This is a genomic window from Pyxidicoccus xibeiensis, assembly GCF_024198175.1.
Lineage (GTDB): Bacteria > Myxococcota > Myxococcia > Myxococcales > Myxococcaceae > Myxococcus > Myxococcus xibeiensis.
Genome location: NZ_JAJVKV010000026.1, coordinates 1 through 85,728 on the forward strand (window position 1 = coordinate 1; position 85,728 = coordinate 85,728).

General features: G+C 70.8%; 30 protein-coding genes and 4 pseudogenes. 13 read left to right on the forward strand and 21 right to left on the reverse strand.

Annotated elements, in window-relative coordinates; genetic code table 11:
- Positions 1-1,639: pseudogene (locus tag LXT23_RS47525) on the reverse strand (hypothetical protein); the annotation flags it as partial.
- 1,095 nt (positions 1,640-2,734) lie between these two features.
- Here LXT23_RS47525 and LXT23_RS47530 point away from each other — a divergent pair.
- The 7 genes from LXT23_RS47530 (at position 2,735) to LXT23_RS47560 (ending at position 10,293) form a co-directional block, all read left to right on the forward strand.
- On the forward strand, positions 2,735-2,950 hold the full coding sequence (locus LXT23_RS47530) for a hypothetical protein (protein WP_253987185.1): 216 nt from the start codon (positions 2,735-2,737) through the stop codon (positions 2,948-2,950).
- Positions 2,951-4,232: 1,282 nt separating this feature from the next.
- The gene (locus LXT23_RS47535; protein WP_253987186.1) at positions 4,233-4,928 is read left to right on the forward strand and encodes a hypothetical protein; all 696 of its coding nucleotides are present in this window, start codon (positions 4,233-4,235) and stop codon (positions 4,926-4,928) included.
- Positions 4,929-5,033: 105 nt separating this feature from the next.
- Positions 5,034-5,849: a hypothetical protein gene (locus LXT23_RS47540; protein ID WP_253987187.1), complete on the forward strand. Its 816-nt coding sequence runs from the start codon at positions 5,034-5,036 to the stop codon at positions 5,847-5,849.
- Positions 5,846-6,187: a DUF5953 family protein gene (locus tag LXT23_RS49970; protein WP_323379169.1), complete on the forward strand. Its 342-nt coding sequence runs from the start codon at positions 5,846-5,848 to the stop codon at positions 6,185-6,187. Before LXT23_RS47540 ends, LXT23_RS49970 begins: the two co-directional genes overlap by 4 nt.
- A gap of 130 nt (positions 6,188-6,317) precedes the next feature.
- Positions 6,318-7,199: a DUF2381 family protein gene (locus LXT23_RS47550; RefSeq protein ID WP_323379170.1), complete on the forward strand. Its 882-nt coding sequence runs from the start codon at positions 6,318-6,320 to the stop codon at positions 7,197-7,199.
- Positions 7,196-8,977, forward strand: coding sequence for a serine/threonine protein kinase (locus LXT23_RS47555; RefSeq protein ID WP_253987190.1), 1,782 nt, complete (start codon positions 7,196-7,198; stop codon positions 8,975-8,977). The genes LXT23_RS47550 and LXT23_RS47555 overlap by 4 nt, the downstream gene beginning before the upstream one ends.
- A 164-nt stretch (positions 8,978-9,141) precedes the next feature.
- Positions 9,142-10,293, forward strand: a complete 1,152-nt coding sequence (locus LXT23_RS47560) for a serine/threonine protein kinase (protein ID WP_253987191.1) — start codon at positions 9,142-9,144, stop codon at positions 10,291-10,293.
- A 230-nt stretch (positions 10,294-10,523) separates the two neighbouring features.
- Here the strand turns inward: LXT23_RS47560 and LXT23_RS47565 are convergent.
- A pseudogene (locus LXT23_RS47565) lies at positions 10,524-10,688 on the reverse strand (transposase); the annotation flags it as partial.
- 49 nt (positions 10,689-10,737) lie between these two features.
- Positions 10,738-11,634, reverse strand: coding sequence for a LysR family transcriptional regulator (locus tag LXT23_RS47570; RefSeq protein WP_253987193.1), 897 nt, complete (start codon positions 11,632-11,634; stop codon positions 10,738-10,740).
- Between the two features lie 115 nt (positions 11,635-11,749).
- Here LXT23_RS47570 and LXT23_RS47575 point away from each other — a divergent pair, with 115 nt between their 5' ends.
- A complete protein-coding gene (locus tag LXT23_RS47575) occupies positions 11,750-12,652 on the forward strand; it encodes an MBL fold metallo-hydrolase (RefSeq protein ID WP_253987194.1) in 903 nt (300 codons plus the stop codon).
- A 411-nt stretch (positions 12,653-13,063) separates the two neighbouring features.
- On the opposite strand, the gene LXT23_RS47580 is transcribed toward LXT23_RS47575, so the two are convergent.
- The gene (locus LXT23_RS47580; protein ID WP_253987195.1) at positions 13,064-14,956 is read right to left on the reverse strand and encodes a SulP family inorganic anion transporter; all 1,893 of its coding nucleotides are present in this window, start codon (positions 14,954-14,956) and stop codon (positions 13,064-13,066) included.
- 308 nt (positions 14,957-15,264) lie between these two features.
- Between LXT23_RS47580 and LXT23_RS47585 the strand changes: the two genes are divergently transcribed.
- Both LXT23_RS47585 and LXT23_RS49975 read left to right on the forward strand, forming a co-directional pair.
- The gene (locus LXT23_RS47585; RefSeq protein ID WP_253987196.1) at positions 15,265-16,968 is read left to right on the forward strand and encodes an arylsulfatase; all 1,704 of its coding nucleotides are present in this window, start codon (positions 15,265-15,267) and stop codon (positions 16,966-16,968) included.
- A 370-nt stretch (positions 16,969-17,338) separates the two neighbouring features.
- Positions 17,339-17,467 (forward strand): hypothetical protein, encoded by a 129-nt coding sequence (locus LXT23_RS49975; protein WP_256561890.1) that lies wholly within the window; start codon positions 17,339-17,341, stop codon positions 17,465-17,467.
- A gap of 11 nt (positions 17,468-17,478) precedes the next feature.
- Here the strand turns inward: LXT23_RS49975 and LXT23_RS47590 are convergent, their stop codons facing one another.
- Complete coding sequence (locus tag LXT23_RS47590) at positions 17,479-18,513, reverse strand: IS110 family RNA-guided transposase (RefSeq protein ID WP_253987197.1); 1,035 nt, start codon at positions 18,511-18,513, stop codon at positions 17,479-17,481.
- Between the two features lie 1,083 nt (positions 18,514-19,596).
- On the opposite strand from LXT23_RS47590, the gene LXT23_RS47595 reads away from it, so the two are divergent.
- On the forward strand, positions 19,597-20,742 hold the full coding sequence (locus tag LXT23_RS47595; protein ID WP_253987198.1) for a serine hydrolase domain-containing protein: 1,146 nt from the start codon (positions 19,597-19,599) through the stop codon (positions 20,740-20,742).
- Positions 20,743-20,752: 10 nt separating this feature from the next.
- Here LXT23_RS47595 and LXT23_RS47600 read toward each other — a convergent pair whose 3' ends face one another.
- The 3 genes from LXT23_RS47600 to LXT23_RS47610 form a co-directional block, all read right to left on the reverse strand.
- Positions 20,753-21,169 (reverse strand): transposase, encoded by a 417-nt coding sequence (locus tag LXT23_RS47600; protein ID WP_253987199.1) that lies wholly within the window; start codon positions 21,167-21,169, stop codon positions 20,753-20,755.
- Positions 21,170-21,499: 330 nt separating this feature from the next.
- Positions 21,500-21,769, reverse strand: coding sequence for a hypothetical protein (locus LXT23_RS47605; protein ID WP_253987200.1), 270 nt, complete (start codon positions 21,767-21,769; stop codon positions 21,500-21,502).
- A gap of 38 nt (positions 21,770-21,807) precedes the next feature.
- The gene (locus LXT23_RS47610; protein ID WP_323379171.1) at positions 21,808-22,065 is read right to left on the reverse strand and encodes a hypothetical protein; all 258 of its coding nucleotides are present in this window, start codon (positions 22,063-22,065) and stop codon (positions 21,808-21,810) included.
- Positions 22,066-22,346: 281 nt separating this feature from the next.
- Between LXT23_RS47610 and LXT23_RS49980 the strand changes: the two genes are divergently transcribed.
- On the forward strand, positions 22,347-22,835 hold the full coding sequence (locus LXT23_RS49980; protein WP_323379172.1) for a DUF2306 domain-containing protein: 489 nt from the start codon (positions 22,347-22,349) through the stop codon (positions 22,833-22,835).
- Positions 22,836-23,006: 171 nt separating this feature from the next.
- Here the strand turns inward: LXT23_RS49980 and LXT23_RS47620 are convergent, their stop codons facing one another.
- From LXT23_RS47620 to LXT23_RS47670, 11 genes and pseudogenes are all read right to left on the reverse strand, one after another.
- Positions 23,007-23,819: a hypothetical protein gene (locus LXT23_RS47620; protein ID WP_253987202.1), complete on the reverse strand. Its 813-nt coding sequence runs from the start codon at positions 23,817-23,819 to the stop codon at positions 23,007-23,009.
- A gap of 168 nt (positions 23,820-23,987) precedes the next feature.
- Positions 23,988-24,914 carry an FG-GAP repeat domain-containing protein gene (locus LXT23_RS47625; protein ID WP_253987203.1) on the reverse strand — a complete coding sequence of 309 codons (927 nt, stop codon included), beginning with the start codon at positions 24,912-24,914 and terminating at the stop codon, positions 23,988-23,990.
- Positions 24,915-25,000: 86 nt separating this feature from the next.
- Positions 25,001-26,692 carry an assimilatory sulfite reductase (NADPH) hemoprotein subunit gene (cysI, locus tag LXT23_RS47630; RefSeq protein ID WP_253987204.1) on the reverse strand — a complete coding sequence of 564 codons (1,692 nt, stop codon included), beginning with the start codon at positions 26,690-26,692 and terminating at the stop codon, positions 25,001-25,003.
- A 24-nt stretch (positions 26,693-26,716) separates the two neighbouring features.
- Positions 26,717-28,579 (reverse strand): assimilatory sulfite reductase (NADPH) flavoprotein subunit, encoded by a 1,863-nt coding sequence (locus LXT23_RS47635; RefSeq protein WP_253987205.1) that lies wholly within the window; start codon positions 28,577-28,579, stop codon positions 26,717-26,719.
- Complete coding sequence (locus LXT23_RS47640; RefSeq protein WP_253987206.1) at positions 28,576-30,327, reverse strand: GTP-binding protein; 1,752 nt, start codon at positions 30,325-30,327, stop codon at positions 28,576-28,578. Before LXT23_RS47640 ends, LXT23_RS47635 begins: the two co-directional genes overlap by 4 nt.
- Positions 30,327-31,244, reverse strand: coding sequence for a sulfate adenylyltransferase subunit CysD (gene cysD / locus LXT23_RS47645; protein WP_253987207.1), 918 nt, complete (start codon positions 31,242-31,244; stop codon positions 30,327-30,329). The genes LXT23_RS47640 and cysD overlap by 1 nt, the downstream gene beginning before the upstream one ends.
- Positions 31,237-32,037: a uroporphyrinogen-III C-methyltransferase gene (gene cobA / locus LXT23_RS47650; RefSeq protein WP_253987208.1), complete on the reverse strand. Its 801-nt coding sequence runs from the start codon at positions 32,035-32,037 to the stop codon at positions 31,237-31,239. The genes cysD and cobA overlap by 8 nt, the downstream gene beginning before the upstream one ends.
- Positions 32,034-32,690, reverse strand: coding sequence for a precorrin-2 dehydrogenase/sirohydrochlorin ferrochelatase family protein (locus LXT23_RS47655; protein ID WP_253987209.1), 657 nt, complete (start codon positions 32,688-32,690; stop codon positions 32,034-32,036). The genes cobA and LXT23_RS47655 overlap by 4 nt, the downstream gene beginning before the upstream one ends.
- Positions 32,691-32,703: 13 nt before the next feature.
- A complete protein-coding gene (locus LXT23_RS47660; RefSeq protein ID WP_253987210.1) occupies positions 32,704-33,453 on the reverse strand; it encodes a phosphoadenylyl-sulfate reductase in 750 nt (249 codons plus the stop codon).
- Between the two features lie 528 nt (positions 33,454-33,981).
- Positions 33,982-34,536 (reverse strand): annotated as a pseudogene (locus LXT23_RS47665) (Uma2 family endonuclease).
- 139 nt (positions 34,537-34,675) lie between these two features.
- Positions 34,676-35,899, reverse strand: coding sequence for an alpha-hydroxy acid oxidase (locus LXT23_RS47670; protein WP_253987211.1), 1,224 nt, complete (start codon positions 35,897-35,899; stop codon positions 34,676-34,678).
- Between the two features lie 313 nt (positions 35,900-36,212).
- Between LXT23_RS47670 and LXT23_RS50850 the strand changes: the two are divergent.
- Positions 36,213-36,338: pseudogene (locus LXT23_RS50850) on the forward strand (helix-turn-helix domain-containing protein); the annotation flags it as partial.
- A 723-nt stretch (positions 36,339-37,061) separates the two neighbouring features.
- On the opposite strand, the gene LXT23_RS47675 reads toward LXT23_RS50850, so the two are convergent.
- Both LXT23_RS47675 and LXT23_RS47680 read right to left on the reverse strand, forming a co-directional pair.
- Positions 37,062-38,483, reverse strand: a complete 1,422-nt coding sequence (locus LXT23_RS47675) for an MFS transporter (protein WP_253987212.1) — start codon at positions 38,481-38,483, stop codon at positions 37,062-37,064.
- Positions 38,480-85,696: a non-ribosomal peptide synthase/polyketide synthase gene (locus LXT23_RS47680; RefSeq protein ID WP_253987213.1), complete on the reverse strand. Its 47,217-nt coding sequence runs from the start codon at positions 85,694-85,696 to the stop codon at positions 38,480-38,482. The genes LXT23_RS47675 and LXT23_RS47680 overlap by 4 nt, the downstream gene beginning before the upstream one ends.
- Positions 85,697-85,728: the final 32 nt, after the last annotated feature.

The window sequence follows — 85,728 nt, forward strand, 5'->3', positions numbered from 1 at the left end:
CGGGACACCGCAGCGTTCCATCCGCCTGCCACGTGAAATCGCTCCCGCCGAAGCGACCCCGTCCGCGTCCCGAGGCGGGTGCGACCTGGCCGAAGGGCTGGACGGCGGTCGCAGCGGAAGGGGGCGCGACCGGGGAGAGCAGCGGCGTCGGTGCCGCGATGGGCTCGGGCGTGGGTTCGGGTTCAGCCGACGCGAGGACCTCACCGACTGGGGAGTGCGTAGCGTCTGCCCGCACGTCGACCGTCACGAGCGCGGCCGGTGCCTCAGCCACCTCTTCGGCGTCGGGCGTGGGCTCGGTTGCAGCGGGCGCCCAGAGCGTGCGACGCACGTTGGGGGCCTGCGCCGCGACGCCGAGCCGCAGTCGCTGGTTCCAAACCCACTGGCAAAGCACTTGCCACAGCTCCTGACCGTGCGCCTGACCACTGCACCAGCGGTCTGCGTGCTGCTCTCGGTCCTCTTCGGCGAGTGTCTGCTCGAAACCGCCGCGTGCTGCGTAGAGCGTGAGCACATCGAGCGCGCTCCAGCCGGGTGCCGTTCGGTCGGTCGCGAACAGCTCGTAGACGACGTCACCAGCGCGATGGCCAACCGCCGGAGCGCCAGCCTCGGGCGCGGGGGACGCAGTGACGACAAGCCGAGTGGGGACCCGTAGCGTGGGGTCCGCACCCGCCGTCCATGCGACGACTCCGACGTCGTAGACCGTCCGCAGCGTGCCCGTCTCCGGCTGCACGAAGCGCAGCGTGCTCGGCGTGCCCAGCTGCGCTTGGACCTCAGGCATTTCGAGCAATCGGTAGTCACAGCAGCGCACCACGTACCCGAGACCCGCCTGACTCATCGCCCACGCGTAGCGTGCGAAACCGTAGAGGCCGTCGAGCCGCAGGACTCCGGCGGTGGGTGGCAGGCCGCGGGCGTGGAGATAGGCGACAATCGCAGCGCATGAGCGTTCGAGTTCCACGAAGGCCTCGCCGTTGCCGGGGTGGCCGAACGTGCCAAGCCACTCGTGGGTATGCGCCTGCTGGATGACCGTGCGCGTGCGCGTCACCTCGCCACGCTTGCGCCCGGTGTAACCCGGTGCGCAGAGCGGGACGAGGCGGCGGCGTACCGGGGGATGCGCCGCCGTGAAGACGACCTGGCGTTGCCGCGCGACCTGGCGCGTGCCGTCGATGTCGAACACGAGCTGCCGGTGGCCCGCCCGGTCGATGAGGCCGCCCGTGCGGTTGGCGGTGAGCCCGTGGGCACACAAGTCGTGGAAGAGCATCGCGCGCAGGGCCTCAAGTGCGCTCGCGGGAACGGCGGCGAGAAAGCGACTGAGGGCCGCGCGCGAAGGCAGTCGCTCGCGTTGCCAGAGCGCGGCGAGTGCGGCAGCGCATGGCGTCATCGCGGTGAACAGCGCCGCCAGCGTGCGCTCGCCGCTGACGGTGTAGGCGAGCAGCACGAGCACGAAGTCGCACACCTCGAAGTGACCCATCCGCCCACGCGGCACCAGCACCTTCGTTTGCAGCGCATGAAGGAGCCCGCTGTCCCGCCAGTGCTTCAGTAGGAGCACGGCCTCGGGAAGCCATGTCGGCAATGCGAGCATCGGCTGAGATGGCGTCTCGACGGTCGCGGCGGGACTCTCTTGCATCCCTGGAGGTCGCTTCATGGCAGCTCTCCTGGTCACGAAAGACCCGAAGAAAGCTCTCATCACGTCTGCAACACCAGCCGGCGACGCGGGAAGACGCGGGACACGTGAACGCCCTTACATCACGGCCAACACCGCATGCTCACTAGCGAAAATCTCGTTGCGCATCTCGTGGGCACCTTGCTCCGGAATCGCTGCTCACCTTGGCCTGGAATCGGTGCTCGGCATGCCCCGGAACACGCACTCCTCCCTCGCTCGCGTCGTCAAGCGTTCCTGACGGAGGACGGAGCTATAGTCCTCAAGCCCCCCTGCGATGTGAGCGGCTGATGCCTTGAGGTAGCCGAGGGCTTGGTGAGTTGGGTGCGAGGCCGCCGCATCACCCTGGAGGGCGAGGATGACCAGACACAGTTGCAACTGGATTTGCTTACCGACTAGGCTCTGCTACGCACCACGGTCAAATCATCCCTGCAGCGAAACTGGGGCGCCTCAAGAAGGGGAGCGGTTCATGAAAAGGTTTACCAGCATCGCGTTGATTTCGCGGTATCGCGGGCGGCGGTTCACCCTGGATGCCACCGTCGTCATTCTGCTTGTACTGTTGGGTGGACCGCGTGCCGGAAGCGCAAGCGCCGATAATGCCTGCATGAATACCTGGGATAGACAGATTTGCATTGACTCAAACCAACTCATGTTCACGATGATGGTTGCGGATTGCGACCAACGGTATTTGGAGTCAGCCCAAACGCCGGCCGATGAAGATGAGATGTTCGCGTGCATCGACAGGGCGGAAGCAGCGCGCGCACACAATAATAGCTTATGTCCTCCCGTATATCCCATATGCAACCCAGAGATTTATGGGACGTGCATGCCGTGCAGCGTAGATACCTACTGCATCCCCCACGGCCAAGAAGGCATGTATTTCTGCTGTGGAAATACTGCCTGCCCGGTTGAGAATGTGTGTATAAATGAGGTTTGTCGCTCCCAGTAGCCCATGAGCGAACAAGTCATGTGCGATCGGTTTGGTTCTCTTGAGTTGAGGCGTTGTTTGGTTGGTGTTCGCCGTGCCCCGTCCCGACACTGAGCCTGCGGGGCGGGGGCGCGACAGGAGCGGTGGTCAGCTTGCCCCGGAACACGCACCTGCGCCTGGCCGGCTGCGAGCGAGAGCTGTTCTCTCGTGACGCCGTCGCGCTTCTCCACGAGGCCAGCGAGGGCGCCCATCGCGAGCTCGACCGCCTCGCCCAGCTGTGCCTGCGCGACGCCGCCCGCCTCAAGCGCAAGCTCGTCGATACCGAGCTCGTCCGCGGCGTGCTCGGGCGCGCGCAACTCGCCGCGTAACCCTTCGGCCTCGGGACGCCATCATCGGCCATGGTGGCGTCCCGGAGCCGGGCTCGATGGGCATCACGCCCGCTGACGGCTCGCATGTTCCTGACGGATGCCCATCAACCAGCCGGTTTGCTCGCCCATCAGCAGACGTGCGCGTCAACATCCAGGGCCTTGCTGTGACGTTGTTTGCATCCCGAAGGCTCCCGTCCCCCCGCGCGTGTCGGTTGCCGCGCTCCTAGAGCCTTCCAGGGCCCCGCCGTGCGTTGCTCGCGTCCAGGTGCCCCCCCCGTCCCCCGCGCGTCGGTTCCTGCGTTCCTGGAGCCTTCCAGGGCCCTTGGTTCGTGCCGTAGCTGCCGCTCCGCTTGCGCTGCTCCACCGGCCCGAGTTGCTAGCGCGTGCGGCAGTGCTCGCGCGCCCATCACCGCGCCCGTGTGCTCGCCAAGATTTCGAGGCGTCGCAGCCACGCGACAGGGGCGTGCCCGCTTCCCGCCGTGGCTCGCGCTCGCGCCCCCGCTGTAGCGCCGAGCGAGTGTCAATCGTCAAGCGTCAACCGAGGGTTCTCGAAAACTCCTAAACGCGCGCACCTCACAGGCGCTGACCTCTCCCCTATACCTACTCCTACATGAACTTTTCAGTATGGGGTTTTAGGAATAGAGGCTTGACGGCTTGACACGCTTGACGTGCGATAGCGTCTTCGCGGTGCCGCTGCTCTCCTGTGCCAAGGCGCTGGTGCCGCCCACCGCGCCCGGGTGTGGTTCTCATGCTGAGCGAGGCCCGATTGGATCGTCGCCTAGCCACCGAGAGAGCGGTTGCCTACCTCCTAGCAGAGGGCGCGAGGCGGCGGGCGTGGAGTAGCCCTATAAGAAGCAAGAGGGAAGACGGGGCCGCCCTACCGGCTCGCTCGCAGTTCACCCTGGTGGATCGCAGCTCCGATCAGGCCGGGGCCCGCGTGCTCGGGAGCGTCAAGGGTCGGCTTCGCCGAAACCTGAATGGTTCTGCGCCATTGCCCTTTATCCGCGCGAGCGCAGGGCAACCGGCCGCCAGCGGCCAGTCCTGTTCGATCTGTAGGCGCGATCCGCTTGGCTGACCCGGGCTCGCTCCATGACCCTAGCCCGTGACCACGTACCCAAGCCGCACCAGAAGGTCTCCCCTCTTCATGGTGTAGGTGAAGGCTGCTAGAATTCTTTCAGAAACTACCGCAGGACGGAGCACTCCCTCGGAGCAGCAGCCCCAGAGGGGATTCTTGAAAGGAATTCTTAACCGCAGGAACAACAACGCGCGGAGGTACTTGATCATGGAACCCGAGGAGATTTATGCAGTTCTAAGGGGAATTAACGTTACACATCTCCATCACGCGAATTCAGTGAGGACGAGTTGCTCCTTTTTGCAACAGGGCGGGCTGCTGTCACGCAGCTTCGCCGAGCACTACAACCTCCCTCAGACGCCACAGCCGATGTCAGACGAACTCGACAAGAAGTTCGGCATCTGGCACTGCCTCTTCCTTGATCATGTTGACATTCACGAGCGCGGAGGGCGCAAGAAGGGACCGAACAAGTACGGACCGGTCCTCTTCGTCTTCGAAGTTGACGTGCTTTTGAAGATGCCTCCGGAAACCAAGATCCTCGTGACCAAATCGAACCCCATCCACTGGTCGGTCGGTCAATCCAATGCCGACCGCTGGTTTCTAACCCAGCAGGAAGTCGCGGCGAATCTCAACTACGGAGCCTTCGACAAGATGCTCGTCATTCAGACGCCGTCCCAGAAGATCGACTTCCCGAACCGTTCCGCGACGATCTTCGTGGATGACCCACAGCGGCAAGTTTCGTCAGGCGCTGACGCGTACGCGCATGCCGAGAGCCAACTCAGGGCGGCTGCGGCTGCTGTTGGAGTCGCCGCGTCCATTGACCAGCATTCATGCCGTTCAGGGTGCATTTGTGTGGACACCTACGCGCGCTACCCTCAGCAGACAGTGGATTTCTTCTTCACCTAAAGTCCCATGTTCCTGAAAGCGCCCAAGGCATCGACTGACCCTCGGGTTCGCTCCCTTTTGCAGAAAGCAGCCCGCCGTGGTTATACGGGGGTCGTGGATCGCGCCTTGGCTCGTCTCGAACTGAATGGAGACAAAACATGGGTCCGCTCGCGCGCGGTCGTCATTACCTTTGAGGAGTGCTGGCCGCTGGCCAGCTCGCTTGTGATCAATCGCGAGTCCTTGAGCAAGCGCACCTGTCTGCTCCGCGTCACCAAGGCAACCAAACAGAAGGATGCGGCAGGACTTGGTGCACTCGCTCACGCTTACGTGGAAGGCGACAGGTCGATGCTGGACTGCGTCCCCGACGAGCACATGCTGAGAATGGTGTCGGAAGCGCTGAAGCGCCCGCCTGCCTTCTTCGAATGGGCGCTGCGGCAGAGCACGTCTGAGCAGGGCAACGCCATCATTCGTGCCGCCCAGCAGTATTTGGCTGCGGCCACGTGGCAGTGGGACAAGGCTTGTATTCTCGCGGGCGCATTGCTGTCGCTCAGAGGAGACATTCCTGCCGTTGAACTCGTAGAGGCGCCGCCCGCTACGTTCCCGTATTGGGTGGCGCTGGACAAGCACACGCCACAGGGCAAAGTCGTGCTAAGCGAAGTCGCGGCACAGGTGAAATCGTCCTATAGGAGGCTCATTTGGGCGGGCTTCTACTGCGAGAGCGCGCAAGTCAACAAACTATTGGCCTCGCCGTGGTTCGAGGCCGAAAAGACATGGCGACTGCGGCGTGCGGGTTTGACAGTGGAATCCGCTGAGGAGCTTTGGTCTAGCGTTCGGCCGCTCATTCAAGAGCGTCTGGCTAGCGACGCATCAGTACTGGAGAAGCTAGTCAATGACGGCCCGGCATCGCCCCACGTCCCAGCAACGCAGACAAAGCTAATGTGAGGGCCGTCCTCGTACAGTCCGTCACTTTCTCCAGCCGCCCGGGCGCGTTGTTAGCCCGAAAGCACAGGGCAGGGTTTGTCTCCCTCTCCCCTTGTTGCCATGCAGCTGCGTGGCGAGGCGCCTTCCAAAGCGGAACTGACGCTGCCGCTCAAGCCATAAGGTTCCCGGCCCCTGCGCGCGACGCCGAGCTGATGTCACGGGCACGGCGCACGGCATCGGGCGGATGGGGCGTGCAGTTCACGGACGCGCCGCTCGACCTGGACAACCCCGCCCACCTGGACGCGCTCCTACGGGCCTATGCGCGCTTCCCGGAGAGCGGCGGTCGATCAGCACCTTGACCCCTCCGTGCCGTGGCGCGGGGCTCGTTGCCAGGTCGGGGGGACGGTGCCCCTGCGCGGGTGCAGGCGATGGTAGGGTGCCAATTCGGGAGGTTATGCACCATTGCTGCAACCTGTGAGATTGGCCCTTGTGCTCGTGCTGCTAGGGGGAGCGGTGCCGCGAGCCGACGCGGCACCGCGTCGCACGCCGCGAGTGCGGCCCGTGACAATCATCGGCGGCCCCGCCGATCTTCTGCCCGAGATCCGCGTCGAGGTGGCAACGCCGACGTTGCTGTTCTTCCCGACGGCCATTGCAGAAAGCACCCTCACAGTTGACGAGCAGCCGCGCACGGTCGACACGGCAGTGGTTCCGGTCGACGGGTCGCGGATTCGGATTCTCGACGTAGGCAAGCGAACGATCCTCGTTCAGCCCGTGGAGGATCTCCGGCCGGGCGAGCGCCACGAACTGGCGGTCTTCTTCACGGACGGGCGCGAACCGGCTCGAGCTGCGTTCGCGCTCGTGACCGACCCGGCCGAAGTGGACGCTCGAATCGACGTGGAGCGGCCCAAGCCGCCCGACACGGCCTGTCCTGCCGAAGCGCCGCGCCTCCCCCCCAGACCGGAAGACTTCGTGCTGCTGGGCTATGTGGACAAGAACGGCGTTCAGACGGACACGGTTGAACCGGCTGCGGACGGCACCGGGGGGCTGCGGTCAGGACCGGGAGGGGCGTATCGCGGGGCCACGTGGCTGCTGGTGGATGTGAAGATTTCGAACTCGGCCGGTCAGCAACCGTGGACGCCGCGCGAGGCGACGTTGACGGGTAAGGGTGGTGTCGAGCTTCGGGCGCGGCTTGTGTCGGTGGGGAGCGAGCAGGTCACCCCCGGCGGGTCGCTTCGGGTGCTCGCGGTTGCTGACACACCACCGACAAGCGCGGGCGAGGTCTTCACTTTGGAAGTTCGTGGCTCAGGTGGCCGTAACCTTGAGATTCCGCGCGTGCGATTCCCGAGGCGTGCAGCGGAAGGCGACCGATGACTTCGAACCTAGTCAGGCTGCCTGCCGGCCTGGTTATTGACGGCTGGATCGTCTTGAAGGAACTCGGCAGTGGTGGTTTTGCAGTCGTCTATCTCGGGGAGAAGAACGGCCAGCGTCGCGCGCTCAAGGTGGCGCGTCACCGTGAGGCCAGCGGAGACGAAAAGCAGACTCATGTTCGCTCAGAGCGCGAATTGACTGTTCTCTCGATGCTGCGGCATCCGAACATCGTCACGCTTCGTGGCCATGGGTACGCGGAAGCAGGCAATTTTTACCTTGCTCTTGAGTACGTGGACGGATGGACGCTTGGGGAGTGGAAGGAACGCAAACACCCCACGGTGCAGGAAATACTGCGTGTCTTCGTCAAGATTGCCTCGGCTTTGGCCTATATGCACAGTCGGGGCGTTCTTCACCGTGACTTGAAGCTGGCCAACGTTCTAATTCGGAAGAGCGACGGCGAACCGGTCATCATTGACTATAGCTGCGCGACCTATACGCAGGCGGAAGACCTGACCGAGAGTGGCCTGCCCCCCGGGACCGACCGCTTCCGAGCGCCAGAGCAATTCCGGTTTCTGAACGAGCACAAAGACGAGCACCGGGCGCGCTATGCCTTCCAGGTGGCCGACGAGATCTTCGCGCTCGGCGCGATGCTCTATGAGCTGCTGACGGATCCGCGACCCACGGAGCACCGCCACCGTACTGCCCTCAACAATCCGATCGACGCGCCTCCCCCGGCAAGGAAGGTGAACGCTCGCGTACCCGAGCCGTTCAGCGACCTCGTCGGGAGCATCCTGTCGCGCGATCCTTCGAAGCGTCCTGTCGATACCGAAGCCCTACGGCGGGAGCTTGAGGAACTTCTGGCGGATCCAGGGGCGGAGTACGCAGCGCCAGTGCATCCACCCTCAGAGCAGCGGCGGTCCGAACCCTCCGAGGGTGAGGCGCCGGTTCCGTTGGAACTGACGAGCAAGCCCCGCCCGCGCAAGCTGAGGACGCTCGCGGCGGGTGCCGCTGCCGTCGTTCTCGCCGCCGTCGTGGCGCTTTGGCGTCTATCCGGAACAGTGCCCGCGCCGACCGCCGAGCTGCACGTCGCTGCGCGCCCTGAGCCCCCTACCGTCCCTTCCGTGCCCCCCAAGACAGTCTCGCCTGATATGTCAGCCCCTCCCCCCATCGTTTCGGGGGACGCAGGTCCGTCACCTGCAGCTGTTCCGGAGGAAGGTTCAACCGTGAAGACCCAGCCACCCGAAGCCCCGAAGCAGGCGCGCACTGGACGCGGCCAGAAGACGCCCCCCATGCCGGACGTGTGCAAGGCGCTTCCGCTTCTCGCCGCTCTTTCGGCGGGTTGTCCCGGCGTCCAGGTCCGCCCCGAACCTTTCGAGTGTCCAGCTGGCGGAACAGAGGCCATGACCGACGTGCTTCGCTGGCGCATCAACGAGCAGTTTCAGGTCAACATCGACGACCGGCACGCAAGCGACGCGCGTCTTTGGTTTACCGCAGGCTCGGAGGTGGTGGGGGTTGTCCCGAAAGGCATTGCCCCCGGTCGGCAGTGGGAGGTCGCTCCCCCGGGAACGCGGTTCCTTGGGGGGAAGGTCTACCTCATTCCCGAGAGGACGCCCGCAGGCGCCCCTGGCCGGGTGGTCGTGAAGTATGACCGCGTGAAGGTTCCTGGAAAGGACGAACTGCCCGTGTGCTTCGTGGTGGATGTTCCGGTCGAAGCGCTGAAGGACACCGCAGGGAAGACGTTCAACGGGAGCGCTGGATATCCCGTTTCTGAGTGGCCTTGAGCTTTCTTCGCAGGGTGACGTGTCGGGTAGGTGGTCAGTTTTCGGTCCGTGCCCCAACTTCGGCACATCACCCTATGAGGGAGTTCCCTTCCGCACCATCCCATGGGTAACGTGCCCCTCCTCGCGTTGGCCCGTTGCCCGCGCGAGTGGCGGGAGGACCGAGGATGCCGGCAATCGAGTTCAAGCTGCCCAGAGGGGCGATTCTGTTCACGGATGACGAGTGGGCCTACGAGTTCCGCGACGACTTGGGAGAGGCCCACCACGGGCTGCGCCTCTTCCTCGCGAGGCGCCGCACGCTTGAGGGCAACCACCCCCGGGGAAAGGTGTTGCTTAAGGCGGTAGGCAGGCCGACCGTTGAGGCGGGAGCGCGCATCAAGCGGGCACGGGCGAAGCTGGAGGAGCAAGTACGGCTAGCGACGTACCTCAAGCACCCGGGGATCCTTCGCGTTCACGGTCTGCGCAAGGTCGAAGGAACTTGGTACGTGATCGCCGAGCATCCGTCCGGGCATAGCCTCAACAACCTGCTGACGATCATCGCGGAGTGCCGTCGTTGGTTCTCTCCGCAGTTCGCGTTGTACGTCGGTGCCCAGGTGGTGAGTGCCCTGGAGAGCGCGCACACGGCCAAGGACGAGCGTGGGCAACCGCTCGGCATCGTTCACCGGGCGATCGACACGGAACACGTCTTCGTGGATTGGGACGGAGCGGTTCAGGTGGCCGACTTCGGCCTCGCTCTCTCCGACTTGCCGGGGCGCGTAGCGTCCACCGTGCGCCGCCCGCAGGGGGATGCCTTCACCTCTTCGCCGGAAATGCTCTTGGGCGGTCGTGTGGATGCTCGCTCGGATCTCTTCACGCTCGGGCTCGTCATGTTGGAGCTGTCCACGGGAAAGAACCTGCTTGATGCCCCTGATGGTGTTTCCGACGAGGTCAAGGCGAAGCTGTCGCGACGCAAGCTTGCCCGAGTCAACCGCGCCATTAAACGAGCCCGGCTTGCCGGGTGTAGCCCCGCGACCGAATCAGTCATTTGGCGCGCGGCGACCTACACGTCGGAAGACGTAGAGGCGGCAACGGCGAAGCTCCCCCAGGGGCTGCGCGTGCCGCTGTGCAAGTTGCTGCAACGAACGCCTTCCGCGCGTTACCAGACGGCGAGCGAGCTGGCTGTGGACCTGCGCGGATGGCTCGGGGAGATCTACGGCAAAAGCGAAGCGGCAGCCGAGGTCAGCCGAGCCATCGAAGAGGCGGGCGAGGTCTTTTTCGAGCTGGAAATAGGCCGCCCCCGGAGTGCCGGGCGTCCCCAGGGCGAGAACAGCACGGCTTAGGCGAGCGGCGCCCCCGGTAGAGGGCTCCCGCCATGTTGCGTCTATGTCGCGTGAGCCTGCGGAGAGGGCTGGAACAGGGGGGACGGGATGGGACGCGGCGGGATATCGACTCCCAAGCATTCCGGGCGGTTACGAGGTAAGGGCGCGATCCTGTTGGGGTTTTCGCACCGCCCGGCGTGGGTTCGATTCCCGCCGCCCCCACATTCAGAAGCCCAGCAAGCTCACGGGGTTGCTGGGGCCTGCTCCACCCACCTGCGCAACGCCGTCTCGGTCAGGTCCCGCGCCACTTCCGCAACCGGCTTGCCCTCCTCCAGCACCTGCTTCACGGCCCCGGCCTTGAACTCCGGGCTGAAGCTCCGCCGCTGTCGCCTCTGCTTCTTCTCGCGCTCCGACATCGAACACCCTTCCATCACATCGGGGGGCCACGGAAGCGGGGGACTCTCACTACTTGGGAGCCGATCGGTTCTTGGCGGACCCATCCGGAGCGCCTCCAGGTGGCGTCATCCCCCTGAGCCAGCTCATCAACGCCCGCACCCTGGGCACGTGTTGCTTCGCGCGATGGACCACCATCCAGATGTCGCGCGAGGGGAGGTGCTCACCGCCCCTCACGCCGAGCCGCTGCGGCGCCACCTCCACGACGTCGTCGAGCCGCGCGGCGAGACCTCTGGGCAGGAGGGCCACGCCCAGGCCGGCTTTGACCGCGAACCCGAGGGATTCGACATCCTCGACGAGCAGGCGAGCGGGGCGGGTGGCAAAGGCGCGTTCGGCGTAGCGCTGCTCGGGGATGCCCGCCAGCGAGCCCGTCAGGCCCAGCCAGGGAACCCCGGGGTGGAGCTCGAGCGAGGAGGCCGCGAAGAACGCGGAGGACACCGAGAACAACTTCCGTGCGACGAGCTCGCCACGCTCGGGGCGGAACATCCGGAGCGCCACGTCGGCGTCGCCGGCGGCGAGGCTGCTGACCCGGTTTTCCGCCAGGATGCGCAGGCGCAGTTGGGGATAGGCCCGGTAGAACTCCGGCAGGCGAGGGGCCAGTTCCCAGCGCACCATCTCGCCAACGGTGGTCAGCGTGACCTCACCGCTGAGCTCCGGCGTGTCTTCCAGCGCGGATTGCGCCGCCAGCGCGGCATCCACCATGGGCCGCACCGCCGCCAGCAACGAGGCCCCACGCTCCGTCAGCCGCTGCGGGGCGTCGCGCAGCAGCAACGGAGAACCGGCGCGCTCTTCCAGTCGGGCCAGGTGTCTGCTGATGGTCGACTGGCTCACGCCCAGGGCCTTCGATGCCGCCGTCAGGCTCCCGAGGCGAGCCACCGCCTCGAATGTGCGTAACAGCTCCCACTCCATCCGAACCTCCATCCAAAAACGGATGACTGGCTTCCATTTCTAGCGGTTCCCGTCCATTCGCGCGGTCTTTATTACCTGCCCAAGCGAAGCACGAAACACAGGGCTGAAGGACACCATGAAAATCTCGAACCTGTTGCGCAACACCGCCATCGCCACCAGCGCCATCCTGCTGGCCGCCTGCAGTACTCCTGGCGCTAGCGTCAGTCAGAATGGTGCGACAACCGCCAGCGCACAGCCCGTCACGTTCCAGCAGATCCGCAACGCCACCATCAAAGTGGGATACGCGGGCACGACCTTCCTTGTCGACCCCATGCTGGCAAAGAAGGGCACCTACCCTGGCTTCGAGGGCACCTACAACAGCCACCTGAGAAACCCGCTGGTGGAGCTACCCATGCCCGTGAGCGAAGTGGTGAAGGCGGATGCGATCATCGTCACCCACACGCACCTGGACCATTGGGATGACGCGGCCAAGCAAAGCCTGCCCAAGAACATGCCGATCTTCGCGCAGAACGAAGAAGATGCCGAGAGCATCCGCAAGGACGGTTTCACGGACGTGCGTGTCCTGACCGAGGACACCGTCTTCAACGGCACGCGCCTGAGCAAGACCGGTGGCCAGCATGGCGATGACAAGCTGATGATGACTGAGCTCGGCAAGCTCCTCGGCAAGGTCTCGGGCGTGGTGTTCCAGCGCCCCGGCCACAAGACCGTGTACGTGGCCGGCGACACCGTATGGAACCGCCATGTGGAAGAGGCGATCCAGAAGTACCAGCCGGATGTAGTCATCCTCAACGCCGGTTATGCGCGCGTGCTCGGCCATGACGGTTCGATCATCATGGGCAAGGAAGACCTCTACCGCGCCTACCAGTCCGCGCCGAAGGCCACGGTGATTGGTACCCACATGGAATCGGTCAACCACGCCACGCAGTCGCGCGAGGAGCTGCGTGGCTACATTGCAGAAAAAGGCCTGGACCCGCAGCGCGTGCTGGTGCCGGCGGATGGCCAGGCGTACAGCTTCTGAGCTCTGGCCGATGGTGGGCCAGTTGTGGAGGCCGCAGGAGGGTGCTGGCATACCTGACGGCCCCCGGTGGGGGGCGCGCCATTCTGGAGCACCTGGCATGGCCCTCGCGGCCTGCGAAGCGGGCCCCGGCACAGGGTCCACCCCAGGGCGCGTGGTGTGGAGCCCAAGCCCCCACAGTGACCTGGAAGCCCACGCCCCCGCGGCCTGCCGCCTGGCTGCGCGGCTTGGGCCGGCATGTGCCCCGAGGGGCGGCACAGCCTCTGCTCCGGCCCGGCGCACAGCCCGCGTGTCACCCTCCAGCGGCCCTTCTTGGCCCCTCTTCACCAGCCCGCCGCCCTCAACAGGGCTCCTATCCGTCCTATACTTTCGAGTGTGCGGAGCGAGGACGCGAGGCCTCGCCCCTCCGGCCGCTCAGTGCGGCGCGCCTGACGGACCCTCCAGCTCCGACTCGGCCCGCCCCAGGTGCTGGCCCAGCTCCTGGAGCCGCTGGCGGTCCGCAGCGTCCTTCTCGTCGAGCTGGGTGCCGGCTTCGTGTACCAAGCCGCGCAGCCGGCGCAGGCCGTCGCGCAGGAGCGCCTTCTCCTCCGGCGTCACCGCGGAGGTGTGGGTCAGGTGGTCCACCACCGCGTCCAGCACCTGAGCATGGAGGTGGGCCTCGCCCACCTTCGCCGTCACGCCCGTGCGGTCCAGCATCCGCCGCGTGGGGGACATGAGCCGGGCCAGCTCCAGGGTGACGTCCCGCTGCGCGAGCTCACCGTGCAGGCTGGCCAGCATGTCGGCGCCGGGGACGTCCAGGTCCGCCGTCACCTCCAGGTCCAGCAGCACGGTCTGGACGCGGCGGGGGGCCCGGCGCAGCCGCTCGATGATTTCGTCCCTCAGCGAGGTGGCGTTGGCGAAGAAGATGCCTTCGTTGGGGCGGAGGATGAGCATGCCTGGCACCGCCAGCGGGCGGGGCGTGTGCCGCACGTCGCTGAAGGCGAGGGTGCCCGGACTGCGCCCCAGCTCGCTCAGGCGCGGCACGCTGGCGCGGTACACCGTGAGGAAGAGCGACACGCCCACCGCCAGCAGCAGCCCCGGCAGCACGTCCAGGGCGAGCACGCCGAGCAGCGCCACTCCGGCCCCGAGGAAGTCGGCCCGCCGCAGCCGGTACAGCCGCCGCAGCTCCCGCACGTCCATCATGCCCGAGACGGCCACCACCACGATGGCGCCCAGGGTGGCCTCGGGCAGCAGGCGGAAGAGGGGGGTGAGGAACAGCGCGACCAGCAGCGTGAGGCCCGCGGCCAGGATGGAGGACACCTGCGTGCGCGCCCCGGCCGCGTCGTTGGCGGCGGACTTGGACAGGCTGCAGCCGATGGAGAAGCCCTGGAAGAGCCCGGCGCCCAGGTTGGCGGCGCCCAGGCCCACCAGCTCCCGGTTGGCGTCCACCTCGTAGCGGTGGCGGGCCGCCAGCAGGCGCGCGGGGCCAATGGCCTCGGCGAAGGCCACCAGCGCGATGCCACAGGCCCCGGGCAGCAGGCCCAGCAAGTCCCGCCAGCCCACGTCCGGCAGCTGGGGCGGGACGAGCCCCGCCTGCACCTTGCCCACCACGTGCACGCCGCGCGCGTCCAGCCCCAGCAGGGCCGTCACGCCGATGGACAGCGCCAGCACCACCAGGGCCGCGGGGAGCCGCTCCGACACCCGCTCCAGCCCCAGCAGCACCAGCAGGCTGCCGGCGCCCACGAGCAGGGTGACCCAGTGCGTGCCGCCCAGGTGCGTGACGAGGAACCACAGCCGCTCGAAGAAGTTGCCCTCGCCGGCCTCGAGCCCGAAGAGCTTGGGCACCTGTTTGATGGCGATGATGAGCGCCAGGCCGAAGACGAAGCCCGTGAGAACGGAGGCGGAGAAGAACTGGGCGACGCGGCCCAGCCGCAGCACGCCGGCCAGCAGCGAGATGAGCCCCGCCATCAGCGCCAGCGCCGCGGTGAGGACGACGAACTTCGGAGAGCCCACCGCGGCCAGGGCGCCCACCGTGGCGGCGGAGAGGACCGCCACCGCGGCGGACACGGCCACGACGAGCTGGCGCGAGCTGCCGAACAGGCCATACAGCACCAGCCCCGCGGGGGCCGCGTAGAAGGCGGCCGTCGGTGGCAGGCCCGCCAGCTCCGCGTACGCCATGCCCTCCGGGATGAGGAGGGCCGTGATGGTGAGCGCGCCCACCAGGTCCCGCTTCAGCCACGCGGGACGGTAGCCGCGCACCGTGGAGGTGAAGGGCACCGCACGGGTGAGCCAGGAGTCCGCGGGCCTCGTCTTCTGGGGTTGTGCCATCCCCGCTCCTTCTGGAAACAACAACCTCGCGGCAGGTACCACGCGACTGTGTTTGGAAAAGCGATGGTCGAATCAAGAGTTATGGACACCTCCTCCCCGGTGCAAACCACGAAGAGCAGGGGAACGGGCCCTGGGATGTCCAAGGCCTCTGGACTCTGAAGAAGGGCTGCCCTCCGGTACGGGGTGGCTCAACCTTCCGGGCTGAGCACTTTTTAGTTCACGCGATGCGCAGCCGTCCGACAGTTGGAGGCCGGGAGGGCATGGGGCCCGCGGCGGGCGGTGGAGCACGGAACGGGGAGCGGACGCTCATGGCGAAGACGAGGCAGGCAGGTACCGGACACGGTGGGCAGGGGGGCAATGGCCATGGGCCCGGCGGCAACGGCCATGGCAAGAGCGGGCCTGGGCGCAAGCCAAACATCCTGGTCATCTGGGGCGATGACATCGGCCTCTGGAATGTCAGCGCCTACAACCAGGGGATGATGGGCTACCGCACGCCCAACATCGACCGCATCGCCCGCGAGGGCGCACTGCTGACGGACTGCTACGGGCAGCAGAGCTGCACCGCGGGCCGCGCCGCCTTCATCACCGGAATGAACCCGCTGCGCACCGGCCTGACGACCATCGGCATGCCGGGGGCGGACTACGGCCTCCATGACTCGGACCCCACCATCGCGGAGCTGCTCAAGCCGCTGGGGTACACGTGCGGGCAGTTCGGCAAGAACCACCTGGGCGACTCGAACCGGTTCCTTCCCACGCTCCATGGCTTCGACGAGTTCCACGGCAACCTGTACCACCTGAACGCCGAGAACGAGCCCGAGTGCCCCGACTACCCGAAGGACCCGGCCTTCAAGCAGAAGTTCGGGCCCCGGGGCGTGCTCCACACCTGGGCCACCGACCGCGACGACTCGACCGAGGACCCGCGCTGGGGCCGGGTGGGCCGGCAGCGCGTCGAGGACACCGGCCCCTTGACGGCCAAACGCATGGAGACCGTGGACGAGGAGTTCCTCCAGTCCTCGCTGGCCTTCATGGAGCGCGCGGTGGCGGACGACAAGCCCTTCTTCATCTGGCACAACAGCACGCGCACGCACGTCTGGACGTTCCTGCAGGAGAAGTACCGCAACAAGACGGGCAAGGGCCTGTACGCGGACGCCATGACGGAGCTGGATGACCACGTGGGCGCGCTGCTTGCCAAGCTCGACGAGCTGGGCATCGCCGACAACACCATCGTCGTCTTCTCCACGGACAACGGCGTGGAGAAGATGGGCTGGCCGGACGGCGGCAACGCGCCGTTCCGGGGCGAGAAGGGCTCCACCTGGGAGGGGGGCGTGCGCGTGCCCTGTGTCGTGCGGTGGCCGGGCGTCATCCAGCCGGGCAGTGTCATCAACGACATCTTCGCCCACGAGGACTGGATGCCCACGCTCGTGGCCGCGGCGGGCGGCCCGGAGGACCTCGCCGAGCAGTGCAAGAAGGGCTACGCCGTGGGGAGCAAGACGTTCAAGGTCTACCTGGACGGCTACGACCAGCGCCGGCTGCTGGCGGGCACGGAGCCGGGCCGCCGGCATGAGTTCATCTACGTGCTCGACACCGGCAACCTCGCCGCCATCCGGTACGACGACTGGAAGGTCGTCTTCAACTACCAGGAGGGCGAGGGCCCCGACATGTGGTTCAGCGGCAAGCGCTTCAACCCCGCGTGGCCCTACCTCTTCAACCTGCGCTCGGACCCCTTCGAGTACGCGACGAACTCCGGGCTGTACACCCGCTGGTATGGAGAGCGGATGTTCCTCTTCGTCCCGGCCCAGGCGGTGGTGAAGCGCTTCGCCGAGAGCCTCATCGAATACCCGCCGAGCCAGGCCCCGGGCAGCCTCTCCATCGGCCCCCTCAAGGAGCGGGTGAAGGAGAAGATGCGCGAGCGCCAGGGTAACGGCCAGCCCACCACGGTGGGCGCTCAGATCATGAGCCTGGCCAACGAGGTGGAGCAGTTCGTCCACCGCTCCCTCCAGGCACACTCCTGATGCGCTGACGCGGCAGGGGGGCGTGGGGGCCTCCCTGTCGCGTGGAGCGCATCACGTCGCCAGCTTGTCCTGGCGCCCGCACGCTCCCCGTGAGGTGGAGGACCAGCAGGCGTCTCGCGCGGCGCTGCACCGCATCCTGGCGGTCGCGGAGCATGCCCAGGGGGACTCCCCGCGGTTGGCGTCTCTCCGCCACCACGCGGAGGTCCTGGAGCGGGCGTTGGGAGGCAGGTCCCTTCCCCCTCTGCCGGCGATCGGCTTCTGGCGGCCGGTGAGCAGCGCCCGCTCGGCTCACCGGCGCGGTGGCGCTTGCTTGGCGCTCATGCCCGGCAGTCGCCAGCTTTACCCCTTGGACGCGCGGCGGGAGCCCGGCATGGTGGATGAACTCGGGAGTGGTGAGCTGCTGGTGCGGCTGCTCGTGGCGGGAGGCGCTGGCCTCATCCTGGGCCTGCCGTACCGCGAGCGGCCGGGCGGCATCCGGACCCACTACCCAGGCAGCTGACTGGGGCGACCTCATGCAGCAGCCTCCAGTTCTGCTGGCTTCGGCGGTGGGTACTCCGTCCCATCGCGCATCATCGCGAAGAGGATTCCGGCCAGCCGTCTCGCCAGCGCCACGACGGCTGTCTTCTTGCCACGCCTGGCGGCAATGCGTTCGGCCCATTCGCGCAGATGGGCTGTCTCGGGTTTTTTCGCCCGCAGCAGGCGGAGTGCCGCCTGGATGAGCAACCCGCGCGCCCGGTGGTTTCCCGTCTTGGTGATGGGCCCCTTGCGTTGCTTCTCTCCCGAGCTCCTTTCGCCAGGCACCCGTCCCAGGGAGGCCTCCAGCTGGTGCGGCCCGCTGAAACGCTCTGGCTCATCCACCGCGGAGACGAAGGCACAGGCTGTCACCGGCCCCACCTGGGGCACCGTGCACACCCGTTCCACCTGCTCATCCTGGTGGGCCAGTCGCTCGAGCACTCCATCCAGGAAGGCAATCTGCGCGTTGAGGTGCAGCATGAGGCTCAGCAGCGGGGCCACTTCCGCCTTCAGCCACCCGGGCAGCGGCAGGACTGCCACCCGCTTGACGAAGGACTCCGCCTTCCCGTCCCCGATTCGCAGGCCCTCACGCCGCACCAGCGCGCCCACCAGGGCGATGGAGCGGGTGCGCGTGCGCACCAGCGCCTCGCGCACGGCCAGCTGCGCCCTCATGTGCCTCCGGGCCTCCGAGGTGCGGTGCGCCGGCCGGTATGCTCCCAGCTTGCACGCCTCCGCCAACGTCCTGGCGTCCCGCTTGTCCGTCTTCACCCGACGGCTTCGCGTGGCGTACATGGGCGCAAGGTTGGGGTCCGCCACCACCACCTCGTGGCCGAGTTCCTCCAGACTCCGCGCTACCCACTCGCTCTCTGTAGATGCCTCCAGCAGCACCCGCGCCTTGGGGCGCTTGCCCAGCAGCTCCCCCAACCGCTCCCGTTGGGTGCGCAGGCGCTGCTCCAGTACCACCTCGCCCCCCTCCGCCAGGATGCACACCTGACTGTCCCGCTTGTGCACGTCGATGCCGATGAACTCCATGGCCCACTCCCCCTACCTCGGCGGTCTTGTTCCGCCGCGGCAATCCAGGGCTTGGTGGGCCTCCCTCCACGTCCGTGGCTGGCCGGCCGCTTCATCTCCTCTATACTTTTGGCGACTTCGAGGCTCTCGAATGCCTTCAGGGTGGCGTCGGCAGCGTTCAGCTCCGTCTCCGCCTCTTCCCATTCCTTCGCCTTGGCATGGGCCAACGCCCGAGCCAGCTTGGCGGAGACCTCCGGCCCCTGAGTCTTGAAGTCCTCCTTGCCGCGCAGCTCCCTCGCGCTCGAAAGCATGGTCGCCGCGTCTGCGTTACTTGGAGCCAGGGCACTCGCCCTCTCCAGGAGGGGTACGGCCTCGGCCGGCTTCGCGGTGGCCAACAACTCGCGGCCCTTGGCCAGGTACGCCTCGCCACACGGCGCCCAGCTCTTCTCGGGGATGTCCCGGAGGTCCCCGAAGCTGTTGCAGAGGTCGACGGCTTCCTGGGGAGCCGACGTCGCGACCACTGCCGCAATGCGCGCGGACATGTCCGCTTCATGGGCGCGACTCTCGGCGACCTTCTGCCGCCCCTCTTCGGCAGAGGCCCGAATCATCGCAATATTGCGGGAACTCTCGTTCCCGTTCCCGATGGCGCCAATGAAGACGAAGACGGAAGCAATTGCGCCAATGACGGCAGCGCCGCGGTGCTTGGAGTCCTTCTTCCTGAGAATTCCGATGCACCCAGCGAGGGCGCACAGCCCCAACACGGCTCCAGGATAGCCGAGCCTCATGACCCAGCCCAATGGGAGGGTGTTCGAGGCCACCGACTTCCGGTGGGCGCTGCTTATCCTCAGCCGGGAGCGAATGCTGACCGACGCTGAAATGGCGGCATCCCCGACCCAGGAGCAAGAGCAGGACGGTCTGGCCGCGTGGGCAGGAACCGAGGAGGGCTGGGGTAGATGAACCCTGAGCACGCGTCGGGAATCAAGTCGAGGTGACACCGAGAACTTCTCGTGTTCCAGGCTATGCGCATGAGCCGGTGCTACCGCGAGGGGGGGCTCGCGTGTCTGGCTCCGACCTGGGGGGCGTGCGAGAGTGCCCATCCCCTTTATGCGCCTGATGAACAAACGCTCCGTAGCCATTGCTGGAATGATGCTGGTGCTGGCCGCTTGCAAGACGACGGGCCCTGCACCCGCCCGCGATATCCCCACGGCAATGAACCAAGCCGCGACGACCCTGCTGCAGTCACGACTGCTGCACGCAACGTCGATCGCAGTGGTCTATCGCGGCGAGGAGTTCATCCTGCATCGGGGTGAGCTGGAGACCGGCAAGTCCAATCTGCCCGATGATTCGACCCTCTATGAGATAGGGTCGGTCAGCAAGACCTTCGTCGGCCTGCTGTTGGCAAACGCTGTCCTCGAAGGCAAGGCGACCCTCGACGACCCGATACAAAAGTATCTGCCGTCCGCCTATCCGAACCTTCAGTCAGACGGCGGGCCGATCCGTCTGCGCCATCTGGTCACACACACCAGCGGCATGCCGGGGATGTTGCCACTGCAAGTGAATGAGGTGTTGAGGGACTTCACTGCGCATGCCACCCCGGCAAAGCTCAATGCCGCCTATGCGGACTACGGGCAGCCGCAGTTCTGGCAGGACCTGCACACCGTCAGCATCAAGGGCCCGCTCGGCAAGGACTATGCTTACTCGAGCGCCGGCACCGAGTTGGTCGCGCACACCCTCGAGAAGATCCACGGGGCTCCCTACGAGTCGTTGCTCGCGGAGTTCCTGGCGCGGGAAGCCGGTATGCACGACACGTGGCTGCGCCTGCGTGCCCAGGACGCCAACCGCTTGGCTCCTGGCTACCACAGCGACAACCCGGTCGGCACCACGCCGATGCCACTCCTGCCCTGGGGCGCGGCGGGAGCATTGAAGGCGACGATGCCGGAGATGGTGAAGTACTTGCGCTTGCAGTTGAGCAACCATCCCGCGGTGACAGAGTCACACAAGCCGCTGGTGCGCTTCGCGGAGGACTTCAGCATTGGCTATTTCTGGAACATCGGCCAGAGCAGCCAGTTGGGCACCCACTACGTGCATCACGGCGGCGTGCCTCGCGCGCAATGCTATCTCTACCTCGTGCCGAAGTATCAGTTGGGGGTGTTCATCATCACCAACCAGAGCGGCGATGCGACCGCCAACGCCATGGAACGCGCGCTGGCGCCCCTCTTTGACAGGGTCGAATCCATGCAGGGTCGCTAAGCCAAGGAGATTAAATCCGTTCAGGAGGTGCTCGAAGCGCCAAGTGTCGCAGATGTCCTGAGCGACGCAGCCTGCGGAGGAGACGAACGGCATTTGGATAGAATGCTTCCCGCTGCTCGGTCAGCATCCGGCTGAAGTAGGTCTTCTTGAGGTGGCCCCAGAAGTTCTCAATCCAGTTGAGGGTTTCGGAGGTGTACTTCGGCAGCCGGAAGGCACGCACGTAGGGACTGGCCGCCTCAAGGGCCATCTGGGCGAGGCGGGAGTTGAAGGGCACCCCGTTGTCGAGCACGAGCACGATGCGTCTGCCGGCGCGCTTGGCTCGTCGTACGAGCCGCTTGAGGAGCGGCAGGAAGAGCGCCGTGGAGGCGCTCTTGGGCTGGTGGGTGAAGAGGAACTGCCGGGTGGGGAAATGGATGGCTCCGTACACGGCGACTCGGACGTTGCGGCCCGGCTCCCCCAAGCAGGTGAGGAGGAGGCGAGAGCGGGAAAGGAGGCAGCGGCCAGAACGGAGCGGATGAAGCAGAGAACGCCGCGAGTGGACTTACGCCGAGTTGCTGAGGAGGACGTTCGACTTCGACGTGTTCGCCTGCGTGAGGCGTGGAGGCCGCAGGAGGGTGCTGGCATGGCCCTCGCGGCCTGCGAAGCTGGCCCCGGCACAGGGTCCACCCCAGAGCGCGGGGTGTTGAGCCCAAGCCCCCACCGTGACCTGGAATCCCACGCCCCTGCGGCCTGCCGCCTGGCTGGACCGCTTGGGCCGTCAGCGCGGTGTCTCCGGCTCCTTCGCGGGCCGCTTCGACCTGAACGATGCAACGAGGTCTTCATAGGGCGGCAGGTTGGAGACCTTCTCGAGGGCCTCGCGATAGGCGTCCTCGAGCTCCCAGGCCGCCTTCCAGTAGCTCAGGTTGAGCAACTGGAGGTCCGGGTCCGCATCGTCACCCGCCTCCGTGATTTCGGCCTCCAGCCGCTCGATTTGAGCTTCCACCGCCTGGATGGCCATCATCAGCGCGCGTCCACTCACCTCAGGCATCTCTGACCTCGCTCGTGTAGCGGGCCCATCATCGCGGCTCAGTGCGTCCCCGTCACCCCGGCGTCATGCCCGCGCTCGGCGGCCAGCGTGGCCTCGGGGGCCGGCCGCTTGTCGCGCATGGTGACGAACTCCTCGGCCGCGGTGGGGTGGATGCCCACGGTGGCGTCGAACTGCGCCTTGGTGGCGCCGCACTTCACCGCCACCGCCAGCCCCTGGATGATTTCCGGCGCGTCCGCCCCCACCATGTGGCAGCCCGGCACCTTGTTGGAGGCGCGCTCCACCACCAGCTTCATCATCGTTCGCTCCCCCAAGAGAAGGCGGAGCCAGAGGAGAAGAGCCCGTCGTTTGCCGCGACGGTGGAGGAGCCGAAGAAGGAGTGCACGCCACGATTGGACTGAGGGCTGCTACGCAGGACGTTCGCGCTGGACGTGTGGGCCTGCGTGAGGTGTGGGGGCAGGCGTCGGGTGCTGGCGTACCTGACAGCTCCCTGTGGGGTGAGCGCCATTCTGGAGCACCTGGGACTGCCCTCTGGGCCTGCGAAGCGGGCCCCAGCACAGGGCCCACCGCAGTGGGCGGGGTGTTGAGGCTCAAGCAGTCGCGCTGCTCCAGAAGCTCACGCCCCTGCTGCCCCCTTGCTGGAGGGGCGTCTGGGTTGGCGTGTGCCCAAAGGAGGCTGCTCCGCCTCTTCCTCAGCCTGGCGCACAGCTCGGCGGCACCCGTCAGCGGCCCTCCTCGACCCCTCTGCATCAGCCCTCACCCTCAACACCCCTCCCATTCGTCCTATGCGTGGCGGGACGTTGCTGGCCACCGGGCCTGGATGATTCGAGGTTACGCTGTCGGTCTGGGCGCGGGCACGCAGGTGCTGGTCTCCGTGCCCTGGTTCCTCATCGTCGGAATGCCGGGCGAGCTCGCCAGAGCGCTGCTGTTGAGCGCCGGCTGGGTCATCAACCTCGCCGTGGCCGAGCGGGTCATTCGTCGCCGACCCGCCTCTCCCGTCCGCGCTGCCGAGCTGCTCACGGTACGAGCCAACGTCGGGAACGCCTCACACTCGCCGCGGGCCCCCTGATACGACCCGGTCAGCGGTGTCCAGGACACGGGCGTGACCTTAGGCGTGCCGCGCTCCCAGGCTCGTCGTTCGTGACGAAGTGCAGACGCTGCACGCCCATCACGGTCTGTGACGCGCCACCGCGCCCCTGCGCTTCAGTTTCTGCTGAAGCGCAGGGGCGAAGCGGACGTCCTACTCACGGAGCAGCGCCAGAGGGCTGCATTGGGGCACGGCCATGAAGAGGGGATCGGGGCTGGATGGACAGGTGCCCAGTGTCACCCAGCGGTTCTCGACGCGGCTCCATTGCTGGAGCTCCCCACCCCTATCAAAAAAGCGCAGCATGACGCGCGTCCGGTCCTCACGCTCGACCACCATGCCCGAGGCCAGGTGGACTTCGGCGTGCGGGTCGGGGAGCGTGGCCCTGACCAGCGTGACTTCCGCCATGCCCCTCTTGAAGGGCGCGGCGGCACCCAGGAGCCACAGGGTGTTGGGAGCCCAGCGAGGGCCCAGGCCACAGGGATGAGTGTGGACGTGCGCCGCCACCCAGACTTGCGAGGACCCCGGGTAATCAGCGTCCTGCACCTGGTAGCTGGGCGTGCACATCGCGTGGTCCCCCCTCACCGGCCTGGACACGCGCCAGGACAGGTCATCCCCCTCTCCGGCCAGGTACACCGTCGCGTAGTACCGTTTGGCGACGCCGGGAATGGGCGCTTTCGTCTCCGGGTGGCACGCCCGGGCGCCCGGGAGCTCAAGGAGCGCCTTCGCGACATCGAGGATCAGGTCGGCGGGAATGGACATGTCTCCGGTGGGCGCCTCCACGGCGGACACCTTCGGCCATGGCCCCCGGATCAGGAGCGCAGACGACCCGTGGATGACGTACTTGTTCTGCTCGGGGGCACGGGCCGCCGGCGCGCTCGCGCACCCGACTGCGAGCGCCAGCACCAGCGGCACCGCCTTCGCTCCATGCCTCCAGCCCCTGCTCGTCAGGTTCACTCCCATTCTCATCGGTGCACTCAATCGGTCAACGCAACACCTGCTCCAACCTGGCTGCTGGAGTAGGGTGTATTCGCCCAGTTGGCAGCTTGCCGCGTCTGCCTACTCTCCCGAGGGGAACCACACGAAGTGCGGGAGAGCCGGGGGACTCTCACCCTGGCGCTGCGTACGAGCGGCGGGCTACCGGGGGCCCACCAGGTACCTGCAGCCGAACACCGAGGGCGGAGGGCTGGACTGCGAGAACCACCGCGGACAGTTGGAGCCCATGGTGCCGAGGGTATGGGCGCTGCCCACCGTCGTGGCGCCCATCCACCAGAGCACCACCTGGCCCGTGACGGGGTTGTGCCAGACGAGGTCCATGTGGGCGTCCGACGAGTATTCCGCGGTGGCGCCCAGGTAGAAGTCCAAGGGCAGGGTGGGCAGGGGGACGGTGCGGAGCACGGACAGGTTGTCCATCACGGCGACTTCGTTCTGGCCCGTGGACTTGTTCCTCCAGATGAGGTCCGTCCGGTTGTCCCGGCTCAGGTCCACCGCGCCCACGATGAACCAGGGCAGCGGCCGGTAGGCGATGGCCGAGTTCCCCAGGGACGTTGCGCCGTCCATGTACCGGTAGAAGTACTGGCCCGTGTCGCGGTTGTGCAGCACGAGGTCCGTCCGGTTGTCGTTGTTGAAGTCTCCGGAGGCGGCGATGTACCAGCTCGGCGTGGGCCGCAGGTTTTCGATGGCGGCCTGGCCGAGCACGGTGGCGGTGCTGCTGAGGTAGCGGATGGCCTCGTTGCCGGGGGTCACTGCCTGGTAGGCGAGGTCCGGAGCCGTCGAAGGGCCGCCGAAGTCGGTGGCGGCCTGGACGGTGAACGAGGGCGACAGGGCGGGCAGCGTCATCGTGCCCGCCAGCGAGGGCCCTTGCATGACCCAGATGAACATGTTGCCCGTGGACTGCTCCCGCCACAGCAGGTCCGAGGCGATGTCGCCGTTGAAGCTCACCCGGCTCCCCCGGATGGCTTGTGAGGCCTCACCCGGAGGAGTCGCTACCTCCGTCGTATCGTCCTCGGAACCGCCGCAGCCCAGCAGCCCGGTGAGACACAGCGTCAGCACTCGTGTCCTCATGCTCCAGTCCCCCACGTGACACCTCGTTGTCGAGTTTCACTGGGAGTGTATGTTTTGCTGGAGTTGCAGGACAAGGTGGAAACGGCTCAGGCCGCGGGCGCCGCCTTCGCGGGTGCCGCCGGGACATGGCCCGCGCGCACCACGAAGTCGCCGAAGCCCTCGCCCTGCTTCCGCTCGCGGGCGTACTGGGCGAAGAGGGGCTCCAGTGCGGCGAGGATGCCGGCCTCGTCGATGTTCTCCCGGTACAGGTGATTGAGGCGCTGGCCGCGCGCGTCTCCGCCCAGGTGGAGGTTGTAGCGGCCGGGCGCCTTGCCCACGAGCGCCACCTCCGCCAGGTACGGCCGCGCGCACCCGTTGGGGCAGCCGGTGATGCGCAGGAGGAGATTGGCATCCAGCAGCCCGTGCGCCACCAGCCGCGCCTCCACCCGCTGCACGAAGTCCGGCAGGTAGCGCTCGGCCTCGGCCATGGCCAGCCCGCACGTGGGCAGCGCCACGCAGGCCAGCGCATTGCGCCGCAGGGGGCTGGCGGTCCGGAACCCGTCCAGCCCGTGCTTCGCCACCAGCGCGTCAATCCTCGCGCGCTCCGCCGCCGGCACGCCCGCGATGATGAGGTTCTGGTTCCCCGTGAGGCGGAAGTCGCCCTGGTGCACGTGCGCAATCTCCCGCAGGCCCGTCAGGTGCGTGGCCCCGGGCCGGTCCGCCACGCGGCCGCTGTCCAGGTGCAGCGTCAGGTGCCACTTCCCGTCATGCCCCTCCGTCCACCCGAAGCGGTCCCCGTTGTGCTCGAAGGCGAAGGGCCGCGCGGGCCCCAGCGTGAAGCCGAGCCGCTTCTCCAGCTCGGCCGTGAACCAGGGCACGCCGCGCTCCTCCAGCACGTACTTCAGCCGCGCATGCTTGCGGCTGGTCCTGTCCCCGAAGTCGCGGTGCATCTTCACGACCTCCTCCGCCACCTGGAGCGTCTTCTCGGGCGGAATGAAGCCCAGCACGTCCGCCAGCCGCGGGTACGTTGCCGCGTCCCCGTGCGTGGCCCCCATGCCGCCGCCCACCGAGACGTTGAAGCCCACCAGCTCGCCGCCCTCGAGGATGGCGATGAAGCCCAAATCTTGAGCGAAGACGTCCACGTCGTTGAGCGGCGGCACGGCCACCGCCGCCTTGAACTTCCGGGGCAGGTACGTGGGCCCGTAGATGGGCTCCTCCTCGACGCCGCCCACCTTCTCGTCGCCCATCCACACCTCGTAGTAGGCGCGAGTGCGGGGCAGCAGGTGCTCGGAGATGCGCACCGCCCAGCGGTACACCGTCTCGTGGACGCGCGAGTCCACGGGGTTGGGGTTGCACATCACGTTGCGGTTGACGTCACCGCACGCGGCGAGCGTGTCCATCAGTGCCTGGTTGATGCGCGCAATCGTGGGCTTGAGGTTGTCCTTGATGACGCCGTGGAGCTGGAACGCCTGCCGCGTGGTGATGCGCAGCGTGTGGTTGGCGAACTCCCGCGCCAGCGCATCCAGGGCCAGCCACTGCGCCGGCGTGGCCACTCCGCCCGGCAGCCGGGTGCGGAGCATGAAGCTGTAGTCCGGCTCCAGCTTCTGCTGCCGGCGCTCCTCGCGCACGTCCCGGTCGTCCTGCTGGTAGCTGCCGTGGAACTTGATGAGGGCGGTGTCCTGCGGGGCGATGGCCCCCGTCACCGGGTCCACCAGGCTCTCCGCCAGCGTCCCGCGCAGCAGGCGACTCTGCGTCTTGATGTGCTCGACTTCGGTGAGGGGCTTGGGCGTGGTGCTCATATCGGTGCTCGCAATCGAAGAGGGTCAGTAGACGTCGCGCAGGTAGCGCCGCTGCTCGCGCAGGCCCTGGAGCCAGGCGTCCGCGTCCTCGCGGCTCCTGCCGCCGTGCTCGGAGACGATGTCCACCAGCGCCGCGTGGACGTCCGGCGCCATGCGCTGCGCGTCGCCGCAGACGTAGAGGGCCGCGCCGCCCTCCAGCCACGCGTACACGTCCTTGCCCGCCTCGCGCAGGCGGTGCTGCACGTAGACCTTCTGCGCACTGTCCCGGGAGAAGGCGGGCGACAGCCGGTGCAGCGTCTTCTTCTTCAGCGCCTCCTGCCACTCCACCTGGTAGAGGAACTGCGACTTGAAGTGCTGCTCTCCGAAGAAGAGCCAGTTGCGGCCCTTCGCTCCCACCTCCGCGCGCTCCTGCACGAAGGCGCGGAAGGGCGCCACGCCCGTGCCGGGGCCAATCATCAGCACGTCGCGGTCCCCGTCCTCGGGCAGCCGGAAGCGCTCGTTGGGCTCGATGAAGACGCGGACCTTGTCCGTCCCCGCCGCGCGCGTGGCCAGGTGGTACGACGCGCTGCCGAAGTGGCGCGTGCCGAAGGCCGTATAGTCCACCACCGACACCGTCAGGTGCGCCTCGTTGCCCACCCGCTTCTGGCTGGAGGCAATCGAGTACAGCCGGGGCGCCAGCTTGCGCAGGGCTTGCACCAGCTCGCCGGCCCCCCACGGGGCCTTGTGCGCGCGCAGCAGGTCGATGACCTGGTGGCTCGCCAGCAGCGCGCGGAAGCCCTCGGCGCCGCCGGGCTCCAGCAGCCGCTGCAGCTCCGTGCTGCCCGCCAGCTTCGCGTGGCGCTCCAGGAAGGGACGGTTGAGCTTCGTCAGCTCCAACTCCTCGGACAGCCACCGCGCCAGCGGCAGCGTGCGCCCGTCCCGCGCCACCTCGGTGCCGCCGTCGAGCTTCAGCTCGGACAGGAACGCGTCCACCAGCTCCGGCGGGTTGTGCGGCCACACCCCGAGCGCGTCGCCCGGCGCGTACTCCAGGCCCGAGCCCTCCAGCGACACCTCCACGTGGCGCACGTCCTTCAGCGCGCCGCGCCCGGTGATGCGCTGGTTGACCATCAACTCGGCGGGGAAGGGCGCCTCCTTGCTGAAGCCCGCCGGCACCGCCGTGCCGCGCAGGGGAACGACGGCGGCGATGGGCGCCGCCTGGGGCTCCAATGCCTCGCGAGCCCGGGCGAAGGCCTGGTCCAGCCAGCCCGCCGCCACCGGCTCGAAGTCCACGTCGCACTCGGCGCGCTCCAGCAGCCGCGTGCCTCCCAGCTCCGCGAGGCGCGTGTCGAGCTGGCGCCCCACCTCGCAGAACTTCGGGTAGCTCGAGTCGCCCAGCCCCAGCACCGCGAAGCGCAGCCCCTCCAGCCGGGGCGCGCGCTTGCCCAGCACGTGCTCGCAGAAGCCGCGCGAGTCGTCCGGTGGGTCTCCATCCCCCTGCGTGCTGATGACGACGCAGAGCAGGCGCTCCTTGCCCAGCTCCCGCACGGGGTAGTCGCTGGCGCGGAACAGGCGCGTGGTCATCCCCGCGGACTCCACGTGCCGCTTGAGCCGCTCGGCCAGCAGCTTGCTGTTCCCCGTCTGCGTTCCGTAGACGATGGTGAACGGCACCGCCGGCGCGGCCCCGGGCACGGCGGACACCGCCGCCGTCACGGCCGCGGGCGGAGCCACCGCCGCGGAAGCAGGCCGGCCGGCGGCGAGCCCCGCCGCGTAGCCGCTCAGCCAGTGCAGCGACGGCGCATCCAGGCCCTCCACCAGCTTCAGCAGCTGCGAGCCCTTCTCCTCACCCAGCAGCGCGGTGACGAAGGAAGGTGCGGGGCGCGAGGCCCCACCCGACGACGACGCGCTCACGGCGAGGACTCCCGGGCGTTGACGATGCGGTCCACCTGGCGCTCCAGGTCCTCGGTGGCCTCCAGCTCCAGCCACGTCAGCCCGGCGTCACGTGCCTCGGCGCGCAGCGCCCGGCGTGTCTGGGGCGCTTCGGCGTGCACCAGCGCCACCAGCCCCGCGCCCGCCAGCGCCAGGGCCACCTCCACGTCGCCCTGGACGGCGGCCACGTGCCGTCCCAGATCGAAGAGGCGGCGCTCCAGCTCGAACGCGCGAGACGCGGCGTCCGGCGTCGCGGGGAGGAGGACGAGGGTGCCCACCTGCCCCAGCCGGGCCCGGCGCTCTTCCGCCGATACGAGCGATGCCTCCACGGCGCCACGCGCGCCCGTCTCCGCCGGCCCCAGCACCATGCCCGCGCCCACCGTGTCGTGGGTGAGCGCGTCGATGACGATGAAGGCCCCGGTGCGCCGGTTCTCGCGGTAGGCGTCCACCAGCAGCGGCCTGCGGCACACCAGCCGGACGCGGCCGATGTCGTTGAGCGCCAGCGACTCCGCGGGCTGCTCGGACAAGTCTTCCAGCTCCTTGCGCCACAGCACGCGCTCCACCTGCGCGGGCGCGGTGCGGGTGGCCTGCTTCACCAGGTAGCGCCGTGAGACGTCCAGCGGCTGCTCTCCGAACCACACCAGCATCGCCTCCAGCTGGTGGAGGGCCTGCGGCGGCGAGTCCACGTGGGCCAGCATGTCGCCCCGGCTCGCATCCACCTCGTCCGCCAGTCGCAGCGTGACGGACGCCGTCGCCGAGGCCTCCTCCAGCGGCCCGTCGAAGGTGTCGATGCCCGCCACGCGGGTGCGGCGTCCGGACGGAAGCACCTGCACTTCGTCCCCCACGCGCACGGTGCCAGAGGCCACCTGCCCGGCGAGCCCGCGGTAGTCCTGGTGCGGCCGCAGCACGTACTGCACGGGGAAGCGGAAGGGCGCGCCATCCAGCCGGCGCTGGTGGGGCAGGGACTCCAGCCACCCGAGCAGCGTGCCGCCCTCGTGCCACGGCGTGCGGGCGCTGGGGCGGGTGATGTTGTCGCCCCGGCTGGCGCTGACGGGGAACAGGCGCACGCCCTCGAAGCCCAGCGTGTGCGCGAAGTCCACCAGCTCCGAGCCGATGCGCTCGAAGGTGGCCCGGTCGAAGTCCACCAGGTCCATCTTGTTCACCGCGACGGCCAGGTACGGAATGCCCAGCAGCGAGGCGATGTACGCGTGGCGGCGCGTCTGCGGCAGCACGCCCAGGCGCGCGTCCACCAGGATGACCCCCGCGTCCGCCGTGGAGGCGCCGGTGGCCATGTTGCGCGTGTACTGCAGGTGCCCCGGCGTGTCGGCGATGATGATTTTACGGCGCGGCGTGGACAGGTAGCGGTACGCCACGTCGATGGTGATGCCCTGCTCGCGCTCGGCGCGCAGGCCGTCGGTGAAGAGGGAGAAGTCCAGCTCCTCCTCCTCGGCGCCGGCCGCGGCCTTCAGGCCCTGGGCGAGCAGCTCCGGGGGCACCGTGGGAGGGGTGGCCTCCGTGCGCGCGGCGGCCCGCTTCGCGCTGGCGCGGCGGACGGCGGAGATCTGGTCCTCGAAGAGGCCGTCGCACTCGTAGAGCATCCGGCCGATGAGCGTGGACTTGCCGTCGTCCACCGAGCCCACCACGGCCAGGCGCAGCAGCTCCTTGCTGGAATGCTCCTCGAGGAGGCGCTGCACGTCGGGCGCGAGCGGGGGCTGCAGTGCGGTGTCCATTAGAAGTACCCCTCGCGCTTCTTGAGCTCCATGGAGCCCTCTTCGTCGTGGTCGATGAGGCGGCCCTGCCGCTCGGACTGGCGGGCGTGAATCATCTCGTGGATGACGGCCTCCACCGTGGTGGCGGAGGAGTCGATGGCGCCGCTCAGCGGGTAGCAGCCGAGCGTCCGGAAGCGCACCCGGCGCAGGGTGGGTTTCTCCCCCGGCTTGAGGCGCATGCGCTCGTCGTCCACCATCAGCAGTGTGCCGCCGCGGTCGATGACGGGCCGCTCGGCGGCGAAGTACAGCGGCACCACGGGGATGCGCTCGCGCAGCACGTAGTGCCACACGTCCAGCTCGGTCCAGTTGGACAGGGGGAAGACGCGCATGCTCTCGCCGGCGTCCACGCGGCCATTGTAGAGGTTCCACAGCTCCGGCCGCTGCCGGCGCGGGTCCCACTGGCCGTGCCTGTCGCGGAAGGAGAACACGCGCTCCTTGGCGCGGGACTTCTCCTCGTCGCGGCGCGCGCCACCGAAGGCGGCGTCGAAGCCATGCGCCGCCAGGGCCTCCAGCAGCGCCTGCGTCTTCATGGCGTGGGTGTACTTCTGGCTGCCGTGGTCGAAGGGGTTGATGCCCTCGGCGAGCGCGCGGCGGTTCTGGTGGACCAGGAGCCGCAGCCCGTGCTTCGCCACGAAGGCGTCGCGGAAGGTGTACATGTCCCGGAACTTCCAGGTGGTGTCCACGTGGAGCAGCGGGAAGGGCAGGGGCGCGGGGTGGAAGGCCTTGCGCGCCAGGTGCAGCAGCACCTGCGAGTCCTTGCCGATGCTGTAGAGCATCACCGGGTTGGCGAACTCGGCCACCGTCTCGCGGAGGATGTGGATGCTCTCCGCCTCCAGCTCCGTCAGGTGCGATGTCTTCGCGAGCGCGTCGTTACTCATTGCCACCCTCCGCCATGCGCGCCAGGCCGTGCCCGGCCATGGACGAGCCCCGGGCCACCAGCGTGGGCAACTTCGAGCGCATCGATACCACCTCACCCACGATGAGCAGCGACGGGGAGCCGATGGCAGCCCGCCGAGCCTTCAGGGGAATGTCTCCCAGCGTGGCCTCCACCACCCGCTGCTCCTCCCACGTGCCCGCCTCCACGATGGCGGCGGGAGTGGAGCGGGCGCGGCCGGCCGACACGAGGGCGCGCACCGTCTCGTCCAGCCGGTCTCCCGCCATGAAGAGCACCAGCGTCTGCGCCTTCGCCAGGAAGTCCCAGTCCGGCGTGCCGCCGGAGCGGTGCGCCGTGGCGAAGGTCACCGCGCCGGACACGTCCCGGTGGGTGACGGGGATGGCGGCCGAGGCCGGCACCGCGAAGCCGGCGGAGAGCCCCGGCACCACCTCGTAGGGGATGCCCGCGGCCTCCAGCGCGAGCGCCTCCTCGCCGCCGCGGCCGAAGACGAACGGGTCTCCGCCCTTGAGGCGCACCACCTTGCGGCCCAGCCGGGCCTGGGTGATGAGGACCTTGTGGATTTCCGCCTGCTGCACGGACTCGCCGCGGCCGGCCTTGCCCACGTAGATGAGCCGGGCACGGGGACGCGCGTGCTCCAGCACGGCGGGGTGGATGAGCCTGTCATGCACCACGGTGTCGGCCTCTCGCAGCAGCCGGGCCGCGCGCAGGGTGAGCAGCTCCGGGTCTCCCGGGCCGGCCCCCACCAGGTACACACGTCCCTCTTCGTACTCACTCATGTTGCGTCTCCAGGGGACTTCAAGGTCTTCAATTCCATTCGGAGCCGGGCCCACGCGGCCCTGCGCTCGCCGCGCGCGAGCAGCGCGCCGATGTCTCCCTCCACCACGCCCTTCAGCAGCCGCTGCCGCTGGGGGCCCGCGGGCAGGTGGCGGCGCAGCCAGCCGCTCAGCCGCGCGAGCCACACGTGGTGCGTGGCCACCCTCGCCGTCAGCTCCCGCCGCAGGCGGCGCGCGAGGGCCGGAGCCTGACCGGCGGTGGAGATGGCGACGGTGATGGGGCCGCGCCGTCCCACCGACGGCAGCGTGAAGTCGCACAGCTCGGGCACATCCGCCGTGTTCACCCAGATGCCCAGCGCGCGGGCCTCCTGTGCGACTTGGGGACCCACGCTCGCGTCATCCGCGGCGGCGAGGACGAGGTGGAAGCCGCGCACGTCGCAGGGCGCGTACGGGCGGGGCAGCCACTCCAGGCGGCCCTCCGTGGCCAGCTGCCGCAGCGTGGCGGTGGCCTCGGGGGAGACGACGCGCAGCTGCGCGCCGGCCTCCAGCACCGCGAGGGCGCGGCCCTCGGCGATGGTGCCGCCTCCGACGAGGAGGACGCGGCGGCCCTCCAGGCGCAGGCAGATGGGGTAGTCGATGGGGTGGGAAGGAGGCATGGGCGCTCGCGCTTCAGCGGACCGGGTGCAGGCCGCACTCGCTGTGCTCGCGGGACTCCCACCACCAGCGGCCGGCGCGCTCGTCCTCGTAGGGCTTCACCGCGCGGGTGCAGGGGGCGCAGCCGATGGACGGGTAGCCGCGGTCATGGAGCGAGTTGTAGGGGACGGCGTTCTCCTTGATGTACGCCCACACCTCGCGCTGGCTCCATGCGGCCAGCGGGTTGAGCTTGAGGAGGCCGCCGTGGTCTCGGTCCAGCTCCACGACTTCCACCGCGGTGCGGGTGACGGACTGCTCGCGGCGCAGGCCGGTGAGCCAGGCGCCGCGGCCGGCGAGCGCGCGGTTGAGCGGCTCCACCTTGCGGATGGCGCAGCACTCCTTGCGGGCCTCCAGGCTGCGGCGGAAGGAGAAGTACCCCTGGGTGGACTCGAGCGCCTCGACGCGCGCGCGCTCGGGGAAGAAGGTCTCCACCGTGACGCCGTAGCGGTTGCGGACCACGTCCATGAGCTCGTACGTCTCCGGGGGCAGGCGCCCGGTGTCGAGCGTGAAGACGCGGAGGCTGGGGGCGTGCTTCTTCGCCAGGTCGATGAGGACCATGTCCTCCACGCCGAAGCTGGACGCGAGGGCCGCGCGCGCGCCGAACCGCGCCTCCACCCAGGCGAGCACCTCTTCCGCGCGTGCATCCTTCAGCCCACCGGCCTCGGCGAGCAGCGCCTCCGGGGCGGCGGGGACTTCCAGGATGGGGGACGGCAGGGCGGACGACATGGGGAGCTCCGAAGGTGAAAACGAAAAGGCCCGCGCCTCTTCCGAGGGCGGGCCGCGAGCAGGAGAGGAGAGAGGGGTTTGCTACCCACTCCTCGGAGCTCGGCACCCGCCTGGAGGCGGACACACGGGACACGCACAGCACAGACAGCACGCGCAGCCCACGCCCTGCACGGAGTCCCACGATGCGCCGCGCCCGGCGGTCAGCGCCAGGGAGTGCGGAGCGGAGTGGGAGGACACAGAGGGCATGGGAGGCGGGAGCAGCGGTGCGAGTGCGGAAGGTGGAAAGCGAACGGCCCGGCTCCTTCGAGAGGAGGCCGGGCCGGGCGGACTGCGCGGGACTCAGGAAGCGTCCGGTGCGCGCGTCAACAGCCCAGGCCCGACAGGGCACAACAGGCACACGACCGACAGCAGCGGCTCAGGGACAGCGCGGCGGTCGGGGTGGAGTGCGTCATCGGGAGCCCTGAAGGTAACGGGGACCGGGGGGCGGCGTCAACCTGCCCTCGGGTAACGGGTTTTTACCCTCGGGGCCTACGTCTCGCCCCAGAGGTAGGCGAGCTCCAACTCGGCGGCTTCGAATGGCTCGATGCGAACGAGTGACGGGCCCGCATGTGTGGCGAGCGGCGAATAGGCCGCGCCTTCCAGCCTGAATGCCTCCACGGTGCATGCCTCCGGGTCCACGAACCAGACGTGACGCACGCCCTCACGCGCGTACACGGGCAGCTTCTCCTGGCGGTCGCGCACCTGGGTGGAGGGAGAGAGCACCTCGCAGACCCAGTCAGGAGCGAGGGTGTAGGCCGCGGTCCTCGGAGGCCTGGGCATCCGCTCGCGACGCCAGCCGGCCAGGTCCGGGACGAGCACGTCCTCTCCGAGGTGGAGCTCCGGCTCCACGAGCAGAATCCACCCGCCGGGCCCGTTTCTTCCTCAATCGAACGGGCCGCCCAGCTCGATTTCCAGTCGGGACGCCGCGACCGTGTGCCGCCCCGCCGGCCGGGGGCTGGCGTGAAGCACTCCACCGATCAGCTCCCCGACCACGTTGTCGGGAAGCGCCTCCAGGTCCGCGTAGGTGGCCGGCTTGTGTTCCATCACTGCCCATGCTCCCCAACGCCCGTCTCCATGTGCATGGAGCGGGAGTATCAAGAGGGTCTGACGTGCCAGGGTGGCAAGCCAGTGCCCACCCTGAAAGGTTGGACCCGAATGTGGCGTGATGCAAGTCCCGGCGGGCTTATCCCCCGTGGGTTCCGTCCGCGGGCAGCTTGCGAGCCCCTTCTACCAGGCGCAGCGAAGAACCCGGCGCATCCAGCGTCGCGGGCATGTCCACCCGGAGCGCCGAGCGGTCCAGCTCCGACAGCTTGGGCCGGCCGAGCAGCGCCAGCGTCCGGTCGATCTCCTTCGAGAGGATGTCCAGCACCAGCTCCACCCCGGCCTGTCCGTAAGACGCCAAGCCATACAGGAAGGGCCGGCCAATCATGCAGGCCCGTGCGCCCATGGCGATGGCCTTCACCACGTCCGAGCCCCGGCGGATGCCTCCATCGAGGATGATCTCGGACCTGCCCTCCACTGCGTCCACCACCTCCGGCAGCACGTCCACCGCGCCGGGCAGGAAGTCGAGCTGCCGGCCTCCATGGTTGGAGACGATGAGCGCCTCCACGCCCAGCTCCGCCGCGCGTCGCGCGTCCTCGGCGCACGAGATGCCCTTGAGCACCAGTGGCCCCGACCACACCGTGCGCAGCCACTCCACGTCCTTCCACGTCACCGACGGGTCGAACTGGTTGTTGGTGAACTGCGCCACGGCGACAGCGTCCGTGCGCTTCAGCGCCGGCTGGTCCACGAAGTTGCCGAAGGTCGCGCGAGGACTCGAGGACATCCGCAGCACCCAGCCCAGGTGCCGCACCACGTCCAGCAGGTTGGTGAAGGTGACTCGCGGCGGAATGGTGAAGCCGTTGCGCCGGTCGTTCTCCCGGTTGCCCATGGCAGGCACATCCACGGTGAGGCACAGCGCGCGGTAGCCCGCCGCCTTCGCCCGCTCCACCAGCGAGCGCGTGACGCCCCGGTCTCTCCAGACATAGAGCTGGAACCAGAGCGGCGATGGCGACGCCGCGGCCACCTCTTCGATGGTGCCGATGGACATGGTGCTCAGCGTGAAGAGGGCACCCCGGCTCGCGGCGGCCTTCGCGGCCAGCTCCTCACCCCGAGGCGCCACCAGACCCGCCAGCCCCGTCGGGCCGAGAATGAGCGGCGTCGCCAGCTTCTGACCCAGCACCGTGGTCGTGCGGTCCACCACGCTCACGTCCACCAGCGCCCGCGCCCGAAACAGGTACCTGTCGAAGCTGCGCCGGTTGGCGCCCGCCGTGAAGCCGTCCTCGGCGGCACCCTCCACATAGTCGAAGACGGCCTTGGGGAGCCGTCGGCGGGCGCGCTGGCGAAGGTCCTCGATGTTGACGATCACGATGCGTGCTCCAGCGGGGTGAAAGGTCCCGGAGTCCGTCCGCACGGCTCCGTTGGCCGGTCAGCCTAGCAGTCCCGCCGGGAACTTCGCCGGTCCACTCCCGGTGCGAGGGTGCAGGTACCCGGCGGAAGGACCCGACGTGGGCCAGTCACATGCGCTGGAGCCCGGTGACCTGGCTGGTCGTCCTCCGGCGGCATGTCAGCCCCACCCGGTAGGAAGGTGCTGGCGGAAGGAACGTTCCTTCCACGGGCGGGTCGGTCCGGCAGGGGGTGGGCAGATGATGGAGCTGTACCAGCAGTTCATGGCCACGCGGATGGAGGAGGCGGCGGCGGTGATGGCGCAGCGGGGCTACGACAAGACTCCGGCCGCGGAGCTGGCGCGGGTGATGCGCATGTCGGTGGGCTCGCTGTACCGGCGCTATGGCAGCAAGCGCGGCTGTGCGCTGGCCATTCGGGACTTCTCCGATGACGAGCTGTTCCGGTATGCGCGCTACGAGTTCCAGATGGCCAGCACGGACGAGGGTGCGGGCTTTCGCGAAGGCTTCTTCGCCCTCTGGAGGCTGCTGGCCACCTACGTGTTGCGGATGCCCGGCGTCTTCAGCTTCGTCTTCCTGCACGCCCGTCCGGAGCAGGGGCCGGACGACGAGCGAGGCTGGCGGGTGCGAGACCTGGTCCGGGAGGTCGTCAGCCAGGGCGAGCGTGAAGGAGTGCTGGAGCCAGGTTCGGCGATGGCGAGGACGTGCCTGGTGTGGGGCGCGCTGGCGGAGCTGGGGCGGGTAGTGGCGAGGGGGGAAGGCTCAGTCACGGAGGAGGAAGTGCACGCGTCAGCCGAGGCGCTCTGGCGGGCGCTGGGGCCCAGGGAGAAGTCGGCGCCCCGGGGGCCTGGCGGCACGCCGCATCCAGACGGAGGAGTGGCCTCGGAGGAGGAATCCGATAGTGGCTCGGCGGTTGCCACGATGCCTTCGCCTCCAGACGGAGGAGTGGCCTCGGAGGAGGAATCCGATAGTGGCTCGGCGGTTGCCACGATGCCTTCGCCTCCAGACGGCGGAGAGTCCTCGGAGGAGGCATCCACTAGCAGCTCCGGGGTTGTCACGGTGCCTTCGCTTCCAGACGGCGGCAGCCGCCAGCGGCTCGGCGGCGGCTACGACGCCTCCATGGACTGCTCAGGCCTCGGTGCCTCCAGAGGTGGCCAACCGTGCCGGAGCCCCGGTGTCACCCGGTGCAGGGCTGGCGGGCGCGGTGCTCGCGGTGGCGGGGTGGACGGGCAGCGCGTCAGGCAGCTCCGTCTCCACGTTGCGCACTCGCGGAGACAGCCACAGCGCCACCACGTTCGTCAGCATCAGCACGCTCAGCATGAGGAACATGACCGCGATGCCGCGCCCCTGCCCGGTGCCAATCACGCGCCCCACGCTCGAGGCGAGCGCGCCCCCGGGCGCCATCCACGGCTCGAAGAGCCTGTCCGCGAGGAACCCCGCCACGAGCGTCACCACGAGGTTCGTGCCCTGGAAGACGACCCGCCGGAGGGAGGCCACGCGTCCCTGTAGCACCGCGGGTACCTTGGTCTGCCAGATGACCTGGTTGCAGCCGGAGATGAGCGGGAAGGTGAAGATGAAGACGGCCGCCGCGCTCGCGATGAGGGGCACGCTGGGAGGCAGCACCGCCAGCAGCAGCACGAGCGCGCCCACGATGGGGAAGCCCACCAGCCCGAGGATGCGGCGCCGGGGACCTCCCCACACGCTCATGACGATGCCGCCCAGCAGCCCTCCCATGCCGGCGATGGCGGCAATCCACTTCAGCGAGTGGATGTCCGTGAAGGCGAGCACCAGCGGGTTGATGAGCAGCATCACCATGCCCACCGCGAAGGTGTTGCCCGTAATGAAGAGCAACAGGCCGCGCAGCCCCGGCCGCTCCCGGATGAAGTGCCAGCTCTCCGCCAGGTCCTCCTTCAGCGAGTGTCGGCCCGGAGCCCTTGGGGGCGGGGCGGGGAAGCGCACGAGCAGCAGTGCGCCGATGGAGAAGAAGTAGGAGACCGAGTCCAGCAGCAGGATGCCGCTCAGCCCGATGGCGCTGTCCAGCGAGGCGGCGAGCAGCGGGCCACCGATGTGGGCGACGGCCGCGCTCAGCTCCGTCATGCCGCTGGCGCGTCCCAGGTGCCGCTTGGGGACCAGCAGCGGCACGCTGGCCATCCACGCCGGGTAGCACAACGCGGAGCAGGCCGAGCCGAGGAAGACGGGCAGGTAGAAGTACCAGTGCTGGATGGTCCAGAGCCCCGCGTCCTGGCCGGCGAACAGCGCCCAGATGAGGAAGATGCTGAACGCCGCGCCCAGGTCCCCCAGCACCATGAGCTTCCGGCGGTCCAGGCGGTCCGCCAGGATTCCCGCCACGGGGGAGATGAGCACCAGGGGCAGGGTGCTGAAGAAGATGACCAGGGCGAACCGGGTGACGGACCCGGACGTGTTGTAGACGTACGCCCCGAGCGCGAAGTTCGTCAGTCCCGTCCCCAGCTTGGAGATGAGCTGCCCGAGCCAGACCGTGCCGAAGGTGCGCAGTGACTGGCTCGGGGAGGTGGGGACGGCGGGGCTCATGAGGCTTCGCGCTCCAGGGTGTCCAGGTGGGGTGCGAGCCCCTCCTTCACGCGGGACACATGGGGCTCGCTCAGCAGGGTGTAGTGGTCGCCCGGCACTTCATACACCGTGAGCCCGCTGGTGAGCCATGCGCGCCACCCCAGGTCCTCCCCGCGCTCCACGGCGGCGACGGACGTGGCGGCGCGGAAGAGCACGGTGGGGCCCGTGTAGGCACTCGCGGGCACGTAGGTGCGCTGGGCCTGGCTGAGTCGCTGGTAGACGCGGAAGAGGCGCTCGGCGAAGTCCAGGTCCAGCTTGAGCGCGCCCGAGGGCGAGCGCCGTGTCTGCTCCAGCACGTAGGCCAGGGCCTGCCGGACGTCCATCTCCGCCAGGCGCTCCACGTCCAGCGAGAGCTCCTGCCACGCCAGCCCGAGGATGCGACCGAAGCTGGCAAGCTGCATGAGCAGGTCCGGCTCGGGCCGGTGCTGGCCGGTGGGGGCGTGGCTGTCGAACATCGCCAGCAGCTCCACCTTCTCACCCTCCGCCTGGAGCAGGCGGGCCATCTCGTATGCCACGAGTCCGCCGAAGGACCAGCCGCCGAGGAGGTAGGGCCCCTCGGGCTGCACGGAGCGCAGCTGCGACAGGTAGTCGCGCGCGAGGACCTCGACGGAGGCGACGGGCAGCTCGCCGCCTTCCATGCCGGAGGCGGACAGGCCGTAGACGGGCCTGTCGGTGCCGAGGTGGCGGACGAGGTCCGCGTAGCCCAGCACGCTGCCGCCACCGCCGTGGACGAGGAAGAAGGGCCGGCGGGTCGACGTGCCCGTGTCCAGCCGCATGAGGTTGGGCGTGGGTCGCGGGCCCTGCTTGCGCTGCTCCAGACGCACGGCCAGGCGCTCCACCGTGGCGCCCTGGAAGAGGGCCGACACGGGCAGCGCGACGCCCGTGCGCTCGCGCAGCAGGGCCATGAGGCGCACGGCCAGCAGCGAGTGGCCGCCGAGCGCGAAGAAGTCGTCGGTGACGCCGACCTTCTCCAGCCCCAGCACCTCGGCCCAGAGGGACGCCACGGCCTCCTCGGTGGGAGTGCGCGGGGCGACGTAGCCGGTGCTGCTGACGGCGGCATCCGGCACGGGCAGGGCCTTGCGGTCCACCTTGCCGTTGGGCGTGAGGGGCAGGGCCTCCAGGACGACGAAGGCGGAGGGCACCATGTGCTCGGGCAGCTGCTGCTTGAGGGCGGCGCGGAGTGACTCCGCCTCGAGCGGCGCTCCGGGCGCGGGCTCCGCGTAGGCCACCAGGCGCTTGTCGCCCGGGCGGTCCTCGCGCACCAGCACCAGGGCCTGCCGGACGCCGGTTTGGGCGTTCAGCACGGCCTCGATTTCACCCAGTTCAATCCGGAAGCCACGCAGCTTCACCTGGAAGTCGGTGCGGCCCAGGTACTCCAGCGTGCCGTCCGCCTTCCAGCGCGCCCGGTCTCCCGAGCGGTAGAGGCGAGCGCCCGGCTCGGTGCTGAAGGCGTCGGGGATGAAGCGCTCGGCGGTCAGTTCCGGCTGGCCGAGGTAGCCGCGAGCCAGGCCCACGCCGCCGATGAACAGCTCTCCGGCGACACCCACGGGCACCGGCCGCAGGTGGCGGTCCAGCACGTAGAGGCGCGTGTTGGAGAGGCCCTTGCCCAGCGGCGGGCGCTGCCCATCCGGCTGGCACGCATGGAGCGTGGCCATGACGGTGGCCTCGGTGGGGCCGTAGGCGTTGAAGAACTTCCGGCCCGGGGCCCACTTCGCCACGACTTCGGCGGTGCAGGCCTCGCCGCCGGAGATGACCGTGCCCAGCGTCTCCAGCCCTTCCGTGGGCAGCACGGCCAGGACGGACGGCGGCAGCAGCACGGCGTCGATGGCCTGGGTGCGCAGCGTGTCCACCAGCGACTGACCGGGCAGCAGCGCCTCACGAGGCGCGAGCACCAGGGTGGCGCCGTGCAGCAGCGCCGTCGTCACCTCGTACACGGCGGCGTCGAAGCTGAAGGAGGCGAACTGGAGCACGCGCTGACCGGGACGCAGCCCGGTGGCCTGAGCCATATGGCGCGTCAGGTTGGGCACGCCGCGGTGGGCCACCATGACGCCCTTGGGGCGGCCGGTGGAGCCGGAGGTGTAGATGACGTACGCGAGGCTGTCGGCAGTGCCCACGCGGGCCGGCGCGGTGGCCGGGTGGTGGGACAGCTCGGCGGTGTCGAGCGCCAGCACGTCGCCGGAGAAGTCCGGCAGCGTGTCGCGCAGGTGCTCGTGGGTCAGCAGGACGGTGGCGCCAGAGTCCTGGAGCATGAAGTCCAGGCGCTCGCGCGGGTAGGCCGGGTCGAGCGGGACGTAGGCGCCGCCGGCCTTGAGCACACCCAGCATGCCGACGACGAGGTCGAACGAGCGCTCCACACACAGGGCCACACGCGTGTCGGGACGGATGCCCCGGGCGCGCAGCTCGTGGGCGAGCCGGCTGGCACGGGCATCCAGCTCACGGTAGCTGAGCGACTCGGAGCCGAAGCACAGGGCCTCGGCATCCGGAGTCCTGGCCACCTGGGCCTCGAACAGCTCGTGGACGCAGGCGCCGTCGTCGAACGTCGCGGCGGTGTCGTTCCACCGCGCGAGGAGCTGCTGCTCGTCCTCGCCCATCAGCGGCAGCTCGGACAGCCGCCGAGCCGGGTTGCCGGCAATGGCCTCCAGCAGCGTGCCGAAGTGCTTCGCCATGCGCTCGATGCTCGCACCGTCGAACAGGTCGGTGTTGTAGGTCAGCGAGCCGAACAGGCCATCGGTGGAAGACTGGATGGCCAGCGTGAGGTCGAACTTGGCGACGTGGGTGGGGGCCGCCACGGAGGACAGCTGCACGCCGGGCAGCGAGATGGAGGAGTCCGGCAGGTTCAGCAGCGAGAACATGACCTGGAACAGCGGCGAGCGGCTCAGGTCGCGCTCCTGGTGCAGCACCTCCACCAGCTTCTCGAACGGCACTTCCTGGTGGGCGTAGGCCCCCAGCGTGCTCTCGCGCACCTGGGCCAGCAGGGACGTGAAGGTGGCCTCGCCGGAGAAGCGGGCGCGCAGGGCCAGCGAGTTGACGAAGAAGCCGATGAGGCCCTCCGTCTCCGTGCGGTTGCGGCCCGCGATGGGCGAGCCCACGACGACGTCGTCCTGTCCCGAGTAGCGGTGCAGCAGCGTCTGCCACGCGGCGAGCAGCACCATGAAGACGGTGGCGTTGTGCTCGCGGGCAAGCCCTTCCAGCCGCTGCCCCAGCTCGGCCGGCAGCGAGAAGCCGCACACCGCGCCGCGGAAGGTCTGCACCGCCGGGCGGGGCCGGTCGGTGGGCAGCTCCAGCGCGCGCGGGGCGTCACCGAGCTGCTGCTTCCAGTAGCCGAGCTGCGCGTCGAGCACCTCGCCGCGCAGCCAGCTGCGCTGCCACACCGCGTAGTCGGAGTACTGCACCGGCAGCGGCGGGAGCTGGGGCTGCGCACCGGAGGCGAAGGCCTCGTACAGCGAGGCCAGCTCGCGCACCAGCACGCCCAGGGACCAGCCGTCGGAGACGATGTGGTGGACGTTGAGCAGCAGCACGTGGTCGTCGGACGCCAGCTTCAGCAGGGAGGCGCGGAACAGCGGCCCCCGGGCGAGGTCGAACGGGCGGACGCCCTCCTCGGTGGCCAGCCGGCGGGCCTCGGCCTCGCGCAGCTCGGCGGGCAGTGAGCCCAGGTCCACCACGGGCAGCGAGAAGGCCGACGCGGGGTGGATGACCTGCGCGGGCTCGCCGTGGTGGGCGGTGAAGGTGGTGCGCAGCGACTCGTGGCGCTGGACGAGTGCCTCCAGGCTCCGCTCCAGCGCCGTGACGTCCAGCGCCCCGGTGAGGCGCACCGGCGACGGCATGTTGTAGGCGGGGCTGCCCGGCTGGAGCTGGTCGAGGAACCACAGGCGCTGCTGGGCGAAGGACAGCGGCACCGTGGAGGTGGTCGAGCCACGCGCCGCCAGCCGGGGCGCCTGGAGCGCGCTTCCGGCCCGCTGCATGGACTCGATGCGCGCGGCGAGGGCCGCCACGGTGGGCGCCTCGAAGAGGGCTCGCAGGGGCAGCTCCACTCCCAGCGCGGAGCGCACGCGGGAGATGAGCTGCGTGGCCAGCAGCGAGTGGCCACCCAGCGCGAAGAAGCTGTCGGTGACACTCACCCGCGGCAGCTTGAGGACGGCCGCGAACAGCTCCGCCAGCTTCTCCTCCAGCGGGGTGCGCGGGGCGGTGAAGCCCTCCTCACCCTGCACGCTCCGCGCATCGGGCGCGGGGAGCAGGTTGCGCGCCAGCTTCCCGCTGGGCGTCAGCGGCAGGGCCTCCAGCGTGACGAAGGCGGAAGGCACCATGTACTCGGGCAGCCGCTGCTGGAGGAACGCGCGCAGGCTCTCGCTGTCCGGCGCGGGCGCCACACCAGCGACGGGCACCACGTAGGCGATGAGCCGCTTGTCGCCGGGAGCGACTTCCCGCACCACGGCGGCAACGTCGCGCACGTCGGGCGCGGCGCGGAGGACGGACTCCACCTCGCCCAGCTCCACGCGGAAGCCGCGCAGCTTCACCTGGCTGTCGATGCGGCCGAGGAACTCCAGCGTGCCGTCCGGCTTCCACTTCGCCGCGTCGCCGGTGCGGTACAGCCGCGCGCCCGGCTCGGTGCTGAAGGCGTCGGGCACGAAGGACTTCGCCGTGAGCTCGGGGCGGTCCAGGTAGCCGTGCGCCAGGTGCGTGCCGCCGACGTAGACCTCGCCGGGCACGCCCACGGGGCAGGGCTGGCCGTACGCATCCAGCACGTAGAGCCGCGTGTGGGACAGCGGGCCGCCGATGGACGGCAACCGAGGCCAGGAGGCCGGAGCGCCGTGCAGCCGGTGCGCGGAGACGACGTGCGTCTCGGACGGGCCGTACTGGTTCTCCAGAATGCAGCCCGGCAGCTTCTCGAAGAAGGCCACCAGGGCCGGAGTCACCTGGAGCTGCTCACCCGCCGTCACCACCTCGCGCAGCGCGCGGGGCAGCGAGGCTCCGTGGGACACGGCGTCCGCCATGGCCTGGAGCGCGACGAACGGAAGGAACAGTCGTTCCACCGCGTGCCGGTCCATGAACCCGAGCAGCGCCGGGATGTCCTGGCGCAGGCCGCCCGTGGGCAGCAGCAGGGTGCCGCCGGCCCACCAGGTGCTGAACAGCTCCTGGAAGGACACGTCGAAGTTGAGCGACGCGAACTGCAGGGTGACGCCCGCCGGGTGGACGGATTGGCCGTGCTGCCACGCCAGCAGGTGGCTCAGCGCTCGGTGGGGCATGACGATGCCCTTGGGCCGGCCGGTGCTGCCGGACGTGTAGATGAAGTAGCAGCCGGCCTCGGGCGTGACGTCCCGCGCCGGCGCGTGGGCCGGCTGGCGGGCGAGAGCCTCGGCTTCGGTGTCCATGGCCACCTGGTGGGCGCGCAGCCCCGGAGGCAGCGTGGCGGCCAGGTGCGACTGCGTGAGGATGACGGGGGCCTTCGCATCCTCCAGCATGAAGGCCAGCCGCTCGGCCGGGTAGCTCGGGTCCAGTGGCAGGTAGGCGGCGCCGGCCTTGAGCGTGGCCAGCACGGCGACGGCCATGTCCAGGCTCTTGTCCAGGCACAGGCCCACCGTGCCGCCCGCGGGCACACCCAGGGCGATGAGGTGGTGCGCCACCTGGTTGGCGCGACGCTCCAGCTCCGCGTAGGTGAGCGAGTGCGTGCCATCGGTAACGGCGACCGCATGCGGCGTGCGCAGGGCCTGCGCCTCCACGGGGCGGTGCACCAGCACGGGCGTGTAGGGCTCGCGCGACGTGTCGTTCCACTCCACGACGAGCTGGCTGCGCTCCTCGGCCCCGAGCAGCGGCAGGCGCCACAGGGGCTGGCCCGCGTCGGCGACCGCGCCTTCGAGCAGGCGGACGAGGTGGGCGCTCATGCGCCGCGCCGTCCCGGCGTCGAAGAGGTCGGTGTTGTACTGGAACAGGCCGGAGACCTCGTCGCCGGAGTCGACGAGCAGCAGGGTCAGGTCGAACTTCGCCGTGCCGCTGTCCACCTCCAGCTGATGGACTCCGTCGGTGGTGCCTGCGTCCTCCGTCGCCTGCGGGCGCGCGGTGGTCTGCAGGGCGAGCATCACCTGGAACAGCGGCGAGCGGCTCAGGTCGCGCTCCACGCGCAGCTCGTCCACCAGCTTCTCGAAGGGGACGTCCTGGTGGCCGTAGGCGCCGAGCGTCGTCTCCTTCACCTGGGCGAGCAGCTCACGGAAGCGCAGCTGTGGCGCCAGCCGTCCCCGCAGGGCCAGCGTGTTGACGAAGAAGCCGACGATGCCCTCCAGCTCGGTCCGCTGGCGGTTGGCGATGGGCGAGCCCACGACGAGGTCTTCCTGGCCCGAGTACCGGGACAGCAGCACCTGGAAGGCCGCGAGCAGCGCCATGAAGGGTGTGACGCCCTCGCGCTCGCACAGCGCGTGGAGGGCGGCGGTGAGCTCCCGGCCCAGGTGCACCTGCAGGGTGGCGCCACGGTCCGTCTGCACGGCCGGGCGGGGCCGGTCGGTGGGCAGCTCCAGCGCATGCGGCGCGCCCGCGAGGTGGTTGCGCCACCACGCCAGCTGCTCTTCCAGCGCTGCTCCGCGCAGCCAGTCCCGCTGCCAGGCCGCGTAGTCGGCGTACCGCAGCGGCAGCGGCGCCAGGGGCGAGGGCAGGCCCTGCGAGAAGGCGGCGTAGAGGGCCCCCACGTCACGCATGAGGATGCCGTTGGACCAGCCGTCCGACACGATGTGGTGCACGGTGACGAGCAGCACGTGCTGCTCGTCCGACAGGCGCACCAGGGTGGCGCGAATCAGCGGGGCTCGCGTCAGGTCGAAGGGCTGCTGGGCCTCCGCGAGGGCCAGGCGACGGGCCTCTTCCTCGCGCTGGGACTCGGGCACCTCGCCCAGGTCCACCCGCGTCAGCGTCAGCTCGGCCTCCGGGTGGATGCGCTGGACGGGCTCGCCGGCCTCGCGAGCGTGGAAGGAGGTGCGCAGCGACTCGTGACGGCGGACGAGCCCCTGGAGGGCGCGGGTCAGCGCCTCCTGGTGCAGCGCGCCTTCGAGCCGCAGGGCGAACGGGATGTTGTAGGCGGCGCTGCCGGGCTCGAGCTGGTCGAGGACCCACAGCCGCTGCTGGGCGAAGGACAGGGGCAGCTCGCCCAGGCGGGGCACGGGCACCAGGGGCGGAATGCGCGTGCCGGTGCGAGCGGCTTCGACCCTCGGAGCCAGCAGGGCGATGGTGGGAGCCTCGAAGAGCGCGCGCACGGGCAGCTCGACCTCGAAGTCCCTGCGGACGCGGGAGACGACCTGGGTCGCGAGCAGCGAGTGTCCGCCGAGGGCGAAGAAGTCGTCGTGCACGCCGACCTTCTCCAGGTGCAGCACCTCGGCCCAGATGGCGGCCAGCCGTGCCTCGGTGGTCGTGCGGGGCGCCACGTAGGTGCTGCCGGGCTCGGCCGCCATGTCCGGCGCGAGCAGGGCCTTGCGGTCGATCTTGCCGTGGGTGTTGAGGGGCAGGGCCGCCAGGAAGACGAAGGCGGAAGGCACCATGTACTCGGGCAGCGACTGCAGCAGCGAGGTGCGCAGGGTGGCGGTGTCGAGGGAGGCGCCCTCGTCGGTGACGAGGTAGGCGACCAGGCGCGGGTTGCCGGGCACGTCCTCGCGCGCCAGCACCACGGCGCGGCGGACGGCGGCGTCCGTCTCCAGTGCAGTTTCGATTTCGCCCAGCTCGATGCGGAAGCCGCGCAGCTTCACCTGGAAGTCGATGCGGCCCAGGTAGTCGAGCTCGCCAGTGGCCAGCCAGCGCACCTTGTCGCCGGTGCGGTAGAGGCGGGCGCCCGGAGTGGCCGAGAACGGGTCGGGGATGAACTTCTCGGCGGTGAGCTCGGGGCGGTTGAGGTAGCCGCGAGAGACGCCCGCGCCGCCGATGAAGAGCTCTCCGGGGACGCCGGTGGGGACCGGCTGCAGGCGCTCGTCGAGGACGTACACCTGGACGTTGGCCAGGGGGCCGCCGAGGGTGGGGCGGGAGGCGCCGCGAATGGCGCGGGCGGTGGTGTCGACGGTGCACTCGGTGGGGCCGTAGACGTTGAAGCACTGGATGAAGGGGTGGGCGGCAAGCTTTGCCCAGAGGACTTCAGCCACGGCCTCGCCGCCGACGAGGACACGCAGCTCGCGGTGGGAGCCCAGGCCCTCTTCCAGCAGCAGGCGCAGGTGCGAGGGCGAGCAGTCGAGCACGTCGACGCCGTGCTTCTGCACCCAGGCGTTGAGGAGCGTCACGTCCTCGCGAGCCGTCTGGGGCACCACGCACAGGGCATGGCCGTCAGCAATCTGGATGAGTTGCTTGACGGAGGCATCGAAGGCGAGCGGCGCATTGAGGCTGACGCGCAGGCCGGGCTTGGCGTCCGCGTACACAGCGGAGGCAAGCGCGGCGCGCAGGTTCATCACCGAGGCGTGCTGCACCATGACGCCCTTGGGACGGCCGGTGGAGCCGGAGGTGTAGATGACGTAGGCGACGTGCTCGGGCGCGGTGACGTGCGCCAGGTTGGCGTCCGACTCACGCGAGAGCTGCTCGCGCACCGCTTCGTCATCGACGAACACCGCTTCCGCGGTGGACCCCTCGAAGCGCTCGGACAGGTGGCGCTGGGTGAGGGCGAGGCGCGCGCCGCAGTCCTGGAGCATGAAGGCCAGGCGCTCGCGCGGGTAGGCCGGGTCCATGGGGACGTAGGCGCCACCGGCCTTGAGGATGGCGAGGACGGCGACGACCATGTCGACGCCACGCTCCATGCAGAGGGCGACACGCACCTCGGGACCGGCACCCCGCGTCCGCAGCCAGCGGGCGAGCTGGTTGACGCGGCGGTTGAGCAGGCCGAAGGAGAGCGAAGCCGAGTCATCGAGGACGGCGAGGGCGTCCGGCGTGAGGGCGGCCTGGGCCTCGAAGCGCTCGTGCAGCGCGCCGTTCCACGGCAGCTCGCGACGCGTGTCATTCCAACGCACCAGTACCTGCTGCCGCTCGGAGGCGGGCAGCAGCGGCAGGTCACCCACGCGCTTCTCCGGTGCGGTGACGGCGGCCTCCACCAGGGTGGCGAGGTGCTGCACCATCCGGGCGATGGTGGCCGACTCGAACAGGTCGGTGCGGTAGGCCAGCGTGCCGGCGAAGCCTTCCGGCGTCTCGCCCAGGGTCAGCGTCAGGTCGAACTTCGTCGTCTGGATGTCGGCGTCGAAGGCCTCCAGGCGCAGCGGCGGGCCGCTCTGGGCACCACCCTTGACCTCCATGGAGGAGACAGGGGTGTTCTGCAGCACCAGCATCACCTGGAAGAGAGGCGAGTGGCTGAAGCTGCGCTGCGGACGCAGCTCCTCGACGAGCTTCTCGAAGGGGACGTCCTGGTGCTCGTAGGCGCCGAGGGTGGCGGCGCGGGCGCGGGCCAGCAGCTCACGGAAGGTCGCTTCCGGGTTCACCTGACCGCGCAGCACCAGCGTGTTGACGAAGAAGCCGATGAGGCCCTCCGTCTCCGCGCGGGTGCGGCCAGCGATGGGCACGCCGACGGAGATGTCCTGCTGGCCGGAGTAGCGGGCCAGCAGCATCTGCCAGAGGGTGAGCAGCGCCATGAAGGGCGTGATGCCCTCGCGCTGGCAGAGGGCCAGCAGCGCGTCCGTGGCGGACTTGGACAGCTGCACGGGCTGGTAGGCGCCGCGGTTGGACTGGACGGCCGGACGGGCCTTGTCGGTGGGCAGCTCCAGCACCGGAGCCGCGCCGGTGAGCTGCTTCCGCCAGTAATCCAGCTGGCGCTCCAGGGCCTCGTCCTTGAGCCACGAGCGCTGCCAGGCGGCGAAGTCGGCGTACTGCACGGGCAGGGCCGGCAGCTGCGCGGGCTGGGCGGTGACATGCGCCGCGTAGAACGCGGTCAGCTCGCGCATCAGCACGCCCGAGGACCAGCCATCGGACACGATGTGGTGCAGCGTGCCGACGAGCACGAAGTGGTCGGACGACAGCCGCAGCAGCACGGCACGGAACAGCGGCCCACGCGCGAGGTCGAACGGCTGCTGGACCTCGTGGGCGACCCGACGCCGGGCTTCGGCTTCGGCCTCGTCGGGCGGCAGGTTGGTCAGGTCCACCACCGGCACCGTGAAGTGCGACGCCGGGTGGATGACCTGCACGGGCTGACCGTCGTCACTCACCGCGAAGGTGGTGCGCAGGGACTCGTGACGCTCCACCAGCGAAGAGAACGCCTTGTCCAGCGCGCTCAAGTCCAGCGGCCCGCTGAGCCGCAGCGCGGTGGGCATGTTGTACGTGGCGCTGCCGGGCTCCAGCTGATCGATGACCCACAGGCGCTGCTGCGCGAAGGACAGCGGCAGCGCACCCTCGCGCGACACAGGTGCCAGGGGCGGAGCCTGGACCGTGTTCAAGTGCATCGCCGCGTCGATGCGCCGCGCGAGGGCGGACAGGACGGGGGCCTGGAAGAGGGCGAGCAGCGGCAGCTCCACGCCGAAGGTGACGCGGACGCGCGAGATGACCTGCGTAGCCAGCAGCGAGTGGCCGCCCAGCTCGAAGAAGTTGTCGTTCGAGCCGATCTTCTGGATGCCGAGCACCTGCGCCCAGATGGCGGCGAGCAGCTCCTCGGTGGGCGTGCGCGGGGCGACGTAGCCGGCGCTCGGGGCAGAGGTGTCCGGAGCGGGCAGGGCCTTGCGGTCGATCTTGCCGTGGGTGTTGAGGGGCAGGGCCGCCAGGAAGACGAAGGCGGAGGGCACCATGTACTCGGGCAGCGATTGCAGCAGCGAGGTGCGCAGGGCGGCGGAGTCGAGGGGGGTGCCCTCTTCGGTGACGAGGTAGGCGACGAGGCGCGGGTTGCCGGGCACGTCCTCGCGCGCCAGCACCACGGCGCGGCGGACGGCGGCGTCCGTCTCCAGCGCGGCTTCGATTTCACCCAGCTCGATGCGGAAGCCGCGCAGCTTCACCTGGAAGTCGATGCGGCCCAGGTAGTCGAGCTCGCCGGTGGCCAGCCAGCGCACCTTGTCGCCGGTGCGGTAGAGGCGAGCGCCCGGAGTGGCCGAGAACGGGTCGGGGATGAACTTCTCGGCGGTGAGCTCGGGGCGGTTGAGGTAGCCGCGAGAGACGCCCGCGCCGCCGATGAAGAGCTCTCCGGGGACGCCGGTGGGCACTGGCTGCAGGCGCTCGTCGAGGACGTACACCTGGACGTTGGTCAGGGGGCCGCCGAGGGTGGGGCGAGACGCGCCGCGAATGGCGCGGGCGGTGGTGTCGACGGTGCACTCGGTGGGGCCGTAGACGTTGAAGCACTGGATGAAGGGGTGGGCGGCAAGCTTTGCCCAGAGGACTTCATCCACGGCCTCGCCGCCGACGAGGACACGCAGCTCGCGGTGGGAGCCCAGGCCCTCTTCCAGCAGCAGGCGCAGGTGCGAGGGCGAGCAGTCGAGCACGTCGACGCCGTGCTTCTGCACCCAGGCGTTGAGGAGCGTCACGTCCTCGCGGGCCGTCTGGGGCACCACGCACAGGGCGTGGCCGTCGGCAATCTGGATGAGTTGCTTGACGGAGGCATCGAAGGCGAGCGGCGCATTGAGGCTGACGCGCAGGGCGCCCTTCGCGTCCGCATACACAGCGGAGGCGAGCGCGGCGCGCAGGTTCATCACCGAGGCGTGCTGCACCATGACGCCCTTGGGACGGCCGGTGGAGCCGGAGGTGTAGATGACGTAGGCGACGTGCTCGGGCGCGGTGACGTGCGCCAGGTTGGCGTCCGACTCACGCGAGAGCTGCTCGCGCACCGCTTCGTCATCGACGAACACCGCTTCCGCGGTGGAGCCCTCGAAGCGCTCGGACAGGTGGCGCTGGGTAAGGGCGAGGCGTGCGCCGCAGTCCTGGAGCATGAAGGCCAGGCGCTCGCGCGGGTAGGCCGGGTCCATGGGGACGTAGGCACCACCGGCCTTGAGGATGGCGAGGACGGCGACGACCATGTCGACGCCACGCTCCATGCACAGGGCGACGCGCACCTCGGGGCCCACCCCCCGCGTCCGCAGCCAGCGGGCGAGCTGGTTGACGCGGCGGTTGAGCAGGCCGAAGGAGAGCGAGGCCGAGTCATCGAGGACAGCGAGGGCGTCCGGCGTGAGGGCGGCCTGGGCCTCGAAGCGCTCATGCAGCGCGCCGGTCCACGGCAGCTCGCGACGGGTGTCGTTCCATCCGGCCACGAGCTGGTGACGCTCGGAAGCAGGCAGCAGCGGCAGGTCACCCACGCGAGAGTCGGGGGCGTGGATCGCCGCCTCCAGCAGGGTGGCGAGGTGCTGCACCATCCGGGCGATGGTGGCCTGCTCGAACAGGTCGGTGCGGTAGCCCAGCGTTCCAGCCAGGCCTTCCGGCGTCTCACTCAGCGACAGCGTCAGGTCGAACTTCGTCGTCTGGACGTCGGCGTCGAAGGCCTCCAGGCGCAGCGGCGGGCCGCTCTGGGCGCCACCCTTGACCTCCATGGTGGAGACAGGGGTGTTCTGCAGCACCAGCATCACCTGGAAGAGAGGCGAGTGGCTGAAGCTGCGCTGTGGACGCAGCTCCTCGACGAGCTTTTCGAACGGGACGTCCTGGTGCTCGTAGGCGCCGAGGGTGGCGGCGCGGGCGCGGGCCAGCAGCTCACGGAAGGTGGCCTCGGGGCTCACCTGGCCGCGGAGCACCAGTGTGTTGACGAAGAAGCCGATGAGGCCTTCCGTCTCCGCACGGGTACGACCGGCGATGGGGGAGCCGATGGAGATGTCCTCCTGGCCGGAGTAGCGGGCCAGCAGCATCTGCCAGACGGTGAGCAGCGCCATGAAGGGCGTGATGCCTTCACGCTGGCAGAGGGCTAGCAGCGCGTCCGTGACGGACTTGGACAGCTGCACGGGCTGGTAGGCACCGCGGTTGGACTGGACGGCCGGGCGAGGCTTGTCGGTAGGCAGCTCCAGCACGGGAGCCGCGCCGGTGAGCTGCTTCCGCCAGTAAGCCAGCTGGCGCTCCAGGGCCTCGTCCTTGAGCCACGAGCGCTGCCAGGCGGCGAAGTCGGCGTACTGCACGGGCAGGGCCGGCAGCTGCGCGGGCTGGCCGTTGACATGCGCCGCGTAGAACGCGGTCAGCTCCTGCATCAGCACGCCCATGGACCAGCCATCGGACACGATGTGGTGCTGCGTCCCGATGAGCACGTGGTCGTCGGCGGACAGCCGCAGCAGCAGGGCGCGGAACAGCGGCCCGTGCTCCAGGTCGAACGGGCGCACGCCTTCTTCGGTGGCCAGGCGCAGGGCCTCGGCCTCGCGCTGCTCGGCGGGCTGCGCGCCCAGGTCCACCACGGGCAGTTGGAACGCCGTGGCCGGGTGGATGACCTGCACCGGCTCGCCCCCGTTGGAGGCGAAGGTGGTGCGCAGCGACTCGTGACGCTCCACCAGCGAGGTGAACGCCTGCTCCAGCGCGCTCACGTCCAGCGGCCCGCGCAGGCGCAGGGCCGTCGGCATGTTGTACGTCGAGCTTCCGGGCTCCAGCTGGTCGATGACCCACAGCCGCTGCTGCGCGAAGGACAGCGGCAGCGCGCCCTCGCGCGAGACAGGCGCCAAGGGCGGAACCTGGACGGCCGTCGAGCGGCGGGCCTCGTCGATGCGCCTTGCGAGCGCGGAGAGGACCGGCGCCTCGAAGAGGGCCCGCAGGGGCAACTCCACACTGAAGGCGACGCGGATGCGCGAGATGACCTGCGTGGCCAGCAGCGAGTGTCCACCCAGCTCGAAGAAGTGGTCCTCCGCGCCGACCCTCGCGACACCGAGCACCTGCGCCCAGATGGTCGCTAGCAGCTCCTCGGTGGGAGTGCGCGGGGCGACGTAGCCGGTGCTGCCGACGGCGGCGTCCGGCACGGGCAGGGCCTTGCGGTCCACCTTGCCGTTGGGCGTGAGCGGCAGCTCGTCCATCACCACGAAGGCGGACGGCACCATGTGCTCGGGCAGCCGCTGCTTGAGGGCGGCGCGGAGCGTCTCCGTCTCCAGCGTGGCACCCGGCGCGGGCACCACGTACGCGACGAGGCGCTTGTCGCCCGGCCGGTCCTCGCGCAACAGCACCAGGGTCTGTTGCACGCCGGTGTGGGCGTTCAGCACGGCCTCGATTTCACCCAGCTCGATGCGGAAGCCACGCAGCTTCACCTGGAAGTCGGTGCGGCCCAGGAAGTCGAGCGTGCCGTCCGCCTTCCAGCGCACGAGGTCGCCCGAGCGGTAGAGGCGAGCGCCCGGCTCGGTGCTGAAGGCGTCGGGGATGAAGCGCTCCGCGGTCAGCTCCGGTCGGCCGAGGTAGCCGCGAGCCAGGCCCACGCCGCCGATGAACAGCTCTCCGGAGACGCCCATGGGTACCGGACGCAGGTGCCGGTCCAGCACGTAGAGGCGCGTGTTGGAGAGCGCCTTGCCCAGCGGCGGACGCTGGCCATCCGGCTGGCAGTCATGGAGGAGGGCGATGACGGTGTCTTCGGTGGGGCCGTAGACGTTGAAGAAGCGCCGGCCCGGGGCCCACTTCGCCACGACTTCGGCGCTGCAGGCCTCGCCGCCAGTGATGAGGGTGCCCAGCGTCTCCAGGCCTTCCGTGGGCAGCACGGCCAGGACGGACGGCGGCAGCAGCACGGAGTCGATGGCCTGGGTGCGCAGCGTGTCCGTCAGGGCCTGGCCGGGCATCAGTGCTTCGCGAGCTGCCAGCACCAGGGTGGCGCCGTGCAGCAGCGTCGTCATCACCTCGTGCACGGAGGCGTCGAAGCTGTAGGAGGCGAACTGGAGCACGCGCTGGCCGGGCTCGAGGCCGGTGGCCTGGGCCATATGGCGCGTCAGGTTGGGCACGCCGCGGTGGGCCACCATGACGCCCTTGGGGCGGCCAGTGGAGCCGGAGGTGTAGATGACGTACGCGAGGTGGTCCGCCGTGCCCACGCGGGCCGGCGCGGTGGCCGGGTGGTGGGACAGCCCGGCGGTGTCGAGCGCCAGCACGTCGCCGGAGAAGGCCGGCAGCGTGTCGCGCAGGTGGTCCTGGGTCAGCAGGACGGTGGCGCCAGAGTCCTGGAGCATGAAGTCCAGGCGCTCGCGCGGGTAGGCCGGGTCGAGCGGGACGTAGGCGCCGCCGGCCTTGAGCACGCCCAGCATGCCGATGACGAGGTCGAACGAGCGCTCCACGCACAGGGCCACACGCGTGTCGGGACGGATGCCCCGGGTGCGCAGCTCGTGGGCGAGCCGGTTGGCGCGGGCATCCAGCTCGCGGTAGCTGAGCGACTCGGCGCCGAAGCACAGGGCCTCGGCATCAGGAGTCCTGGCCACCTGGGCCTCGAACAGCTCGTGGATGCAGGCGCCTTCGTCGAACGCCGCGGCCGTCTGGTTCCACTCCACCAGCAGTTGGTGCCGCTCGGCCGCGGGCATCAGCGCCAGCTCGGAGAGGCGCTGGCCGGGGTTGGCGGCGGCGGACTCCAGCAGCGTGCCCAGGTGCTCCACCAGGCGCTTCATGGTGGCCGCGTCGAACAGGTCGGTGTTGTAGCTCAGCGAGCCCTGCAGCCCGCCCGCGTCCGTCTGGATGGACAGCGAGAGGTCGAACTTGGCGGCCGTACCACCCGACGAGTCCAGGGCGGACAGCGTCAGGCCGGGCAGCGACAGCTCGGAGTCCGGCAGGTTCTGCACGGCGAACATGACCTGGAACACCGGCGAGCGGCTCAGGTCGCGCTCCTGGTGCAGCACCTCCACCAGCTTCTCGAAGGGCACGTCCTGGTGCGCGTAGGCGCCCAGCGTCGTCTCACGCACCTGACGCAGCAGGGACGTGAAGGTCGCCTCATCGGAGAAGCGCGCGCGCAGGGACAGCGAGTTGACGAAGAAGCCGATGAGGCCCTCCGTCTCCGTGCGGTTGCGGCCGGCGATGGGCGAGCCCACGACGACGTCGTCCTGACCCGAGTAGCGGTGCAGCAGCGTCTGGAACGCCGCCAGCAGCACCATGAAGGCGGTGGCGTTGTGCTCGCGGGCGAGCGTCTCCACCCGCTGCGACAGCGCGGACGGGAGCACGAACGGGAGCAGCGCCCCGGCGAACGTCTGCACGGCCGGGCGCGGCCTGTCGGTGGGCAGCTCCAGGGCCTGGGGCGCGCCGCTGAGCTGCTGCTTCCAGTAGCCGAGCTGCGCCTCCAGCACCTCGCCGCGCAGCCAGTCGCGCTGCCACAGCGCGAAGTCCGCGTACTGCACCGGCAGCGGCGGGAGCTGGGGCGTTCCGCCCGTGGCGAGCGTCTCGTACAGCGCGGCCAGCTCGCGCACGAGGATGCCCATGGACCAGCCGTCGGAGACGATGTGGTGCATCGTCAGCAGCAGCACGTGGTCCTCCGCCGCCAGCTTCAGCAGCGCGGCGCGGAAGAGCGGCCCTTCGGACAGGTCGAACGGGCGGTCGGCGTCCTCGCCGGCCAGCCGGCGGGCCTCGGCCTCGCGCTCCTCGCCGGGCAGCGCGCTCAGGTCCACCACGGGCAGCCGCCAGGCGGAGACCGGGTGGATGACCTGCACGGGCTCGCCCTGGTGGGAGGCGAAGGTGGTGCGCAGGGACTCGTGGCGCTGGATGAGCGCATCCAGGGCGCGCTCGAGCGCGGCGACGTCCAGCGCTCCCGTGAGGCGCACCGGCGACGGCATGTTGTAGGCCGAGCCCGGCTGGAGCTGCTCGAGGAACCACAGCCGCTGCTGCGCGAAGGACAGCGGCAGCCGGTCGACGCCGGAGGCACGCGCCACCAGGTCGGGCGCCTGGAGCTCGCGCCCGGAGCCCTGCTGCGAGTCGATGTACGTGGCGAGGGCGGCCACGGTGGGCGCCTCGAAGAGGACGCGCAGGGGCAGCTCCACCCCGAACGCGGAGCGCACGCGGGAGACGAGCTGCATGGCCAGCAGGGAGTGGCCGCCCAGCTCGAAGAAGTTGCCGGTGACGCTCACGCGCGGCAGGCGCAGGACGGCGGCGAACAGCTCCGCCAGCTTCGCCTCGGTGGGCGTGCGCGGCGCGACGTACTCCGCGTCTGGCGCGGCGGCGACGGACTCCGGTACGGGCAGCGCCTTGCGGTCCACCTTGGCGTTGGCCGTGAGGGGCAGGGTGTCCAGCCGCACCAGCGCGGAGGGCACCATGTACTCGGGCAGCCGCTGCTTCAGGGCCGCGCGCAGGGTGGCCATGTCGAGCGACTCGGGCGCCGCGACGTAGCCCACCAGGCGCTTGTCGCCGGGCACGTCCTCGCGCACCAGCGCCACGGCCTGGCCCACCTCGGGGAAGGCCAGCAGGGCGGTTTCCACTTCCGCCAGCTCGATGCGGTAGCCGCGCACCTTCACCTGGGCGTCGGCGCGGCCGAGGAACTCCAGCACGCCGTCGTTGCGCCAGCGGGCCAGGTCGCCCGTGCGGTAGAGGCGGGCGCCCGGGACGCCGGAGAGGGCATCGGGGACGAAGCGCTCGGCGGTGAGGGCGGACTGCTCCACGTAGCCACGAGCCACGCCGTCGCCGCCGATGAACAGCTCGCCGACGATGCCAGCAGGCACGGGCTGGCCGGCCGCGTCGAGCACGTAGACGCGGGTGTTGCCGATGGGCTTTCCGATGGGCACGGCGGTGCCCACGTGGGCCACGTGCGTCATGCGGTGGCACGAGGCGAAGAGCGTGGTCTCCGTCGGGCCGTAGCAGGCCGTCACCGGAATCTTCAGCTCCTCGAGGACGCGGCGGACATGCGGCGCACTCACGACGTCGCCACCGGTGAGCAGCTGGCGCACGCCGCGCAGGGCGGACAGGTGGTTGTCCACCACCTGGGTGAAGAGGCCGGCGGTGAGGTGCAGCGTCGTGACGCAGTGCTTCACCAGCACCCGCTCCAGCTCGTGCACGTCGGAGGGCGAGTGCGGCGGGAAGACGACCAGGCGGCCGCCGTGCAGCAGCGGCGCCCACAGCTCCAGGGTGGACGCGTCGAAGGAGACCGGCGCGATGAGGAGGAACGTCTCATCCGGGCCCAGGTGGGCGTAGTCGACGCCGAACACGGTGCGCAGGACTGCCGCCTGCGGCGTGCCGACGCCCTTGGGGCGGCCGGTGGAGCCGGACGTGAAGTCGATGTACGCGAGGCTGTCGGGCAGCCCGGCGAACGGCGGCGCGGTGTCGGGCTGCTGGGAGGGGTCGTTATCCTCCAGGACCAGGGTGACCACGCTCCGGTGCGGCAGCTTCGGCAGCAGCGCGCGGGTGGTGACGAGCACGCGGGGGCGCGAGTCCTCCATCATGGCCGCGCGGCGCTCACGCGGGTACGACGGGTCCAGCGGGACGTAGGCGCCGCCGGCCTTGAGGATGGCGAGGAGCGAGACGATGAGCTCCACCGAGCGGTCCACGGCCAGCGCCACGCGCGAGTCGGTGGACACACCGAGGGCGCGCAGGTGCCAGGACAGCTGGTTGGCGCGCTTGTCGAGCTGCCGGTAGGTCAGCTTCGCGCCGCCGAACTCCACGGCGACCTTGTCCGGGTAGCGGGCCACCACCTGCGCGAAGACCTCGGGCAGCGTGGAGCCGCGCGGGTACTCGGTGACGGTGGCGTTCCAGTCGACCAGGACCTGGTGACGCTCCTCGGCCGTCAGCATGGAGACGGACGCCAGGGGCGCCTCGGGCCGGGCAACCAGGGCCTCCACCAGCACGCGGAAGTGCTCCGCCATGCGCGCGGGCGTCGCCGCGTCGAAGAGGTCGGTGTTGTAGCCCAGCGAGCCGAAGATGCCGTCGGCCGCTTCCGTCAGGTTCAGCTCCAGCTCGAACTTCGCGACGCGGTACTCGACCTCCACCGGGCGCAGGGCCAGGCCGGGCAGCTCCTGCGCGCTCTCGCCTCCCGCGTTCTGCAGGGCGAAGAGGACCTGGAAGAGCGGCGTGCGGCTCAGGTCGCGCTCGGGGCGTAGCTCCTCCACCAGTCGCTCGAAGGGCACGTCCTGGTGCGCGTACGCGCCCAGGGCCGTCTCCCTCACCTGCTTCAGCAGCTCGCGGAAGGACTGCTCTCCGGACACCTCGGAGCGCAGCACCAGCGTGTTGACGAAGAAGCCGATGAGCTCCTCCGTCTCCGCGCGCTGGCGACCGGCGACGGGTGTGCCGACGCAGATGTCCTGCTGTCCGCTGTAGCGGGCCAGCAGCGCCTGCCACGCGGCCAGCAGCACCATGAAGGGCGTGACGCCTTCACGCTGGCACAGGGCCTTGAGGGCCTGGGCCACGGCCTGGGGCAGGGCGACGGGGACGAAGGCGCCCCGGAACGTCTTCACCGGCGGGCGCACCTTGTCGGTGGGCAGCTGCAGCGGCGCGGCGCCCGCGAGGTGGTGGCGCCAGTACGCCAGCTGCGCGTCCAGCACCTCGCCATGGAGCCACCCGCGCTGCCACACGGCGTAGTCGGCGTACTGCAGCGTCGGCTCGGGCAGCGGCGAGGGCTGGCCCTGGCCGAAGGCGCCGTAGAGCGCCGCCAGCTCGCGCACCAGCACACCCATGGACCAGCCGTCCGAGATGACGTGGTGCATGTTGAGCAACAGCACGTGCTCGGTCGGAGCCAGCTTCACCAGCATCGCGCGCAGCAGCGGGCCGGCGACGAGGTCGAAGCCGGTGGCAATCTCCTCCGTCAGCAGGCGGCGGGCCTCCGCGGCCGCGCTCGTGCCCAGGCCGCTCAGGTCCACCACGCGCAGCGGCAGCGCGGAGGCGGGCGCGATGACCTGCAGGGGCTCGCCCTGCTGCTCACGGAAGGTGGTGCGCAGCGACTCGTGGCGGCGCACCAGCTCGGTGAGGCCCTGACGCAGGGCCTCCACGTTCAGCGCACCCTCGAGCCGCACCGCCGTCGGGATGTTGTACGTCGCGTTGCCGGGCTCCAGCTGGTCGAGCAGCCACAGCCGCTGCTGGGCGAAGGACACCGGCAGCGCCGCACCCGTGCGCGGCGCGGGCACGAGCGGAGGCGGCGCGGGCAGCTCCACCAGCCCACGCGCGAGCAGCGAGCGGTGCACCTCGCGGGCGCGCTGGTGCAGCTCGCCCCAGGTGAGCGACTGGCCGTCCAGCTCCGCGGCCACCGTGTCCGGCGTCAGCCTTGCCTGGGCCTGGAGCAGCCGGTGCAGGCCGGCATGGGCCGCATTGGACGCGGCCGGCTCACGCCAGCCGTGGAAGAGCAGCTTCCGCTCCTCGGCCGTGAGCATGGGCACGGTGGACAGCGGACGGTCCGGGTCCGCCAGCGCGCCAGCGAGCAGCTCGCGCAGGTGGTCCACCATCCGCGCCGCCGTCGAGGCGTCGAACAGGTCGGTGCTGTACTCCAGCGAGCCCACCAGCCCGTTGCCGTCGTCGTTGACGGCCAGCGTGAGGTCGAACTTCGCGGAGGTCTGCTCGATTTCGACAGGGACGAGCCGCAGCCCCGGGCCCATCACCTGGGGCATGGGCGCGTTCTGGTACGCGAGCATCACCTGGAACAGCGGCGAGCGGCTCGCGTCGCGGTCGGGACGCACCACCTCCACCAGCTTCTCGAACGGGACGTCCTGGTGGGTGTAAGCGCCGAGCGTGGTGCCGCGCACGCGGGCGAGCAGCGCGCGGAAGCTGGGGTCTCCCTCCAGCTTCGTGCGCAGCACCAGCGTGTTGACGAAGAAGCCGATGAGCCCTTCCAGCTCCGCGTGCGTGCGGCCTGCGATGGGCGAGCCGATGCTCACGTCGTCCTGGCCGGAGTAGCGGGCCAGCAGCGCCTGGAAGGCGGCCAGCACCACCATGGAGGGCGTGGCGCCCTCCTGGCGACAGAGGGCGTCCAGCGCGTCCGACAGCTCCTTCGGGTAGTGGAACGGCAGCGTCGCGCCACGGAACGTCTGCGTGGCCGGGCGCGGCCTGTCGCCAGGCAGCTCCAGGGCCCGGGGGGCGCCCTGCAGCTGCTGCTTCCAGTAGCCGAGCTGCGCGTCCATCACCTCGTCGCGCAGCCACTCGCGCTGCCACAGCGCGTAGTCCGGGTACTGCACCGGCAGCGGCTCCAGGAGCGCGGGCCGGCCCGTGGCGTGGGCCGAGTACAGCGCGGCCAGCTCGCTGAAGAGGACGCCCATGGACCAGCCGTCCGAAATCACGTGGTGCAGGTTGAGCAGCAGCGCGTGCTCCTGCCCGGCCAGCCGCACCAGGTGGACGCGCCAGAGCGGGCCGGCCTCCATGTCGAAGGGCTGGAGCGCGTCGTGGTCGATGAGCCGCTGCAGCGAGTCGCGCCGCTCGGCCTCGGGCAGCGCGCCCAGGTCCACGTAGCCCGCGGGCAGCTCGGGCCGCTCCGCGATGACCTGGATGGGCTGGTGCTCGTGCTCCTGGAACGTGGTGCGCAGGGACTCGTGGCGCTGCATCACGTCGCGCAGGGCGCGTGCCAGGGCGGGCACGTCCAGCTCACCCTCCAGCCGCACGGCGAAGGGCAGGTTGTAGGCGGCGCTGTCCGGGTCCAGCTTCGCGAAGAACCACAGGCGCTGCTGCGCGAAGGACAGCGGCAGCGTCGTGCCCTGGGCGCGGGGCCTGAGCAGCGGCTGCGCGGACGCCGTCCGGCTCGCCATCCGCTCGTCGATGCGCTGGGCCAGGGCGGCGATGGTGGGGGCGGAGAAGAACTCGCCGAAGGACAGCTCCACGCGGAAGTGCTGGCGGATGCGCGACAGCACCTGCGTGGCCGTCAGCGAGTGGCCACCCAGCTCGAAGAAGTCGTCCTCGGCACCCACCGCGTCCAGGTGGAGCGCGCGGGCCCAGATGGCCGCCAGCTCGCGCTCGCGCTCGGTGCGCGGCGCGCGCGTCAGGGCGCGGGTCTGGAAGGTGGACGGGGCCGGGAGGGCCTTGCGGTCAATCTTGCTGTTCGCCGTGAGCGGCATGGCGTCCAGCCGCCCGATGGCGGAGGGCACCATGTACTCGGGCAGCCGCTCCTTCACGAAGGCGCGCAGGGCCAGCACGTCCAGCGACTCAGGCGCGACGACGTAGCCGACCAGGCGCTTGTCGCCGGGGCCGTCCTCGCGGGCCACCACCACCGCCTCGCGCACCTCGGGGAAGGCGAGCAGGGCGTTCTCGATTTCACCCAGCTCGATGCGGAAGCCACGCACCTTCACCTGGGCGTCGGCGCGGCCGACGAACTCCAGCATGCCGTCCGGGCGCCAGCGCAGCAGGTCGCCGGTGCGGTAGAGGCGCGCGCCGGGGATGCCGGAGAACGGGTCGGGGACGAAGCGCTCGGCGGTGAGGTGCGGCTGGCCCACGTAGCCGCGGGCCACGCCCTCGCCGCCGATGAACGCCTCGCCGGTGGCGCCGGTGGGCACCGGCTGGCCGGCCTCGTCCAGCAGGTACACCCGCGTGTTGCCGAGCGGAGGTCCGATGGTGACGGTCTCCCCCGTCTGGGACGCGTCCGTCAGCTGGACGCAGCTGGCGAACACCGTCGTCTCCGTGGGGCCGTAGGCGTGGGAGACGGGGATGCGCAGCGTCTCCAGGGCGCGGCGGTAGTGCGCCGCCGACATCACGTCACCGCCGGTGAGCAGCTGCTTCACCGGGCGCAGCGCCTCCAGGTGCGACTCCACGGCCTGGACGAAGAGGCCCGTGGTCAGCCACAGCGTCGTCACGCCGGCCTCGCGGACCACCCGGCCCAGCTCCTCCAGCGACGGCGCGCGGGGCGGCATCACCACCAGGCGCGCGCCGTGCAGCAGCGCGCCCCAGATTTCGAACGTGGACGCGTCGAAGGAGATGGGAGCCAGCTGGAGCAGCGTCTCGTCCGGACCGAAGCGCGCGTAGTCCACGCCGAAGACGACGCGGAGCACGCCCACGTGCAGCGTGCCCACGCCCTTGGGCCGGCCGGTGGAGCCGGAGGTGAAGTCGATGTACGCCAGGCTCTCCGGCAGGGCCATCGACGGCGGCGCCGTCACGGGCAGCGAGGAGACGTCCGTCTCCTCCAGCACCACGGTGGACAGGCCCTCGGCGGGCAGCTTCGACAGGGCGTCGCGCGTCGTCACCAGCGCGAGCGGGCGCGAGTCCTCCAGCATGTTGAACAGGCGCTCACGCGGGTAGGACGGGTCCAACGGGACGTAGGCGCCGCCGGCCTTGAGGATGGCCACCAGCGACACGATGAGCTCCAGCGACCGCTCCACGGCCACGGCCACGCGCGTGTCGGTGGACACGCCCAGGCCGCGCAGGTGCCACGCGAGCTGGTTGGCGCGCGCGTCGAGCTGCCGGTAGGTGAGCTTCGCGCCGCCGAACTCCACGGCGACCTTGTCCGGGTAGCGGGCCACCACCTGCGCGAAGACGTCCGGCAGGGTGGACTCGCGCGGGAAGTCGGTGGCGGTGTCGTTGAACTCCACCAGCACCCGGTGCCGCTCCGCCTCGGTGAGGACCGCGGGCACGGCGTCGGCCGTCTCCGCCGGGGTGGGCTTCACCGGCGCGCGCGCGGCGACCTCCTCCAGCGGGAGGATGGGCAGCGAAAGCGCGCGGGTGTCGCGCTTGCGCGGCGTCGCGGGAGTGCCCTTGCCGGCGAGGGCGGCGTCGATGAGGCGCGCCACGCCCTCCACGGTGGGCTGCTCGAACAGCCCGCGCAGGGGCAGCTCCACGCTGAACGCCAGGCGGATGCGGCTGATGGCCTGCGTGGCCAGCAGCGAGTGGCCACCCAGGTCGAAGAAGTTGTCGCTGGCGCCGATGCGCTGGACGTTGAGGAGCTGGCTCCACAGCTCGGCCAGCCGCTGCTCGGTGGGCGTGCGGGGGGCGATGAAGTCCCGGGTCTCGCTCTCGAAGTCCGGGGCGGGCAGGGCCTTGCGGTCCACCTTGCCGTTGGGCGTGAGGGGCATCGCCGGCAGCAGCACCACGGCCGCGGGCACCATGTACTCGGGCAGCGTGTCCTTGAGGGCGGTGCGCAGCGCGGCGCTGTCCGGCTGGAAGCCGTCGCGCAGCACCACGTAGCCCACCAGGCGCTTGCCGCCGGGGCCGTCCTCGCGCGCCACCACCACCGCCTCGCGCACCGCGGGCAGCTTGAGCAGCGCGGACTCCACCTCACCCAGCTCGATGCGGAAGCCACGGACCTTGACCTGCGCGTCCGCGCGGCCCAGGTAGTCCAGCGTCCCGTTGTCGCGCCACCGCACCACGTCTCCGGTGCGGTAGAGGCGCGCGCCCGGCACGCCGGAGAAGGCGTCCGGCACGAAGCGCTCGGCGGTGAGAGACGGGCGGCCCGCGTAGCCGCGCGCCACACCCACGCCACCCACGTACAGCTCGCCCTTGACGCCCACGGGCACGGGCTCGCCGCGCGCGTCCAGCACATAGGTGAGCATGTTGCCCATGGGACGGCCGATGTCGGGCGTGCGGCCATCCGGGAGGCACACGGCCAACGTGGCCACGACGGTGGTCTCCGTGGGGCCGTAGCCGTTGATGAACGTGCGGCCCGGGGCCCACCGTCCCACCACCTCGGCGGACACGGCCTCGCCGCCGGAGATGACGGTGCGCAGCGCGGGGTAGCCCTCATGTGGCGTGGCGCCGAGCGCGGCCGGCGTGACGCTGATGACGGTGAGCTTCTCGTCCAGCATGAGCTGCTGGAGCGGCGCGCCCGGCATCAGCTTCTCCATGGGCGCCAGCACGAGCGCGCCGCCGGAGCACAGCGTGGTGAAGATCTCCTCCACCGACAGGTCGAACGACAGGCTGGCGAACTGCAGCACGCGGCTGCCGGGGCCGATGCTGTAGAAGATGGCTTCCTGCGTGACGAGGTTGGACACGCCCCGGTGCTCGATGGCGGTGCCCTTGGGCAGGCCGGTGCTGCCGGACGTGTAGAGCAGGTACGCGAGGTTGAACGGCGCCACGTCGGTGACGGGGGCCTCGGTGCTCTCGCGCGCCAGCGCCTCTCCATCCGTGTCCAGGCACAGCGTCCGGGCGCGGAACGACGCCGGGAAGCGGTCCACCAGCGGCGACTGCGTCACCAGCGCGGTGGCGCCGCTGTCCTCCAGCATGAAGGACAGGCGCTCGCGCGGCAGCAGCGGATCCAACGGCACCCACGCGCCGCCGGCCTTGAGGACGCCGAACAGGCCCACGACGATGTCCAGCGAGCGCTCCACGCTGAGCGCGACGCGGACCTCGGGCCCGACGCCCAGGCGGCGCAGGGCGTGCGCGAGCTGGTTGGCCCGTGCGTCCAGCTGCGCGTAGGTGAGGTGCTCGCCCTCGAAGGAGGCGGCCAGCGCGTCCGGCGCGCGGCGCACCTGCTCCTCGAAGAGGGTGTGGACGCAGACCTCCGGGTAGGGCGCCGGGCTGGCGCTCCAGTCCACCAGCAGCCGCTGGCGCTCCTCGCCGGAGAGCAGCGACAGCGCGGACAGCCGGCGCTCGGGCGCGGAGACCATGGCCTCCACCAGCGTGCCCAGGTGGCGCACCATGCGCTGGGCGGTGGTGGTGTCGAACAGGTCCGCCGCGTACTCCATGGCGCCCACGAAGCCGGCGTCATTGCGCGTGAGGGCCAGCGTCAGGTCGAACTTGGCGACGCTGCTCTCGTTGTCCATCGGCCGCAGCGTCAGGCCCGGCAGGCTCAGCTCCGCCTCCGGCATGTTCTGCAGGATGAACATCACCTGGAACAGCTGCGCCTGGTTGGCGACGCGCATCGGCTGCAGCTGCTCGAAGGGGATGTGCTGGTGCGCGAAGGCGCCAAGGGCGGTGTCGCGCACCTGGGCGAGCAGCTCGCGCACGGAGTGCTCCCCGTCCAGGCGGGCGCGCAGGACGAGGGTGTTGAGGAAGAAGCCGACCAGCCCCTCCAGCTCGGCGCGGTTGCGGCCGGCCACCGGCGAGCCGACGGCGATGTCGTCCTGGCCGGAGTAGCGCGACAGCAGCAGCTGGAAGGCGGCCAGCAGGAACATGAACGGGGTGATGCCCTCGCGGCGGCAGAGCGCCTCCACCGCGTCGGACAGCTCGCGCGAGAGCACCACGGGGATGCCCAGGCCCTTGTGTACGGCGCCGGGCGTGCGCGGCCTGTCGGTGGGCAGCTCCAGCTCGCTCGGCGCGCCGTCGAGCTGACGCCGCCACCAGGTGAGCTGCTCCTCCAGCGTGTCCCCCACCAGCCACTGGCGCTGCCAGGCGGCGTAGTCGGCGTACTGCAGGGGCAGCGGGGCCAGGGGCGACGGCCTGCCGGAGACGAAGGCCCCGTAGAGCTCCGCCAGCTCGCGCACCATGACGCCCGTGGACCAGCCGTCGCTGACGATGTGGTGCACGTTGAGCAGCAGCACGTGCTCCTGGGTGTCGAGCACCAGCAGGGACGTGCGCAGCAGCGGGCCGGTGGAGAGGTTGAAGGGCCGCAGCACGTCGGCCTCGGACAGCCGGCGGGCCTCGGCCTCGCGCCGCTCGGGCGGCAGCGGGCTCAGGTCGACGACGTCCAGCCGCAGGGTGTCGGGCTCGGCGATGACCTGCACGGGGCCGTCCGGCCCGTCACCGAAGGTGGTGCGCAGGGCCTCGTGGCGGTGCACCAGGGCCTCGAGGCTCCGGCGCAGGGCCTCGGCGTCCAGCGCGCCGGACAGCCGCAGCGCCACCGGCATGTTCCACGCGGGGCTGCCGGGCTCAATCTGGTCCAGGAACCACAGCCGCTGCTGGGCGAAGGAGAGCGGCAGCGGCTGGTTGCGAGGCGCCGGCAGCATCGGAGGCGCGATGACGCCAGGGCCCTCGGTGTCGAGGCGGCGGGCGAGGGCCTCCAGGGTGGGGGCCTCGAAGATGGTGCGCAGCGGCAGCTCCACGCTGAAGGCGGCGCGGATGCGGGAGACGAGCTGCGTGGCCAGCAGCGAGTGGCCGCCCAGCTCGAAGAAGCTGTCGGTGGCGCCCACGCGGGGCACGTGCAGCAGCTCCACCCAGATGCCGGCGAGCGTCTGCTCCGAGGGCGTACGCGGGGCGACGTACTCGGCCGCGGAGGTGGACAGCTCCGGGACGGGCAGCGCCTTGCGGTCCACCTTGCCGCTGGGCGTCAGCGGGAAGGCCTCCAGGACCACGAAGGCCGGAGGCACCATGTACTCGGGCAGCCGGGCCGACAGGGCGGCACGGAGCGATTCGACGGAGACGTCCGTTCCGATGACGTAGGCCACCAGGCGCTTGTCGCCGGGCCGGTCCTCGCGGGCCATCACCACCGCCTGCTTCACGGCGGGCTGCTGCTCCAGCGCGGACTCGATTTCACCGAGCTCGATGCGCAGGCCGCGCACCTTCACCTGGAAGTCGGCACGGCCCAGGTACTCGACGGTGCCGTCCGCCAGCCAGCGCGCCACATCGCCGGTGCGGTAGAGGCGGGCGCCCGGCGTGTCGCTGAAGGGGTCCGGGATGAAGCGCTCGGCCGTCAGCTCCGGGCGGCCCAGGTAGCCCCGGCCCACCTGCACGCCGCCGATGAACAGCTCACCCGGCACGCCGCCAGGCACCGGGCGCAGGCCCGCATCCAGGATGCGGATCTGCGTGTTGGCCACGGGCCGGCCGATGGGCACCGAGCGGTGCGACTCGTCGCGCACGCAGGGGTAGTACGTCACGTCGACGGCGGCCTCGGTGGGGCCGTAGAGGTTGTGCAGCCCGGCGCCGGGCAGCCGCTGCAGGCAGCGCTGTGCCAGCTCCAGCGGAAGGGCTTCGCCGCTGCACACCACGCGCTCGAGCGCGGTGCACTGCTCCAGCCCGGGCTCCTCCAGGAACACCTGGAGCATGGAGGGCACGAAGTGCAGCGTGGTGACGGCCTCCTCGACGATGAGGCGCAGGAGGTACGCCGGCTCCTGGTGGCCGCCGGGGCGTGCCACCACCAGCCGCGCGCCCGTCATCAGCGGCCAGAAGAACTCCCACACGGACACGTCGAAGCTGAACGGCGTCTTCTGCAGCACCGTGTCCGCGGGCGTGAGGCCGTACTCCTGCTGCATCCACAGCAGGCGGTTGACGACGCCGCGGTGGGCATTCATCGCGCCCTTGGGCCGGCCGGTGGAGCCGGAGGTGAAGATGACGTAGGCCAGCGAGTCGGGGCGGGCCATCGGCACCGGGCGCGAGGTCGGCTGGCGGGCCACGTGGGCCCACTCCGAATCCAGGCACACGACGCGCGCGGAGTGAGCGGGCAGCGCGGAGGCCAGGCGCTCCTGGGTGAGGATGACGGGCGCGGCCGCGTCCTCCAGCATCCAGGCGAGGCGCTGGGCGGGGTAGGCCGGGTCGAAGGGCACGTAGGCGCCGCCGGCCTTCAGCGTGGCCAGCAGGGCGACGACCATCTCCAGCGAGCGCTCCAGGAAGAGGCCCACGCGCACCTCGGGCCCGACGCCCAGCATGCGCAGGTGGCGCGCGAGCTGGTTGGCCCGCGCGTCCAGCTCCCGGTACGTGAGCGAGGTGCCCGCGTAGGACAGCGCCACCGCGTCGGGCGTGCGGTCCACCTGGGCCTCGATGAGGGTGTGGAGGGTGGCGTGGGCCGGGTACTCGGCCCGCGCGCCATTCCACCCGAAGAGCAGCTGCTGGCGCTCCGCCTCGTCGATGAGGGGCAGCTCGGCCAGGGGCGCGTCGGGATGCGCGACGGCGCCCCGGACGAGCACGGCCAGGTGCTCCGCCATGCGCGCGACGGTGGCCGCGTCGAACAGGTCCGTGCGGTAGCCGAAGGTGCCCTCCAGGCCGCGCGGCGTCTGGGCGAGCGACAGCGTCAGGTCGAACTGTGCCGCCAGCCCCTCCGCCTCCAGCTGCGACAGCGTCAGCGGGGCCACGCCCTCCTGGCCACGGCCCAGCTCCATCGATTGCTGGGGCGTGTTCTGCAGGACGAGCATCACCTGGAACAGCGGCGAGTGGCTGAGGCTGCGCTGCGGCTGCAGCTCCTCCACCAGCTTCTCGAAGGGCACGTCCTGGTGCTCGTAGGCGGCCAGGGTGGAGCCGCGCACCTGGGCGAGCAACTGCCGGAAGGTGGCCTCCGGGCGCACCTGGTTGCGCAGGACGAGCGTGTTGACGAAGAAGCCGATGAGGCCCTCCGTCTCGCCACGGCCGCGGCCGGCGATGGGCGAGCCGACGGAGATGTCCTCCTGGCCCGAGTAGCGCGACAGCAGCACCTGGAAGGCGGCGAGCAGCGCCATGAAGGGCGTGGCGCCCTCGCGCTGGGCCAGCGCGGCCAGCGACTCGGCCAGCTCACCGGACAGGTGGACGGGCAGCATGGCGCCCCGGTGCGTCTGCACGGCCGGGCGCGCCCTGTCGGTGGGCAGCTCCAGCACGGGCGGCGCGCCGGAGAGCTGCTGCTTCCAGAAGCCGAGCTGGCGCTGGAGCACGTCGCCACGCAGCCAGCCGCGCTGCCAGGCCGCGAAGTCCGCGTACTGCACCGGCAGGGCGGGCAGCTCCGCCGGAGTGCCCGTGGCGTTCGCCACGTACAGCGCGGCCAGCTCGCGCACCAGCACGTCCATGGACCAGCCGTCGGTGACGATGTGGTGCAGCGTCACCAGGAGCACGTACTCCCGGGCGTCCAGCTTCAGCAGCGTGGCGCGCAGGAGCGGGCCGGTGCTCAGGTTGAAGGGCTTGCGCGCCTCCTCGTTGACGTGGCGCCGGGTCTGGGCCTGGCGCTCGTCGGAGGGCAGCGCGCCCAGGTCCACCACGGGCAGCGCGAAGTCGGACGCCGGGTGGATGACCTGCACGGGCTCGCCGTCGCGGGTGGAGAACGTGGTGCGCAGCGACTCGTGGCGGCGCACCAGGCCGTCGAAGGCCCGCTCCAGCGCGCGCACGTCCAGCGCGCCCTCCAGGCGGAGGGCGGTGGGCATGTTGTAGAGGGTGCTGCCCGGCTCCAGCTGGTCGATGAACCACAGGCGCTGCTGCGCGAAGGACAGTGGCAGGGCATCCGTGCGCGGCACGGGCACCAGCGGCGGGGCGGCCTGCTCCCGGCTGGCCGAGTCGATGCGCGCGGCGAGGCCCGCCACGGTGGGCTCCTCGAAGAGGGCGCGCAGCGGCAGCTCCACGCGGAAGGCCGCGCGGATGCGGGAGACGAGCTGCGTGGCCAGCAGCGAGTGGCCGCCCAGGGAGAAGAAGCTGTCCCCGGCGCCCACGCGCTCCAGGCGCAGCAGCCCGGCCATCAGGTCTGCCAGCGTCGCCTCGGTGGGCGTGCGCGGGGCGATGAAGGTGGCCGCCGTGTCGACGTCGCTGTCCGGCGCGGGCAGGGCCTTGCGGTCCAGCTTGCCGTTGGGAGTGAGGGGCAGGGCCGCCAGCGTCACGAAGGCCTGGGGCACCATGTACTCGGGCAGGCCGCGCGCCAGACCCTGACGAAGCGCGGTCGTGTCCACCGGGCCGACCACGTAGCCGACCAGCCGCTCGTCGCGCACCAGCACCGTGGCGTCGAGGACGCCGGGCTGCGCCTTGAGGGCGGCCTCGATTTCCCCCAGCTCGATGCGCAGGCCGCGCAGCTTCACCTGGAAGTCGATGCGGCCCAGGAAGTCGAGCGTGCCGTCCGCCAGCCAGCGCACCTTGTCGCCGGTGCGGTACAGCCGTGCGCCGGGCTCGGTGGCGAAGGGGTTGGGGACGAACTTCTCGGCCGTGAGGTGCGGGCGGTGCAGGTAGCCGCGGGCCAGGCCCACGCCGCCCATGTACAGCTCGCCGGGCACGCCCGTGGGCACCGGGCGCATGCGCGCGTCCAGCACGTACGCCTGGGCGTTGGCCATGGGCCGGCCGATGGGTGCCACCGGCGAGGAGAACGCGCCCTCCACGAGCCACGACGTGGCGTCGATGGTCGTCTCGGTGGGGCCGTAGTTGTTGTTGAGGCGCACGTGCGGCAGCACCTCGCGCACGCGCGGCGGCAGGTCGGCCGGCAGCGCCTCGCCGCCGGAGATGAGCCAGCGCAGGCGCGTGGCGGTGCGCAGGGCCGGGTCCTCCAGCAGCACGCGCAGCATGGACGGCACCACCTGGAGCACGGTGATGTCGTGGCGCACCAGGGCCTCGCGCAGGATGGCCGGGTCGCGGTGGGCCTCCGGCGGGGCCATGACGAGGGTGGCGCCGGAGAGGAGGGCGGAGAACACCTCGGCCACGGACACGTCGAAGCTCAGCGAGGTGAGCTGGAGCTCGCGCTCGCCCGGCCCCAGCGCCAGCGTGGAGCGCATCCACGCCGCGTGGTTGGCCAGCGAGCGGTGCGACAGGACGGTGCCCTTGGGCTGGCCCGTGCTGCCGGAGGTGTAGATGACGTACGCCGCGCTCTCCGCCGGGACGGGCGTGTCGAGCAGGGCGGTGTCGCGGAAGCCGGCCTCCCAGCCGGTGTCGAGGCACACCACGGCCGGGCCCTCGGGCAGCACGCCGCGCAGGTGCTGCTGGGTGAGCAGCACCGGGGCAGCGGTGTCCTGGAGCATGAACGCCAGGCGCTCACGCGGGTAGGCCGGGTCCAGCGGCACGTAGGCGCCGCCGGCCTTGAGCACGCCGAAGAGGGCCACGGGCACCTCCAGCGAGCGCTCCATGCACAGGGCGACGAGCGTGCCGGGGCCCACGCCGAGCGTGCGCAGGTGCGCGGCCAGCACGCCTGAGCGCACGTCGAGCTGCGCGTAGGTGAGCGAGCCCGCGTCGGAGACGACGGCGAGCGCGTCCGGCGTGAGGGCGGCCTGGGCGGAGAAGAGCTGGTGGACGCTGGCGCCGTCCGGGAAGGCGGCGGCGGTGTCGTTCCACTCCACCAGCAGGCGGTGCTGCTCGGCCTCGTCCATCAGCGGAAGGGCGGAGACGGCCTGCTCGGGGGCCGCCACGGCGGCGCGCACCAGCGTGACGAGGTGCTCCACCATGCGCTGCATGGTGGCCGCGTCGAACAGGTCGGTGTTGTAGTCGAGCGTCCCGACGAAGCCCGCGGGCGTCTCCGTGAAGGAGAGGTCCAGGTCGAACTTGAGGGGAATCTCGGTGGTGCCCAGGCCCTCCAGGCGCAGGCCCGGCAGCTCCAGCCCACCCATGGGGGTGTTCTGGACGGAGAACATCACCTGGAACAGCGGCGAGTAGCTGAGGCTGCGCTCCGGACGGAGCTCCTCCACCAGCTTCTCGAAGGGCACGTCCTGGTGGTCGAAGGCCCCCAGGGTGGTGCCCTTCACCTGCTCCAGCAGCGAGGCGAAGGAGGCGCGCGGGTCCACGTGCGTGCGCAGGGCGATGGTGTTGACGAAGAAGCCGATGAGGCCCTCCGTCTCCGCGCGGTTGCGGCCGGCGATGGGGGAGCCGACGACGACGTCGTCCTGGCCGGAGTAGCGCGACAGCACCACCTGGAACGCGGCCAGCAGCGTCATGAACGGCGTGGCGCCGTGGCGCTGCGACAGGGCCTTGACCGCGTCGGACAGGTCCGCCGGGAGGGTGACGTGCCGCTGGGCGGCGTTGCGCGTCTGGACGGACGGGCGGGGCCTGTCGGTGGGCAGCTCCAGCAGGGCGGGCGCGCCGCCGAGCTGCTGCTTCCAGTAGTCCAGCCGCGTCTGGAGCGCCTCGTCGCGCAGCCAGCCGCGCTGCCACGCCGCGAAGTCCGCGTACTGCACGGGCAGGGGCGGCAGCTCCGCGCGGGTGCCCGCGAGGTGCGCCGCGTAGAGGGTGCCCAGCTCCTGCACCAGCACGCCGGTGGACCAGGCGTCGGAGACGATGTGGTGCATCGTCGACAGCAGCACGTGCTCCTGCTCACCCAGCCGCAGCAGGGTGACGCGGAAGAGGGGGCCCGCGGCCAGGTCGAAGGGCTGCAGCGCCTCTTCGCGGGCGCGGCGCAGCACCTCGGCCTGACGCTCGGACTCGGACAGCGTGCTCAGGTCCACCACGGGCAGCTTCAGCGCGGTGGCCGGGTGGATGACCTGCACGGGCTCGCCGTCGCGCGAGGCGAAGGTGGTGCGCAGCGCCTCGTGGCGCTCCACCACGTCGGACACGGAGCGCTCCAGCGCGCCCACGTCCAGCACGCCCAGCAGGCGCAGCGCGGAGGGCATGTTGTAGAGCGGGCTGCCCGGCTCCAACTGGTCGATGAACCACAGCCGCTGCTGCGCGAAGGACAGCGGCAGGTCCTCCGTGCGCGGCGCGGGCGTGAGGGCGGGGATGCCCAGGCCCTGGCGCTCCAGCCGCGCGGCGTCCACCTGCCGGGCCAGGCCGCCGAGGGTGGGCGCCTCGAACAGCTCGCGCAGCGCCAGCTCCAGGTCGAACACGGCGCGGATGCGCGAGATGATCTGCGTGGCCAGCAGCGAGTGGCCACCCAGCTCGAAGAAGTCGTCGTTGAGGCCCACGCGCTTGACGCCCAGCACGTCGGAGAAGATGCCGGCCAGCACGCCCTCGGTGGCGGTGCGGGGCGCCAGGTACGTGCCACCCTCCGCGCCCTCCAGCTCCGGGGCGGGCAGGGCGCGCCGGTCCACCTTGCCGTTGGGCGTGAGGGGCAGCGACTCCAGGCACACGAGCGCCGAGGGCACCATGTACTCGGGCAGCTTCTGGCGCAGGAACTCCTTGAGGTCCGCCGCGTCCGTGTCGGGCGCGACGGCGTAGGCCACCAGGCGCTTGTCGCCCGGCGCGTCCTCGCGCACGACGACGACGGCCTCCTGCACGCGCGAGTGCAGGCGCAGGACGGCCTCAACCTCACCCGGCTCGATGCGGAAGCCACGCACCTTCACCTGGAAGTCCACGCGGCCGAGGAACTCCAGCGTTCCGTCCTCCCGCCAGCGCACCTTGTCGCCCGTGCGGTACAGGCGCTCGCCAGCCGCGAAGGGGCTGGGGACGAAGCGCTCGGCGGTGAGGTCCGGGCGGCCCAGGTAACCCCAGGCCAGGCCGTCGCCGCCGGTGTACAGCTCACCGGGCACGCCCGGCGCCACCGGCTTCAGGTCCGCGTCCAGCACGTACGTGCGGGTGTTGGAGATGGGGCGGCCGATGGGGACGGAGGCGCCGAACGACGCGCCGGCCTCCAGGCGGTGGCACGCGGTGAACGTCGTGTTCTCCGTGGGGCCGTAGCCGTTGACCAGCACCGCGCCCGGGGCCAGGCGCGACAGGTGCTCACGCACGCGCTGCGCGGGCAGGGCGTCACCACCGGCGAGCACCTGGCGCACCGAGGCCAGGGCCTCGGGTTGGTGCACGGCCATCTGCTCGAACAGGGCCGCCGTCAGCCACAGCGTGGTGACGCGGTGGCGCACCAGCGCGGCGCCCAGCTCTTCGAGTGAAGGCGCGTGGGGCGGGAAGAGGACCAGCCGCGCGCCGTGCAGCAGCGCGCCCCAGACCTCGAGCGTCGAGGCGTCGAACGAGATGGGGGCGAGCTGGAGGAAGACCTCCTCGGGCCCGTAGTGGATGAACGTGCCGCTCATCACCAGGCGGGTGATGCCGCGGTGGGAAATGGCGACGCCCTTGGGCTGACCGGTCGAGCCCGAGGTGAACATCACGTACGCGAGGCTGTCGGCGCTGACGAAGGCGTCGGGCGCGGACACCGGCTGGCGGGCCACCTGGTCCCACTCGGAGTCCAGGCAGACGAGGAGCGGGACGTGGGCGGGCAGCTCGTCGGCGAGCCGCTCCTGCGTGACGAGGACGGACACGGCCGTCTGCGTGAGCATCGTCTGCAGGCGCTCCGCCGGGTAGGACGGGTCCAACGGGACGAAGGCGGCGCCGGCCTTGAGGATGCCGAGCAGGCCCACGGGCAGCTCCAGGTTGCGCTCCAGGCACAGCGCCACGCGCGTGCCCGGGGTGACGCCCAGCGTGCGCAGGTGGTGAGCGAGCTGGTTGGAGCGCTCGTCGAGCTGCCGGTAGGTGAGGGTGCCCTCCTCGGCCTCCACGGCGATGGCGTCCGGGGTGCGGGCCGCCTGCGCGGAGAAGAGCTGGTGCACGCCCGCCTCGCGCGGGTACGCGGCGGCGGTGTCGTTCCACCGCACCAGGACCTGCTCACGCTCCTCCTCCGACAGCAGGGAGATGGTGGACAGGAGCGCCTGGGGCCGGGCCAGCATGGACTCCAGCACCGCCGTCCAGTGGCGCAGCAGCCGGTCCATGATGGCCGTCTCGAAGCGGCGCAGGTCGTAGACGAGCCGCAGCTCCAGCTGCTTGCCGGGCGAGACGATGGCCACGAACGGCATGTCCGACTGCTCGGCCGTGGTGAAGTCGCGAATCGCCAGCTCGCTGCCGCCGGACTGCACGGCCTCGTCGACGGGGTAGTTCTCGAAGACGTACAGGCCCTCGAAGAGGAGCTGGCCACGCGGCACGTCGCTCCAGGCCTGGATGCGCGCCAGCGGGGTGTGCTCGTACTGACGCAGCTCCTGCATGCCCGCGTTGAGCGCGGACAGCCAGGGCAGCACGGGCGTCCGCGGCTCGATGCGGGTGCGCACGGGCAGGGTGTTGATGAACAGGCCCACCATGCGCTCGATGCCCGCGACGTCGGCGGAGCGGCCGGAGACGGTGGTGCCGAAGACGACGTCGTCCACGCCCGCGTAGCGCGACAGCACCAGCGCCCACGCGCCCTGCAGCACGGTGTTGGCGGTGAGCTGGTGCTGGCGGGCGAAGGCGTGCAGCGTCTTCGTCGTCTCCGCGCTCAGCTTGAGCCAGCGCTCGTCCTTGCGGTACGGCGTGCCGTCCGCGCGCGGGGGCAGGGCGCCCGGCAGCGGGGTGGGCTCGGTGAAGCCGAGCAGCGCCTGGCGCCAGTACGTCTCCGTGCGCTCCTCGGGGCTGCCGCGCAGCCAGGAGATGAACTCACGGAAGGCCGGCACGGCGCCCAGCGAGGGGCGCTGGCCCTTCGCCTCGGCATCGTAGGCGGCGAAGAGGTCCTTGAAGAGGATGCCGAGGCTCCAGCCGTCCAGCAGGAGGTGGTGCGAGGACCAGAGGACGCGGTGCGCGCCGTCATCCAGCTTCATCACCGTCAGCCGCATCAGCGGCGTCTCGCACAGGCTGAAGCCGCGGGAGCGGTCCGACACCATCAGGGCGTCGAAGCGGACCTGCTGCTCGGCCGTGGAGAGGCCGCGCCAGTCGAGCTCCTCCCACGGCAGCACCACGCGCGGGCTCACCACCTGGAGGGGCTCGTCCAGGCCCTCCCAGGCGAAGGAGGTGCGCAGCGGCGCATGGCGCTCCACCACGGCCTCCCAGGCGCGGCGGAAGGCGCCCAGGTCGATGCGGGCGCCGAACGTCCACGCGTACTGGGTGACGTACACGCCGGAGCCGGGCGACAGCAGCGAGTGGAAGAGCATGCCCTGCTGCAGGGGCGACAGCGGGTACACGTCCTCCACGGGCTCGCCTGTGGGCAGCACGCGGTCGAGCGCGGACTGCTCGAGGCTCGCCAGCGGGAAGTCCGCCGGGGTGTAGCGGAGCGCATCCGGCGAGGCGCGGCCGGCAATGAGCCCGCGCAGCGCGTCCAGGAAGGCGTCCGCCAGCGTGCGCGCGGTGGCCTCGGTGTGGACGTGCTGGCTGTAGGTGAAGCTGAGGTGGAGCTGGCCGCCCTGGACCAGGGCCGTCACGTCGAGCAGGTGCGTGCGCAGCGCGCTCGGGCTCTGGGACGGGCCGGAGGACTCGGCGGCGAAGGTGAACAGCGTGGTGTCGCTGGAAGCGGTGTCCACCTGGCCCAGGTAGTTGAAGGACACCTCGGCGGAGGGCAGCGCGCGCAGGCGGGCGCTGGCCTCGTCCTGGCGCAGGTGGCGCAGCAGGCCGTGGCCCAGGCCGTTGGCGGGCAGGGCGCGCAGGCCGTCGCGCGTGGCGCGCAGGGTGTCACCGGCGCTGGCGCCCGCGTCCACCTGGAGGAGCACCGGGTACAGGGCGGTGAACCAGCCCACCGTGCGGGACAGGTCCACGTCGGAGAAGACGTCCTCGCGGCCATGGCCCTCGGAGTCGACGAGGAAGCGCGAGTGGCCCGTCCACGAGGCCAGGGCGCGGCCCAGGGCCGTCAGGAGCACGTCCTGGAGGCGGGCGCGGTACGCGGCGGGCACCTCGCGCAGCAGCAGGCCGGTGTCCCCGGCGTCGAGGCTGGCGGAGACGGTGCGCGAGGAGGTGACGGTGTTCGGGCCCGCCGACGTGTCGCGAGGCAGCGAGCGCGCGTGGGCGCGGGCCTCGTCCAGCCAGTAGGGCAGCTCGGAGGCGATGGCCTCGGAGCGGGCGTGCTGGTGCAGGCGCTCCGCCCAGGCCTTGAAGGACGTCGTCTTGGGCGGCAGGGCAGGGGCCTGGCCGCGCTGGAGCTGGCGGCAGAGCGTCTCCAGGTCCTCGGCGAGGACGCGCCAGGAGACGGCGTCCACCACGAGGTGGTGGGCCACCAGCAGCAGGCGCGCGGGCTCACCCGGGCCGAAGTCGAAGAGGGCGGCGCGCAGGAGCGGCGGCTCGCCCAGGCGGAAGGTGGACTGCACCTCCGTGGCCACGGCCTCCACGCGGGCGGTGCGCTCGGCGGCGGGGAGGGCGGACACGTCCTCACGGCGCAGCGTGGGTGCGTGCTCCACGCCGGTGTTGTGCTGCGTCCAGCGGCCGTCCTCCTGGACGAAGCGCAGGCGCAGGGCGTCGTGGTGCTCCACCAGCTTGCGGAGGGCGGTCTCCAGGACGGAGGGCTCCACCGGCTCGCGCAGGGCCAGCATCAGCGCCTGGTTGAAGTGGTGCGGCTCGGGGCTGCCCTCCTCCAGGAAGGAGAGCTGGATGGGCGTGAGGGGCACCGGGCCCACCACGGGCGTCTGCTCGGCGGTGGCGCCCTGGAGGGTGGAGACCTCCTTCGCCAGGGTGGCGACCGTCTGATGCTGGAAGAGCTGGCGCGGCGTGAAGTGCAGGCCGGCCTGGCGGGCGCGGGCGATGAGCTGGAGGCTGATGATGGAGTCGCCGCCCAGCTGGAAGAAGTTGTCGTGGATGCCCACGCGCGGCACGCGGAGCACCTGCGCCCAGACGGCGGCCAGGGCCTCCTCGGTGGCATTGCGCGGCGCCACGTAGCTGTCCGTCGCGGTGGTGCGCGCGGCGTCCGGCACCGGCAGCGCCTTGCGGTCCACCTTGGCGTTGGCCGTGAGCGGCATGGCGTCCAGCCGCACCAGGGCGGTGGGCACCATGTAGTCGGGCAGCCGCTCCTGGAGGAACGTGCGCAGCGCGGTGGTGTCCAGCGAGTCCGGCGCCACGACGTAGCCCACGAGCCGCTTGGTGCCGGGCACGTCCTCGCGCGCCAGCACCACGGCCTCGCGCACGTCGGCATGGGCGAGCAGGGCGGCTTCGACCTCCGCCAGCTCGATGCGGTAGCCGCGCACCTTCACCTGGGCGTCGGCGCGGCCGAGGAACTCCAGCACGCCGTCGTTGCGCCAGCGGGCGAGGTCGCCCGTGCGGTAGAGGCGGGCGCCGGGGACGCCGGAGAGGGCGTCGGGGACGAAGCGCTCGGCGGTGAGGGCGGACTGCTCCACGTAGCCGCGGGCCACGCCGTCGCCGCCGATGAACAGCTCGCCGACGATGCCGGCGGGCACGGGCTGGCCAGCCGCGTCGAGCACGTAGACGCGGGTGTTGCCGATGGGCTTGCCGATGGGCACGGAGGTGCCCACGTGGGCCACGTGCGTCATGCGGTGGCACGAGGCGAAGAGCGTGGTCTCCGTGGGGCCGTAGCAGGCCGTGACGGGAATCTTCAGCTCCTCGAGGACACGGCGGACGTGCGGCGCGGAGACGACGTCACCACCGGTGAGCAGCTGGCGCACGGTGCGCAGGCCCTGGAGGTGCGTGTCCACCACCTGGGTGAAGAGGCCGGCGGTGAGGTGCAGCGTCGTCACCCCGTGCTTGACGAGGATGCTCTCCAGCTCGAACACGTCGTTCGGCGCGTGGGGCGGGTAGACGACGAGGCGGGCGCCATGGAGCAGCGGCGCCCACAGCTCCAGGGTGGAGGCGTCGAAGGAGACGGGGGCGATGAGGAGGAACGTCTCGTCCGGTCCCAGGTGCGCGTAGTCGACGCCGAACACGGTGCGCAGCACGGCGGCCTGCGGCGTGCCGACGCCCTTGGGGCGGCCGGTGGAGCCGGAGGTGAAGTCGATGTACGCGAGGCTCTCGGGCAGCGCGGCGCGCGGCGGCGCGGTGACGGGCTGAGTGGAGAGGTCCGTCTCCTCCAGCACCACGGTGGACAGGCCCTCCGTGGGCAGCTTGGAGCGCAGCGCGCGGGTGGTGACGAGCACGCGCGGGCGGGCGTCCTCCACCATGGCGGCGAGGCGCTCGCGCGGGTAGCTGGAGTCGAGCGGGACGTAAGCGCCGCCGGCCTTGAGGATGGCGACGAGGGAGACGATGAGCTCCAGCGAGCGGTCCACGGCCAGGGCCACGCGCGAGTCGGTGGACACCCCGAGGGCGCGCAGGTGGTGCGCGAGCTGGTTGGCGCGCTCATCGAGCTGCCGGTAGGTCAGCTTCGTGTCTCCGAGCTCGCTGGCGAACTCCACGGCGACCTTGTCCGGGGTGCGGGCGGCGACGCGCGCGAAGACCTCGGGCAGGGTGGTACCGCGCGGGTACTCGGACGTGGTGGCGTTCCAGTCCACCAGCACGCGCCTGCGCTCCGCGTCCGACAGCATGGACACGGTGGCGAGCGGGGCCTCGGGCCGGGCGACGAGGGCCTCCACCAGCGTCTGGAAGTGGGACGCGATGCGGCCGGCCGTCTCGGGCTCGAAGAGGTCGGTGTTGTAGTCGAGCAGCCCGGCGTAGCCCGCCGGCGAGCGCGACAGGTTCAGCTCCAGCTCGAACTTGACGGGCTTGCGCTCCGTGCCGAGCGCGCGCAGCGCCAGGCCGGGCAGCACCAGCTCGGGGACGGGCGCGTTCTGGAGGGCGAACAGCACCTGCACCAGCGCCGGCCGGCTGAGGTCACGCTCCAGCTTCAGCTCGTCGACGATGCGCTCGAAGGGCAGCGCCTGGTGGGCGAAGGCACCGAGTGCCGTGTCCCGCACCTGGGCCAGCAGCGCGCGGAAGGTGTCCTGGCCGGACACGCGAGCGCGCAGGGGCAGCGTGTTGACGAAGAAGCCGACCAGGGGCTCGAGCTGCGAGTTGTCGCGGCCGGCCACGGGCGAGCCGACCACGATGTCCTGCTGGCCCGAGTAGCGGCTCAGCAGGAGCTGGAAGCTGGCGAGCAGCGCCATGAAGGGCGTGACGCCCTCACGGCGGCACAGCGCATCCAGCGCGTCCGCCAGCGCCGCCGGCAGGAGGAACGTGCGAGACGCGCCATTGGACGTCTGCACGGCCGGGCGGGCCTTGTCCGTGGGCAGCTCCAGCGCGTGGGGCGCGCCAGCCAGCCCGTCACGCCACCAGGAGAGCTGCTCCTCCAGGGCCTCGCCCTGGAGCCAGCCGCGCTGCCAGACGGCGAAGTCCGCGTACTGCACGGCCAGCTCCGCCAGCGGGGACGGCTGGCCCGCGCGGAAGGCCGTGTAGAGGGCGGCCAGCTCGCGCACCAGCACGCCGACGGACCAGCCGTCGGAGATGCTGTGGTGCATCGTCACCAGCAGCACGTGCTCGCCAGGCGCCAGCCGCAGCAGCGTGGCGCGCAGCAGCGGGCCGCGCGTGAGGTCGAACGGGCGCAGCGCCTCTTCCGTCACCCGCCGCCGCGTCTCCGCCTCGCGCGCCTCGGCCGCGAGCGTGCCCAGCTCCACCACGGGCAGGAGGAACGGCCCCGCCGGGTGGATGCGCTGGACGGGCTGGCCGTCGGTGGCGCTGAAGGTGGTGCGCAGCGACTCGTGGCGCCGCTGGAGCTCGGTGAAGACGCGCTCCAGCGCGGCCACGTCCAGGTCGCCGTCGAGCGCCAGGGCCGTGGGGATGTTGTACAGCGGGCTGCCCGGCTCCAGGTGGTCGATGAACCACAGGCGCTGCTGCGCGAAGGACAGCGGCAGGTCGCCGGTGCGCGGCACTGGAGTCAGCGCGGGCACCTGCGTGGACCGGGCGCCGGCCTGGGCCAGCGACTCCAGCCGCAGGGCCAGCCGCTCCACGGTGGGCGCCTCGAACAGCTCGCGCAGCGGCAGCTCGATGCCGAACGCCGCCTGCACGCGCGAGAGGGCCTGGGTGGCCAGCAGCGAGTGGCCACCCAGCTCGAAGAAGTCGTCGTGCACGCCGACGCGGTCCACGTGCAGCAGCTCCGCCCACAGGGTGGCGAGCTGCTCCTCCACGCGGTTGCGAGGCGCCACGTACTCGCGGGCCTGGGCGGCCAGCGCGCCTTCCGGAGACGGCAGGGCCTTGCGGTCCACCTTGCCGTTGGGCGTCAGCGGCAGCGCCGTCAGCACGGAGATGACGGCGGGCACCATGTGCTCGGGCAGCCGCTGCTTGAGCGCGGTGCGCAGCGCGAGGGTGTCGACGGTGTCGCCCTCCTCGGCGACCACGTAGCCCACGAGGCGCTTGTCGCCCGGGGCGTCCTCGCGCACCACGGCCACGGCCTCGCGCACGGACGGGTGCTGGAGGAGGGCGGACTCCACCTCGCCCAGCTCGATGCGGAAGCCGCGCAGCTTGACCTGCTCGTCCAGGCGGCCGAGGTACTCCAGCGTCCCGTCCGCCAGCCAGCGCGCCTTGTCACCGGTGCGGTACAGCCGCGCGCCCGGCGTGCCCGAGAACGGATTCGGGACGAAGCGCTCGGCGGTGAGGCCCGCCTGGCGCAGGTAGCCACGGGCGAGGCCCACGCTGTCCACGCACAGCTCGCCGGGCACGCCCGGGGGCACCGGACGCAGCTGCGCGTCCAGCACGTACACCTTCACGTTGGCCCAGGGCCGGCCGATGGTGAGCCGCTGGCCGGGCTTCATGGGCTCGGACAGGGTGGCGCACACGGTGACTTCCGTGGGGCCGTACGCGTTGAGCATCCGCACGCGCGTGCCCCAGCGCTCCACCAGCTCGGGCGTGCAGGCCTCACCGGCGGAGATGAGCGTCTCCAGCGAGGGGAAGTCCTCCGGCGTGAGCTGTGCCAGCACGGAGGGCGTCAGGGTGACGGCGGTGACGGACTCCTCGCGCAGCAGGGTGCGCAGCGGCGCGCCGGGCATCAGCCGCTCGCGCGGGGCGAGCACGAGGGTGGCACCCGCCAGCAGTGCGCCGAAGACCTCGGCCACCGAGGCGTCGAAGCCGAAGGCGGCGTACTGGAGGACGCGGCTGTCGGGGCGGAAGCCGTGCTCGCGGGCGGCGGTGAGCGCCGTGTTGCACAGGCCGCGGTGCTGCAACAGCGTGCCCTTGGGACGGCCGGTGGAGCCGGACGTGTAGATGACGTACGCGAGGCTGTCCGCGCCCGCGTCGCTCGTGGGCGCCGTGTCGGGCTCGGCCTCGAAGAGGTGCGCGTCCGCGTCCAGGAGCAGGAGCTGCTCGCTGCCCGCGGGCAGCTCGTCGGCGATGGCCTCCGTGGTGACGAGCACCGGGGCGGCGCAGTCCCGCAGCATGTACGTGAGCCGGTCCACCGGGTAGCTCGGATCCATCGGCACCCAGGCGCCGCCGGCCTTGAGGATGCCGAGGATGGCGACGACCATGTCCAGCGAGCGCTCCACGCAGAGCGCCACCGGCACCTCGGGCCGCACGCCCAGCGAGCGCAGGTGGTGCGCCAGCCGGTTGGCGCGCACGTCGAGCTGCGCGTAGGTGAGGGCATCACCCTCGAAGCGGACGGCGACGGCCTCCGGCGTGCGGGCCGCCTGGGCCTCGAAGAGGGCGTGGGCGGTGGTGTCGCGGGGGAAGTCACGCTCGGTGGCGTTCCACTCCACCAGCACCTGGCGCTCCTCCGCCTCGGCCATCAGGGCCAGGGTGGAGATGGGGGCCTCGGGCCGCGCGGCGGCGGCCTCCAGCACCGTGCCCAGGTGGCGCACGAGCCGGTCCATGGTGGCGGGCTCGAACAGGTCCGTGCGGTACTCGCAGCTGCACGCCAGGCCCTGCTCCGTCTGGAGGATGGCCAGCGTGAGGTCCATGCGCGACGTGCCGGAGTCGGCGGCCTGGGGCTTCAGCGTGAGGCCGGGCACCACGAGCTCGGAGGCAGGCTGGTTCTGCAGCACCAGCTTCACCTGGAACAGCGGCGCATGGCCGAGGCTGCGGTCCGGGTTGAGTTCCTTGACCAGCTCCTCGAAGGGCAGGTCCTGGTGGGCGTAGGCGCCGAGCGTGACGTCGCGCACGCGCGCCAGCAGCTCGCGGAACGTCTGGCCCTCCTCCAGCTTCACCCGCAGGGCGAGCTGGTTGATGAAGAAGCCGATGAGGCCTTCGGTCTCCGCGCGGTTGCGGTTGGCGATGTCGGTACCGACGACGAAGTCCTGCTGGCCGCTGTAGCGGGAGAGGACGATGTCGAAGCCGGCCAGCAGCGCCATGAACAGCGTGGTGCCCTCGCGGCGGCACAGGGCCTGGAGCGAGTCGGTCAGCTCACGCGGCAACATGCGCGTGAGGTTGGCACCCCGGAAGCCCTGGACGGCGGGACGCGGGAAGTCGGTGGGCAGCTCCAGGCGCGGAGGGGCGCCGGCGAGGTGCTCACGCCACCACGACAGCTGGGCTTCGAGGGCCTCACCCTGGAGCCAGCCGCGCTGCCAGGCCGCGTAGTCCGCGTACTGGATGGTCAGCTCGGGCAGGGGCGAGGGCTGGCCCGCGCGGAAGGCCGCATAGAGGGCGGCGGACTCGCGCACCAGCACGTCCATGGACCAGCCGTCCGCGGCGATGTGGTGCAGCGTCAGCAGCAGCACGTGCTCCGAGGGCGCCAGCTTCAGCACCGTGGCGCGCAGCAGCGGGCCGCGGGTGAGGTCGAACGGACGGCGCGCCTCTTCGAGCGTCCGGCGCCGGGCCTCTTCCTCGCGTGCGTCGTCGCCCAGGGTGGACAGGTCCACCACGGCCAGCGGGAAGGGCGCGGGCGGGTGGATGACCTGCACCGGGCCGTCGCGGAAGGTGGTGCGGAGCACCTCGTGGCGGCGCGTCAGCTCGGTGAAGGCGCGCTCCAGCGCGGAGACGTCGAGCGTCCCCTCCAGCCGCAGGCCGATGGGCACGTTGTAGAACGGGCTGTCCGGCTCCAGGCGGTCGAGGAACCACAGGCGCTGCTGGGCGAAGGACAGCGGCAGGTCGCCGGTGCGCGGCACGGGGCTCAGCGCGGGCGCCTGGGGGCCCTGCTGCGACGACTGCGCGGCGGCGTCCACACGCGCGGCGAGGCCGGCCACGGTGGGGGCCTCGAACAGCTCGCGCAGGGGCAGCTCGATGCCGAACGTGGCCTGCACGCGCGACAGGGCCTGGGTGGCGAGCAGCGAGTGGCCGCCCAGCTCGAAGAAGTCGTCGTGGATGCCGACGCGCTCCACGTGCAGCAGCTCCGCCCACAGGGTGGTGAGCTGCTCCTCGGTGCGGCCGCGGGGGGCGACGTAGTCGCGGGCCTGGGCGTCGCCCGCGCCTTCGGGCGGAGGCAGGGCCTTGCGGTCCACCTTGCCGTGGGCGGTGAGGGGCAGCGTGGGCAGCACGGCGATGGCGGACGGCACCATGTGCTCGGGCAGCCGCTGCTTGAGGGCGGTGCGCAGGGCGGCGGTGTCGAGCGTGTCGCCCTCCTCGGCGACCACGTACGCCACGAGCCGGGTGACACCGGGGGCGTCCTCGCGCACCACGGCCACGGACTCACGCACGGACGGCAGCTGCGCCAGGGCGGACTCCACCTCACCCAGCTCGATGCGGAAGCCACGCAGCTTCACCTGCGTGTCGATGCGGCCCAGGTACTCCAGCGTGCCGTCCGCCAGCCAGCGCACGCGGTCGCCGGTGCGGTACAGCCGCGAGCCGTCCGCGCCGAAGGGGTTGGGGACGAAGCGCTCGGCGGTGAGGCCGGGCTGGCCGAGGTAGCCACGCGCCAGGCCGACGCCGCCCACGCACAGCTCGCCGGGCACGCCGACGGGCACCGGGCGCAGCGCGGCGTCCAGCACGTACACCTGGAGGTTGGCCCAGGGCCGGCCGATGGTGAGCCGCTGGCCGGGGAGCAGCGGGTCGGTGATGGAGGCGCAGACTGTGGTCTCCGTCGGGCCGTACGCGTTGAGGAAGCGCACGTGGGCGCCCCAGCGCTGCACCAGCTCCGGCGTGCAGGCCTCACCGGCGGAGACGAGCGTCTCCAGCGTGGGCAGGTCCTCGGGGGACAGCTGCGCCAGCACGGAAGGCGTGAGGGTGACGGCGGTGATGGACTCCTCGCGCGCCAGGGTGCGCAGCGGGGCGCCGGGCATCAGGCGCTCGCGGGGGGCGAGGACCAGCGTGGCGCCCGACAGCAGCGCGCCGAAGAGCTCCCACACCGAGGCGTCGAAGCCCGCGGAGAAGAACTGGAGGACGCGGCTGCCGGTGCCCAGGCCCATGGAGCGGCCCGTCTGCAGGGCCGTGTTGCACAGGCCGCGGTGCTGCAGCAGCGTGCCCTTGGGACGGCCGGTGGAGCCGGACGTGTAGATGACGTACGCGAGGCTGTCGGCGGAGGTGAAGACCTCGGGCGCGGACGTGGGCTGCGCGGCGATGAGGTCCGCCTCCGCGTCGAGGAGCACCAGCTGCTCGCCGCCGGAGGGCAGCTCGTCGGCGATGGCCTCGGTGGTGACGAGCACCGGGGTGGCGCAGTCACGCAGCATGTACGTGAGCCGGTCGACGGGGTAGCTCGGGTCGAGCGGGACGTAGGCGCCGCCCGCCTTGAGGATGGCGAGGATGGCGACGACGGTGTCGAGCGAGCGCTCCACGCAGAGCGCGACGGGCACGTCCGCGCGGACGCCGAGCACGCGCAGGTGGTGCGCGAGCTGGTTGGCGCGGGCGTCGAGCTGGGCGTACGAGAGCTGCTGGCCCTCGAAGCGCACGGCGATGGCGTCCGGGGTGCGGGCGGCCTGGGCCTCGAAGAGCTGGTGGGCGCCAGCGTCACGCGGGAAGTCGCGCGCGGTGGCGTTCCAGTCCACCAGCACCTGGCGCTCTTCCGCCTCGGCCATCAGGGCGAGCGTGGAGAGGCGTGCCTCGGGACGGACGGCGGCGGCGGAGAGCAGGGCTCCGAGGTGCTGCACCATCCGGTCGATGGTGGCCGTGTCGAAGAGGTCGGTGCGGTATTCGACCATGCACTCCAGGCCGTGCGCGGACTGGAGGACGGAGAGGGTGATGTCCAGCCGCGAGGTGCCGGACTCGGGGTTCTCCGGACGCAGCGTGAGGCCGGGGACCTCCAGCGCGGTGGCGGGCTGGTTCTGCAGCACCAGCTTCACCTGGAACAGCGGCGAGTGTCCGAGGCTGCGCTCGGGGTTGAGCGCCTTGACCAGCTCCTCGAAGGGGAGGTCCTGGTGGGCATACGCGTCCAGCGTGGTCTGCCGCACGCGCGCCAGCAGCTCGCGGAAGGACGGGTCGCCCTCCAGCCGCGCACGCAGGGCGAGCTGGTTGATGAAGAAGCCGACCAGACCCTCCGTCTCCGCGCGGTTGCGGTTGGCGATGTCCGTGCCGACGACGAAGTCCTGCTGGCTGCTGTAGCGCGACAGGACCCACTCGAAGCCCGCTAGCAGCGCCATGAAGAGGGTGGAGCCCTCGCGGCGGCACAGGGCCTGGAGCGAGTCGGCCAGCTCACGCGGCAGCACGCGGGTGTGGAGTGCGCCCCGGAAGCCCTGGACGGCGGGACGCGGGCGGTCGGTGGGCAGCTCCAGGAACTGGGGCGCGCCGGTGAGGTGGTCGCGCCACCAGGACAGCTGCGCGTCGAGCGCTTCGCCCTGGAGCCAGCCGCGCTGCCAGGCCGCGTAGTCCGCGTACTGGATGGCCAACTCGGGCAGCGGAGAGGCACGGCCCTCGCGGAAGGCGGCGTAGAGGGCGGCGGACTCGCGCACCAGCACGTCGATGGACCAGCCGTCCGAGACGATGTGGTGCAGCGTCAGGAGGAGCACGTGCCGCGACTCGGACAGCCGGAGCAGCGAGGCGCGCAGCAGCGGGCCCCGGGTGAGGTCGAACGGGCGCTGCGCTTCCTCGCGGGCGAGGCGGCGGGCCTCTGCCTCGCGTGCGTCGTCGCCCAGGGTGGACAGGTCCACGACCGGGAGGGAGACGGGGGCAGCCGGGGTGATGACCTGGACGGGGCCGTCGCGGAACGTGGTGCGGAGGACCTCGTGGCGACGCACCAGCTCGGTGAAGGCGCGCTCCAGCGCGGAGACGTCGAGCGTGCCCTCCAGCCGGAGGCCGATGGGCATGTTGTAGAACGGGCTGCCGGGCTCCAGGAGGTCGAGGAACCACAGGCGCTGCTGCGCGAAGGACAGCGGCAGGTCGCCGTCGCGCGAGACGGGGCGCAGCGGCGGCGGGGCACGGCCCTGGGTGGTGCCCTTCGCGGCGTCCACCTGGCGGGCGAGCTGCTCGACGGTGGGGGACTCGAAGAGGGTGCGCAGCGGGAGCACGACACCGAGGGCGTCGCGGACGCGCGAGACGACCTGGGTGGCCAGCAGGGAGTGGCCGCCCAGCTCGAAGAAGCTGTCGGTGGCACCCACGCGCTCCAGGCCGAGGACCTGGGCGTAGAGGCTGGCCAGCAGCTCCTCGGTGGGAGTGCTGGGGGCCACGTACGCGCGGGAGGTGTCCGCCTGCTCGGGAG

Coding starts and splice junctions, on each gene's coding strand:
- LXT23_RS47535 (WP_253987186.1), top strand. CDS start 4,233: ATGGAACCCGAGGAGATTTATGCAGTTCTAAGGGGAATTAACGTTACA.
- LXT23_RS47555 (WP_253987190.1), top strand. CDS start 7,196: ATGACTTCGAACCTAGTCAGGCTGCCTGCCGGCCTGGTTATTGACGGC.
- LXT23_RS47560 (WP_253987191.1), top strand. CDS start 9,142: ATGCCGGCAATCGAGTTCAAGCTGCCCAGAGGGGCGATTCTGTTCACG.
- LXT23_RS47570 (WP_253987193.1), bottom strand. CDS start 11,634: ATGGAGTGGGAGCTGTTACGCACATTCGAGGCGGTGGCTCGCCTCGGG.
- LXT23_RS47575 (WP_253987194.1), top strand. CDS start 11,750: ATGAAAATCTCGAACCTGTTGCGCAACACCGCCATCGCCACCAGCGCC.
- LXT23_RS47580 (WP_253987195.1), bottom strand. CDS start 14,956: ATGGCACAACCCCAGAAGACGAGGCCCGCGGACTCCTGGCTCACCCGT.
- LXT23_RS47585 (WP_253987196.1), top strand. CDS start 15,265: ATGGCGAAGACGAGGCAGGCAGGTACCGGACACGGTGGGCAGGGGGGC.
- LXT23_RS49975 (WP_256561890.1), top strand. CDS start 17,339: ATGGTGGATGAACTCGGGAGTGGTGAGCTGCTGGTGCGGCTGCTCGTG.
- LXT23_RS47590 (WP_253987197.1), bottom strand. CDS start 18,513: ATGGAGTTCATCGGCATCGACGTGCACAAGCGGGACAGTCAGGTGTGC.
- LXT23_RS47595 (WP_253987198.1), top strand. CDS start 19,597: ATGCGCCTGATGAACAAACGCTCCGTAGCCATTGCTGGAATGATGCTG.
- LXT23_RS47605 (WP_253987200.1), bottom strand. CDS start 21,769: ATGCCTGAGGTGAGTGGACGCGCGCTGATGATGGCCATCCAGGCGGTG.
- LXT23_RS47610 (WP_323379171.1), bottom strand. CDS start 22,065: ATGATGAAGCTGGTGGTGGAGCGCGCCTCCAACAAGGTGCCGGGCTGC.
- LXT23_RS47620 (WP_253987202.1), bottom strand. CDS start 23,819: ATGAGAATGGGAGTGAACCTGACGAGCAGGGGCTGGAGGCATGGAGCG.
- LXT23_RS47625 (WP_253987203.1), bottom strand. CDS start 24,914: ATGAGGACACGAGTGCTGACGCTGTGTCTCACCGGGCTGCTGGGCTGC.
- cysI (WP_253987204.1), bottom strand. CDS start 26,692: ATGAGCACCACGCCCAAGCCCCTCACCGAAGTCGAGCACATCAAGACG.
- LXT23_RS47640 (WP_253987206.1), bottom strand. CDS start 30,327: ATGGACACCGCACTGCAGCCCCCGCTCGCGCCCGACGTGCAGCGCCTC.
- cysD (WP_253987207.1), bottom strand. CDS start 31,244: ATGAGTAACGACGCGCTCGCGAAGACATCGCACCTGACGGAGCTGGAG.
- cobA (WP_253987208.1), bottom strand. CDS start 32,037: ATGAGTGAGTACGAAGAGGGACGTGTGTACCTGGTGGGGGCCGGCCCG.
- LXT23_RS47655 (WP_253987209.1), bottom strand. CDS start 32,690: ATGCCTCCTTCCCACCCCATCGACTACCCCATCTGCCTGCGCCTGGAG.
- LXT23_RS47660 (WP_253987210.1), bottom strand. CDS start 33,453: ATGTCGTCCGCCCTGCCGTCCCCCATCCTGGAAGTCCCCGCCGCCCCG.
- LXT23_RS47675 (WP_253987212.1), bottom strand. CDS start 38,483: ATGAGCCCCGCCGTCCCCACCTCCCCGAGCCAGTCACTGCGCACCTTC.